General features: G+C 68.3%; 99 protein-coding genes, 1 pseudogene and 1 riboswitch (2 of these 101 cut by a window edge). Of the genes and pseudogenes, 55 read left to right on the plus strand and 45 right to left on the minus strand.

All coding sequences use genetic code 11. From position 1 onward, the window contains the following. From aspS to V7Z98_RS10955, 8 genes are all read right to left on the minus strand, one after another. Nucleotides 1-1,651 carry the 5' portion of an aspartate--tRNA ligase gene (aspS, locus tag V7Z98_RS10920; RefSeq protein ID WP_334157996.1) on the minus strand. It extends 140 nt beyond the left edge of the window, so 1,651 of the gene's 1,791 nt are visible here — the first part of the coding sequence; the start codon lies at nucleotides 1,649-1,651; its stop codon lies off the left edge, out of view. A 49-nt stretch (nucleotides 1,652-1,700) separates the two neighbouring features. Further along, entirely contained in the window at nucleotides 1,701-2,360 is a 660-nt protein-coding gene (locus tag V7Z98_RS10925) for a DUF502 domain-containing protein (RefSeq protein WP_334157997.1), read from the minus strand. A gap of 58 nt (nucleotides 2,361-2,418) precedes the next feature. Next, nucleotides 2,419-2,673, minus strand: a complete 255-nt coding sequence (locus V7Z98_RS10930) for an FmdB family zinc ribbon protein (RefSeq protein ID WP_334157998.1) — start codon at nucleotides 2,671-2,673, stop codon at nucleotides 2,419-2,421. Between the two features lie 158 nt (nucleotides 2,674-2,831). Beyond that, nucleotides 2,832-3,695 (minus strand): prepilin peptidase, encoded by an 864-nt coding sequence (locus V7Z98_RS10935; protein ID WP_334157999.1) that lies wholly within the window; start codon nucleotides 3,693-3,695, stop codon nucleotides 2,832-2,834. A gap of 4 nt (nucleotides 3,696-3,699) precedes the next feature. Then, a complete protein-coding gene (locus V7Z98_RS10940; protein WP_334158000.1) occupies nucleotides 3,700-4,926 on the minus strand; it encodes a type II secretion system F family protein in 1,227 nt (408 codons plus the stop codon). A 29-nt stretch (nucleotides 4,927-4,955) separates the two neighbouring features. Continuing rightward, entirely contained in the window at nucleotides 4,956-6,680 is a 1,725-nt protein-coding gene (gene pilB / locus V7Z98_RS10945; protein ID WP_334158001.1) for a type IV-A pilus assembly ATPase PilB, read from the minus strand. 266 nt (nucleotides 6,681-6,946) lie between these two features. Continuing rightward, nucleotides 6,947-8,224: an HlyC/CorC family transporter gene (locus tag V7Z98_RS10950; protein ID WP_334158002.1), complete on the minus strand. Its 1,278-nt coding sequence runs from the start codon at nucleotides 8,222-8,224 to the stop codon at nucleotides 6,947-6,949. A gap of 63 nt (nucleotides 8,225-8,287) precedes the next feature. Then, nucleotides 8,288-9,142: a cytochrome C assembly family protein gene (locus V7Z98_RS10955; protein ID WP_334158003.1), complete on the minus strand. Its 855-nt coding sequence runs from the start codon at nucleotides 9,140-9,142 to the stop codon at nucleotides 8,288-8,290. Between the two features lie 143 nt (nucleotides 9,143-9,285). Here V7Z98_RS10955 and ffh point away from each other — a divergent pair, with 143 nt between their 5' ends. Further along, nucleotides 9,286-10,647, plus strand: coding sequence for a signal recognition particle protein (ffh, locus tag V7Z98_RS10960; RefSeq protein ID WP_334158004.1), 1,362 nt, complete (start codon nucleotides 9,286-9,288; stop codon nucleotides 10,645-10,647). Between the two features lie 334 nt (nucleotides 10,648-10,981). Here ffh and V7Z98_RS10965 read toward each other — a convergent pair. Further along, nucleotides 10,982-11,650, minus strand: a pseudogene (locus V7Z98_RS10965) (lytic transglycosylase domain-containing protein); the annotation flags it as partial. Between the two features lie 11 nt (nucleotides 11,651-11,661). Then, entirely contained in the window at nucleotides 11,662-13,392 is a 1,731-nt protein-coding gene (locus tag V7Z98_RS10970; RefSeq protein ID WP_293265842.1) for a proline--tRNA ligase, read from the minus strand. A 169-nt stretch (nucleotides 13,393-13,561) separates the two neighbouring features. Here V7Z98_RS10970 and V7Z98_RS10975 point away from each other — a divergent pair, with 169 nt between their 5' ends. The 4 genes from V7Z98_RS10975 to coq7 all read left to right on the plus strand — a co-directional run bounded on the left by V7Z98_RS10975 (nucleotide 13,562) and on the right by coq7 (nucleotide 15,962). Beyond that, on the plus strand, nucleotides 13,562-14,056 hold the full coding sequence (locus V7Z98_RS10975; RefSeq protein ID WP_293265840.1) for an RNA pyrophosphohydrolase: 495 nt from the start codon (nucleotides 13,562-13,564) through the stop codon (nucleotides 14,054-14,056). A gap of 94 nt (nucleotides 14,057-14,150) precedes the next feature. Beyond that, nucleotides 14,151-14,759 (plus strand): CBS domain-containing protein, encoded by a 609-nt coding sequence (locus tag V7Z98_RS10980; RefSeq protein ID WP_293265838.1) that lies wholly within the window; start codon nucleotides 14,151-14,153, stop codon nucleotides 14,757-14,759. 7 nt (nucleotides 14,760-14,766) lie between these two features. Beyond that, nucleotides 14,767-15,339 (plus strand): CNP1-like family protein, encoded by a 573-nt coding sequence (locus V7Z98_RS10985; RefSeq protein ID WP_334158007.1) that lies wholly within the window; start codon nucleotides 14,767-14,769, stop codon nucleotides 15,337-15,339. A 2-nt stretch (nucleotides 15,340-15,341) separates the two neighbouring features. Beyond that, on the plus strand, nucleotides 15,342-15,962 hold the full coding sequence (gene coq7 / locus V7Z98_RS10990; RefSeq protein ID WP_334158126.1) for a 2-polyprenyl-3-methyl-6-methoxy-1,4-benzoquinone monooxygenase: 621 nt from the start codon (nucleotides 15,342-15,344) through the stop codon (nucleotides 15,960-15,962). A 136-nt stretch (nucleotides 15,963-16,098) separates the two neighbouring features. Here coq7 and dcd read toward each other — a convergent pair whose 3' ends face one another. The 3 genes from dcd to apbC all read right to left on the minus strand — a co-directional run bounded on the left by dcd (nucleotide 16,099) and on the right by apbC (nucleotide 18,515). Further along, entirely contained in the window at nucleotides 16,099-16,671 is a 573-nt protein-coding gene (gene dcd, locus V7Z98_RS10995) for a dCTP deaminase (protein WP_334158008.1), read from the minus strand. 103 nt (nucleotides 16,672-16,774) lie between these two features. Further along, nucleotides 16,775-17,182 (minus strand): bacteriohemerythrin, encoded by a 408-nt coding sequence (locus tag V7Z98_RS11000; protein WP_293265832.1) that lies wholly within the window; start codon nucleotides 17,180-17,182, stop codon nucleotides 16,775-16,777. Nucleotides 17,183-17,423: 241 nt separating this feature from the next. After that, on the minus strand, nucleotides 17,424-18,515 hold the full coding sequence (gene apbC, locus V7Z98_RS11005) for an iron-sulfur cluster carrier protein ApbC (RefSeq protein WP_293265830.1): 1,092 nt from the start codon (nucleotides 18,513-18,515) through the stop codon (nucleotides 17,424-17,426). 319 nt (nucleotides 18,516-18,834) lie between these two features. On the opposite strand from apbC, the gene metG reads away from it, so the two are divergent. The 4 genes from metG to V7Z98_RS11025 all read left to right on the plus strand — a co-directional run bounded on the left by metG (nucleotide 18,835) and on the right by V7Z98_RS11025 (nucleotide 23,302). Then, nucleotides 18,835-20,940, plus strand: coding sequence for a methionine--tRNA ligase (metG, locus tag V7Z98_RS11010; RefSeq protein ID WP_334158010.1), 2,106 nt, complete (start codon nucleotides 18,835-18,837; stop codon nucleotides 20,938-20,940). Between the two features lie 75 nt (nucleotides 20,941-21,015). Further along, entirely contained in the window at nucleotides 21,016-21,315 is a 300-nt protein-coding gene (locus tag V7Z98_RS11015) for a hypothetical protein (protein WP_293264828.1), read from the plus strand. Continuing rightward, nucleotides 21,312-22,991, plus strand: a complete 1,680-nt coding sequence (locus V7Z98_RS11020) for a SulP family inorganic anion transporter (RefSeq protein ID WP_293264830.1) — start codon at nucleotides 21,312-21,314, stop codon at nucleotides 22,989-22,991. The genes V7Z98_RS11015 and V7Z98_RS11020 overlap by 4 nt, the downstream gene beginning before the upstream one ends. Then, nucleotides 22,988-23,302 carry an acylphosphatase gene (locus tag V7Z98_RS11025; RefSeq protein WP_334158013.1) on the plus strand — a complete coding sequence of 105 codons (315 nt, stop codon included), beginning with the start codon at nucleotides 22,988-22,990 and terminating at the stop codon, nucleotides 23,300-23,302. Before V7Z98_RS11020 ends, V7Z98_RS11025 begins: the two co-directional genes overlap by 4 nt. A gap of 33 nt (nucleotides 23,303-23,335) precedes the next feature. Here V7Z98_RS11025 and V7Z98_RS11030 read toward each other — a convergent pair whose 3' ends face one another. After that, nucleotides 23,336-24,670: a ferredoxin reductase family protein gene (locus tag V7Z98_RS11030; RefSeq protein WP_334158015.1), complete on the minus strand. Its 1,335-nt coding sequence runs from the start codon at nucleotides 24,668-24,670 to the stop codon at nucleotides 23,336-23,338. A 236-nt stretch (nucleotides 24,671-24,906) separates the two neighbouring features. On the opposite strand from V7Z98_RS11030, the gene V7Z98_RS11035 reads away from it, so the two are divergent. The 14 genes from V7Z98_RS11035 to V7Z98_RS11100 all read left to right on the plus strand — a co-directional run bounded on the left by V7Z98_RS11035 (nucleotide 24,907) and on the right by V7Z98_RS11100 (nucleotide 40,773). Then, on the plus strand, nucleotides 24,907-25,470 hold the full coding sequence (locus V7Z98_RS11035) for a hypothetical protein (protein WP_293264836.1): 564 nt from the start codon (nucleotides 24,907-24,909) through the stop codon (nucleotides 25,468-25,470). 128 nt (nucleotides 25,471-25,598) lie between these two features. Continuing rightward, the gene (locus V7Z98_RS11040) at nucleotides 25,599-26,195 is read left to right on the plus strand and encodes a peroxiredoxin (RefSeq protein WP_293264838.1); all 597 of its coding nucleotides are present in this window, start codon (nucleotides 25,599-25,601) and stop codon (nucleotides 26,193-26,195) included. 188 nt (nucleotides 26,196-26,383) lie between these two features. Further along, on the plus strand, nucleotides 26,384-27,388 hold the full coding sequence (locus V7Z98_RS11045) for a sulfate ABC transporter substrate-binding protein (RefSeq protein ID WP_293264840.1): 1,005 nt from the start codon (nucleotides 26,384-26,386) through the stop codon (nucleotides 27,386-27,388). 70 nt (nucleotides 27,389-27,458) lie between these two features. Further along, entirely contained in the window at nucleotides 27,459-28,328 is an 870-nt protein-coding gene (gene cysT / locus V7Z98_RS11050) for a sulfate ABC transporter permease subunit CysT (protein ID WP_334158017.1), read from the plus strand. After that, nucleotides 28,325-29,191 carry a sulfate ABC transporter permease subunit CysW gene (cysW, locus tag V7Z98_RS11055; RefSeq protein ID WP_293264844.1) on the plus strand — a complete coding sequence of 289 codons (867 nt, stop codon included), beginning with the start codon at nucleotides 28,325-28,327 and terminating at the stop codon, nucleotides 29,189-29,191. The genes cysT and cysW overlap by 4 nt, the downstream gene beginning before the upstream one ends. Continuing rightward, nucleotides 29,188-30,276 carry a sulfate/molybdate ABC transporter ATP-binding protein gene (locus tag V7Z98_RS11060; RefSeq protein WP_334158019.1) on the plus strand — a complete coding sequence of 363 codons (1,089 nt, stop codon included), beginning with the start codon at nucleotides 29,188-29,190 and terminating at the stop codon, nucleotides 30,274-30,276. Before cysW ends, V7Z98_RS11060 begins: the two co-directional genes overlap by 4 nt. 224 nt (nucleotides 30,277-30,500) lie before the next feature. After that, entirely contained in the window at nucleotides 30,501-31,562 is a 1,062-nt protein-coding gene (gene dusB / locus V7Z98_RS11065; RefSeq protein WP_293264848.1) for a tRNA dihydrouridine synthase DusB, read from the plus strand. Then, entirely contained in the window at nucleotides 31,559-31,795 is a 237-nt protein-coding gene (locus V7Z98_RS11070) for a helix-turn-helix domain-containing protein (RefSeq protein WP_293264850.1), read from the plus strand. Before dusB ends, V7Z98_RS11070 begins: the two co-directional genes overlap by 4 nt. Nucleotides 31,796-31,894: 99 nt before the next feature. Next, nucleotides 31,895-33,481: a bifunctional phosphoribosylaminoimidazolecarboxamide formyltransferase/IMP cyclohydrolase gene (purH, locus tag V7Z98_RS11075; protein ID WP_334158021.1), complete on the plus strand. Its 1,587-nt coding sequence runs from the start codon at nucleotides 31,895-31,897 to the stop codon at nucleotides 33,479-33,481. Between the two features lie 9 nt (nucleotides 33,482-33,490). Then, nucleotides 33,491-34,090, plus strand: a complete 600-nt coding sequence (pagP, locus tag V7Z98_RS11080) for a lipid IV(A) palmitoyltransferase PagP (protein WP_334158022.1) — start codon at nucleotides 33,491-33,493, stop codon at nucleotides 34,088-34,090. 42 nt (nucleotides 34,091-34,132) lie between these two features. After that, complete coding sequence (gene purD / locus V7Z98_RS11085; RefSeq protein WP_293264854.1) at nucleotides 34,133-35,410, plus strand: phosphoribosylamine--glycine ligase; 1,278 nt, start codon at nucleotides 34,133-34,135, stop codon at nucleotides 35,408-35,410. Between the two features lie 79 nt (nucleotides 35,411-35,489). Next, complete coding sequence (gene hemF / locus V7Z98_RS11090; RefSeq protein ID WP_334158024.1) at nucleotides 35,490-36,395, plus strand: oxygen-dependent coproporphyrinogen oxidase; 906 nt, start codon at nucleotides 35,490-35,492, stop codon at nucleotides 36,393-36,395. A 218-nt stretch (nucleotides 36,396-36,613) separates the two neighbouring features. After that, nucleotides 36,614-36,858: riboswitch (cobalamin riboswitch) on the plus strand. A gap of 171 nt (nucleotides 36,859-37,029) precedes the next feature. Beyond that, nucleotides 37,030-39,396, plus strand: a complete 2,367-nt coding sequence (locus tag V7Z98_RS11095; protein WP_334158026.1) for a TonB-dependent receptor — start codon at nucleotides 37,030-37,032, stop codon at nucleotides 39,394-39,396. A 105-nt stretch (nucleotides 39,397-39,501) separates the two neighbouring features. Then, nucleotides 39,502-40,773 (plus strand): hypothetical protein, encoded by a 1,272-nt coding sequence (locus tag V7Z98_RS11100; protein ID WP_334158027.1) that lies wholly within the window; start codon nucleotides 39,502-39,504, stop codon nucleotides 40,771-40,773. A 99-nt stretch (nucleotides 40,774-40,872) separates the two neighbouring features. On the opposite strand, the gene V7Z98_RS11105 is transcribed toward V7Z98_RS11100, so the two are convergent. The 5 genes from V7Z98_RS11105 to hemC form a co-directional block, all read right to left on the minus strand. After that, a complete protein-coding gene (locus V7Z98_RS11105; protein ID WP_293265038.1) occupies nucleotides 40,873-41,112 on the minus strand; it encodes a hypothetical protein in 240 nt (79 codons plus the stop codon). Nucleotides 41,113-41,188: 76 nt separating this feature from the next. Next, entirely contained in the window at nucleotides 41,189-42,361 is a 1,173-nt protein-coding gene (locus V7Z98_RS11110; RefSeq protein WP_334158029.1) for a heme biosynthesis HemY N-terminal domain-containing protein, read from the minus strand. Nucleotides 42,362-42,370: 9 nt separating this feature from the next. After that, complete coding sequence (locus tag V7Z98_RS11115; protein WP_334158030.1) at nucleotides 42,371-43,504, minus strand: uroporphyrinogen-III C-methyltransferase; 1,134 nt, start codon at nucleotides 43,502-43,504, stop codon at nucleotides 42,371-42,373. Nucleotides 43,505-43,611: 107 nt separating this feature from the next. Then, nucleotides 43,612-44,454: a uroporphyrinogen-III synthase gene (locus tag V7Z98_RS11120; protein WP_334158032.1), complete on the minus strand. Its 843-nt coding sequence runs from the start codon at nucleotides 44,452-44,454 to the stop codon at nucleotides 43,612-43,614. A gap of 14 nt (nucleotides 44,455-44,468) precedes the next feature. Further along, complete coding sequence (gene hemC / locus V7Z98_RS11125; RefSeq protein ID WP_442951838.1) at nucleotides 44,469-45,359, minus strand: hydroxymethylbilane synthase; 891 nt, start codon at nucleotides 45,357-45,359, stop codon at nucleotides 44,469-44,471. A gap of 162 nt (nucleotides 45,360-45,521) precedes the next feature. On the opposite strand from hemC, the gene V7Z98_RS11130 reads away from it, so the two are divergent. The 4 genes from V7Z98_RS11130 (at nucleotide 45,522) to V7Z98_RS11145 (ending at nucleotide 50,446) form a co-directional block, all read left to right on the plus strand. After that, the gene (locus V7Z98_RS11130; RefSeq protein ID WP_334158033.1) at nucleotides 45,522-46,121 is read left to right on the plus strand and encodes a hypothetical protein; all 600 of its coding nucleotides are present in this window, start codon (nucleotides 45,522-45,524) and stop codon (nucleotides 46,119-46,121) included. Nucleotides 46,122-46,398: 277 nt separating this feature from the next. After that, the gene (gene ppc, locus V7Z98_RS11135; RefSeq protein WP_334158035.1) at nucleotides 46,399-49,218 is read left to right on the plus strand and encodes a phosphoenolpyruvate carboxylase; all 2,820 of its coding nucleotides are present in this window, start codon (nucleotides 46,399-46,401) and stop codon (nucleotides 49,216-49,218) included. Between the two features lie 152 nt (nucleotides 49,219-49,370). Next, nucleotides 49,371-50,000, plus strand: a complete 630-nt coding sequence (locus V7Z98_RS11140; RefSeq protein ID WP_293264870.1) for a methyltransferase domain-containing protein — start codon at nucleotides 49,371-49,373, stop codon at nucleotides 49,998-50,000. Then, nucleotides 49,982-50,446 (plus strand): GNAT family N-acetyltransferase, encoded by a 465-nt coding sequence (locus V7Z98_RS11145; RefSeq protein ID WP_334158037.1) that lies wholly within the window; start codon nucleotides 49,982-49,984, stop codon nucleotides 50,444-50,446. Before V7Z98_RS11140 ends, V7Z98_RS11145 begins: the two co-directional genes overlap by 19 nt. On the opposite strand, the gene V7Z98_RS11150 is transcribed toward V7Z98_RS11145, so the two are convergent. From V7Z98_RS11150 to V7Z98_RS11160, 3 genes are read right to left on the minus strand one after another with little or no spacing between them, the layout of a single operon-like run. Next, nucleotides 50,398-51,984: a mechanosensitive ion channel family protein gene (locus tag V7Z98_RS11150; protein WP_293264874.1), complete on the minus strand. Its 1,587-nt coding sequence runs from the start codon at nucleotides 51,982-51,984 to the stop codon at nucleotides 50,398-50,400. The two genes, V7Z98_RS11145 and V7Z98_RS11150, sit on opposite strands and share 49 nt — an antisense overlap. Next, the gene (locus V7Z98_RS11155) at nucleotides 51,981-52,835 is read right to left on the minus strand and encodes a LytR/AlgR family response regulator transcription factor (RefSeq protein WP_334158039.1); all 855 of its coding nucleotides are present in this window, start codon (nucleotides 52,833-52,835) and stop codon (nucleotides 51,981-51,983) included. The genes V7Z98_RS11150 and V7Z98_RS11155 overlap by 4 nt, the downstream gene beginning before the upstream one ends. A gap of 55 nt (nucleotides 52,836-52,890) precedes the next feature. Continuing rightward, the gene (locus V7Z98_RS11160) at nucleotides 52,891-53,850 is read right to left on the minus strand and encodes a sensor histidine kinase (RefSeq protein WP_293264878.1); all 960 of its coding nucleotides are present in this window, start codon (nucleotides 53,848-53,850) and stop codon (nucleotides 52,891-52,893) included. A gap of 182 nt (nucleotides 53,851-54,032) precedes the next feature. On the opposite strand from V7Z98_RS11160, the gene argH reads away from it, so the two are divergent. Both argH and V7Z98_RS11170 read left to right on the plus strand, forming a co-directional pair. Next, nucleotides 54,033-55,436: an argininosuccinate lyase gene (gene argH, locus V7Z98_RS11165; RefSeq protein WP_334158040.1), complete on the plus strand. Its 1,404-nt coding sequence runs from the start codon at nucleotides 54,033-54,035 to the stop codon at nucleotides 55,434-55,436. A 674-nt stretch (nucleotides 55,437-56,110) separates the two neighbouring features. After that, nucleotides 56,111-56,647 carry a DUF2058 domain-containing protein gene (locus tag V7Z98_RS11170; RefSeq protein ID WP_334158041.1) on the plus strand — a complete coding sequence of 179 codons (537 nt, stop codon included), beginning with the start codon at nucleotides 56,111-56,113 and terminating at the stop codon, nucleotides 56,645-56,647. A gap of 452 nt (nucleotides 56,648-57,099) precedes the next feature. Here V7Z98_RS11170 and sfsA read toward each other — a convergent pair whose 3' ends face one another. The 12 genes from sfsA to V7Z98_RS11230 all read right to left on the minus strand — a co-directional run bounded on the left by sfsA (nucleotide 57,100) and on the right by V7Z98_RS11230 (nucleotide 71,006). Next, entirely contained in the window at nucleotides 57,100-57,849 is a 750-nt protein-coding gene (gene sfsA, locus V7Z98_RS11175; protein WP_334158043.1) for a DNA/RNA nuclease SfsA, read from the minus strand. Nucleotides 57,850-58,106: 257 nt separating this feature from the next. Next, nucleotides 58,107-59,735, minus strand: coding sequence for a tetratricopeptide repeat protein (locus V7Z98_RS11180; RefSeq protein ID WP_334158044.1), 1,629 nt, complete (start codon nucleotides 59,733-59,735; stop codon nucleotides 58,107-58,109). 57 nt (nucleotides 59,736-59,792) lie between these two features. After that, nucleotides 59,793-60,482, minus strand: a complete 690-nt coding sequence (locus tag V7Z98_RS11185; protein ID WP_293264890.1) for a sensor histidine kinase — start codon at nucleotides 60,480-60,482, stop codon at nucleotides 59,793-59,795. Nucleotides 60,483-60,607: 125 nt separating this feature from the next. Then, nucleotides 60,608-61,015 (minus strand): DUF4870 family protein, encoded by a 408-nt coding sequence (locus V7Z98_RS11190; protein WP_334158045.1) that lies wholly within the window; start codon nucleotides 61,013-61,015, stop codon nucleotides 60,608-60,610. Between the two features lie 110 nt (nucleotides 61,016-61,125). Further along, the gene (locus V7Z98_RS11195) at nucleotides 61,126-61,686 is read right to left on the minus strand and encodes a GNAT family N-acetyltransferase (protein WP_334158047.1); all 561 of its coding nucleotides are present in this window, start codon (nucleotides 61,684-61,686) and stop codon (nucleotides 61,126-61,128) included. Further along, on the minus strand, nucleotides 61,683-63,167 hold the full coding sequence (gene ubiD / locus V7Z98_RS11200) for a 4-hydroxy-3-polyprenylbenzoate decarboxylase (RefSeq protein ID WP_334158049.1): 1,485 nt from the start codon (nucleotides 63,165-63,167) through the stop codon (nucleotides 61,683-61,685). Before ubiD ends, V7Z98_RS11195 begins: the two co-directional genes overlap by 4 nt. A gap of 13 nt (nucleotides 63,168-63,180) precedes the next feature. Further along, complete coding sequence (gene ubiA / locus V7Z98_RS11205; RefSeq protein WP_293264898.1) at nucleotides 63,181-64,089, minus strand: 4-hydroxybenzoate octaprenyltransferase; 909 nt, start codon at nucleotides 64,087-64,089, stop codon at nucleotides 63,181-63,183. A 91-nt stretch (nucleotides 64,090-64,180) separates the two neighbouring features. Beyond that, entirely contained in the window at nucleotides 64,181-66,067 is a 1,887-nt protein-coding gene (locus V7Z98_RS11210; RefSeq protein ID WP_334158050.1) for an MFS transporter, read from the minus strand. Then, on the minus strand, nucleotides 66,064-67,332 hold the full coding sequence (locus V7Z98_RS11215) for an amidohydrolase family protein (protein ID WP_334158051.1): 1,269 nt from the start codon (nucleotides 67,330-67,332) through the stop codon (nucleotides 66,064-66,066). Before V7Z98_RS11215 ends, V7Z98_RS11210 begins: the two co-directional genes overlap by 4 nt. 1 nt (nucleotide 67,333) lies before the next feature. Beyond that, nucleotides 67,334-69,478, minus strand: coding sequence for a bifunctional acyl-ACP--phospholipid O-acyltransferase/long-chain-fatty-acid--ACP ligase (gene aas / locus V7Z98_RS11220; protein WP_334158052.1), 2,145 nt, complete (start codon nucleotides 69,476-69,478; stop codon nucleotides 67,334-67,336). Between the two features lie 104 nt (nucleotides 69,479-69,582). Next, nucleotides 69,583-69,894 (minus strand): ArsR/SmtB family transcription factor, encoded by a 312-nt coding sequence (locus V7Z98_RS11225; protein WP_054621041.1) that lies wholly within the window; start codon nucleotides 69,892-69,894, stop codon nucleotides 69,583-69,585. 182 nt (nucleotides 69,895-70,076) lie between these two features. Then, nucleotides 70,077-71,006, minus strand: coding sequence for a LysR family transcriptional regulator (locus V7Z98_RS11230; protein WP_334158054.1), 930 nt, complete (start codon nucleotides 71,004-71,006; stop codon nucleotides 70,077-70,079). A gap of 157 nt (nucleotides 71,007-71,163) precedes the next feature. On the opposite strand from V7Z98_RS11230, the gene V7Z98_RS11235 reads away from it, so the two are divergent. The 7 genes from V7Z98_RS11235 to V7Z98_RS11260 all read left to right on the plus strand — a co-directional run bounded on the left by V7Z98_RS11235 (nucleotide 71,164) and on the right by V7Z98_RS11260 (nucleotide 77,083). Further along, nucleotides 71,164-71,952 (plus strand): TSUP family transporter, encoded by a 789-nt coding sequence (locus V7Z98_RS11235; RefSeq protein ID WP_334158055.1) that lies wholly within the window; start codon nucleotides 71,164-71,166, stop codon nucleotides 71,950-71,952. Further along, on the plus strand, nucleotides 71,949-73,172 hold the full coding sequence (gene zapE / locus V7Z98_RS11240; protein WP_334158056.1) for a cell division protein ZapE: 1,224 nt from the start codon (nucleotides 71,949-71,951) through the stop codon (nucleotides 73,170-73,172). Before V7Z98_RS11235 ends, zapE begins: the two co-directional genes overlap by 4 nt. Nucleotides 73,173-73,556: 384 nt before the next feature. Further along, complete coding sequence (locus V7Z98_RS11245; RefSeq protein WP_334158057.1) at nucleotides 73,557-74,219, plus strand: dihydrofolate reductase family protein; 663 nt, start codon at nucleotides 73,557-73,559, stop codon at nucleotides 74,217-74,219. 1,121 nt (nucleotides 74,220-75,340) lie between these two features. Then, the gene (locus V7Z98_RS11250) at nucleotides 75,341-75,625 is read left to right on the plus strand and encodes a hypothetical protein (protein ID WP_334158059.1); all 285 of its coding nucleotides are present in this window, start codon (nucleotides 75,341-75,343) and stop codon (nucleotides 75,623-75,625) included. A gap of 77 nt (nucleotides 75,626-75,702) precedes the next feature. After that, entirely contained in the window at nucleotides 75,703-76,068 is a 366-nt protein-coding gene (locus V7Z98_RS11255) for a hypothetical protein (protein ID WP_334158060.1), read from the plus strand. 101 nt (nucleotides 76,069-76,169) lie between these two features. Next, entirely contained in the window at nucleotides 76,170-76,373 is a 204-nt protein-coding gene (locus V7Z98_RS17880) for a DUF6966 domain-containing protein (RefSeq protein ID WP_442951835.1), read from the plus strand. 332 nt (nucleotides 76,374-76,705) lie between these two features. Continuing rightward, on the plus strand, nucleotides 76,706-77,083 hold the full coding sequence (locus V7Z98_RS11260) for a hypothetical protein (RefSeq protein ID WP_334158062.1): 378 nt from the start codon (nucleotides 76,706-76,708) through the stop codon (nucleotides 77,081-77,083). Between the two features lie 161 nt (nucleotides 77,084-77,244). Here the strand turns inward: V7Z98_RS11260 and recG are convergent, their stop codons facing one another. Together recG and V7Z98_RS11270 are read right to left on the minus strand one after the other, a co-directional pair. Further along, nucleotides 77,245-79,449, minus strand: coding sequence for an ATP-dependent DNA helicase RecG (recG, locus tag V7Z98_RS11265; RefSeq protein ID WP_334158064.1), 2,205 nt, complete (start codon nucleotides 79,447-79,449; stop codon nucleotides 77,245-77,247). Between the two features lie 22 nt (nucleotides 79,450-79,471). After that, on the minus strand, nucleotides 79,472-79,852 hold the full coding sequence (locus V7Z98_RS11270) for a RidA family protein (protein ID WP_054621047.1): 381 nt from the start codon (nucleotides 79,850-79,852) through the stop codon (nucleotides 79,472-79,474). 541 nt (nucleotides 79,853-80,393) lie between these two features. Between V7Z98_RS11270 and V7Z98_RS11275 the strand changes: the two genes are divergently transcribed. The 4 genes from V7Z98_RS11275 to V7Z98_RS11290 all read left to right on the plus strand — a co-directional run bounded on the left by V7Z98_RS11275 (nucleotide 80,394) and on the right by V7Z98_RS11290 (nucleotide 86,234). After that, nucleotides 80,394-80,816: a c-type cytochrome gene (locus tag V7Z98_RS11275; protein ID WP_334158067.1), complete on the plus strand. Its 423-nt coding sequence runs from the start codon at nucleotides 80,394-80,396 to the stop codon at nucleotides 80,814-80,816. Nucleotides 80,817-81,212: 396 nt separating this feature from the next. Next, on the plus strand, nucleotides 81,213-82,001 hold the full coding sequence (gene dsrO / locus V7Z98_RS11280) for a sulfate reduction electron transfer complex DsrMKJOP subunit DsrO (RefSeq protein ID WP_293264930.1): 789 nt from the start codon (nucleotides 81,213-81,215) through the stop codon (nucleotides 81,999-82,001). A 1-nt stretch (nucleotide 82,002) separates the two neighbouring features. Beyond that, nucleotides 82,003-83,106, plus strand: coding sequence for an NrfD/PsrC family molybdoenzyme membrane anchor subunit (gene nrfD, locus V7Z98_RS11285; protein WP_334158069.1), 1,104 nt, complete (start codon nucleotides 82,003-82,005; stop codon nucleotides 83,104-83,106). Between the two features lie 23 nt (nucleotides 83,107-83,129). Continuing rightward, nucleotides 83,130-86,234: a molybdopterin dinucleotide binding domain-containing protein gene (locus V7Z98_RS11290; RefSeq protein WP_334158070.1), complete on the plus strand. Its 3,105-nt coding sequence runs from the start codon at nucleotides 83,130-83,132 to the stop codon at nucleotides 86,232-86,234. 127 nt (nucleotides 86,235-86,361) lie between these two features. On the opposite strand, the gene V7Z98_RS11295 is transcribed toward V7Z98_RS11290, so the two are convergent. From V7Z98_RS11295 to V7Z98_RS11310, 4 genes are read right to left on the minus strand one after another with little or no spacing between them, the layout of a single operon-like run. Beyond that, nucleotides 86,362-86,988, minus strand: a complete 627-nt coding sequence (locus V7Z98_RS11295; protein ID WP_293265042.1) for a response regulator transcription factor — start codon at nucleotides 86,986-86,988, stop codon at nucleotides 86,362-86,364. Then, nucleotides 86,975-88,906: a sensor histidine kinase gene (locus V7Z98_RS11300; RefSeq protein ID WP_334158072.1), complete on the minus strand. Its 1,932-nt coding sequence runs from the start codon at nucleotides 88,904-88,906 to the stop codon at nucleotides 86,975-86,977. The genes V7Z98_RS11295 and V7Z98_RS11300 overlap by 14 nt, the downstream gene beginning before the upstream one ends. After that, entirely contained in the window at nucleotides 88,903-90,360 is a 1,458-nt protein-coding gene (dacB, locus tag V7Z98_RS11305; RefSeq protein ID WP_334158074.1) for a D-alanyl-D-alanine carboxypeptidase/D-alanyl-D-alanine endopeptidase, read from the minus strand. The genes V7Z98_RS11300 and dacB overlap by 4 nt, the downstream gene beginning before the upstream one ends. After that, complete coding sequence (locus V7Z98_RS11310; RefSeq protein WP_334158075.1) at nucleotides 90,360-92,468, minus strand: methyl-accepting chemotaxis protein; 2,109 nt, start codon at nucleotides 92,466-92,468, stop codon at nucleotides 90,360-90,362. The genes dacB and V7Z98_RS11310 overlap by 1 nt, the downstream gene beginning before the upstream one ends. Before the next feature lie 221 nt (nucleotides 92,469-92,689). Between V7Z98_RS11310 and V7Z98_RS11315 the strand changes: the two genes are divergently transcribed. Both V7Z98_RS11315 and V7Z98_RS11320 read left to right on the plus strand, forming a co-directional pair. Continuing rightward, on the plus strand, nucleotides 92,690-93,550 hold the full coding sequence (locus V7Z98_RS11315; protein WP_293264942.1) for a MetQ/NlpA family ABC transporter substrate-binding protein: 861 nt from the start codon (nucleotides 92,690-92,692) through the stop codon (nucleotides 93,548-93,550). 24 nt (nucleotides 93,551-93,574) lie between these two features. Further along, complete coding sequence (locus tag V7Z98_RS11320; RefSeq protein ID WP_334158077.1) at nucleotides 93,575-94,204, plus strand: cupin domain-containing protein; 630 nt, start codon at nucleotides 93,575-93,577, stop codon at nucleotides 94,202-94,204. 8 nt (nucleotides 94,205-94,212) lie between these two features. Here V7Z98_RS11320 and V7Z98_RS11325 read toward each other — a convergent pair whose 3' ends face one another. The 5 genes from V7Z98_RS11325 to V7Z98_RS11345 all read right to left on the minus strand — a co-directional run bounded on the left by V7Z98_RS11325 (nucleotide 94,213) and on the right by V7Z98_RS11345 (nucleotide 99,731). After that, nucleotides 94,213-94,458, minus strand: coding sequence for a YgaP family membrane protein (locus V7Z98_RS11325; protein ID WP_334158078.1), 246 nt, complete (start codon nucleotides 94,456-94,458; stop codon nucleotides 94,213-94,215). 26 nt (nucleotides 94,459-94,484) lie between these two features. Beyond that, nucleotides 94,485-97,787 carry an efflux RND transporter permease subunit gene (locus V7Z98_RS11330; RefSeq protein ID WP_334158080.1) on the minus strand — a complete coding sequence of 1,101 codons (3,303 nt, stop codon included), beginning with the start codon at nucleotides 97,785-97,787 and terminating at the stop codon, nucleotides 94,485-94,487. Then, entirely contained in the window at nucleotides 97,784-98,890 is a 1,107-nt protein-coding gene (locus tag V7Z98_RS11335; RefSeq protein WP_334158081.1) for an efflux RND transporter periplasmic adaptor subunit, read from the minus strand. The genes V7Z98_RS11330 and V7Z98_RS11335 overlap by 4 nt, the downstream gene beginning before the upstream one ends. A gap of 94 nt (nucleotides 98,891-98,984) precedes the next feature. Beyond that, the gene (locus V7Z98_RS11340) at nucleotides 98,985-99,329 is read right to left on the minus strand and encodes a carboxymuconolactone decarboxylase family protein (protein WP_293264949.1); all 345 of its coding nucleotides are present in this window, start codon (nucleotides 99,327-99,329) and stop codon (nucleotides 98,985-98,987) included. A 54-nt stretch (nucleotides 99,330-99,383) separates the two neighbouring features. Then, nucleotides 99,384-99,731, minus strand: a complete 348-nt coding sequence (locus tag V7Z98_RS11345; RefSeq protein ID WP_293264951.1) for an ArsR/SmtB family transcription factor — start codon at nucleotides 99,729-99,731, stop codon at nucleotides 99,384-99,386. A gap of 314 nt (nucleotides 99,732-100,045) precedes the next feature. Between V7Z98_RS11345 and V7Z98_RS11350 the strand changes: the two genes are divergently transcribed. The 13 genes from V7Z98_RS11350 to V7Z98_RS11410 form a co-directional block, all read left to right on the plus strand. Then, on the plus strand, nucleotides 100,046-100,627 hold the full coding sequence (locus V7Z98_RS11350) for a DUF4255 domain-containing protein (RefSeq protein WP_293264953.1): 582 nt from the start codon (nucleotides 100,046-100,048) through the stop codon (nucleotides 100,625-100,627). Beyond that, a complete protein-coding gene (locus V7Z98_RS11355) occupies nucleotides 100,620-101,414 on the plus strand; it encodes a hypothetical protein (protein WP_334158084.1) in 795 nt (264 codons plus the stop codon). Before V7Z98_RS11350 ends, V7Z98_RS11355 begins: the two co-directional genes overlap by 8 nt. A 75-nt stretch (nucleotides 101,415-101,489) precedes the next feature. Then, nucleotides 101,490-103,028, plus strand: coding sequence for a phage tail sheath family protein (locus V7Z98_RS11360; RefSeq protein WP_334158085.1), 1,539 nt, complete (start codon nucleotides 101,490-101,492; stop codon nucleotides 103,026-103,028). A 40-nt stretch (nucleotides 103,029-103,068) separates the two neighbouring features. Next, a complete protein-coding gene (locus tag V7Z98_RS11365) occupies nucleotides 103,069-103,518 on the plus strand; it encodes a phage tail protein (RefSeq protein ID WP_293264959.1) in 450 nt (149 codons plus the stop codon). 57 nt (nucleotides 103,519-103,575) lie between these two features. Beyond that, complete coding sequence (locus V7Z98_RS11370) at nucleotides 103,576-104,034, plus strand: phage tail protein (protein WP_334158088.1); 459 nt, start codon at nucleotides 103,576-103,578, stop codon at nucleotides 104,032-104,034. Next, nucleotides 104,034-104,210 carry a DUF5908 family protein gene (locus V7Z98_RS11375; RefSeq protein ID WP_334158090.1) on the plus strand — a complete coding sequence of 59 codons (177 nt, stop codon included), beginning with the start codon at nucleotides 104,034-104,036 and terminating at the stop codon, nucleotides 104,208-104,210. Before V7Z98_RS11370 ends, V7Z98_RS11375 begins: the two co-directional genes overlap by 1 nt. Before the next feature lie 2 nt (nucleotides 104,211-104,212). Next, nucleotides 104,213-104,881 (plus strand): CIS tube protein, encoded by a 669-nt coding sequence (locus tag V7Z98_RS11380; protein WP_293264965.1) that lies wholly within the window; start codon nucleotides 104,213-104,215, stop codon nucleotides 104,879-104,881. A 3-nt stretch (nucleotides 104,882-104,884) separates the two neighbouring features. Further along, entirely contained in the window at nucleotides 104,885-106,675 is a 1,791-nt protein-coding gene (gene vgrG, locus V7Z98_RS11385; RefSeq protein ID WP_334158092.1) for a type VI secretion system tip protein VgrG, read from the plus strand. 11 nt (nucleotides 106,676-106,686) lie between these two features. Next, a complete protein-coding gene (locus V7Z98_RS11390; protein ID WP_334158093.1) occupies nucleotides 106,687-106,986 on the plus strand; it encodes a PAAR domain-containing protein in 300 nt (99 codons plus the stop codon). Between the two features lie 3 nt (nucleotides 106,987-106,989). Continuing rightward, nucleotides 106,990-107,406 carry a GPW/gp25 family protein gene (locus V7Z98_RS11395; protein ID WP_293264971.1) on the plus strand — a complete coding sequence of 139 codons (417 nt, stop codon included), beginning with the start codon at nucleotides 106,990-106,992 and terminating at the stop codon, nucleotides 107,404-107,406. Between the two features lie 26 nt (nucleotides 107,407-107,432). Beyond that, nucleotides 107,433-111,071: a hypothetical protein gene (locus V7Z98_RS11400; RefSeq protein ID WP_334158094.1), complete on the plus strand. Its 3,639-nt coding sequence runs from the start codon at nucleotides 107,433-107,435 to the stop codon at nucleotides 111,069-111,071. Then, the gene (locus tag V7Z98_RS11405) at nucleotides 111,055-111,852 is read left to right on the plus strand and encodes a hypothetical protein (RefSeq protein ID WP_334158095.1); all 798 of its coding nucleotides are present in this window, start codon (nucleotides 111,055-111,057) and stop codon (nucleotides 111,850-111,852) included. Before V7Z98_RS11400 ends, V7Z98_RS11405 begins: the two co-directional genes overlap by 17 nt. Before the next feature lie 10 nt (nucleotides 111,853-111,862). Further along, on the plus strand, nucleotides 111,863-113,661 hold the 5' portion of the coding sequence (locus V7Z98_RS11410; RefSeq protein WP_334158096.1) for a hypothetical protein. It continues 637 nt past the right edge of the window; the window shows 1,799 of its 2,436 coding nt (coding positions 1-1,799); its start codon is at nucleotides 111,863-111,865; its stop codon lies off the right edge, out of view.

The following is a 113,661-nucleotide window of genomic DNA, read 5'->3' on the forward strand; positions in this document are numbered from 1 at the left end:
TCGATTCGGCGCCGGTCATCATGGTGACGATCCGGTCTAGGCCGAAGGCCAGGCCGCCGTGGGGCGGCGCGCCGTACTTGAGGGCGTCGAGCAGGAAGCCGAACTTGAGCTGGGCTTCTTCCTCGTCGATGCCCAGGGCGGTAAAGACCTTCTCCTGCACGTCGGCGCGGTGGATACGCACCGAGCCGCCGCCGATTTCCCAGCCGTTGAGGGCCAGGTCGTAGGCCTTGGCCAGGCACTTGCCGGGATCGCTGGTGAGGAACTCCAGGTGCTCGTCCTTGGGGGCGGTGAACGGGTGGTGGCAGGCGGTCCAGCGCTTGTCGTCCTCGTCGTACTCGAACATGGGGAAGTCCACTACCCACAGGGGTTCCCAGGCCTTGCCGTTCAGGTAGCCCTTTTCATGGCCGATCTTGATGCGCAGGGCGCCGAGGGCGTCGTTGACCACCTTGGTCTTGTCGGCGCCGAAGAAGATCAGGTCGCCGTTCTGGGCGCCGGTGCGCTCGAGGATAGTCTTGAGGGCCTGCTCGTGCAGGTTCTTGACGATGGGCGACTGCAAGCCGGCCTCGTTGGGCTGGGCCACGTCGTTGACCTTGATGTAGGCCAGGCCCTTGGCGCCGTAGATGCCGACGAACTGGGTGTAGGCGTCGATCTCGGAGCGGGTCAGGGCACTGCCGCCGGGGATGCGCAGGGCGGCGACACGGCCGCCGGAGGTGGCCGGGCCGGAGAAGACCTTGAAGGCCACGTCGGCGACGGCGTCGGTGACGTCCACCAGCTCCAGGGTGACGCGCAGGTCGGGCTTGTCGGAGCCGAAGCGGGCCATGGCCTCGCCGTAGGTCATGCGCGGGAACGGGTTGGGCAGCTCCACGTCCAGGGCTTCCTTGAACACCACGCGGATCAGCTGTTCCATCAGGGCGGTGATTTCGGCTTCACCCATGAACGAGGTCTCGATATCGACCTGGGTGAACTCGGGCTGGCGGTCGGCGCGCAGGTCCTCGTCGCGGAAACACTTGGTGATCTGGTAGTAGCGGTCGAAGCCGGCCACCATCAGCAGCTGCTTGAACAGCTGGGGCGACTGGGGCAGGGCGAAGAACTGGCCGTCATGGACGCGGGAGGGCACCAGGTAGTCGCGGGCGCCTTCCGGGGTGCTCTTGGTGAGCATCGGGGTTTCCACGTCGATGAAGCCGTTGGCGTCGAGGAAGCGGCGGAAGGCCCGGGCCACGGCGTAGCGCAGCAGCAGGTTCTTCTGCATCTGGGGGCGGCGCAGGTCGATCACCCGGTGGGTCAGGCGCACGTTCTCGGAGAGGTTGTCCTCATCGAGCTGGAACGGCGGAGTGACCGAGGCGTTCAGTACCTCGATCTCCTGGCAGAGGATTTCGATTTCGCCGGAGGCCAGGTTCTTGTTCTCGGTACCGGCCGGGCGCAGGCGCACCTTGCCGGTGATCTTCAGGCAGAACTCGTTGCGCACCGACTCTGCGGTAGCAAACATTTCAGGGCGATCCGGATCGCACACTACCTGGGCCATGCCCTCCCGGTCGCGCAGGTCGATGAAGATGACGCCGCCGTGGTCGCGGCGACGGTGGGCCCAGCCGCACAGGGTGACGATCTGGCCTTCGAGGGAGGCGTTGAGTTGTCCGCAGTAGTGAGAACGCATGATGGCTTGAGTGCTGATGAAAGGGTTGCTGCCTGCGATCGTGCCCGGGTCAGACCTGGGCGGAGCGGGAGGCGGTGAGGGTGCCGGGGGCGGTGGCCGCCGAGGGGATCGGCGGGGCGACCACACCCATGGAAATGATGTACTTGAGGGCGTCGTCCACCGTCATGTCCAGTTCGACCACGTCGGCCCGGGGCATCATCAGGAAGAAGCCCGAGGTCGGGTTGGGGGTGGTGGGAACGTAGACGCTGACGAAGTCGCCGGTCAGATGGTTGGCCACGTCGCCGCCCGGGCGACCGGTCTGGAAGGCGATGGTCCAGGAGCCCTCGCGGGGATACTGGACCAGCAGGGCCTTGCGGAAGGCCTGGCCGTTGGGCGAGAACAGGGTGTCGGAAATTTGCTTGACGCCCTTGTAGATGGAGTTGACCACCGGGATGCGGGCGAGCAGGCCTTCCCACCAGCGCACCAGCTTCTGGCCGATGATGTTGGCGGCGGCCATGCCGGTGACCAGGATCACCAGCAGGGTGATCAGGGCGCCCATGCCAGGGATGTTCATCCCGAGCAGGTTCTGGGGGTGGATCGAGGCCGGGAGCAGCCGCAGGGACTGGTCCATGGTGCCGACGATCAGGTTGAGCACCCAGGCGGTGATGGCCAGCGGCACCCAGATCAGAAGACCGGTGATGAAATAGCGCTTGAGGAATCCAGACCGCATGGGTGTCGGCTCGCAGGGCGGAAAAAACGGTCGGGCCGGAAAACCGGCCCGGGCAGGCTTAGCTGGCGGCGGGACAGGCGCCGCTCTGGCAGGGGGGCGGACCGTCGCCGGTAGATGCGGCGCAGGAGCCGCCGCCCTTGAAGTCGGTGGCGTACCAGCCGCTGCCTTTCAGTTGGAAGCCGGCGGCGGAGAGCATCTTGGTGAAGGTTTCCTTGCCGCACTCGGGGCAGGTAGTGAGGAGCGGATCGCTCGCCTTCCGCAGGTATTCCTTCTGGAAGCCGCAAGTGTCGCAGCGGTATTCGTAAATGGGCATGGCAAAGTCTCCAGCGGGAACCGGGGCGAGCGTGGCGATGGCCTGCCGGTTCCGGAAAACGAAAGATTATAGCCGAAGGGCGGGACGCCTCGGTCCAGTCCCTCTCTCGGCGCCATATGGGGGCACCGGATTGGCGTTTCAAGCCAATACGTGGGCGGTCACAACACCAGGGCTAGATATTGGTTGGTCAGGGTCTTGCCGCCGTACAGGGCGATCAGGCCGGCCGCAGCCAGGTAGGGGCCAAAGGGAATGGGGATGCTGCGCCCCCGCCCGGCGCCCAGGATCAGGGCGATGCCGACCAGGGCGCCGACCAGGGACGAGAGCAGGATGATGAGCGGCAGCATCTGCCAGCCCATCCAGGCCCCCAGGGCGGCGAGCAGCTTGAAGTCGCCATAGCCCATGCCTTCCTTGCCGGTGAGCAGCTTGAACAGCCAGTAGACGCTCCACAGGGACAGGTAGCCGGCCATGGCACCGATCACCGCCGAGTGCAGATCGGCAAACGCTGGCACGAGGGCCAGGCCCAGCCCCAACCAGAGCAGCGGCAGGGTGATGGAATCGGGCAGCAGCTGGGTGTCCAGGTCGATCCAGGCCAGGGCGATCAGTGCCCAAGTGAGCAGGATGGCGCCGGCGGCGGCCAGGGTGAAGCCGAAGTGCCAGGCTGCCAACCCGGTCAGCACGCCGGTCAGGGCCTCGACCAGGGGGTAGCGCGGAGAGATCGGTGTGGCGCAGGAGGAACACTTGCCCCGCAGCAGCAGCCAACTGAACAGGGGGACGTTCTCCCAGGCGGGAATGCCGTGCCCGCAGGAGGGGCAGCGGGAACGGGGCGTGGCCAGTGACAGGGGCGATTGGGCCGGCAGGCTTTCGCCGCGCAATTCGGCGCATTGCTCCTGCCATTCCCGCTCCATCATCAGGGGCAGCCGGTAGATGACCACGTTGAGAAAGCTGCCGACGAGCAGCCCGAGCACGGTGGCCAGGGCGGTCCAGACCGTGGGGGTGTTGCTGAAGAAGGTGACGAAATCCATGAGGTCAGACCACAGAGCCCAGTTTGAAGATGGGGAGATACATGGCCACCACCATACCGCCAATGAGCACGCCGAGGATCACCATGATGATCGGCTCCATCAGGCTGGAAAGGGCCTCGACGGCGTCATCCACCTCCTGCTCGAAGAAGTCGGCGACCTTACCCAGCATCGAATCCAGGGCGCCGGATTCCTCGCCGATGGCTACCATCTGGATGGCCATGTTGGGGAACAGGGCGGTGTTCTGCATGGCGCTGGTGAGGTTGGTGCCGGTGCTGACCTCGGTCTGGATCTGGCGGGTGGCAGTCTTGTAGACGTGGTTGCCGGCGGCACCGCCTACCGAGTCGAGGGATTCCACCAGGGGCACCCCGGCGGCGAACATGGTGGACAGGGTACGGGTCCAACGGGCGATGACCGACTTGCGCACGATCTCGCCGAAGATGGGCAGGCGCAGCATGAACCGGTCCATGGACGCCTGCAGGTTTTCCGAGCGTTTCCAGGCTTCGAAGAAAGCATATAGTCCACCGCCGATGGCGCCGAAGATCAGGTACCAGTAGGCGACGAAGAAGTCGGAAATGCTAATCACGATCAGAGTGGGGGCCGGCAGGTCGGCGCCGAAGTTCTTGAACACATCCTTGAAGGCCGGGATAACGAAGATCATGATCACCGCGGTGATGATGAAGGCCACGGCGATCACGGCGGTGGGGTAGAACAGGGCCGACTTGATCTTGCTCTTGATCGCCAGGATTTTTTCCTTGTAAGTGGCCAGGCGGTCGAGCAGGGTTTCCAGGATGCCGGCCTGCTCGCCGGCGGCGATCAGGTTGCAAAACAAAGCGTCGAAGTAGAGCGGGTACTTGCGGAATGCCTGGGACAGGGAACTGCCGGTTTCCACGTCGGCCTTGATGTCGAGCAGTAGCTTACTCACCGCCGGATTAGCGTGGCCCCGGCCGACGATGTCGAAGGACTGGAGCAGGGGCACCCCCGACTTCATCATGGTGGCCAGCTGGCGGGTGAACAGGGTGATGTCCTTTTCGGTGACCTTGCCGCCCCGCTTGAAGCGCTGCTTGGTGATCTTGGTGACCAGGATGGCCTGGCGGCGCAAGGTGGCGTTGACCACCGTCTCGCTGGGGGCGCGCAACTCGCCGCGGACGATCCGGCCTTCCCGGTTCTTGCCTTCCCAGAGGAAAACGAACTCCTTGATCGATACGGCTGGTTTGCGCGGCGGGTTGGCCATGACGGATCCTCTGGTGGGACTTTTGGAATTTAGGCGTTGGTGGTGGACAGGACTTCATCCAGGGAGGTGACCCCCTGTTTGGCCTTGAGCAGGCCCGACTGGCGCAGGTCGCGCACCCCTTCCTTCCTGGCTTGAGCGGCGATGTCCAGGGAGTTGCCGTTGGCCATGATGATGCGCTGGATCTCTTCGCTCACCGGCATTACCTGGTAGATGCCGACCCGGCCCTTGTAGCCGCTGCCCTTGCAGCGGTCACAGCCGCCGGGGCCGTAGAGGGTCCAGTCGCCGCGCAGGTAGCTGTCCACGTCCTCGTCGCTGTAGCCGGCGTCGCGCAGGGTCTGCTCGGGCACTTCCAGGGGCTTCTTGCAGTTGCACAGGCGACGGGCTAGGCGCTGGGCGGTGATGAGGATCACCGACGAGGCGATGTTGAACAGCGGCACCCCCATGTTGCGCAGGCGCTCTAAGGTCTGGGGGGCGTCGTTGGTGTGCAGGGTGGACAGCACCATGTGACCGGTCTGGGCTGCCTTGATGGCGATTTCGGCAGTTTCCAGGTCGCGCACTTCACCCACCATGATCACGTCCGGATCCTGGCGCAGGAAGGATTTCAGTGCTGCGGCGAAGGTCAGGCCGGCCTTGTCGTCCACGTTCACCTGGTTGATGCCGGCCAGGTTGATTTCCGCCGGGTCCTCGGCGGTGGAGATGTTCACCCCGGGCTGATTGAGGATGTTCAGGCAGGTGTAGAGCGACACGGTCTTGCCCGAGCCGGTGGGGCCGGTCACCAGCACCATGCCGTAGGGACGCTGCACCGCATCGAGCAGTTGCGCCTTCTGGTCCGGCTCGTAGCCCAGGGCCTCGATGCCCAGGGTGGCGGAGGTCGGGTCCAGGATACGCAGGACGATCTTTTCGCCGTGGATGGTGGGCAGGGTGCTGACCCGGAAGTCGATGGCCCGGCTCTTGGACAGCACCAACTTCATGCGGCCGTCCTGGGGGACGCGCTTCTCGGCGATGTTGAGCCGGGAGATCACCTTGATCCGCGAAGCAACCTTCTCCTTGATGGCCAGGGGTGGGGTCGCCACCTCGCGTAGCACGCCATCCACCCGGAAGCGGATGCGGTAGTACTTCTCATAGGGCTCGAAGTGGATGTCCGAAGCCCCGTCGTTGATGGCGTCGAGCAGGATCTTCTGGATGAACTTGACGACCGGGGCGTCATCCACGTCGGTGGCGGCAGCGTCCTCGGTGGTGCTGCCGGCCTCTTCGTCCGTGAATTCCAGGTTGATGTCGTCGCCGACCAGGTTCTTCAGGGTTTCCGAGGCGGATTCGGAGAACTGGGTGACCAGGGGCTTGATCGCCTCTTCCACCACCACCACCGGGTCCACCGTCAGACCGGTCTGGAAGCGGATTTCATCCAGGGCGCGCAGGTTGGTCGGGTCGGCGATGGCGATGGCGATGCGGTTGCCCCGCTTGTACAGCGGAATCACCTGGTGGGTCGAGATCAGCTTGCGGTCGATCGCATCCTTGGGAATGTTGGCGCTCTCGAAGGCTTGCAGGTCGAGCAGCGGGTAGCCGAAGGTCTCGGCGGCGAACTGGGCCACCTCCCGAGCGGAAAGCTTCTTGCTCGCCACCACCTGTTCGATGAACGACGTCTTGCTGGCGGTCGCTTGGCCGGCGAATGCCTCCGCGTCGGCCTCCTGGAGCCGGCCTGCCTGGACGAGGGCGCGGGCGAGCCCGCTGAAGGTGACCTGCAGAGTGGCGGCCATGGTCCGGATGTCAGGAGTGGATCGGGCGCCGGCAGGCGCGCGAAGGCTGCGGCGGGGGCGAAATCCCGGCGGCGGGGAGGAAGCGGTGCGGGTATGCGTAAAACATGGTTGGCCTTGGATAATGCCCAGCACCCAGTTCTTTGTAAAGACGGAAGCCCCGCCGGGCGGGGATTTTCGGGAATTCTAACGGGTTGTGCATGGCATTAATGTCGTTTACGGCACGGTCCGTCGGAATTTGATGGCGGCAGGAACTTCTAGCCGTCTTTTCAGCGTTTCTCCCGGGGCGTCGGCCGGAACAACCGCACCGTCTTGATGCTGCGGTCCTGGGTGTGCACCACTTCGATGGAGATTCCGCCCACTTTGAGGCCGACCCCGCTTTCCGGAATGTCCTGGAGGTACTCGACGATCAGACCGTTCAAGGTCTTGGGGCCGCTCAGGGGCAAGTCGAGGCCCAGCTTGCGGTTGAGTTCGCGCAGGCTGCGGCTGCCGTCCACCAGCACCGAACCGTCCTCCCCCCAGACCAGCCGATTGCCGCCGGCGGGAGTCGAGGTGGTGAATTCGCCGACGATCTCCTCGATGATGTCATCCAGGGTCAGCAGGCCGTCAATCTCGCCGTATTCGTCCACCACCAGGCCGAGGCGCTGGCGGTTTTCCTGGAAGAACTGCAACTGGGCGAAGGCCGGTGTGCCGGCGGGAATGAAGTAGGGCGGCGCCAGGCATTCTTCCAAGGTTTCCCGGTTCAGCAGCTCGCGTTGCTGGAGCCCCACCACCCGCTTCAGGTGCAGGATGCCGACGATGCGGTGGAGGTCGCCCCGGTACACCGGCAGCCGTGTGTGGTAGCTGGTGGCCACCTGAGCGGCGATCTCCTCCCAGTCCGCCTCCAGGTCCACCGCCTCGATGGCGGTGCGGGGGGTCATCACGTCGTCCACCGTGATGCGTTCCAGGTCGAACAGGTTCACCAGGATGCTCTGGTGCTTGCCCGGCAACAGGTGGCGGGCACTCAGTACCAGGGAGCGCAGTTCCTCTCGGGACAGAGGGCTGGCCTCGTAGTGCTTGGGCTTGAGGCGCAGCAGGGAGAGCAGGCCGTTGGCGAACAGGTTGACCACCCCCACAACCGGGCGGGTCAGCTGCATCAGGGGTGTGAGGAGGAAGGCCAGGGGCGGCGCCAGCCGGTCGGCATAGGCGGCGCCGACGATCTTGGGCGAGACCTCGGACACCACCAGGATGCAGAAGGTCACCGCCAGGGTGCCCAGGCCCAGGGCCCACTTGTCGTCGCCCACCAGGGTGATGGTAATCACCGACACCAGGGTGGCGGCGGCGGCATTGACCAGATTGTTGCCGAGCAGGATGGCGCCCAGCATGCGGTCGGTCTGGGCGAGCAAGCCGAGGACCCGCTTGGCCCCTTTGTCGCCGGCCTCGGCCCGGTGGCGCAGGCGGTAGCGGTTGGCCGCCATCAGGGCCGTCTCGGTCATCGAGAAGAAGCCCGAGACGAGCAGCAGCACCACCAGGACGGCAAGCAGCGCCAGAAGGGGAATATCGTCCATCAGCGCGGGCGGGAGATGGGCGGCGGGGGCGTCGGTCGTCGGCGGCGGGTCATCGCGGCGGCGTCACATCACCGGGCGGTGCAGGATGACTTCGGCGACGAAGCGGCTGCCCACGTAGGCCAGCAGCAGGAGCAGGAAGCCGGCCAGAGTCCAGCGCAGGGCCACCTTGCCGCGCCAGCCGCGGACGCGCCGGCCCACCAGCAGGCCGGCGAAGATCACCCAGGAGGCGATGGCGAAGACCGTCTTGTGGTCGAAGGTGAGCGGCCGGCCGAACACCGACTCGGAGAACAGCACGCCGGTGACCAGGGCGGCGGTGAGCAGCAGGAAGCCGGCGCCGATCATGCGGAACAGCATGTTCTCCATGGTCATCAGCGGCGGCAGGGTGGCCAGGGCCGGTGACAAGTCCTTGCGGTGCAGTTGGCGCTCCGCCAGGCTCATGAACACGGCGTGGATGGCGGCCAGGGTGAACAGGCTGTAGGCCGCCATGGCGGCGAGGAAGTGCAGCTCGAAACCGGTGGAGCCGGCCCGCTGCAGCGGGTGGGCCTGGGGGAAGAGCACCGGGGCGAGGGCGCCCAGGGCGGCAATGAACAGCAGCAGGGGCTGGCCTCCCAGGCGGGTGCGGAAGCTTTCCAGCCAGTACACCGCCAGCGCCAGCCACAGCATCAGGGACAGGGCCAGGGCGAAGGAGAAGGACATCGGCCCGCCGTTGCGCGGGATGCCGTAGAGCCCGGCATAGAGCCCGATGCCCTGAGCGGCCAGGCCGAGGGGCAGCAGCCAGGAGGCCCAGTGCGGGGCGGCGGCCGGGGCCGCCAGGGGGGAGGCGCCCAGGGGGCGGCTGCGGTAGGCGCGCCAGTAGTGGGCCCCGAGCAGGGCGTACACAACGGCGGCGAGGGTGTGGGCGGAGAGTTGGAAGGCCACGGATCGAAGAGGGCAGGGGCTCTTGCAGTAAAATGGCGGGGTTTATGCAGCCCGCCCAGTTTACACCAAGGGCTGCCCTGGCTCCCAACGGCGCCGCGCAGGGCGCGGACCGGGGTTCCTCCCTTCTTTTCAGGTTCAGCCCGATGCTCGACAACCTCACCCAGCGCCTTGCGCGCGTCATGAAAACCCTCAAGGGCGAGGCGCGCCTCACCGAGTCCAATATTTCCGACGCCCTGCGCGAGGTGCGCATGGCCCTGCTGGAGGCCGACGTGGCCCTGCCGGTGGTCAAGGATTTCATCGCCGCGGTCAAGGAAAAGGCGGTGGGCGAAGAGGTGATCGGCTCCCTCACTCCGGGCCAGGCCCTGGTCGGCGTGGTGCACCGGGAGATGGCCAAGCTGATGGGCGAAGCCCACCAGGGGCTCAACCTGGCGGCCCAGCCGCCGGCCATCATCCTCATGGCCGGCTTGCAGGGCGCCGGCAAGACCACCACCACCGGCAAGCTGGCCAAGCTGCTCAAGGAAACCCAGAAAAAGAAGGTGCTGGTGGTGTCCTGCGACGTGTACCGGCCCGCCGCCATCGAGCAGTTGAAGACCGTGGCCGCCCAGGCCGGGGTCGAGTTCTTCCCCTCGTCCCCGTCGGACAAGCCCGAGGCCATTGCCGCAGCGGCGGTGGACTACGCCAAGCGCCACTACTTCGACGTGCTGTTGGTGGATACCGCCGGCCGCCTGGCCATCGATGCCGAGATGATGGACGAGATCAAGCGTCTGCACGCGGCACTCAATCCGGTGGAAACCCTGTTCGTGGTGGACGCCATGCTCGGCCAGGACGCAGTCAACACCGCCCGTGCCTTCGGTGAGGCCCTGCCGCTCACCGGCGTGATCCTGACCAAGCTCGACGGCGACGCCCGGGGCGGTGCCGCCCTGTCGGTGCGTCACGTCACCGGCAAGCCGATCAAGTTCGCCGGCGTGGGTGAAAAGCTGTCCGGCCTGGAAGCCTTCCACCCCGAGCGGATGGCTTCCCGGGTGCTGGGCATGGGCGACATCCTGTCCCTGGTGGAAGAGGCCAGGAAGAGCGTGGACGAGGAGCAGGCCAAGGCCTTCGCCCAGAAGCTTAAGTCCGGCAAGGGCTTCGACCTCAATGACTTCAAGGAGCAGATCGGCCAGATGCGCAAGATGGGCGGCATGAGCGCCTTCATGGACAAGCTGCCGGCCCAGTTCGCTCAGGCCGCCGGCCAGTTGGGCGGCGGCGCCGAGGACAAGATGATCCGCCGCGTCGAGGGCATCATCAATTCCATGACCCCCATGGAGCGCTCCAAGCCCGAGCTGATCAAGGCCAGTCGCAAGCGGCGCATCGCCGCCGGTGCCGGGGTCCAGGTCCAGGAAGTGAACCGCCTGCTCAACCAGTTCGAACAGACCCAGAAGATGATGAAGCAGTTCTCCAAGGGCGGCATCGCCAAGCTGATGCGCGGCATGAAGGGCCTGAAGGGGATGATGCCCGGGATGTAAGGCAAGGGCGGCCCGGCCCCTCGGGTCCTGCGCAGACCGCCGCTATGGTGGCGAAAGGCGCGGGGCGGCGAGCGGGAGGTGGGCCTAGCCCCAAGGGCCGAAACCCCAGGGTTGGCGCGGCGCTCCGAGGTGCATCCTCCGGGCGCCGCGTCGTTTATGGGTTGCGCGCCAGGGGGACTTGGGATTGGCCCGGGGCCTGGGCTTGGGGCGAGGGAGTCTTCAGGGGCGGCGCGGCCCGGGGAGCAGCCGGCGGCAGCGGCGCCATGGGGGCGGGCGGACTGACGGGGGCGTTGGGCGCCCCCGGAGTCTGTGGAGCCTGAGGGGCGGCGGGCGCCAGGGCCACTGTCGGCGTGTAGCTCCAGTGGCCGTGCCAGCTGGCCCGCACCAGGTTCGGGTACTCGGGCTTGCCCAGGCTGCCGTTGTAGCGGCCCAGGGCCCGGTACAGGTCGCCGTTCTCGATGTCCAGGTAGTGGCGCAGGATGGTGCAGCCGTAGCGCAGGTTGGTGCGCATCTCGAACAGGCTATCGTCTGGGCGGCCGAGCAGCTTTACCCAGAACGGCATCACCTGCATGTAGCCTCGGGCGCCGGCGGAGGACACGGCGTATTTGCGGAAGCCCGATTCGACCTGCATCAGGCCGAGCACCAGCTGGGGATCGAGGCCGGCCCGGGTGGCCTCGTAATGGACGCTGCGCAGCAGGTCGAGGCGGTACTCCCGGTCGGGGATGCGCTTGGCCAGGCGTTGCGACATGGCCTCCAGCCAGTCGGCCGCCTCCCGGTAGGAGCGAAACGAGCTGGTGGGCGGCCGGGCGTCGGCCACCGACTTGGAGAGGGCGGCCTGGACGCTGGCGGAGAGGGGCTCGTACTTTTGTGCCCCGGCCTGGGCCGGGGCGACAACGCAGACACTCAGGGCGATGCCGGAGGTGCGCGCAAAGCCAAGCAGGGCGCGGAGTTTGCGGCGGGGCGTTTGAAACCCCGCGTCCCTATTGGCTTTCCGGGCAGGCATCGTGGCGCGCCTTATTTGGCGAGGCTTTCCAGCAGGTGGGCGACGATGGCGTCCCGCGCCACCATGGTGGCGGCTTCGTCCCGGCGGCCCTTGTACTCCACCTGGCCGGCGGCCAGGCCCTTCTCGCCGATCACCACCCGGTGCGGGATGCCGATCAATTCCATGTCGGCGAACATCGAGCCGGGGCGCTCGTTGCGGTCGTCGAGCAGCACGTCCACGCCGGCGGCCTGCAACTCGGCGTAGAGGGCGTTGGCAGCGTCGCGGATGGCATCGGACTTGTGGTAGCCCATGGGCACGATGGCCACGGTGAACGGGGCCAGGGCGGCGGGGAAGATGATCCCCTTGTCGTCGTAGTTCTGCTCGATGGCGGCACCGACGATGCGCGACACGCCGATGCCGTAGCAGCCCATCTCCATCACCTGTTCCCGGCCGTTGTCGTCGAGGAACTTGCAGTTGAGCGCTTCGGCGTACTTGGTGCGCAGCTGGAAGATGTGGCCCACCTCGATGCCGCGGCAGATGCCGAGCACGCCCTTGCCGTCCGGGCTCGGGTCGCCGGCCACCACGTTGCGCAGGTCGGCCACCTCGGCCGGTTCGGCCAGGTCGCGGCCGAAGTTGACCCCGGTGAGGTGGAAACCCGCCTCGTTGGCTCCGCAGACGAAGTCGGCCATGGCCGCCACGGTGCGGTCGGCAATCACCCGCACCTTGCCGGCATCCACGCCCACCGGGCCGATGTAGCCGGGCTGGCAGCCCAGGTATTGTTCGACTTCGGCATCGCTGGCGAAGCGGAAGTCGGTCAGGCCGGCGAGCTTGCTGGCCTTGATCTCGTTCAGCTCGTGGTCGCCACGCACCAGCAGCAGGGCGAAGTGCGGCTTGCCCTCGGCGTCTTCGCTGACCACGGCGATGGCTTTCACCACCCGGGTCAGGTCGGTCTTGAGGAAGGCGGCCACGTCGGCACAGGCAGTCTGGCCCGGGGTGGCGACCTTGGCCAGGGCCTCGCCGGCGGCCGGGCGCGGCGTGGCGGGGGCCAGGGCTTCGGCCAGTTCCACGTTGGCGGCGTAGTCGGAATCCGGGCAGTAGGCGATGTCGTCCTCGCCGGAGTCGGCCAGCACGTGGAACTCATGGGAGCCGGTGCCGCCGATGGAGCCGGTGTCGGCGGCCACGGCGCGGAATTGCAGGCCCAGGCGGGTGAAGATGCGCGAATAGGTGTCGTACATCACTTGGTATTCGCGCTTCAGGTCGTCGAAGCTGGCGTGGAACGAGTAGCCGTCCTTCATCAGGAATTCACGGCCGCGCATCACGCCGAAGCGGGGGCGGATCTCGTCGCGGAACTTGCTCTGCACCTGGTAAAGGTGCAGCGGCAGTTGGCGGTAGCTCTTCACCTCGCGGCGCACCACGTCGGTGATCACTTCCTCGTGGGTCGGGCCGATGACGAAGTCGCGCTGGTGGCGGTCCTTGAAGCGCAGCAGTTCGGGGCCGTACTTCTCCCAGCGGCCCGATTCCTGCCACAGCTCGGCCGGCTGCACCGCCGGCATGAGCAACTCCAGGGCGCCGGAACGGTTCATTTCCTCGCGCACGATGGCCTCGACCTTGCGCAGGGTGCGCAGTCCCAGGGGCATCCAGGTGTAGATGCCGGCGGCGGCCCGCTTGATCAGGCCGGCCCGCAGCATCAGCTTCTGGCTGACAACCTCGGCGTCGGACGGAGCTTCCTTGAGGGTGGACAGGAAAAACTGGGAGGAGCGCATGAAAAATTCCGGTTGGAGCGAAAAACGCCATTTTACTTGACCGCGGCGCAACCGGCGATGGCCGGGAAAAGCCTTGAAAATCCGGCGAAAAGCCCGGCCGCCGCGGCTTTCCAAGCGATGGGAAATATGGAAGAATGTCCCTCAACTCAATAGTTTTTGCAGGTTTTCTATGCTCGATCGCGAAGGCTATCGCCCGAACGTCGGCATCATCCTCTGTAACGCGAAAAACGAGGTTTTTTGGGGCAAGCGAATTCGAGAGCACGCCTGGCAGTTCCCCCAGGGAGGCATCAAGCGGGGTGAAACGCCGGAGCAGGCCATGTACCGGGAGCTGCACGAGGAGGTGGGGCTGACCCCCGAGCACGTGCGTATTCTCGGCCGCACCAAGGACTGGCTGCGTTACGATGTGCCGACCCATTGGATCAAACGCGAGTGGCGTGGGTCTTACAAGGGTCAGAAGCAGATCTGGTATCTGCTGCGGCTGGTGGGGCGCGATTCGGACGTTTGTCTGCGCGCTTCCGACCATCCGGAGTTCGATGCCTGGCGCTGGAACGAATACTGGGTGCCGCTTGATGCGGTGATCGAGTTCAAGCGCGAGGTCTACCGGCTGGCCCTGGCCGAACTCGAGCGTTTCCTCGAGTCCGACCGCGCGCCGCGCCGGCCCTGACGGAGCCTGCCGGCGGCCTGCGGCGAGATGGTTTGGAGTTGTGTGTTGTTCGGTAGTTTTGTTGTCGTCCCAAAGTAGTCCTATGGAGGGTGCCATGGCAGAACAAAAACAGTACAAACCGCTGCCCGTCTCACCGCTCGCCGGTGCGGCCGGGCTCCATCAGCCGACCCTTTTCTCGCCCCAGCTGGTCCAGCCGTCGTCGCCGGCCATCGAGGTCATGACCGACCTCAAGCTGGTGCCGGTAGCCAGTATCGATGCCGACACCCACATCGACGTCGCCAACCAGGCGATGATCGCCCGGGGGGTGCGTTCCCTGCTGGTGCTGGACCATTCCGGCGCCGTGGTGGGCTTGCTCACCGCCCGGGACGTGCTCGGCGAGCGCCCCATGCAGTGCGTGCAGAAGCGTGGCATCCGCCACGAGGAAATCCGGGTGGCCGACGTGATGACGCCCCGGGACGACCTGGAGGTGCTGCAACTTACCGACGTGCTGCGCGCCCAGGTCGGCCACATCGTTGAAACCCTGCGGGTGGCCGGGCGCCAGCACGCCATGGTGGTGGACATGGACCCGGTCAGCGGGCGGCAGATGGTGCGGGGCATCTTCTCCGCCTCCCAGATCGCCCGCCAGCTCGGTATCGCCATCCACACCACCGAGGTGGCCCGCACCTTCGCCGAAATCGAGGCGGTCATCCATCAATCCGCGTGAGGTAGGTTTGCCGTACAACGTTTCATTCATCAGCGGGCTGCGGCCCGCCCGGGCGGCGGCGGTGGTACTCGTCGCCGCCCTGCTTCTGGCCGGCCAGGCCCGCGCCGAGGCCGACCGTTGGGATTACGAGCCCGAAGAGCAGAAGCCCTGGGAGGAAATCCAGGCCACCCTGCCGGCGCCGCCCCAGGAGGCCAACCTGAAGGAGTTCTACGTGGACCCGCGGGCTTCCAACCGCTTCTACGTTGACACCACGTCCATCTCGGTGGGCAGCGACGGCGTGGTGCGCTACACCCTGGTGGTGATCTCGCCGAGCGGGGCGCGCAACGTCAGCTTCGAAGGTCTGCGCTGCGCCACCCGTGAACGCCGCTTCTACGCCTTCGGCAACAGCGCCGGCGCCTGGAGCAAGGCCCGCAGCGCCGCCTGGAAGCCCGTCAACGACGACGGGATCAACCGGCCCCAGGCGAGCCTGGCCACCGATTACTTCTGTCCCAACGGCATTGCCGTGCGTACCGCCGACGAGGCGCGGGATGCCCTGCGCCGCGGCGGCCACCCGGACGTCCGCCCCCTGAGAGGTCCCTGATGTTGTCCGATCGTTTCATCATCGAATTCGACAAGGCCCTGCGCACCGTCTTCGCCCCGGCCACCACCTGGCGGCCCGTGCCGGGCAACGACCTGCCCGATGCCGAGTTGAGCGTCGAGGAGCGGCGCCACGTGGCCGGGCTGATGCGGGTCAACCACTGCGGCGAGGTATGCGCCCAGGCCCTCTACCAGGGCCAGGCCCTGACCTCCCGGGACCCCTCCACCCGCCAGGCCCTGGAACAGGCCGGCCGGGAGGAGACCGAACACCTGGCCTGGACCGAGCGGCGCATGGCCGAGCTGGGCGGACGCAAGAGCCTGCTCAATCCCCTCTGGTACGCCGGCTCCCTGACCCTGGGCGTGATCGCCGGCAAGTTGGGGGATGCCTGGAACCTGGGCTTCCTGGCCGAGACCGAACGCCAGGTGGGGGCGCACCTGGACAGCCATCTGGGCAAGCTGCCACCCCAGGACGCCCGTTCCCACGCCATCATCGAGCAGATGAAGACTGACGAGGCGTCTCACGCCGACACCGCCGTGCGCCTCGGCGGCCGGGAGCTGCCGGCACCGGTGAAGGGCGCCATGCGCCTCATGTCCCAGGTCATGACCCGGACCGCTTACCACGTCTGAGGTGCCGTGACCTGGCGTGCTGGCAGATAGCGGGTTGCCAGAGCAGTGCGGCGGTAGCGTCGCCGCAGAATCCGCAGCATACATAAACGACAAGGCCGCCCTCGGGCGGCCTTGTCGTTTGCTGACGGCGGTGCGATCAGATGCGCGGCAGGGTCACGCCCACCTGGCCCTGGTACTTGCCGCCCCGGTCCTTGTAGGAGGTTTCGCAGATGTCGTTGGGGGCGGCCTCCAGGAACAGCACCTGGGCGCAGCCCTCGCCGGCGTAGATCTTGGCCGGCAGCGGCGTGGTGTTGGAGAACTCGAGGGTCACGTAGCCTTCCCACTCCGGCTCGAAGGGGGTGACGTTCACGATGATGCCGCAGCGGGCGTAGGTGCTCTTGCCCAGGCAGATGGTCAGCACGTTGCGCGGAATGCGGAAGTATTCGACGGTGCGAGCCAGGGCGAAGGAGTTGGGCGGGATGATGCAGTAGTCGTTCTCGATCTCGACGAAGGACTGGGGATCGAAGTTCTTCGGGTCCACCACCGTGTGGTTGATGTTGGTGAACACCCGGAATTCCCGCGCGCAGCGGATATCGTAGCCGTAGCTGGAGGTGCCGTAGGAAACGATCTTGCGCCCGTCCACCTCGCGCACCAGCGAAGGCTCGAAGGGCTCGATCATGCCGTGTTCTTCGGCCATGCGACGGATCCAGCGGTCGGATTTGATGCTCATGGGGGCGGTGGGGCGGGAAGAAATAAAGGCGTGATTGTAGCCGCGAAGGCGCCGCGCGCACAGCCGCGCCCGGTTTGCGCCGGGCGGGGCGGGAGCCTGCGGCTCAGGTGACGCCGCGGGACTGGAGGAAGGGCACGTAGGCCCGGTCCACTTCGAGGATGTGGTGGGTCAGCCAGTTCTTGAGGAAGTCCAGGGCCTCCTGGCTGACGGCCTGGCCGGATTCGAAGCGCTGCAACAGGTCGAGGGCCCCGGCGGTGAAGCGGTTGTGCTCGGCCAGGTGGCCGGGGCTGTCCGGATAGCCGAGGCGCTGGAACAGGGCCTCCTCGGCGATGAAGTGGTTCATGGTGTAGTCCACCAACCCTTCGAGAATCTCGCCGATCACGGCGCGGCGGGGTTCGTCGCGCTGCAGTTCGTCATGAAGGGCGTTGGTGGCGTCCACCAGCCAGCGGTGCTGCTCGTCGATGCTGTCGATACCGATCTTGAGGGCGTCGCCCCAGGGCATGAAGGCCATGCGTGTTACCTCCCGTCGTGCGCCGTGTCGCGGCCCGTGGCGGGGCCGCGTGGTCCGGCGTTCTATCGGGCTAGGATGCCATGGGAATCGGTGGTGGGGTAGCGCGGGGCCAGGGCGGCCGACGAACGGGGGCGGGACTGACGGAAGGCTGTCCGCCGCCCATCCCGTCATTCGGCAAGCCCGTAAACGCCGACGCCCCCGGCGGGCGGGGGCGTCTGGCAGCGGCGGAGCCGGTGGTGGGTCAGGTGTTCTGCACCACGATGCTGGGGAACTTGCTGCTCATGTCCTTGGCCTTCTCGGCGATCTGCACCGCCACCTTGCGGGCGATGGCGCGGTAGATCTCGGCGGCCTTGGAGTCGGGGGCCCCTACCACGGTAGGCTTGCCGCCGTCGGCCATGAGGCGGATGTCCATCTCCAGGGGCAGGGCGCCGAGGAAGTCCACGCCGTAGTCGGCGCACATCTTCTGTCCGCCGCCCTCGCCGAAGATGTGCTCGACGTGGCCGCAGTTGGTGCACACGTGCATGCTCATGTTCTCGACGATGCCGATGATGGGGATGCCCACCTTCTCGAACATCTTGAGGCCCTTGCGGGCGTCCATCAGGGCGATGTCCTGGGGGGTGGTGACGATCACCGCGCCGGTCACCGGCACCTTCTGGGCCAGGGTCAGCTGGGTGTCGCCGGTGCCCGGGGGCATGTCGATCACCAGGTAGTCCACGTCGCGCCAGTTGGTGTCGTTGAGCAACTGCTCCAGGGCCTGGGTGACCATGGGGCCGCGCCACACCATGGGGGTCTCCACGTCCACCAGGTAGCCGATGGACATGGACTGGATGCCGTAGGCTTCCAGGGGTTCCATGCTCTTGCCGTCCAGGGATTCGGGCTGGCGGCCTTGCAGGCCGAGCATCTGGGGCTGGGACGGGCCGTAGATGTCGGCGTCGAGCAGGCCGACGGTGGCGCCTTCCTGGGCCAGGGCCAGGGCCAGGTTCACGGCGGTGGTGCTCTTGCCCACGCCGCCCTTGCCGGAGGACACGGCGACAATGTTCTTGACCCCGGAGAGCAGCTTCACGCCGCGCTGCACCGCATGGGCGACGATCTTCACGGTGACGTTGGCCGAAACGTTGTCCACCCCGGGCAACTGCTTCAGGCGGGCGATCACCGCCTTGCGCAGGCCGTCCACCTGGGACTTGGCCGGGTAGCCCAGTTCGATGTCCACCGCCACGTCGCCGCCGTCCACGCGGATGTTCTTGGCGGCGCGGCCGGCGACGAGGTCCTTGCCGGTGTTGGGATCGACGACGTCCTTGAGGGCGGTCTGTACGGTTTCGACGGTGAGGGACATGAAATCTCCTGGCGCCATGGCGCGCCGTGTTGGGTTGCCGCCGCGGCGCAGGGTGCAGCGGCGGGGCGGGTTGTGACGCGGGGCCGCCGTGGCGTTTGCGTTCTGCCGCAGTTGGATCGCACGGCAACGCCAGGCGGGCGGCTATACCCGAGTATTTTTATCAAGTTTAACCGAATTCCCCGGTGGCCTCCAAGGCGGAGGAGGGAACGGGGCGCTCGCAGCGTGGATCGGGGCGGCGGAGCCGGGCAGCGGCGCGGCTTCGCCGGGCGGGTTTGCTAGAATCCCCGTCTTTACCCGCTTTCCCGGATAGTCCTACCCGATGAAACCCCGTCAGATCCTCGTAACCTCCGCGCTGCCCTATGCCAACGGCGACATCCACCTGGGTCACCTGGTGGAATATATCCAGACCGACATCTGGGTGCGCTTCCAGAAGATGCGGGGCCACGACTGCTGGTACGTGTGCGCCGACGACACCCATGGCACCCCGGTGATGTTGCGGGCGGAAAAGGAGGGCATCACCCCCGAGGCCCTGATCGCCCGGGTCCACGGCGAGCACCTGCGCGACTTCACCGGCTTCCACGTCGGCTTCGACAACTACTACTCGACCCACTCCGACGAGACCCGGGGCTTCGCCACCGACATCTACGGCAAGCTGCGCGCCGCCGGCCTGATCGAGACCCGGGACATCGAGCAGTACTACGACCCGGTCAAGCAGATGTTCCTGCCCGACCGCTTCATCAAGGGCGAGTGCCCCAAGTGCGGCGCCAAGGACCAGTACGGCGACAACTGCGAGGTGTGCGGCGCCGCCTACACCCCCAACGAACTGAAGAACCCCTACTCGGCGGTGTCCGGCGCCCAGCCCGAGCTGCGCACCTCGACCCACTACTTCTTCAAGCTGTCCGACCCGCGCTGCCAGGCCTTCCTGCGCCGCTTCACCAACGAGCCGGGGCGGCTCCAGGCCGAATCGGCCAACAAGATGCAGGAATGGCTGGGCGCCGAGGGCGAGCACAAGCTGACCGACTGGGACATTTCCCGGGACGCCCCCTACTTCGGCTTCGAGATCCCCGACGCCCCGGGCAAGTTCTTCTACGTCTGGCTCGACGCCCCGGTGGGCTACATGGGTTCCTTCGCCAACCTGTGCGCCAGGAAGGGCCTGGATTTTGCCGCCTTCTGGAACAAGGATTCCCAGGCAGAGCTGTACCACTTCATCGGCAAGGACATCCTCTACTTCCACGCCCTGTTCTGGCCGGCCATGCTCGAACACGCCGGCTTCCGCGTGCCGACCAAAATCTTCACCCACGGCTTCCTCACCGTCGGCGGGGCCAAGATGTCCAAGTCCCGGGGCACCTTCATCACCGCCCGTTCCTACCTGGACCAGGGCCTCAACCCGGAATGGCTGCGCTACTACTTCGCCGCCAAGCTGGCCGACACCGCCGAGGACGTGGACCTCAACCTGGACGACTTCGCCGCCCGGGTGAACGCCGACCTGGTGGGCAAGTACGTGAACATCGCCAGCCGCTCCGCCGGCTTCCTGGCCAAGCGCTTCGCCGGCCAGCTGGCGGTGGCCGACGAGACCCTGCCGGTGTTCGCCCAGATCCGCGAAGCCGCACCGCGCATCGCCGACCTCTACGAGGCCCGGGAGTACGGCAAGGCCCTGCGCGAGATCATGGCCCTGACCGAGGCGGTCAACCAGTACGTGGACACGGTCAAGCCTTGGGAGCTGGCCAAGCAGGAAGGCAAGGACGCCGAGCTGCATGCCGCCTGCACCAACGCCATCAACCTGTTCCGCCTGCTCACCGTGCTGCTCAAGCCGGTGCTGCCGGCCCTGGCCGACCAGGTGGCGGCCTTCCTCAACGTCGCCCCGTTCGTGTGGGACGACGTGGGCAGCGTGCTCGCCCCGAGCCACGCCATCAACACCTACCAGCACCTGATGACCCGCCTCGACCCCAAGCAGCTCACCGCCCTGGTCGAGGCCAATAAATCCTCTTTGGTCCCAGCCCCAGCTGCCCCGGCCGAGGCCAAGAAAGAAAGCAAACCCGTGGAAAAGACCGCCGCCCCCGCCGCCGAAAGCAGCACCATCGGCATCGACGACTTCACCAAGGTGGACCTGCGCATTGCCCGCATCGTCACCGCCGAGCACGTGGAAGGGGCCGAAAAGCTGATCCGCCTGGAGCTCGACATCGGCGAGACCGAAAGTGGCCAAATGCGGCCGCGCCAGGTGTTTGCCGGCATCAAGAGCGCCTACGACCCGGCCACCCTGGTGGGCCGCTACACGGTGATGGTGGCCAATCTGGCCCCGCGCAAGATGAAGTTCGGCCTGTCCGAAGGCATGGTGCTGGCCGCCTCCGACGAGTCCGGCCAGACCCCGGGGCTGTTCATCCTGTCGCCGGATGCCGGCGCCACCCCGGGGATGCGCGTCAAGTAAGCGAATCCGCGCTACCGGCCGGGGGCGTCAGCTTGGCGTAAGCCGTCTGTCAGCCCCCGGCGCTAGGCTTTTTCCATGTCCTTCGCCAACCGCCCCGCCGCCAAATTCCGCCCGCGCCTGACCGTGGCGATGGTGGCGTTCGCCCTGGTGGACGTGGCCGGGCTGCTGCTCTTCGCCGTGGGCTTTGCCTACCTGGTGCGCGGCCCCGGCGTTTTCTTCCCCGACTTTCCCGCAGGTGTGGGTTCCGCCATATCGCTGACCGCCGTGGGGCTGGCCCTGGTGTTCTGGGCCGCCACCCGCATGGTGCGCCAGGTGGTCCGGCAATCCACCTCAGACCAGACAACAGCAGATACTTCCACACCGGACCGGCCATGACCTTCCTGCCCGCCTCCTTCGCCTTCCGTCCCAAGCTCGTGGAATGCCTCCAAGGCTACGACCGAGGACAGTTCGGCAAGGATGTGGCGGCGGGCATCACCGTCGGCGTGCTGGCCCTGCCCCTGGCCATCGCCTTCGCCATCGCCTCGGGCATGTCGCCCACCGCCGGGCTGTGGACGGCGATCATCGCCGGCTTCCTGGTGTCGGCCCTGGGCGGTTCCCGGGTGCAGATCGGCGGGCCCACCGGCGCCTTCATCCCGATCATCTTCGGCATCGTCGCCCAGTACGGCGTCGCCAACCTGCTCATCGCCACCCTGCTGGCCGGCGGCCTGCTGGTGCTGATGGGCATGTTCCGCCTGGGGCAGTTGATCCGCTTCATCCCCATCTCGGTGGTGATCGGCTTCACCAACGGCATCGCCGTGGTGATCTTCCTCTCCCAGGTGAAGGATTTCATCGGCCTGCCCGGGCCGGCCCTGCCCGCCGAGTTCTTCGCCCGCATCAAGACCATCGCCCACACCCTGCCGGACGCCCACCTGCCCACCCTGGCCTTCTCGGTGGCGGCCCTGGCCCTGCTGCTCGGCTGGAACCGCTACGGTAGCCGCATCCCGCGCATCGGCCGGGTGCCCGGCCCCCTGGTGGTGCTGGTGGTGGCCACCGCGGCCCAGGCCCTGTTCGCCTTCCCGGTGGAAACCATCGGCAGCCGCTTCGGCGGCATTCCCCAGGAATTCGCGTCCTTCGCCCTGCCGGCCCTGTCCCTGGAAACCCTGCGCGCCCTGATCTCGCCGGCCATCACCATCGCCCTGCTGGGGGCCATCGAGTCCCTGCTCTCGGCCCGGGTGGCCGACGGTCAGGTCGACGACCGGCACGATCCCAACCAGGAACTGATGGCCCAGGGCATCGCCAATCTGGTGGCGCCCCTGTTCGGCGGTTTCGCCGCCACCGGCGCCCTGGCCCGCACCGCCACCAACGTGCGGGTGGGCGGCCGCACACCGGTGGCCGGCATGATCCATGCCCTGACCCTGCTGCTGGTGGTGCTGGTGGCCGCCCCCTGGGCCGCCTACGTGCCCCTGCCGGCCCTGTCGGCGATCCTGGTGGTGGTGGCCCTCAACATGGGCGAATGGCACGCCTTTGCCACCCTGCCGCGCTATTCCCTCAACTACCGGGCCATCCTGGTCACCACCTTCCTGGTCACCGTGGTCTTCGACCTGACCCTGGCGGTGGAGATCGGCCTGGTGCTGTCGTCCCTGTTCTTCATCACCCGCATGGCCTCCCTGACCCGGGTGGAGCGCTTGGGCGACCCGGTGTGGGCGAAGGCCGAGGCCCTGCCGGTGGTGGGCTACAAGCTGTTCGGCTCCCTGTTCTTCGGTTCCGTGGGCAAGTTGCAGACGGTGATCGACCAGGACGCCGAGGGGGCCCGGGTGGTGGTCCTCGACCTGCACCAGGTGGTGAACCTGGACACCACCGGCCTGGACACCCTGGAAGCCCTGCTGCGCATCCTGCGCAAGCGCGGCGGCCACCTGATCCTGGCCGGGCTCAATTCCCAGCCCGGCTCCCTGGTGTTCCGCTCCGGCTTTTCCGACCTGGTGGGGGACGACAACATCGTCGCCGACCTGGACGAGGCCTGGGCTCTGGCTGCCCGGCTGTTGCCGCCCAGCGGCGCGGAGGCCACGGCATGAATACCTCCCCCGCCGTCCGCCGGTTACTGGTTTCCGGCCTGGTCCAGGGGGTGGGCTACCGCCACGCCACCACGGTGGTAGCGGCACGTCTGGCGGTTCACGGCTGGGTGCGCAACCTGGCCGACGGCCGGGTCGAGGTGGCCGTATGGGGCGAGGCCGAGGCCGTGGCCCGGCTGATCGCCTGGACTCGCCAGGGGCCGCCGGCGGGCCGGGTGGATGGGGTGCTGGTGGAAGAAGGGCCGGCCGCCTGGTCCGGTGCCGCCACCGGCTTCGTCCAGCGCCCCACCGCCGCCGGGCCGGAAGCGCTCTAGTCCCGCTCGTTGCCGGGCGGCGCTCGGCGCCGGTCAGCGCATCTCGAAGGCTTCCTGGTGGAAGCGTCCCGCCGGCAGGCCCTGGGCGGCCAGGCCGCGACGCAGGGCCCGGCCGAAACCCGCCGGGCCGCAAAACCACACGTCGCTACGCGCCACGCCGTCTTTCCCGCCGAGCGCCTCCGCCAGTGTTGCCGGCGTCAGCAGGCCGTCCTGGGGTGTCATCCGCAGATGCAGGCGCACCCGGGCTTGTTCGGCGAGCTGGCGCAGGCGGGCGATGAAGCCCGGGTCGGCCGCCGCCGTGCAGTAAAAGGCATCCACCGGCTGGCGGCTGCCGCCCGCGGCGGCCAGGGCCTCCAGCCGGGCCAGGAACGGGGTGATGCCGATGCCGCCGGCCACCCACACCTGGCGTTCGCCCCGGCCGGCGAAGTCGAAGCGGCCGTAGGGGCCTTCCACGGTCAGTGCGTCGCCCGCTGCCACCTGTTGCGGTAGCGCCCGGGTGTAGTCGCCCAGGGCCTTGATGGCGAAGCTCAGGCGGCCGTCGTCGCGCCAGGCCGAGGCGATGGTGAAAGGGTGGGCGCCCTCGCCGCGGCCGAAGGTGACGAAGGCGAACTGGCCGGCGGCGTGGCCGGGCCAGCCGGCATCGAGCTGGCATTCCACTTCGAGCACGCCGCTGCCCGGATGGGGGCGCAGGGCGACGATCCGTCCGGCGACACGGCGGCGGGCGCCGATGCGGCCGGCCAGGGACAGGGCCGCGCCCCAGCTGCCGGCGGCCATCAGGACGGCCATGACCACGCCCAGGGGTGTCAGCCAGTAGGCCGGGGGCATCAGCGCCGCGCCGTGGAACACCAGCACCAGGTAGGTGCCGGCCAGGACGCGGTGGAGCAGAAAGGCCGGACGGTAGGGAAAACGCTTCCACAAGGCCAGCAGCACAATCGGGATGACCAGGTAGATGGCCCATTCGCCCAGGGATTCGGCGGGCTTGCGCAGCAGGTCGAGCCAGCTTTCGGCGCCCCTGCCGCCCTTATGCGCGGCCCGTTCCAGCCAGCCCTGGGCCACCAGCCATTTCGGCACCAGCTTGATCAGCCAGTGGGCGGCCCCCAGGGAGACAGCGGTGATGCCCAGCCACTTGTGCAACCGGTAGGCCTGGTCCAGGCCGCCGAGCAGCCGGTCGGCCCAGGCGGGGCGGGTGGCGAGGAGCAGGCCGGCCGACATGCAGCCCAACGCGGCTATCCCCGTATAATAAATAGCCAGTTTGCGCAGGGCCCAGAAGTTGCCGCCGGCGTTGGCATCCGCGCCGGCGAGGGCGGCCAGCCACAGCGCGGTGAGCACGGCGAGCAGGGCTAGAACGGCGAGAACGGATTTCTTCATGGCGATTCTCCAGCGAGCCCCAGGCACTGCGCATGGCGGTTTCCGGGGCGATGGAGTAAGCATGGGCCGGCTGGCTTAAACAGGCCTTAATGTTGGTTCGTTGCGCTGGATAAATGGTGGAGCGGCAGCGGCAAGCAGAAGAGAATCGGTAATAAGGCAGCGGACGGGGCCCGGCAGTGCCGGGTGGCGGGGTTCACAACGCGGGTGGAGTGCAGGGAGCGGTCTCCGGTAACGCTATGACAATCTCGAAAAACCTCTTCGCCGGACGCGCCTTTCTCGAATTCTATGCCTGGGCCGAAGCCGACGGCGCCCTGCCGGGGTGGAGCTTCGAAGGGGGCGGCCCCCACGGCGAATCGAGCGCCCCGACGCCGGCCCAGGACTATTTCGTCGAATACCACCTGGAGTTTTTCCGCCAGCAGGGCTTCAACCGCTATCCCAGCCGCCTCCACTCGCACCTGCTGTTCGCCACCCGGGCTGACGCCGAGGCCTTCGCCGAGAAGCATCCGGAACGCACCTACGGCCGCCGCCTGATCAAGCTGCGCGCCAGCGGGCAGTGCTCCTGCTCCTTCCACGACGGCGCCTGGCTCGACTACCTGCGCCAGCCCCACACCTTCGACCTGGAGGCCCTGTCCAAGGTGGCCAAGGCCTACTGGTCGGGGCGCACCGTGGAGGAAGCCGGCCTGCCCTTCCTCGGCCAGCCCTGGCGCGAGATGCCGGTGATCGAGGCCCTGGTGCTGGGCGAGGTGGCCCCGGTGCCCGTCAGCCTGCCGCGCAGCCTCGATCTGCCGGGCTTCGCCTGATGCCCGGGGCGGCGGCGCGAAATTGACGCCCCGTCCGGGCTTGGTTAAATTCCGGAGTCCCCAACGGCGTGCCGTGCCGCGCCTTGCGCGTCCGGGCCACGCTGTCGCCAACCTTGAGGAGAAACACAATGGCCGTTCTCGTCGGCAAGCAAGCCCCCGATTTCACCGCCACCGCGGTGCTGGGCAACAACGAAATCAAGGACATCAAGTTGTCCGACTACAAGGGCAAGTACGTGGTGGTGTTCTTCTACCCCCTCGACTTCACCTTCGTCTGTCCCTCCGAGCTGATCGCCTTCGACCACCGTCTGGCCGAGTTCAAGGCCCGTAACGTGGAAGTGCTGGGCGTGTCCATCGACTCCCAGTTCACCCACCTGGCCTGGAAGAACACCCCGGTGGAAAAGGGCGGTATCGGTCAGGTCGGCTACCCCCTGGTGGCCGACGTGAAGCACGAGATCGCCCGCGCCTTCGACGTGGAATCCGCCGGTGGCGTGGCTTTCCGCGGCTCCTTCCTGATCGACAAGTCCGGCCTGGTGCGTCATCAGGTGGTCAACGACCTGCCCCTGGGCCGCAACGTGGACGAAATGATCCGCATGGTGGACGCCCTGCAATTCACCGAAGAGCACGGCGAAGTCTGCCCGGCCGGTTGGAACAAGGGCAAGAAGGGCATGACCGCCAGCCCCGAGGGTGTGGCCAAGTACCTGGCCGAGAACGCCGCCGCCCTCTGACGGCTGCCGCCGTCGCCCTCCGGCGGGTGTTTTCGCCGGAACCGGCGCCCGGCCCATGGAACGCCGCCCGATCCGGGCGGCGTTTTCATTTTCTGGCTTTTGGAATAAGCAAATGAGAAACGGAGCTTTGAGGTTCTAAGTGCCCCCCGTAAAGTGCGTCCATCCAGTTCTTTACGGAGTGCTTATATATGAACACCCGCCGTCCCCTGCGCTTTGCCACCCTGCTGGCGACCCTGTTGCTGGCCGCCGGTGCCCAGGCCGACACCGTGCTGCTCAACGCCTCCTACGACGTGGCCCGGGATCTGTACAAGGACTACAACCCGGCCTTCCAGAAGGCCTGGCAGGCCAAGACCGGCGAGAAGATCGAGGTCAAGCAGTCCCACGGCGGCTCCTCCAAGCAGGTCCGCGCCGTGGCCGACGGGCTGGAGGCCGACGTGGTGACCATGAACCAGGCCACCGACGTGGATTTCCTGGCCGACAAGGGCCTGGTCGCCAAGGACTACACCAAGAAATTCCCCAACAATGCCTCGCCCTACACCTCGACCATGGTGTTCATCGTGCGCAAGGGCAACCCGAAGGGGATCAAGGACTGGTCCGATCTGGTCAAGTCCGGCGTGCAGGTGATCGTGCCCCACCCCAAGAACACCGGCAACGGCCGCTACACTTACCTGGCCGCCTGGGGCTACGCCCTCAAGCAGCCCGGCGGCAGCGACAAGAGCGCCCAGGAATTCGTCAGTAAGCTGCTCAAGAACGCCCCCCTGTTCGGCACCGGCGGCCGCGACGCCACCACCACCTTCATGCAGCGCCGCCTGGGCGACGTGCTCGTCACCTTCGAATCCGAGGCCGAACTGATCGCCAAGGAATTCGGCCGCGGCGACTTCGAGGTGATCTACCCGTCCGTCTCCATCCTCACCGAGTTCCCGGTGGCGCTGGTGGAGAAGGTGGTGGACAAGAAGGGCACCCGCAAGCAGGCCCACGCCTACCTGGAGTACCTGTGGTCCAAGGAAGGCCAGGAGATCATCGCCGAGAACTACCTGCGTCCCCGCGACCCGGAGGTGCTGAAGAAGCACGCCGCCCAGTTCCCGGCGATCAAGACCTTCACCGTGGATGAGACCTTCGGCGGCTGGAGCAAGGCGTTCAAGGCCCACTTCGTCGATGGCGGTTCCTTCGACCAGATCTATTCGGTGAAATAAGCCTCCGTTCCCTGCGGCCGGGCCCGGCGGAAGGCATTCCTCCGGGCCCGCCTGCTTTGACGACAAGACCATGTCCCGCTCATCCTCCCATTCGGTCCTGCCCGGGTTCGGCCTCTCCCTCGGCTACACCCTGGTGTACCTGTCGCTGCTGGTGCTGATCCCCCTGGCCGGGCTCCTCGCCAAGTCGGCGTCCCTGACCCTGGCCGACATCTGGGCGATCGCCACCGGCCCCCGGGCCCTGGCCTCGTTCCGCGTCACCTTCGGTGCCTCCTTCATCGCCGCCTGCCTCAATGGCTTCTTCGGCCTGATCGTGGCCTGGGTGCTGGTGCGCTACGACTTCTGGGGCAAGCGCTTCATCGACGCCCTGGTGGACCTGCCCTTCGCCCTGCCCACCGCCGTGGCCGGCATCACCCTGGCCACCCTCTACGCCGAAACCGGCGTGATCGGCGAGTGGTTCGCCAAGGCCGGCATCAAGATCGCCTACACGCCCCTGGGCATCGTCGTGGCCCTGACCTTCATCGGCCTGCCCTTCGTGGTGCGCACCCTGCAACCGGTGCTCGAGGACATCGAGCCCGAGGTGGAGGAGGCCGCTGCCACCCTGGGCGCTTCGCGTTGGCAGACCTTCCGCCGGGTGCTCTTCCCCGCCGTCTTCCCGGCGCTGTTGACCGGCTTCACCCTGGCCTTTTCCCGGGCCATCGGCGAGTACGGCTCGGTGATCTTCATCGCCGGCAACATGCCGCTGATTTCCGAGATCACCCCGCTCCTGATCATCTCCAAGCTGGAGCAGTACGACTTTGTCGGTGCCACCGCCCTGGCCTCGGTGATGCTGGTCATCTCCTTCGTCATGCTGCTGGCCATCAACCTGTTGCAGTGGTGGGCCTCCAACCGGCACCGCTCCGTCCCGGTCAAGGATGCCGCCGCTCCGGGAGGTGCCCAATGACCGTGCGCCGCGCCAACAACGAGCCCCGCTGGATGCGGGTGCTGCTGCTCGTCGTCGCCCTGGGCTTCCTCGCCCTGTTCCTCGGCTTTCCCCTGGTCACCGTCTTCTACGAGGCGCTGAAGAAGGGCGTGGACGCCTACCTGGCCGGCCTGGCCGACCCGGAGGCCCGTTCCGCCATCCTCCTGACCCTGGGGGTGGCCGCGGCGGCGATTCCCTTCAACATCGCCTTCGGCGTGGCCGCCGCCTGGGCCATCGCCAAGTTCGATTTTCGTGGCAAGAGCCTCCTCATCACCCTGATCGACCTGCCCTTCGCCGTGTCGCCGGTGGTGGCCGGCCTGCTCTTCGTGCTCATCTTCGGCTCCCAGGGCTGGCTCGGCCCCTGGCTGGCGGAGCACGACATCAAGATCATCTTCGCCATTCCCGGCATCGTGCTCGCCACCCTGTTCGTCACCTTCCCCTTCGTCGCCCGGGAGCTGATCCCGCTGATGCAGGCCCAGGGCAAGGACGAGGAAGAGGCCGCCGTGTCCCTGGGGGCCTCGGGCTGGCAGATGTTCTGGCGGGTCACCGTGCCCAACATCAAGTGGGGCCTGCTCTACGGCGTGATCCTGGCCAACGCCCGGGCCATGGGCGAGTTCGGCGCGGTGTCGGTGGTCTCCGGCCACATCCGCGGCGAGACCAACACCCTGCCGCTGCACGTGGAGATCCTCTACAACGAGTACCAGTCCGTGGCCGCCTTCGCCTCGGCCTCGATCCTGGCCCTGCTGGCCCTGGTCACCCTGGTCGCCAAGACCGTGGTGGAGTGGCGCATGCGCAAAGAAACCGAAATGCTGACGGCCGACCTGCCGCCGGAGAAAACCGAATGAGCATCGACATCCGCAACATCAGCAAGCGCTTCGGCAACTTCGTCGCGCTCGACAACATCAACCTGGACATTCCCACCGGCGAACTGGTGGCCCTGCTCGGCCCCTCCGGCTGCGGCAAGACCACCCTGCTGCGCATCATCGCCGGCATGGAAAGCGCCGACGAGGGCCAGGTGCTGTTCGGCGGCGCCGAGGCTACCCACCTGCACGCCCGGGAACGCCAGGTCGGCTTCGTCTTCCAGCACTACGCCTTGTTCCGCCACATGAGCGTGTTCGAGAACGTGGCCTTCGGCCTGCGCGTCAAGCCGCGCAAGGAGCGTCCCAGTGAGTCCGAGATTCGCAAGCGGGTCATGGAGCTGCTCTCCCTGGTCCAGCTCGACTGGCTGGCCGACCGCTACCCGTCCCAGTTGTCCGGCGGTCAGCGCCAGCGCATCGCCCTGGCCCGGGCCCTGGCGGTGGAGCCCAAGGTGCTGCTGCTCGACGAGCCCTTCGGCGCCCTGGACACCAAGGTGCGCAAGGAACTGCGCCGCTGGCTGCGCCGCCTGCACGACGAGATGCACATCTCCTCGGTGTTCGTCACCCATGACCAGGAAGAGGCCCTGGAAGTGGCCGACCGGGTGGTGGTGATGAACAAGGGGCGCATCGAGCAGGTGGGCAGTCCGGACCAGGTCTACTCCAACCCGGCCACCCCCTTCGTCTACCAGTTCCTCGGCAACGTGAACGTCTTCCACAGCCGCCTCCAGGGCAACCTGTGGGCCGAGGTAGCGCGGCGGGAGGATGGGGCGGGCAGGGAGGGCGGCGGGGCTGGCGACAGCCTGGCCTTCGTCCGTCCCCACGACATCGACATCCTGCGCGAGCCGGTGCCGGACGCCCTGGGGGCAGAGGTGCGCTACGTGCACCCGATCGGCCCGGTGGTGCGCGTCGAGCTGGCCCACCAGTCCGAGCTGGTGGAAGTGGAGCTGACCCGGGAGCGCCAGGAAGAGCTGCAACTGGCCCAGGGCCAGTCGGTCTGGCTCAAGCCGCGCCAGGTGCGCGTCTTCCCTGCCGGCACCGTGGCCGGCGAGGCCCTCCAGGATTTTTCCATCTGACCTTGGCCGGGCCGGCATTGTTTGCCGGCCCGCCAGCCATGCCGCCGTAGTGCCGCGTTGCCGCCGCTGCTGCTCATAAATTAGGCAAGTGCGCCGAGATCGGGTAGAATCCGCCTCCTTCCCGTAGTTGTTCCCAGGTCGCCCGCTCGATGCGTCGAGGGCGGCCGTTTGTTTTTCGCGGGCCGGCATTCCGCGGCCCGCCGATACTCGGCTCCTCTCGGCACATGGAATTCGTCGGCTACACCCTCCGCAACAACCTGTTCGTGGCGCCCATGGCGGGCGTCACCGACCGTCCCTTCCGCCAGCTGTGCAAGAAGCTCGGCGCCGGGCTGGCGGTGTCGGAGATGGTCACGTCCAACTCGCTGCTCTACGGCAGCAAGAAGACCGAGCGGCGTGCCAACCACCAGGGCGAAGTGGCGCCGATCTCGGTGCAGATCGCCGGGGCCGACCCGGCGATGATGGCCGAGGCCGCCAAGTACAACGTGGACCGCGGCGCCCAGATCATCGACATCAACATGGGCTGTCCGGCCAAGAAGGTGTGCAACGTCATGGCCGGCTCCGCCCTGATGCAGGACGAGCCCCTGGTGGCGCGCATCCTGGAGGCGGTGGTGAAGGCGGTGCCGGACACTCCGGTGACGCTCAAATTCCGCACCGGCTGGAACCGGCAGAACAAGAACGCGCCGATCATCGCCCGCATCGCCGAGGAATCCGGCATCCGCGCCGTGGCCATCCACGGCCGCACCCGGGCCGACCAGTACACCGGCGACGCCGAGTACGAAACCATTGCCCTGGTGAAGCGTCAGATCGCCATTCCGGTGATCGCCAACGGCGACATCACCACGCCGGAAAAGGCCAAGTACGTGCTCGATGCGACCGGCGCCGACGGCGTCATGATCGGCCGTGCCGCCCAGGGCCGGCCCTGGATCTTCCGCGAGATCGAGCACTACCTGAAGACCGGCGAGAAGCTGCCGCCGCCCAAGGTGAGCGAGATCCGCGAGATTCTCGGCGAGCACCTGGAAGACCTCTACGGCTTCTACGGCCTGGAGACCGGCGTGCGCGTCGCGCGCAAGCACATCTCCTGGTACACCAAGGGCTTGCCCGGTTCGGCGGCGTTCCGCTTCGCCATGAATCAACTGCCCACGGTGGAGGAGCAGCGCGCCGCCATCGCCGAGTTCTTCGACCGGCTGGCGGCCGAGCACGAGCGGTTGCACTACGAGGAAGACAGCAGCGGGGCCGTCTCGGGGGCGGCCGACGATAACGACAAGAAAGAGGTACTGGCGGCATGAGCCAAGGTAACGACATCTCGGCGTGCGTATTCGGCGCGCTGGAAAAGTATTTTCACGACCTCGACGGCGAGGAGCCGGCGGCGATCTACGACATGGTGCTCAAGAGCGTCGAGCGCCCCATGCTCGAAGTGGTGCTCAAGCAGGCCGGCGGCAACCAGACGGTGGCGGCCCAGATGCTCGGCATCAACCGCAACACCCTGCGCAAGAAACTGGTCGAGCATTCCCTGATCTGATCCCGGGGGCGGGGCCGCGCCTGGTCTTCGCCCTTGCCGTTCCGAGCGGCGACGCATTTCCGCTTATTCCGTTTTTCTTTTTTTCAGCCCGTTCCCGTCATGAAGATTCGCCAAGCCCTAATCAGCCTCTCCGACAAGCGCGGAGCCCTTGAATTCGCCCGCGGCCTCGCCGCCCAGGGCGTCAAGCTCCTGTCCACCGGCGGCACCGCCAAACTGCTCAAGGACGCCGGGCTGGACGTGACCGAGATCGGCGACTACACCGGCTTTCCGGAAATGCTCGACGGCCGGGTGAAGACCCTGCACCCGAAGGTGCACGGCGGCATCCTGGCCCGCCGCGACCTGCCCGAGCACCTGGCCACCATCGCCGCCCACGACATCCCCGCCATCGACCTGGTGTGCGTGAACCTCTACCCGTTCCGCGAGACCGTGGCCAAGGCTGGCGTGACCCTGGCTGACGCCATCGAGAACATCGACATCGGCGGCCCGGCCATGGTCCGTTCCGCCGCCAAGAACTACGCCGGCGTGGCCATCGTCACCGACCCGGACGACTACGCTCCGCTGCTCGCCGAAATGCAGGCCAACGGCGGCGCCCTGTCCCTGACCACCCGCTTCGGCCTGGCCAAGAAGGCCTTCACCCACACTGCCCGCTACGACTCGGCCATCGCCAACTGGCTGACCGGCCAGGACAACGCCGTGGCCGAGGCTCCGGAAGCCGCCGCGCCGATCCCCGCCGCCTTCCCCGAGAAGCTGCAACTGGCCTTCGACCGGGTCGAGACCCTGCGCTACGGCGAGAACCCGCACCAGCAGGCTGCCTTCTACCGCGACACCGGCTCCACCGCCGGCGCCATTGCCAACTACCACCAGCTCCAGGGCAAGGAACTGTCCTACAACAACATCGCCGACGCCGATGCCGCCTGGGAATGCGTCAAGACCTTCGACACCCCGGCCTGCGTCATCATCAAGCACGCCAACCCCTGTGGCGTGGCCATCGGCGCTACCGCCCTGGAGGCCTACGACAAGGCCTTCAAGACCGACACCACCTCCGCCTTCGGCGGCATCATCGCCTTCAACCGGGAGCTGGACGGTTCCGCCGCCACCGCCGTGGCCAAGCAGTTCGTCGAGGTGGTGATCGCCCCGGCCTTCTCCTCCGAAGCCCGCCAGATCTTCGCCGCCAAGCAGAACGTGCGCCTGCTCGAAGTGCCTCTGGAGCGCGCCTACCACGCCTTCGAGCTGAAGCGCGTCGGCGGCGGCCTGCTGGTGCAGAGCCCGGACATGTTCAACGTCCAGCCCTCCGACCTGAAGGTGGTGACCAAGAAGGCCCCCACCGACGGCCAGCTCGAAGACCTGCTGTTCGCCTACCGGGTTGCCAAGTTCGTCAAGTCCAACGCCATCGTCTTCTGCGGCGGCGGCATGACCCTGGGCGTGGGCGCCGGCCAGATGAGCCGGGTCGATTCGACCCGCATCGCCGCCATCAAGGCCCAGAACGCCGGCCTGTCCCTGGCCGGCTCCGCCGTGGCCTCCGACGCCTTCTTCCCGTTCCGCGACGGGGTGGACGTGCTGGCCGAAGCTGGCGCCGTGGCGGTGATCCAGCCCGGCGGCTCGATGCGCGACGCCGAGGTGATCGCCGCCGCCGACGAGCACGGCCTGGCCATGGTGTTCACCGGCGCCCGCCACTTCCGCCACTAAGGCCGGTCCGTGCTGCGCCGCCTAGCCGCTTCCCTGGCCCTGTGGGGCGCCCTCCTGGCGTCCCCGGGGACGGCCCTGGCCGACGATGCCGGTGCCACCGGCGCCGTGCCCGCGATCCAGGCGGACGCCGCCGGCGACTCCTGGCTCGACCGGGCCCGGCAGAAGCTGTCGACCATCTGGAACGACGGGCGCAACGAGCTGTACGTGCCCCTGGAAACCTACCACCTGCGTTCGGCCTACAGCCGCGAGAAGATCGACAGCTTCAACGAGACGCCCCTGGGCATCGGCCTGGGGCGCGGCATCTACGACGCCGACGGCGACTGGCACGGCATTTACGCCATGGGTTTCCAGGATTCCCACTACAAGCCCGAGTACATGCTCGGTTACGGCTACAAGACTTACTGGCACCTGGCCGGCGAGTTGAAGTTCGGCCTGGGCTACACCGCCTTCCTCACGGCGCGCTCCGACATTGCCCGCTACACCCCGGTGCCCGCCGTCCTGCCCATCGCCTCCCTGGAATACCGGGACGTGTCCTTCGACACCGCCTACGTGCCCGGCGGCAGCGGCTTCGGCAACATCCTCTTTTTCTGGGGCAAGGTCCGCTTCTGACGGCCCGGCCCCGCGACGCACAAACATAAGGAACGGTCCTCCATGAAAGTTCTCGTCATCGGTTCCGGCGGCCGCGAACACGCCCTGGCGTGGCGCCTCGCCCAGTCCCCCCGGGTGCACAAGGTCTACGTCGCCCCGGGCAACGCCGGCACCGCCCGGGAAGAGGCCCTGGAAAACCTGCCCATCACCGACCTCAACGCCCTGGCCGATTTCGCCGAGGCGGAAAAGATCCACATGACCGTGGTCGGCCCCGAGGCCCCCCTGGCCGCCGGCGCCGTGAACATCTTCCGCGAGCGGGGCCTGCGTGTCTTCGGCCCGACCAAGGAAGCCGCCCAGCTGGAGTCCTCCAAGGACTTCGCCAAGCGCTTCATGGCCCGCCACAACATCCCCACCGCCGGCTTCGAGACCTTCACCGACGCTGCCGCAGCCCATGCCTACGTGGACCGCCAGGGCGCCCCCATCGTCATCAAGGCCGACGGCCTGGCCGCCGGCAAGGGCGTGGTGGTGGCCATGGACCTGGCCGAGGCCCATGCCGCCATCGACGACATGCTCGGCGGCAACAAGCTCGGCGACGCCGGCGCCCGGGTGGTGATCGAGGACTTCCTCGACGGCGAGGAAGCCAGCTTCATCGTCATGGTGGACGGCAAGAACGTGCTGGCCCTGGCCTCCAGCCAGGACCACAAGCGCATCGGCGACGGCGACACCGGCCCCAACACCGGCGGCATGGGCGCCTATTCCCCGGCCCCGGTGGTCACCCCACAGATCCACGCCAAGGTGATGCGCGAGATCATCCTGCCCACGGTGCGCGGCATGGAGGCCGACGGCATCCCCTTCACCGGCTTCCTCTACGCCGGGTTGATGATCGGCAAGGACGGCGGGGTGAAGACCCTGGAGTTCAACTGCCGCATGGGCGACCCGGAAACCCAGCCGATCATGATGCGCCTCAAGTCCGACCTGGTGGCCCTGCTTGAACACGCCACCAACGGCACCCTGGACCAGATCGAGGCCGAGTGGGACCGCCGCGTCGCCCTCGGCGTGGTGCTGGCCGCCGCCAACTATCCGGACACCCCGCGCAAGGGCGACATCATCGTCGGCCTGCCCGAGGGCAACGCCGCCTCTCCCGAGTGCCACGTGTTCCACGCCGGCACCGCGCAGCAGGACGGCCGGGTGGTGGCCTCCGGCGGCCGGGTGCTGTGCGTCACCGCCCTGGGCGAGAACGTCAAGCTGGCCCAGCAGGCCGCCTACGACGCGGTGGCCACCATCCGCTTCGACGGCATGCAGTACCGCCGCGACATCGGCCACCGGGCCGTGGCGCGCTGAGCGTCATCCAGCAGCACCCATAACCATAACGACGGGCGGCCATGACCGCCCGTTTTTCCATCCCCAGCGAGACCCCTCCATGGACATCCCCCAGCTCAAAGCCTACTTCACCGGCCTCCAGACGCGCATCGTCGCCGCCCTGGAAGCCTTCGACGGCCACGCCTTCAAGACCGATGCCTGGGAGCGCCCCGAGGGCGGCGGCGGCCTGACCCGGGTGATCGAGGAGGGGGCCTTCTTCGAGCGCGGCGGCGTCAATTTCTCCCACGTCATGGGAGCGCGCATGCCGGCTTCGGCCACCGCCCACCGCCCTGAGCTGGCCGGGCGGCGCTTCGAGGCCATGGGCGTGTCCCTGGTGCTGCACCCGCGCAACCCCTACTGCCCCACCGCCCACATGAACGTGCGCGCCTTCGTCGCCTTGAAGGACGGCGAGGCCCCGGTGTGGTGGTTCGGCGGCGGCATGGACATGACCCCCTACTACCCGTGGGAAGAGGACGTGCGCCACTTCCACAGTACCTGCAAGGCGGCCCTGGCTCCCTTCGGCGCCGACGTCTATCCGCGCTACAAGACCTGGTGCGACGAGTACTTCTTCTTGAAGCACCGCAACGAGCCCCGCGGCGTGGGCGGCGTGTTCTTCGACGATCTGGGGGCCGACGGGCTGGTGCCCTTCGAGCAGGCTTTCGCCCTCACTCAGGCGGTGGGCGACGCCTTCGTGCCGGCCTACCTGCCGGTGCTGGATGCGCGCCGCGACACGCCCTACGGCGAGCGGGAGCGGGACTTCCAGGCCTACCGGCGCGGCCGCTACGTGGAATTCAACCTGGTGTTCGACCGGGGCACCCTGTTCGGCCTGCAATCCGGCGGCCGCACCGAGTCGATCCTGATGTCCCTGCCGCCGGTGGTGAAGTGGCGCTACGACTGGCACCCGGAGCCGGGCAGTCCGGAAGCGAAGCTCTACGACGAGTTCCTCCGTCCCCGCGACTGGGCGTGAGGTATTTCCCCGGAGCCGCGCCGATAGGCGCTCTCCAGGGAGGCGTCGCTGAAACCAAGGCGGGGCGCGGAGTTCCAGGTGGCATGTCCGGAACCCCGCGCCCCGCTTGGCTTTTGGCCCGGTCCCCTTGGGGGTGCTGCGCCCTGTCATATGCGATCGGTCTGGACTGGGGTGATGACGCTGCTATACTCGCCCCTCGCGGTCGTGCCCGAGCGGTGCGGCCGACAGATCGCGCCGGTGCCTCGCCAGAGGCTTAAAACGGGAATGCGGTGCAGGCGGTTTTTCCGCCCAATTCCGCAGCTGTCCCTGCAACTGTAAGCGGCGAACGAGAAGCGCACGCGGACGGGAATCGCCCCGCTCCGCCGCCACTGGGCCCAATCCATGCCTCACGGATTGCCTGGGAAGGCCGCACTTCGAGTCTTGACCCGCGAGCCAGGAGACCTGCCGGCGTCTGGTCGCTCTTGCTTTGGCCCAGGGGATGGCCGAGGCACGGTGTCCTTCCGTCTGAGCGACGAACGAAGCGGCGAGGGCCGCATCGGTTCGCGCGGCAGACGTCCTTCGTGCCTCCTCCCGCGCCACCGACCGTTCGTGACGGCATGCCCTCGCCTTGTCGCAACCAGTCGACGGGGGAGACATGCGTCCACCTGCCTTATTCCGCTGCGCGCCGCGCACCGCCAACGCCCTGCTGTGCGCTGCCGCCTTGATCCCGGCTGCCGCCCTGGCCGCCGATTCCGATTCTGCCTCCGGCACCGAGACCGCCCTGGCCCCCATCCGGGTCACCGGCAGCCGCATCGACCTGCGCGAGGAGCTGTCGCCCGGGGTGGTGTCCGTGGCCTACCCGGACGACGTCAAGGGCGAGCACAAATCCATCCCCGAACTGCTCGACCAGATTCCCGGCGTCTATGTGCGCCGCGTGTCGGGCAGCGGCAGCTACACCACCGCCACCATCCGCGGCAGCGCCCCCAGCCAGGTCAACATCTACATCGACGGGGTGCCGCTCAATACCGCCAGCGAAACGGCAGCGGACCTGTCCACCCTGCCGATCAGCAACGTGGAGCGGGTCGAGGTCTATCGCGGCACTACGCCGGCCCGCTTTTCCGGCGCGCCGATCGGCGGGGCCATCAACATCGTCACCAAGAAACCCGCGGGGTTCAGCGGCAGCGTTTCGGTCGGCGCCCGGTCCTTCGGCGGCGCGCAGCAGAGCGCCAACCTGAATGTGCCGCTGCTGGGCGGCAACCTGCTGATCGGCCTGGACAACGACCGCAGCGATGGCGATTTCAAGTACAAGAACTACGCGGTCGGCGGGCTCAAGAACCTGGTGTTCGGCGACGGGGTTTCGTATCTCGCCGATTCCGGCGACAGAACGACCGACATCAAGACGGGCCGGACGATTCCAGAAGAGCGCCGGCGCATGAACAACAAATCCGAGAAGCAGAACGTCCTGCTCAAATGGCAGGACGAGCGCTTCGTCCTCAAGTTCGCCCAGACCGACATGGAGCGCTATCTGCCCGCCGTGGTATTGACCGCGTCGTCCGGAATCGGCGCGCAAACCACGGATCTGCCCTGGGTGGACACGTTTTATCGCCAGCGCCGCCAGCAGCGGATCGAGCAGCAGGAGGGACTGGCGGGCTGGCGGGACAACTTCGGCAATCTGGGCCTCAGCCTCAACCTCACCTGGTTGGACAAAAACCAGACGTTCCGCAACCTGGACTTCAATCCGGCCACCAACTATATCGGTGAGCGCTGGACCGACTACCGGACCAAACGCTACGGCATCGCCGGCGACGCCACCTACGCCTTCGGCGATGGCGGCGCCTTTTCCCACCTGTTCGAGATCCACGCCGAGCGTTATTGGGAAACCCTGTTTTCGGACATCAGCGGCCGCACGCCGGCCTCCGACTTCATCCCCGAATTCCGCCGCATCAAGACCAACCTGCAAGTCCAGGACACGGTTACCGTCGCCGCCCTGGGCAACCTGCAGGTCACGCCCATCGGCCGCCTGGAAAAGCTCGAAGGCCCGGTCATCGGCAGCCGCTGGTCGCCCCTGGCCGGCCCCGCCGGGCAATACGACTGGGAGCCCACCGGCAGCCTGAGCGTGAAGAAGCATTTCACCAGCGGCTGGCAGGTGTTCGGCAACTACGGCAATTACATCCGTTACCCCAATTTCTACGAAATCTACGGTAACGGCATCGGCTACGTGCCGGGGGCCGACAGCAACGGCCGGGCCATCCAGTTGAAGCCGGAAACCGGGCGCAACGGCGACTTCGGTTTTGGTTGGGACGGCCGCCTGGGCGAAAAGCTGCGCGGGGGCTTCCGCCTCACCTATTTCCAGCGCGAGGCCGACAACGCCATCACCCTGTACGCGACGCCGCTTGCGGCCAAGTACATCAACTCCGGCGACACCCTGACCCAGGGGGTGGAGCTGGAAGGCAAGCTGGCCTGGAGCGACCGGGCCGACCTGCAATTCGCGGTGACGCAGCAGGAGGGGCGCTACGTTAACGGCGGTTGGTACTACAACGGCGGGACGAGCGGCACGGAGCGCTTTCCCGGCAAGACGGTGCACACCCTGTACACGCCCCTGCTCGTGGCCAATGCGCGACTCAATCTCCATTTCCTCGGGGGGCGCCTGACCACCTACGTCGAGGGCAAGCACACCGGCCGCACCTACACCGACGTTACCTCCTGGGAAAACTCCCTGACCACCTTCGACCTGGGGGCGCACTACAAGATCGACAAGGGTTGGCGCCTGTCCGCCGGGGTGATCGACCTCTTCGATGCCGGACCGAGGCAGACGGCCGGTGGCCGCGTCACGGCGGTCCCCTATAACCGCTACGGGTGCACCCCCAGCGCCCCCGTCATCACCGGCGACCCGGGCACCGACTGCGCCATCATGGGCGGGACGTGGGGTTCGGTGTACTCCGAGCTGCGCGAGGTGAAGTCCAACGTCGGCTATCCGCAGCAAGGCCGAACCTTCTACACCACCCTGGCCTACACCTTCTGACCGGCGCACAGCGGGACATGCATCCGCAGCACCGGTCACGAACCCCGCCGGGCGGCGCTGCCGCGCAAGTGGGCTCTTGCGTTTCTTCATTGAAGGAGCAACACGATGGCAACGACTTTCACCGCTTACAGCGTGTATTACTACGACAACCAGACCCCGCCCGTCGGGCATGGCATGGCGGGGCGCATCGTCGACAACGGGAGCACGGTGACCCCGCTGCCTGACCTGAAAAAAACCGACCTGAACGGCGACCCCAAGGTGGAAGGGTTCGCCGACGGGGGCGGCACCCTGCGCATCGCGGTGACCGACTACACCGCCGGAACGGCCAGGCCCGCCTACGTCTATGGCGCGGCGGTGCCGGGGACGCCGGCCACGGCCACCTGGTCCAACGTCACCAACCTCTATTCCCTGGTCAAGTTCGGCAGCTACCTCTACGCCATCGACTACGACAATGCCCGGGTGGTGGAAATCAATGCCACCACCTACGCCCAGACCGGGGTGTCCTACACCCTGCCGGCGGGCCTGACGCCCAGCGGCTTCATTGCCCACGGCCAGGCCTTGGCCGTGGTCGGGGGCAATCTCTACGGCTTGTTCACGTTCGTCGACAGCGCCTGGAGCAATTACGCCAACAGCCTGTTGGTGCGCTTCACCGTCAGCGGCGGCAGTTCGATCAGCGTCGGCGCCAACGCCTACAACGGCAATTTCGCCAAGAACGCCTTTTCCCTGGCCCCCCAGAGCAACGATCTGTACGTGGCCGCCATCGGCGGCTCCCAGATGGCGGGCAGCTACAACCCCGCCTCCCGCCTGCAAAAGATTGACTACACCGCCGCCAACCTCGGTGCCGCGGCGGTCATCGACGTGTTGAGCCCCAGCGCCGCCTTCCCCTACGAGTTCCGCGACATCAGCTTCAAGGGAACTACCGCCTACATTCTGCTCGGCGCCTACAACAGCAGCTGGCAGATGGCGGGCAAGCTGGTCAGCACCAGCGACTTCTCCACCTTCGTCACGGTCAACGACTTCAGCGGCGGGGCGCCGGGCTACTTCTGGTCCGCCCAGTACACCGCCGACAACGACCGCATCTGGTTCGCCCGGGGCAAGCAGATCCTGGTCTACAGCGCCTCCAGCCCGGCTGCGCCGGTGGCCACCCTGGGGCTGACGGCGGGCAGCCTGATTTCGACGGGGGAGCTGTTCGACAACCTCAACGACCTGGCCTACGTCGGCGCCCTCGGGGCGCGGACCACGCTGCGCGGCTACCGTTCGCCGCTCCAGGCGTCCCGCACTGCCCGGGCCGTGCAGGGCCGCACCCTGGCCGCCGGCCGCCCCGAGCTGACGGCCGAGCAGCTGGCCCTGCTCGACGAGGACGAAGCCACGGCATGACGCGGCGCATGGGGGACGGTCCTGCCGTAAGGCGGGACCGTTAACGGCAAAGGGGCAACGGCGCAGGCCGTTGCCCCTTTGTTCATTCACCTGACGGGTTTACTTCAGCCTGCCGGTCACCACCTTGACCCGGGCGGGGTCCTTCACGTCCAGGTCGCCGCCGGCCCCGGCCAGGTTGCCGCAGGTGCAGGCCGACTTGACGTGGGGGACTGAATTGACGATGCCGGTACAGTCCAGGCATTCGTAGTAGAACTCGGCGCCCCGGGGCAGCTCCGCCGGGCTGGGGGGAGGCTCCACCGGGGTGAAGCGGTAGATCTTGCGCAGGTCGATATTCAACATCACGGTCCCTCCTGAGAGTTATGTTTTTGCTGTGATGGTGCTGGTGCCTGCGTCCCGAATGCGATCAGGAATGCGATCAGGACAGGGCGGGTAGGGCGGCGGCCCGGTAGTGGCGGTTGGCCTGGTCCTGGCGTTCCAGCTGGTCGAATAGCCGGGCCAGTTCCAGGTGCGCATCCCGGGATTCGGCCACCGACAGGGAGGCTTCCAGATAGCTCTGGGCCTTGCCCCACAGTTGCTTGCGCTGGCACAGACGGCCCAGGGCGAGCAGCAGGTCGGCGTCGTCGCTGTGCTCCTTGAGCCACTTCTCGGCCCGGGCGATGCGCGGCGTGGCGTCGCCGTCGTCGATCAGGCCGTAGAGGCGGATCAGGTGCGACGACCATTCCTTGTCCAGGTGGTTTTCCAGGGTGTGCAGGGCTTCCGCCGGCGCCCCCTGGTCGCGCAGGGCCTCGGCCACCGCATAGGCGGTGCGCGGCGTCATCTCGCTGGCGGGAATCTGCCGGGCGTAGGCCAGGATCGCCCGGGTGTCGCCGGTGCGGCGCTGCAACGCTTCCCGGTGGGCCAGGCTGATGGTTTCCCGGGCCAGCTCGGGCACCAGGGCGTTGCGCTTTTGCAGCAGGCGGGTAAGGCGGATCACCTCGTCCCAGTCCTTGCGCCCCTGCTGGGCCTTCAGCTCCAGGCGCAGGGCGGCGATGTGCCGGCCCGAGGCGTCGTAGAGGCGGCGCAGGGCGGTCACGGCGTCGTTGAAGCGGCGCGCTTCGACCAGGCTCTCGGCCTCGCTCATCAGGCAGGCGGCCTCGATGTCCTTGCCGTCTTCCCGGGCGCGGCGCACCCACTCCTGCTCCTTTTCCGGCTCGCGCATGGCCCGGGCGGCCCGGGCGGCGATCAGGGCCGGAAGGCCGTCGGCGTAGCCGCCTTCATGGGCGTCGGCGGCGCGGCGCAGGGCCTGGCCGTAGCGCCCTTCCAGATAGAGGCGCAGGGCCTCCTGGAAGGTGGCGGCGGACTTGCGCGCGGCGCGGCGGGCGCGGAAGGCGCGCACCCGGCCGGGCAGGCCGGCGGCCACGGCGATGCCGCGCAGCAGCAGGTAGAGCACGGCGAAACCGGCCACCAGGGCGATCACCAGGAAGTTGAGGCTGATTTCGACCCGCCAGGGCGGGACCACCAGCAGGGCGTAGCCTTCGTTGCCGCGCAGCAGCATGGCGCCGCCCACGGCGGCGGCGAACAGGGCGAGTATCCAGAACAGACCTTTCATGGCGCGTCCTTACTTGCGGTCTTTCTGGGGACCCTGCTTGAGGGCCTTCAGGGCTGCCAGGCTGTCGCTGATCTGGGGCAGGTCGATGCTGATCTCGGCCGAGGCCAGTTGCTTCAGGGTGTTCTGGGTGGCGGCCACGTTGCGGTCGCGCACGTCGAAGAAGCGTGCCAGCCAATCCTGGGACACCTTCAGCTCGTTGCGGAAGGTCCACTGGTCGCGGGAGAGCAGGGCCAGGCGGGCGTTGAGCAGGCGCAGCTTGAGGTTCTCGCGCAGGTACAGAGACTGGTCCGGGGCGAGCAGGGCGGGTTCGGGGCGGTCGAAGCGCTGGATGCGCACCAAGCCCTTCACCTCGTTCCAGATGTCGCCGCCCAGGCGGGCGAACAGGTTGGGTTCGGCGGTGGGCTTGGCGTCCTTGCCCGGGGCGGCCTTGCGCGCGTCATGGGAATCGTCGCCGCGGGGCCGGCCCTCGAAGGCCAGGGGCAGGTTGTCCACCGAGGACACGGCGTTCTCCAGGCGCAGGCTCATGCCCGGCACGTCGGCGAAGGGCAGGGACTTGAGCTTGTCCAGGTCCCGGGCGATAGCCTTGCGCAGGGGGATCAGGCGCGGCTGCTCGGCCCGGGCCAGGCGCGCCTCGGCGGCCTGGAGGGCGGTGATGGCGGCCTGCACGTTGCCGGCCAGTTGCAACTGCTGGCTGGCGGCGCTCAGGTTCTGGTCGATCTCGGCGAGAAACTGCTCGTCCCGATTGCGGGCCAGTTCCTGGTAGAGGTTTTCCAGGGCGGCCTGCTGGCTCTGGGATTCGGCGATCTTGGCTTCCAGGGCGCCGACCTTGGCGGTCAGCTGGGTGGTGGCGTCCTGGGACTGGCGGGCCAGGGTGCGGGCTTCGCGCACCAGGGCATCGCTGTCGGCCAGGCGCTTGGCCACTTCCTGCTGGGTGCCGTTGAGCTTGCCCCGGGTTTCCAGCCATTGCCAGCCGGCCAGGCCGATGCCGGCAATGGCCACCGCCAGCCAGGGGTTGGCCCAGGCGCCGGGGCCGGCCTTGCGGCGGGCGGGAGGGGCAGTGGATTCGGGGGCCGCGCTCGCCGCCGGGGCGGGCGAGGGGGCCGGAGCCGAGGACGGAGGGGGCAGGTCGGGGGTGTCGTTCATGTTCTTGTCGCGGCGTCGGAGTGGGCGCGCCCGGAGCGCGGGCGGTTCGGCCGGGGAGGAGGGCGGCGCGGCGGATGCATGGCGTCCGGCCGGCGGCGGTCCCGTTCTCAGCAGCCCTGGGGCCAATTATAGCCGCACAGGCCTTCGAGCAAGCCGTTGTCGGCCGGGGGGGTGAGGATGACGCTGGAGTGGCCGAGGGCGCTGGCGGTCTCCGCGATGCGCTGGTGGGGGACGAAGTTGGGCAGGGCGGCCAGGTGCCGGCGCTGGTCGGCGGGCAACAGGTCGTGCAGGTGGCGCAAGCCTTCGGAGGAGCTGATGGTCAGGGCATCGATCTGGCCGGCGGCCAGGGCCTCGGCCAGGGCCCGGCCGCCGTCGGCGGGGCCGCGCCGGGTGTAGCAGGCCACGTGCTCCACCGCCGCGCCGCGGGTGCGCAGGGTGTCGGCGAGCAGTTCCCGGCCGCCGTCGCCGCGGAAGATCACCACCTTCCAGCCGGCCACGTGCCACAGCTCGGTCATGGCCAGCAGCCCTTCGGAGTCGAAACGGTCCCGGGGCACCAGCACCCGGGGCACCCCCAGGTCACGTAGGGCCTGGGCGGTGGATTCGCCCACGGCGGCGGCGGTCAGATCCTGGGGCCAGCCGCCCAGGGCGGCCACCGCCGGGCCCAAGGCGGTCCAGGCATGGTGCACCGCGTTGGGACTGACGAAGGCGGCCAGCCGGAAGTCGGCCAGCCGGGCGGCGGCGGCGCGCAGGGCGCCGTCGTCGTCCACCGGGCCGATCTCCAGCGCCGGCAGGATCAGGGCCGCGCCGCCCAGGGCCTCGATGCCGGCGGCCAGGACGGCGGCCTGATCCCGGGGGCGGGTGACCACCACGGTACGCCCGGCCAGGGGGCTGGCCGGGCTACCGGGGGCGGCCGGCTGGTCAGGGGCTGCGGGCCGGGAGGGGGCGGTCACGGCAGGCGCGCCGTTCAGGCGCAGGCCAGGGTTTGGAGGATGGCGTCGGCACCGCGGCCGATCAGCTCGCTGGCCAGGGCGTCGCCGAGCTTGGCGGCGTCGGCCAGGGTGGCCACGGGGCCGCTGATCTCGCCGTCGATCCAACTGCTGGCGTCCGGGGTGGCGATGAAGCCGCGCAGCCAGACCTGGCCGTTGTCCATCAGGGCGTAGGCGCCCAGGGGAATCTGGCAGCTGCCGCCCAGGCGGCGTGAGAAGGCGCGCTCGGCGGTGACGCAGAAGGCGGTGGTGGGGTCGTTGAGGGGGGCCACGGCCTCGGCGATTTCCGGCCGGCCGGTGGGCACCTCGATGCCCAGGGCGCCCTGGCCCGGGGCGGGCAGGCTGACCTCGGCGGGCAGCACGGCGCGGATGCGTGCTTCCAGGCCGAGGCGGATCAGACCGGCGGCGGCCAGCAGGATGGCGTCGTACTGGCCCTCGTCGAGCTTGCGCAGGCGGGTGTCCAGGTTGCCGCGCAGGCTGTGCACCTTGAGGTGGGGGTAGCGCTTCTTCAGCATGGCCTCGCGGCGCAGGCTGGAGGTGCCGACGACGGCGCCCTCGGGCAGCTCGTCCAGGCTCGCGTAGCGGGGCGAGACGAAGGCGTCGCGGGGATTTTCCCGGGCCGAGATGACCGGCAGGGCGAAGCCCTCGGGCAGTTCCATGGGCACGTCCTTCATGGAGTGCACCGCCAGGTCGGCCCGGCCCTCGGCCATGGCCACTTCCAGTTCCTTGATGAACAGGCCCTTGCCGCCGATGGTGGACAGGGGCCGGTCGAGGATCTGGTCGCCCTTGGTGGTCATGCCCAGGATGACGACCTCGGAGGCGGGATATAAACTGCGCAGCCGGTCCCGAACGTGTTCCGCCTGCCACATGGCAAGGCGCGATTCGCGGGAGGCGATGACCAGACGGGCGTGGGACACGACAATTCTTCCGAAGCGTTGGTGATGACGAAAATTCTAGCATGGGGGCGGGGTGCCGCCGCCGCCCTCAAGCCCGTTCCGGCGGGGCCGAAGGCTGTTTTTGCCGTACTTTTTATGGCCCGGGATTTGATCTGCGCCAAGGCGCTTGCCTCGCGCCGTTCGCCGCACCGCATTCTTCGTCTTTCCTCCGTCTTCGCCATTCCCCTGGCCCTGGCGCTGGGTGGCCCCGCCCTGGCCGCCTCCCCCGTGGTGCCGGACGAATTTGCGCCGCCGGCCGCCGAGGTGCCGCGCCTGCCGGCCAAGCTCACCCCGCTGCCCCGCGCCCGGGACCTGCAAGCCGAGGCGGCCCGTGCCGCCCGGGCCGGCCAGCCCCTGGTGGTGCTCTACAGCCGGCGCGACTGTCCCTGGTGCGAGCAGGTGCGGCGCGAATGGCTCAAGCCCCTGGCCGACCGGGACGCCACCCTGGTGGTGCGCCAGGTGGACCAGGACGCCGACACGCCCCTGCGCGACTTCGCCGGCCGCGCCACCCGCCACGACGCCTTCGCCAAGGCGGGCAAGGTCGCCCTGGTGCCGGTGGTGGCCTTCTACGGCCCCGACGGCCGGGAGCTGACCGCCCCCATCGTCGGCGTGCGCCTGCCCGACTTCTACGCCGCCTACCTGGACGAATCCCTCAAGGCCGCCCGGGCCGCGTTGGCCGCGCCGCCGCGGCGTTGAACTGCCCCCCTGCTTCCCCGCTCCCCCGCGATTCGCTGATTCTCTGGGCCGCCGGCGGCCGCTTGCGGTGCCTGGCGCCGGTGCCATAGTGGAAGCATCCGGCGGAGTCCTAACGCAGCGGATTTGGCGGCCGGCCGGCGTCCTGCTTCCGTGCGCATTTTTTCTCGCCCTTTCTCGCCTTTCCCCCTGCTGTTTTCCGCGCTTCTGCGGTATTTTTGCTGTCCCGTTGTCTGGTTCCCGTAGCGTTTCTCTTCGACTCCCTTTTTTCGGATCTTCCATGACGTTGCCCGCCGGTTCCCCCGCTTTCTCCGCTCTCGATTCCGCGCCCGACCTGTCCAGCAAGGACAAGCCGCTCCGCGACGACATCCGCCTGCTCGGGCGGCTGATCGGCGATACCGTCCGCGACCAGGAAGGGACCGAGACCTTCGCCGTGGTCGAGCAGGTGCGCCAGCTGGCCGTGCGCTTCGCCCGGGACGCCGACCAGGAGGCCCGCCAGCAGCTCGAAGTCCTGCTCGACGGCCTGCCCCGGGACACCATGATCTCGGTGGTGCGCGCCTTCACCTATTTCCTGCACCTGGCCAACATCGCCGAGGACCAGCACCACATCCGCCGCCGCCGCGCCCACGACATCGCCGGCTCCAAGGCCCGGGAGGGCGACCTGGCCCACACCCTGGACCGCCTCGCCGCCGAAGGCGTGGCTCCGGAGACCCTGGCCGACTGCCTGGCCAACGCCCTGGTCTCGCCGGTGCTCACCGCCCACCCCACCGAAGTCCAGCGCAAGAGCATCCTGCGCAGCGAGCGGGCCATCGCCCGCCACCTGGATGCCCGGGACCGCACCAAGCTGACCCCGGAAGAAGAAGCGGAAAACGACGAGGCCCTGGCCACCGCCGTGCTCACCCTGTGGCGCACCCGCATGCTGCGCCCCCAGCGCCTGCGCGTGATCGACGAGGTGAAGAACGGCATCGCCTTCTACGACGACACCTTCTTCGATGAAGTACCGCGCCTGTACGGCCGTCTGGAGGACCTGCTGCGCGCCCGCTACCCGCAGCAGGACTGGAACCTGCCCGCCTTCTTCCGCCTGGGCAGCTGGATCGGCGGCGACCGGGACGGCAACCCCTTCGTCACCGCCGACATCCTGCGCTGGGCCCTGCGCCTGCAATCGTCGGCGGCCCTGGAGCACTACCTGGAAGAGGCGCACGCCCTGGGCAGCGAGCTGCCCCTGTCCGAACTGCTGGTGCCGGTCAGCGAGGCCCTGCGCGCCCTGGCCGCTCATTCGCCGGATGCCTCGCCGCACCGCCAGGACGAGCCCTACCGGCGTGCCCTGATCGGCATCTACGCCCGCCTGGCGGCCACCGCCCGGGCCCTGGACCACCACGAGCCGGTGCGCCACGAGAAGGGCGAGGCCCCGGCCTACGCCAGCCCGGCCGAATTCGAGGCCGACCTGGCGGTCCTGGCCGAATCCCTCAACGGCCACGGCGGCGCCCGCCTCGCCAAGGGGCGGCTGAAGCGGCTGCAACGGGCCGTGCAGGTGTTCGGCTTCCACCTGGCCCCCATCGACCTGCGCCAGAACTCCGACGTGCACGAGCGCACCGTGGCCGAGCTGCTGGCCCTGGCCGGGCGCTGCGCCGACTATTCGGCCCTGTCCGAGGACGAGCGCATCGCCCTGCTCGCCAGCGAGCTGGAATCGCCGCGCCTGCTGCACTCGCCCTACCTGGACTACGGCGACGAGACCCGGGGCGAGCTGGCCATCTTCTTCGCCGCCCGGGAGCTGCGCGAACGCTACGGCGACGCCGCCCTGCCCAACTGCATCATCTCCAAGACCGACGGCGCCTCGGACCTGCTCGAAGTGGCCCTGCTGCTCAAGGAATCGGGCCTGCTCACCTTCGAGCATGGCCAGCCGACCCTGGCGGTGAACATCATTCCCCTGTTCGAGACCATCGGCGACCTCCAGGCCTCCGGCCCGACCATGGCCCGCCTGCTCGACCTGCCGGTGTACCGCCGCCTGGTGGCCTCGCGCCGGGACACCCAGGAAGTGATGCTCGGCTACTCCGACAGCAACAAGGACGGCGGCTTCCTCACCTCCGGCTGGGAACTGTACAAGGCCGAAACCGCCCTCACCGCCGTCACCGCCGCCCACGGCGTGCGTCTGCGCCTGTTCCACGGCCGCGGCGGTTCCGTCGGCCGGGGCGGCGGCCCCAGCTACCAGGCCATCCTGGCCCAGCCCAAGGGCGCGGTGCAGGGGCAGATCCGCATCACCGAGCAGGGCGAGGTGATCGGCGCCAAGTACGCCAACCCGGAAATCGGCCGGCGCAACCTGGAGATCCTGGTGGCAGCCACCCTGGAAGCCTCCCTGCTCGACCCGGAGAAGGAGGCGAGCAGCGACGGCAACGGCGCCCAGGCCTACTACCCGGTCATGGAGCGCCTGTCCGCCCTGGCCTTCGGCGCCTACCGCAACCTGGTCTACGAGACCCCGGGCTTCGTCCAGTACTTCCGCGAATCGACGCCCATTGCCGAGATCGCCGACCTTAACATCGGCAGCCGCCCGGCTTCGCGCAAGGCCTCCGATCGCATTGAGGACCTGCGCGCCATCCCCTGGGTGTTCTCCTGGTCCCAGTGCCGCCTGATGCTGCCCGGCTGGTACGGCTTCGGCGCGGCGGTGGAGCAGTGGCTGGCCGAAGTTGGTGAGCGCGAGGGCCTGGCCCGGCTCCAGACCATGTACCGCACCTGGCCCTTCTTCCGCGCCCTGCACTCGAACATGGACATGGTGCTGGCCAAGACCGACCTGGGCATCGCCTCGCGCTACGCCGGGCTGGTGGCCGACCCGGTGCTGCGCGAGCAGGTGTTTGGCCGCATCGTCGGCGAATGGCAGCGCACCCACCGGGCGCTGCTGGCCATCGCCGGCCAGGGCGAACTGCTGGCCGACAACCCGCTGCTCAAGCGTTCGATCCGCAACCGCTTCCCCTACATGGACCCGCTCAACCACGTCCAGGTCGAACTGCTGCGCCGCCACCGGGCCGGCGAGACGGACGAGCGGGTGCGTCGCGGCATCCACATCTCGATCAACGGCATCGCCGCCGGCCTGCGCAACAGCGGCTGACGGCGGGCGGCCCCGGGCCTCGTCGCCCGGGGCCGGCCGTGGCATTTCTTGCATGCCTGTCTGAAACCCTAGAACTGGCGCCATTCTTCGGGCACCCTGCCTGGAGAATGGCGTTTTTATTGATTTCTGGAGGATGTGCCTTGGAAAAGCCCGTGGATAGTGGCGTTCCGTCGAGCGAGCAAAAACCCGCCAGCCAGCGGCCGGAGACACCGGATTTCTGGGACAAGCGTTTTGCCGAAGGGGTGATGCCCTGGGACGTGGGCAGTTGCGACGGGCTGCCGCAGGCCTTCCGCCGCTTCTTCGCCGCCCGCCCCGCCAGCCGGGTGCTGGTCCCCGGCTGTGGCACCGCCTACGAGGCGGCCCTGCTCGACGGCGCCGGGCACCGGGTCACCGCTCTGGACTTCTCCCGGGAGGCGGTGGCCAAGGCCGAGGCCCAGCTGGCCGGCTGGGGCGGCACCCTGTTGTGCGCCGACTTCTTCGCCCACGCGCCGGAGACGGCCTACGACCTGGTGTTCGAGCGCGCCTTCCTGTGCGCCCTGCCGCGCAAGCTGTGGCCCGACTACGCCGCCGCCATGGCCCGGCTGGTGGCGCCGGGGGGCTTGCTGGCGGGCTTCTTCATCGTCGGTGAGGAAGCCGGCGGCCCGCCCTTCGCCTGCGATCCGGCCCGGCTGGAGGCGCTGCTGTCGCCCCATTTCATGCGGGAAGAGGACGAGCTGGTGGGCGATTCCCTGCCGGTGTTCGCCGGTAAGGAGCGCTGGCAGACATGGCGCCGCCGTTCCTGATCCGCCTCGCCGCCGAGGCGGACGCCCCAGCCTTGCAGGCCTTGTACCGGCAGTGCCGCAGCGAGGCCGACTGGCTGCCGCCCCTGGCCCGGCAGCGCGCCGCCGAGGCGGATTTTGCCGCCGATTCGGCCGGGGAGCTGGTGCTGGTGGCGGTGGCGGGCGACGGTGCCGTGGCGGGCCTGCTGGCGGTTTGGACGGCGGACGGCTTCATCCACCACCTCTACGTGGCGCCGCAATGGCGCCGCCGCGGCGTCGCGCCCCAGCTGCTGGCGGCCCTGGCGCAACGGGTGGCGCCGCCCTGGCGCCTGAAATGCCTGTGCGCCAACCGCACCGCCCTGGCCTTCTACGCCCGGGGCGGCTCCCGCCAACTGGGCGCCGGTATCGGCGGCGACGGGGCCTATCTCGAGCTGGAGTTGCCCGGGGGCTGGGTCGGGTCCGCCGGCTGATCGTCCGCCGCGCCCTGGAGCGAGAAGAAGGCCTTCACCCGTTCGAGCATGTCGCTGGAGTGGCGCTGCGGTGCCGGCTCCTCCACGTGGGCGGCGGCGCGCAGGGCGTCGAGCTGCTGCTGGCGGGCGAGCAGCCGGGGAGTGAGGGCCTCGGCCAGTTCGGGGCGCTCGTGGAGGATGGTCTCGAAGGTGCTCTTGTCGAGGCGGTAGGCTTCCACGTCGGTCTTGGCCAGCACCGTGTTTGCCCGGGGCACCCCGGTCATCAGCCCCAGTTCGCCGAACACCTGGCCGGCTTCCACCGTCTCGATCAGGATCGGGCCGCCGCGCTCCGGCTGGTACCAGCCCTCGGCGGTGCCGCTGATGACGATGTACAGCCAGTGGGCCACGGCACCCTGACGGGTCATGGCGTCGCCGGCGGCGAAGGGCGCGTAGACCAGTCCGTCGGCCACCTGGGCCCGTTCCTCGGGGGTGAGGGGAGCGAACAGGGGCACGTTCTCCAGGGCCTTGAGGCGCCGTTGCCGTTCCCGCTCCAGCACCCGGCGGCGGTGCTTGTCGCCTTCCTGCACCAGGTGCACCACCTGGTCGGGCAGGGCCACCCGCAGCCCGTGGCGTTGCAGGGCGGCGAGCACGTGGCGGCGCACCACCGAGTCGGTGGGGTCGTCCTGGAGGGCGTCGGTGAGCCAGTAGCGCAGGGCGTAGCGGACGAAGCCGGGGCCGAAGTCCATCACCACGCAGTTGGGCGGCGGGGCCTTGGCCACGTTGGCCAGGTCGGCCTCGGCGACGCTGGCCTCGGCCAGGCGGGCCACATCGGCGGCGGGGACGCTGTAGTCCACCGAGAACCACACCCAGCGGCGCCAGCGCACCCCGCCCAGTTCCGGGTCGGTGATGAGGACGTACTTGCCCTTCATCAGGTGGCTGTTGGGGATGATCACGGTCTCGCCGTTGCGGGTGCGGATCGAGGTGTAGCGCCACTTGATCTGAGTCACCTGGCCCGACTGGTCGTCCACCTTGATCCAGTCCCCCAGGCGCAGCGAGCTGTCGAATTGCAGGGCCAGGCCGGCCAGGATGTTGCCCAGGGTGTCCTGCATGGCGAAGCCGATCACGGCGGTGAACACCGCCGAGGTGGCGAGCAGGCCGGTCAGGTTCACCCCGCCGGCGGACAGCCGGGCCAGCACCCACAGGATGTAGCCGAGGATCACCACCAAATCTTCGACGATGCGCGGCGAGACCATGCCCAGGCGCTCCAGCACCAGGCGGAACAGGGTCATGCCGGCCAGGCGGATGACGATGAAGCCTTCGAGCAGGATCAGGGTTTCCTGCAACACCCGGGCGGCCCGGGGGTAGGCGGCGGTTTCCAGGCCCACCCCGACCATCTCGGCCAGCAGGCAGAGCAGGAACACGATCACGGTGTTGCGGATGCGCCGGCGCCGCGCCGGCAGGCCGACCCACAGCAGCAGCGAGAGACCCAGCACGGCGGCGGTGATCTCGGTGAGGGGATCGCGCCACCAGGCGACGAGGAAGGCGTGCACGCCGATCATGACGGCTCCCGCAGCAGGGTTTTGACTTGGGGCCACTGGCGCCGGCTGATCGGCAGGCGGCCGTCCGCCCCGGTCAGGCCCTGCACCAGGGCCACCCAGGATTCGCCGGCTGCGCCGCCGTCGGCGCCGTCGTTGGCGCCCTCGCCGCTGCGCGCCCGCTCCACGCCGGCCAGGGCGTCCCGGGCGAGCAGCACGGCCCGGTGCAGGCGGACAAACCGGTCGGCGAATTCCTGTTCCAGCCGCACCAGGGATTCGTCGAGCAGGAATTCCCGCTCCCGGGTGCGGGCCGCCACGTATTTGGTATCGGCGCGCAGGTAGAGGATGGCCTCCACCGGCACCAGCAGGATGCGGCCCCGCTCGTGGCAGGAGAGGAAGCGCCGCCCGCCGGCCTGGAGCCGGTCGCGCAGCCCGTCCAGGGCGGTGACGGTGTGGGCCGCCGGGCCGGCGGCCTCGCCCCGGCGGCGCCGCACCTTGTCCAGGGCGGCGGCCAGGCGGGGCAGGCGTACCGGCTTGACCAGGTAATCCACCGCATCCACCTCGAAGGCTTGGAGGGCGTGGTCGTCGTAGGCCGTGGCGAAGATCACCGCCGGCGCCTCGCCGGCGCGCCGCGCCAGGTGCTGGGCCAGTTCCAGGCCGTCCATGCGCGGCATGCGGATGTCCACGATCACCGCGTCGGGTCGTTGCTCCGGCGGGGCGGCGACGACCAGGGCCAGGGCGGCTTCGCCGTCCTCGGCCTCGCCCACCACCCGGGTCGGCAGGGTCGGAGCCAGGTCGGCGAGCAGGGTGCGCAGCCGTTCCCGGGCCAGGGGCTCGTCGTCAACGAGCAGGATGTTGAGCGGGGCGTCGTTCATGGGCGAAGGCTGGCGAGGGGCGGCGGGTGTTGGCAATGTCGGAAGCCGGAAAATATCAGCGCGGGGCGGTGAGGGGGAGGTGGATGCGCACCACGTAGCGGCCGGCCTCGAAGCCGGCGTCGAGGCGCGCCTCCAGGTCGAAATGCAGGGCCAGGCGCTCGCGCACGTTGGCCAGGGCCATGCGGTTGCCGTTGCTGTGGGCGGACTGGGGCGTAGCGTCGTTGGTCACGGCGATGCTCATGCCGCCGCCGCTGTCCCGGGCGAAGGCGATGCGCACCGGCCCCGGGTCGGCCAGGGGCTCGACGCCATGATAGACGGCGTTCTCCACCAGGGGCTGGAGCATCAGGGGCGGCACCCGGGTCTCGCCGGGCACGTCGGCGATGTGCCATTCCACTTGGAGACGTTCGCCTAGGCGCAGCTTTTCCAGGTCCAGGTACTGGCGGGTCAGGGCGATTTCCTCGGACAGGGGCGTCAGCTCCCGGGCGTCGCGCATCAGCACCCGGATCAGGTCGGCCAGCTCTTCCAGGGCGGTTTCGGCCCGCAGCGGGTCGCGGCGGATCAGGCCGAGCACCGCATTCAGGCTGTTGAACAAAAAATGGGGGCGGATGCGGGCGTTGAGCGCTTGCAGGCGGGCCTCGGCCACCGCCTTGGGAAAGGCCCGGGCGCGCAGCTCGAAATAGGCCAGCAGCAGGGCGGCGGCCATGGCGGCGAGCAGGGCGGCGCGCAGCAGCTCGTCGGCCCGGGCCTCGGTCAGGCCGAAGAAACGCCAGAAATCGAACAGCCCGATGGCCAGCAGCACCGCCACCCCCACCACCGCGCCCTGGCCGGCCCGGGGCGGCAGGCGGCGCAGGGGTTCGCGCAGGGCGGCGAGAATGGGCAGGATGGCGAGCAGCAGCGGCTCGACGAAGGCGGCGAACTGGGTGAACACCCCGGGCCAGTCCCCCAGGTGGGGCGCCTTCACCAGGGCGGCGGCCGCCGCCAGCCCGTTGGCGCCGAGCAGAATGCGCAGCCACACGCCCAGATTGCGCGTATCCGGCAACAGCGGTAGCAGCGGCGGCGGGCTGGCCGGGGGGGCGGACGGGTTTTGCCGTATACTTTCTGTTTTATCCATGGTTTCCGGACTGCACCGGGCGGGCTTCGCGCATGAGGTGTTCGCGGCGGCTGGCCTGCGCATTGTAGTCCATGCATTTACCCATCATGAGCCAATCCCCCGCTTCTTCCGCCGCCCCCGCCAACTACACCTGGGCCGGCCGTTTCTCCGAGCCCATGTCCGACCTGGTCAAGCGCTACACCGCCTCGGTCGACTTCGATAAGCGCCTGTGGCGCCAGGACATCCGCGGCTCCCTCGCCCACGCCAAGATGCTGGCCAAGCAGGGCATCATCGCCGCCTCCGATCTGGCCGACATCGAGCGGGGCATGGCCCAGATCGTGGCCGAGATCGAATCCGGCCAGTTCGAATGGCAGCTCGATCTGGAAGACGTGCACCTCAACATCGAAAAGCGCCTCACCACCCTGGTGGGGGACGCCGGCAAGCGCCTGCACACCGGCCGTTCGCGCAACGACCAGGTGGCCACCGACATCCGCCTGTGGCTGCGCGACACCATCGATTCCATCGTCGCCCTGATCCAGCAGTTCCAGACCGCGTTGCTGGTGCTGGCCGAGAAGGAAGCAGCCACGCCGATGCCCGGCTCCACCCACCTGCAAGTGGCCCAGCCGGTGACCTTCGGCCACCACCTGCTGGCCTACTTCGAGATGACCCAGCGCGACAAGGAGCGCTTCCTCGACTGCCGCAAGCGCGTCAGCCGCCTGCCCCTGGGCTCCGCCGCCCTGGCCGGCACCACCTACCCGATCGATCGGGAGTTCGTGGCAAAGGAACTGGGCTTCGACGGCGTCTGCGAAAACTCCCTGGACGCGGTGTCCGACCGGGACTTCGGCATCGAATTCTGTGCCGCCTGTTCGCTCTTGATGACCCACTTCTCGCGCCTCTCCGAAGAGTTGGTGCTGTGGATGAACCCGCGCTTCGGCTTCGTCAAGATCGCCGACCGCTTCTGCACCGGCAGCTCGATCATGCCGCAGAAGAAGAACCCGGACGTGCCCGAACTGGCACGGGGCAAGACCGGCCGCACCAACGGCAACCTGGTGGCCCTGCTCACCCTGATGAAGGGCCAGCCCCTGGCCTACAACAAGGACAACCAGGAAGACAAGGAGCCCCTGTTCGACTCCGCCGACACGGTGATCGACACCCTGCGCATCTTCGCCGACATGATGGCCGGCATCGAAGCCCGCCCCGAGCGCATGCGCGGCGCCCTGGCCGAAGGCTTCGCCACCGCCACCGACCTGGCCGACTACCTGGCCAAGAAGGGCCTGCCCTTCCGCGAAGCCCACGAGGTCGTGGGCCTGGCGGTCAAGGCCGCCGAAGCCCAGGGCAAGGACCTGGCCGACCTGACCCTGGCCGAACTGCAAGCCTTCTCCCCCCTGGTCCAGTCCGACGTGGCCACCTGCCTGACCATCGAAGGATCGTTGGCAGCGCGCAACCACATCGGCGGGACCGCGCCGGAGCAGGTCAAGGCGGCGGTGGTAAGGGCGAAGGGGCGGGTGTGATGTAGTTCCGCTGCCTGTTCCCGGCAATGTAAAAGCCGCCCTGATGGGCGGCTTTTTTATTTGGTCATCAGCCAAAGTGGATGATGAAACAGCCCTTCACGAGCAACTACTTTCAATCTAAGCAGTCACTCAGAAACCGATGATTGAATCGCCCCGACTTTCATGGGCGCATCCTATGTAGGCCAAGCATTTCGAAATGCATCACTGAGCCGGAGAGTGATGCAACTCTAGTGATCCGGTAAGGAGATAAAAATGAGTAAAGGTGGCGGTAGTGGCGGCGGTCGTAGCGGTGGCTCCCAAGGCGGTGGTGGTCGGGGGGGCTCCCAAGGTGGTAGTAGGGGCGGCGCGTCAAGCGGCGGTGGCCGTGGTCAAGGGAATGGTGGCGGATGGCCCAGTGGAACAGGCAATCCATCCGGCGGAGGCCGCAGCAATGCACCTGCTGGTGGTGGCAAAAAGTAGGTTTGGTGCTGGTCTGGCCTAATGATTCCGCCAAGAGGGACCTCCCACGGGCTGGGCTCGTGGGGGCCGCTCTTCTCGTCTTTGCAGAAAGTGACGAGCCAAAATATGGCGGTCAACGTGCCGACAGCAGCCCGGATCGCACTTTTGCTAAGCTAGCGCCCTTTCGCCGGCTGACGCCGTTCAGCCGGGCGGACTCACTTCACGGAGCGCTACACATGGCCTCGTTGCAGGATCAGTTTTTGAAAGCCGGCCTGGTCAGCCAGAAGAAGGTCAAGCAGGCCAACCACGAGAAGAGCAAGCAGAAGAAGGACGAGCGTCGGACCGGCGTGCAAACGGTCGACGAAGCGCGTCTGGCGGCCCAGGAAACCCAGCGCAAGAATGCCGAGCGGGCCCGCGAACTGAATGCCCAGCGCGCTGCCGCCGCCACACAGAATGCCGTTGCGGCGCAGATTACCCAGATGGTGCAGCAGAGCCGCCAGAGCAAGGGCGGCGGCGATATTGCCTATAACTTCACCTACGGCAGCAAGATCGAACGGCTGTACGTATCGGCCGCGGTCCAGGGGCACCTGACCGCCGGGCGGCTGGTGATCGTCCGCCAGGGCGAGTCCTTCGAATTGGTGCCCAAGGTGGTCGCCGACAAGATTGCCGAGCGGGATGCCTCCATCGTCGTGCGGGTCAGCAAGCCCAGCACCGAGGTGGATGCGGACGATCCCTACGCCGACTATAAGATTCCGGACGATTTCACCTGGTAGTCCGGGTGCCCGGCCCGCAGGTCGCGGGCGGGGGCCTTTGGCGAGCCATCAACCGCCTTCCCGCAAACCGGGCATTGCCGTTATGCCGGTTTAAGCCGGTCCGCGAATCGACACCGTGCCGTGGGATAGCGGCAGGCCAAAGGGAAGGCCGGCGTCGGTCAAGGCGCTGGTGCTGGGGGGGGCGGATTTTCGCCGCCCAGCGACGATGGTCGGTGGCAGAAAAAAAGCCGTCCGGTTCCCCGGGCGGCTTTTTGTCTTCAAACATCTGTGAGGCACTGGGCGGGAACGCCGCGCGAGTGGCCGATCTTGGCTGCACCTGCCTGAAACTCAGCGCCAGTCCTTGTTCCCCGCAATGCCTGCCTGGAGATTCAATACTGGCGCGGGGTTTGGCGAGCTGGCCTGTACGCCGGCAATGCACCCAACGCGCCCGCCGGCATCCGCGCCGGTCCCGCTCAGGGGCAAACCACCGCCAGCCGCCGTTCCAGGCGCAGGGCGGTGGGGGTGACGGTGGCGGCGTAGGCCAGGGCCTCGACCCCGGCGGCGAGGGCTTCGCGCAGGGTGCGGCCGTAGAGCGGGTCGATGTGGTCGGCGGGGCGCACTTCGTTCACGTCGCCGCGCTGCACGCAGAAGAACAGGACGGCGCGCTGGCCGGCGGCGACGACGTCGATCAGTTCGCGCAGGTGCTTGGTGCCGCGCTCGGTCACCGCGTCGGGGAAGAAGCCCAGGCCGCGGCTGTGGGGGCCGGGATCGGCGATGGCGGTGACGTTCTTCACTTCCACGTAGCAGGGTGGGCGGCCGTCGTTTTCCAGCAGCAGGTCGATGCGGCTGCGCTTGCCGCCCCGGCCGTTGTCGCCGCCGTAGGGCACCTCGGCGCGGATGGCGCCGTAGCCGGTGAGTTCGGCGATGCGCCCGGCCTCGATGGCCTCGCGCACCAGGGCGTTGGTGCGGCCGGTGTGCAGGCCGACCAGTACGCCGGGGGCTTCCAGGGGTTCCACCAGTTCCCAGGTCCAGGCCAGCTTGCGCTCCGGGTTGGTCGCCGCCGACAGCCACACCCGGCTGCCCGGGGCCTTGCAGCCGTGCATGGCGCCGGTGTTGGGGCAGTGGGCCTCGACCAGGGCGCCGTCGTCGAGGCGCACTTCGGCGACGAAGCGGTTGCGCCGGACGACGAGGCTGCCGGGGACCAGGGCGGGGGAAAATTCCATGGCGGTAGGGGCGTGGGGAGTGGTTTGCGGTTTATGCGTTTTGGTCGTGAATCATGCCGATTGAAGCGGCAAGCTCGGCAACCGGTGCGGACTTTGCGCTATTTGTCCGGAAGCATGCTTGCGCTTTATGCATGAATCCTCCGGCGGGCGGGCGATGCGGCCCGCCGCCCAGGCGAAAATCTCACCCTAGGCGGCAAGCGTGTCTGCATGGCGGCGTGCCCGCGTGCCCCGGTGGCTCCGTATCCCGCCTCCCCGGATCAGCGGGTCAGGGTATCCACCTGGCGCATCAGCTGGACGTAGCGCTTTTCACCCGGGGACAGGCGGTGCACCGTGGCCAGGCGTGCGCGCACCTCGTCCGCCAGGGCCGGGTCGACGGCGGTCTTTTGCATGATGCTCAGGGCCAGGTGGGCGAAGTTGAGCAGCACCCGGATGTTGCCGGGCAGGCGCTCGCAGGCGGTGCGCAGGGCGGCCAGGGCTTCGTCGAACTTGCCGTCGCGCATCAGCAGCACGCCCTGGTTCATCAGCTCCACGGACTCCTTGCGCGAGGCTTCCACCAGGGCGGAGCCTTCGGCGCCCATGCTGGCGCCGTCGAACACCTGCTGGACGCGGCCGAGCAGGGCGGTGTCCTCGGGGCTGCTGCGCACCGCGTCCTGGAGCAGGGCCACGGCCTGCTGCTTTTCGCCGGTGACCAGCATCAGTTCGGCCATTTCCAGGGTCGAGGCGCTGTCCGGACGCACGCCGGTGCTGGTGAGGGTTTCGCCCAGCCGCTGGGCGGCCTTGCGCGCGGCGATCGGGTCGCCGGCCCGGTGGTGCACCAGGCCCTCGGCGGCCAGGGCCTGGACCTTCACCTCGTCGCCGTCGAACTGTTTGGTCAGGGTGCCCAGCACTTGCAAGGCTTCGTTCGGGTTGTTCAGGGCGCTGCAGGTCTTGGCCAGGCCCAGGTAGGCGTCGGCGGTCTTGAGCACCGAGTGCTCGCCCAGGGCGACGCTCTTGCGGAAGGCCTTTTCGGCGTTGTCGAGCTTGCCCAGGTGCAGGGCCACCTCGCCCAGGGTCTTTTGCCGGGTGACCGAGTTGGGGGAGAGGCGGGCGGCCCGCTCCAGCACTTCCTCGGCCTTGGTCAGGTCGTTCTGGGCCTTGAGCACCGTCACCAGCCAGTCGTAGGCCTCCAGGAAGGTGCGCTGCTCTTCCACCAGGGCTTCGAGCAGGGCGCGGGCCTCGGCCAGTTCGCCGGCGGCGAAGTGGGCCCGGGCCAGGCCGAGCTTGGCCCAGGGCACGTCGCGCTGGGCCAGGATGTCGTTGCACAGGGTGCGGGCCGGACCGTGCTCGCCGGCGGCGAGCAGCATCTGGCACTTGAGGCGCAGCAGCTCGCCGGCGTTGCTGCGGTCGGTGGCCAGGCGCTGGTCGCACAGCTTGGCGGCGCGCAGGAAATCCTGGTCGAGCACCGCCTGGTCGATCTCGGCGAAGGCTTCCTTCTTGGCCCAGATCTTGTCCAGGCGCAGGCGCAGCGTCGCCTCGGTGATCGGCTTGATCAGGTAGGCGTCGGGCTGGTACTCGGCAGCGCCCATCACCACGTCGGCGGTCTTTTCGGCGGTGATCATGATCCAGGCGCAGCCCGGCCCCACCAGGTTGCGGTACTTGGCTTCCTCGAGCACCTGCTGGCCGTTCTTGCCGGCCCCCAGGTTGAAGTCGCACAGCACGCCGTCGAAGCGGTTCTTTTCCAGCAGGGCGATGGCCTCGCCGCCGTTGGCGGCGGTGGCGATGTTGCGCGTGTTAACCCCGCAGGAGCGCAGGATGTCGCGCAGAATGCTGCGCATGCCGTGGAAGTCGTCGATGATCAAAAAGCTCTTGCTGGCGAAATCCACCGGCAGCTGTTGGGGTGTGCTCATGGCGTTCGGTCTTGTTGTTGTCGGGGGCGGCGCGGCGATGCGGTGGTGCGGTGATGCTTAGGGCAGGTTCAGGACGAAGCAGCCGCCGCCCCAGGCACCGCCGTTTTCCAGGCGGATGCTGCCGGTCTGGCCCTTGTTGCGGTGCATGCGGGCGACCATGGCCGAGAAGTAGAGGCCCAGGCCGGTGCTGCCGCCCTGGAAATCCACGCCCTGCATGGCGGCCACGCCGTCGTCGAGCATCTTCTGCGGATAGCCCCGGCCATCGTCCTCGACGCGCAGCTCCAGGCCCTCGGCGCCGCGCCGGGCTACCAGGCGGATGCGGCTGCCGGTGTAGTGGATGGCGTTGTTGAGGGCGTGGCCGACCACGCCGCCCACCAGGTCGGTGTCGAAGGGCCAGATCAGGTCCGGCTCGCATTCCACCTCGAAGGCGATGCCCCGGGAGGCGAGCAGGGGCTGGTGCTGGGAGACGGTTTCCTGGATGAAGTCGTCGAGCAGCCAGTCCTCGGGGGAGAAGGGGTAGAGGTGGTTGCCGAGCTTGTACAGGGTAAGGAGCTGGATCAGGTTGCCGTTGATGCGCTTGGTCTCGTACATCATGTGGCTCAGCTCCCGGTACTCGGGGCCTTCCCGGTCGGCGGCGGCCAGGATCTTTTCCATCCCGCCGATCAGGATGGTGATGGAGTTCTTCATGTCGTGCACCGACGAGGCCAGGAAGGCCGAGATGTCGGGCGTGGGGGCGGGGGCGCTCATGGTCATCCTTGGGCGTGGGACTGTCGACGGGGGGCGTTTTACCACAGGCCCCGGGGCGGCGCTTGATGCAGGTCAGGCTGCGGTCAAATTGGCACGGTCGCCCCGGCGCCGGCCCGCGCCGGCGCTCAGTTCTGGGGCGGAACGGGCATCGAGACCCGGCCGGCCAGGGCCGTCCAGCCGCGCACCACCCGGTAGAGCACCCAGATGCCGGTGAGGGCGATCACCAGGATGGCAGCGGGAATGCCGATCAGGGTGATGGTCAGCACCCCGGCGATGACCAGCCACAGGAGGGCGAACCAGAAGGTGCGCAGCTGCCAGCGGTAGTGGGTTTCCAGCCAGGTGCCGGCCACCTCGTCGCGCTTCATGTAGTTGAAGATGACGGCGATGATCGACGGCCAGCCGAAGATGAAGGCGCCGACCACGGTGGCCGAGGACAGCACCCCGCTCAACGCCGAGACGGCGTGCAGGGCGTACATGACGTGGGCCCAGGCCTTGGGGCCTTCCAGATCGCGGGGCGCGGGCGAGTTTTCCATCGTGTTCTCCGTGTCTCCAGGGCGGCGGGACGCCGTGGGCCGAGTCTAACCGACCCCGGGGGGCGCTTCGGGTAACACTGTTTTACCGCTGTGTATTTACCTTTGCGGCGTTACAGCGGTTTGTGCAGGAACAGGGCGTCGCCGGCGGCCGGGTCGAGCACGTAGGGGGCGAAACCGGCGCGGGCGTAGGCGGCCCGGGCGCGCGCGTTGTTGGCCAGCACTTCCAGGGTCAGCTTGCAGCAGCCCAGCTTCCGGGCGCGGGCCTCGGCCCAGGCCAGCAGCAGGCGGCCGATGCCCCGGTCGCGCAGGCCGTCGCGCACCACCACGTCGTGGATGTTGAGCAGGGGCCGGGCGGCGAAGGTGGAAAAGCCGGCAAAGCAGTTGATCAGCCCGACGGCGTCCTCTGCCGCGCCATCGTCGCAGCTATCGCCGTGGCCAACCCGCTGCCAGGCCAGGGCGCCGTGGAAGTGGGGCAGGCGGCGCAGTTCATCCACCAAGCGGGCGCGTGCCGCCGGGGCGAGGCCGGTGCCGCCGCCCATGGGGTCGGCGGCGTAGTGGTCGAGCAGGGCGAGAAAGGCGGCGGCCTGGCGTGGATCGTCCAGGTCCAGCGGACGGACCTGGATGGCCGCCCCCTCGGCGTTCATGCCTTGGGCCGGAGGCAGCGCGCTCACAGCCCCAGCTCGCCCCACAGGGCGTCCACCCGGGCCTTCACCGCCTCGTCCATGACGATGGGGCGGCCCCATTCGCGCTGGGTCTCGCCCTGCCACTTGTTGGTGGCGTCCAGGCCCATCTTGGAACCGAGGCCGGCCACCGGGGAGGCGAAGTCGAGATAGTCGATCGGCGTGTTGTCCACCAGGGTGGTGTCCCGGGTGGCGTCCATGCGGGTGGTCAGGGCCCAGATCACTTCCTTCCAGTCCCGGATGTTCACGTCGTCGTCCACCACGATGATGAACTTGGTGTACATGAACTGGCGCAGGAAGCTCCAGATGCCGAACATCACCCGCTTGGCGTGGCCCGGGTACTGTTTCTTGATGCTCACCACCGCCAGGCGGTAGGAGCAGCCCTCGGGTGGCAGGTAGAAGTCCACGATCTCGGGGAACTGCTTTTGCAGCAGCGGCACGAACACCTCGTTCAACGCCACGCCCAGCACCGCCGGCTCGTCGGGGGGCTTGCCGGTGTAGGTGGAGTGGTAGATCGGGTTCTTGCGCGTGGTGATGCGTTCCACCGTAAACACGGGGAAGTCGGCCTGCTCGTTGTAGTAGCCGGTGTGGTCGCCGTAGGGGCCTTCCAGGGCCGTCTCGCCGGGGTGGATCACGCCTTCGAGCACGATCTCGGCGTAGGCCGGCACTTGCAGGTCGGAGCCGATGCATTTGGTCAGCTCGGTCTTGGAGCCGCGCAGCAGCCCGGCGAACTGGTACTCGGATAACGAATCGGGCACCGGGGTGACGGCCCCCAGGATGGTGGCCGGGTCGCAGCCGAGCACCACCGCCACCGGGAAGGGCTCGCCCGGCTTGGCCTGCTGGTGGTCGCGGAAATCCAGGGCGCCGCCCCGGTGGGCCAGCCAGCGCATGATCAGCTTGTTCTTGCCGATCACCTGCTGGCGGTAGATGCCCAGGTTCTGCCGATTCTTGCTCGGCCCCTGGGTGACGGTGAGGCCCCAGGTCACCAGGGGGGCCGCGTCGCCGGGCCAGCAATGCTGGATCGGCAGGCGGGAGAGGTCCACCGCATCGCCCTCGATCACCACCTCGTGGCAGGGGGCGGAGGAAATCATCTTCGGCGCCATGTTGAGCACCTGCTTCAATACCGGCAGCTTGTCCCAGGCGTCCTTGAGGCCCTTGGGCGGCTCCGGCTCCTTCAGGTAGGCGAGCAGCTTGCCGACTTCGCGCAGGGCGGTGACGGCGTCGCCTTCCTCGCCCATGCCCAGGGCGACCCGTTCCACGGTGCCGAACAGGTTGGTCAGCACCGGCATGGATTGGGGGCGGCCGTCCTGGTCCACCGGGTTTTCAAAGAGCAGGGCCGGGCCTTCGGCGCGCAGCACCCGGTCGCCGATTTCGGTCATTTCCAGGTGGGTGGACACCGGCGCGGCGATGCGCTTGAGCTTGCCCCGGGATTCGAGCTGGTCGATGAATTCGCGCAGATCGCGGTAGCGCATGGCTTGTCTCGCCTTATCGTGCAAAAAGAGTGGTCAGGGGATTGGGAGAGCCAAGGGCGAAGTCGGCGGCGATGCCGACGAAGATGACCGCTCCCAGCCAGTTGTTGTGCATGAAGGCCTTGAAGCAGGGCATCCGCTCCCGGCCCCGGATCAGGGTGTAGTGGTAGACCGCCATGCCCGCCGCCACCGCCAGCCCGGCGTAGAAGCACAGGCCCATGGCCAGGCCGTGGCCGATCCAGGCGATCAGCCCCAGGGCCACGGCATAGCACAGCATCACTGCCGCCACGTCGAAGCGGCCGAAGGTGATGGCCGAGGTCTTGATGCCGATCTTGAGGTCGTCGTCCCGGTCCACCATGGCGTACTCGGTGTCGTAGGCCACCGCCCAGAAGATGTTGGCCACCAGCAGCCACCAGGCTTCCGCCGGCACGGTGTGCAGCTGGGCGGCGTAGGCCATGGGGATGCCGAAACCGAAGGCGATGCCCAGGTAGGCCTGGGGGATGGCGAAGAAGCGCTTGGTGAACGGGTAGGTGGCGGCGAGGAAGGCGGCCACCACCGACAGCCCCAGCACCAGCATGTTGCGCAGGGGCAGGATCAGGGCCAGGGAGGCCAGGCAAAGCACGGCGAAAAGGGCCAGGGCCTCCTTGCTGGACACCTTGCGCGCCGCCAGGGGACGGGCCTTGGTGCGTTCCACGTGGGGGTCGAAATCCCGGTCGGCGAAGTCGTTGATGACGCAGCCGGCGGAGCGCATCAGCAAGGTGCCCAGGGCGAATATCCACACCAGCACCCAGGACGGGGTGCCCAGGGCGGAGAACCACAGGGCCCACAGGGTGGGCCAGAGCAGCAGCAGGGTGCCGATCGGCTTATCCAGCCGCATCAGTTTTTCGTAGTGGTCGAGCCGTTCGCGCCAGGTGATCGAGGACATGGGCAGGAAGGGAGAAGGGCAAAGGCGGGATTCTACCCTCCCGCCCGCCCCCGGCCGGGTGCGGGGAGCGCCGGCCGGATGATGTCCCGGCTCAGGCCCGCGCGCCGCGCAGTGCCACGACCCGCTCGCGCAGGGCTTCCGGTGTCGCGTCTGCGGCGGGCAGGGGCGCGCCGCCCACCAGGGTGATGCGCGAGAACAATCCCCGGCGCAGGGGCCGGCTCATGGCCGGGCCGTCCTTGCGCGAGAAGGTGCTGCCCCACAGGCCTTGCAGCGCCAGGGGCACCACCGGCACCGGGGTGTCGCGCAGGATGCGGGCGGTGCCGGGACGGAAGGGGCCGATCTCGCCGCTGGCAGTGATGCTGCCTTCGGGAAAGATGCCCACCAGTTCGCCGGCGGCCAGGGCCTCGGCCACCCGGGCGAAGGCCCGCTCCTTGAGGGCGGCGTCCTCCTTTTCCGGCGCGATGGGGATCGCCCCGCTGGTGCGGAAGACGAAGTTGAGCAGGGGCACCTTGAAGATGCGGTGGTCCATGACGAAGCGGATCGGCCGGGGGCAGGCGGCCATGATCACCAGGGCGTCCACGAAGCTGACGTGGTTGCACACCAGCAGGGCCGGGCCTTCCGCCGGAATGTGCTCCACGCCGCGCTTTTCCAGCCGGTAGACCGTATGCACCAGCATCCAGACGATGAAGCGCAGCAGGAATTCCGGCACCAGCCGGTAGATGTACAGGGCCACGGCGGCGTTGGCCAGGGCGGCCAGGGCGAACAGTTGGGGGATGGAGAGGCCGGCGCCGAGCAGGGCCGCCGCGCCCAGGGCGCCGGCCACCATGAACAGGGCGTTGAGGATGTTGTTGGCGGCGATGATGCGCGCCCGGTGGCCCGGGGCGCTGCGCAGCTGCACCAGGGCGTAGAGGGGCACGATGAAGAAGCCGCCGAACACCCCGAGCAGCATCAGGTCGATCAGCACATGCCAGGTGCCGGGCTCCGCCAGCAGTTGGGCCACGCCCAGGGGAGCGGCGTGGGCGGCATGGCTCAAGGCGTCGGGCGAGGCCCAGGCCAGGTCCAGGCCGAACAGGGTGAGGCCGATGGAGCCGAAGGGCACCAGGCCGATCTCCACTTGCTTGGCCGAGAGCCGCTCGCACAGCAGCGAGCCCAGACCGATGCCGACGGTGAAGGTGGCGAGCAGCAGGGTCACCGTGGTTTCGCTGCCCCCCAGCACGTTCTTGGCGTAGGCCGGGAACTGGGCGAGGAACAGGGCGCCGTACAGCCAGAACCAGGAGATGCCGAGGATGGAGAGGAACACCGTGCGGTTTTCCCGGGCGAAGCCGACGTTGCGCCAGGTCTCGGAGAACGGGTTGAGGTTGATCGCCAGACCCGGTTCCGGCGCCGGGGCGGCGGGGATGCCGCGGCTGGTCAGGTAGCCGAGCAGGGCCACGGCCAGGCCGGCCCCCGCCACCCACAGCGGATGCCCGGCGCCGGCCAGGAGGCCCCCGGCCAGGGTGCCCACCAGGATGGCGACGAAGGTGCCCGCCTCCACCAGGGCGTTGCCCCCCACCAACTCGTCCGAATGCAGGTGCTGGGGCAGGATGGCGTACTTGACCGGGCCGAACAGGGTGGAGTGGCAGCCGAGCAGGAACAGGGCGAAGAGCAGCACTGGCAGGCTGTGCAGCATGAAGCCGGCGCCGGCCACGGCCATGATGGCCATTTCCAGCACCTTCACCAGCCGGGCCAGGCGGGCCTTGTCGTACTTGTCGGCGAGCTGGCCGGCGGTGGCCGAGAAGATGAAGAAGGGCAGGATGAAGATGCCCGCCGCCAGGTTGGCCAGGATGGCCGGGTCCAGGCTGGTCCAGCTGGCCGCCTGGAAGGTGAGCAGTACGATCAGGGCGTTCTTGAACAGGTTGTCGTTGAAGGCGCCGAGAAACTGGGTGCCGAAGAAGGGCAGGAAGCGGCGCTGGCGCAGCAGCTTGAACTGGGAACTCATGCGGCGGTTCTCGTGAAAAAGTCGCGGGTTTCGAACACCCCCGGGGCGAAGCGGCGGCCCCGGGAGTGGAGGTGGCGTTTCAGGACGAAATCGAACAGCAGGGGATTGTGCTGGCGCACTCGGTCGAGGACCGGCACGGTGCTTTCCGCCAGCATGCCCCGGGCGGCGAATTCCCGGGGCGAGATCAGGGGCATCACCCCGGGCAGGGGATAGTCGCTGCCGTTGAGCAGGCGATGATGCCATTCCTCCCGCTCCAGCAGCGAGCGCAGCACTGCCTCGGAGCGGTTGCGCTGGGTCAGGGCGGAGACGTCGGCGTACAGCCGGCCGGCATAGGCCGGATCGTCCATCAAGCGGGAGAACAGGGTGAAGCTCGGCACCCGGTGGGCCTTGCCGGCCCCCTTGGCCTGGTCGGTATCCACGTCCTCGCCCAGGGAGGCACAGTGAGCCACCACCACCCGCACGCCCTGCTCCAGGGGGCGGCGCAGGCGCAGCGGGTTGCCGTAGGCCTGGGTGTCGCCGCCGTGCACCGCCTTCTCTTCGCCGGCGTGGGTGATCAGCGGCAGGTCGTGGCGCGCCAGGGCGGCGTAGAAGGCATCGCAGCGCGGATTGGCCGGGTCGATGCCCATGGCCGCCGGCAGCCACTTCACCGCCCGGGCGCCGCTCGCCACCGCGGCATCCAGCGCCGCCACGCAATCGTCCCGATAGGGGTGGATCGAGGCGGCCCACTCGAAGCCCTGGGGGAACTCCCGGGCGATGCGCGCCGCGTAGGCGTCGGGCACGTGGAAGCTGGTGCGCGCCGGCACCGGCCGGCCATCCCGGTCGTGGAAGCGCTCGAAGGCGAACAGCAGCAGCTTGGCGCCGGGGGCCAGGCCGGCCATCAGGTTGTGCAGGCGCTCCACGTAGGCCCGGTCCACCTGGCCGGCGGGCGCCTCATGGACGCAGCCGGCGTTGAGGTAGAAGAGGCGCTGGGCGTACTGCAACGGGTGGCGCAGGCTGAGCATGTCGGGATTGACGGTAATGCCGCTGCCCGAGTCGCCGTTGCCGACCAGGTGGGCATGGACGTCCCACACCTGGGCCGGGTCCAGGCCGGCCCAGGCAGCCTGGATCAGCGGGTGGCCGGCCAGATCCGCGGGCAGGGCGGCGCGGCAGGGGTTGAACAGGGCCGTGCCGTGCTTGGCCGCCAGGGCCGAGGCGGCCAGGCCGGCGCCGGCCAGGCCCAGACCGGCGAGGAGCAGGCGGCGCCGGGCGCTAATGAGGGCGGCCATCTCAGGCAGCCTCCGCCAGTTTCTTCAGGGTCACGTAGTCGGTCTTGCCGGTGCCGAGCAGGGGCAGGGCGTCGATGGCCACGATCTTGCGCGGCACCGCCAGCTCCGGAGTGCCCTTGTCCTTGGCGGCGGCGAGCAGTTGCTCCCGGGTCAGCGCCGGATCGGTGGTGAACAGCACCAGGGCTTCGCCCTTTGCCGCATCGGGCTGGCTGGAGGCGGCGTGGCCGGCGGCAGGCGATGCCGTTGCGGCGAGCTTTTCCACCACCTCCAGGCTGACCATCTCGCCGGCGACCTTGGCGAAGCGCTTGACCCGGCCGACGATGCGCAGGAAGCCGTCGTCGTCGATCTCCACCACGTCGCCGGTGTCGTACCAGCCCGGGCCGGCCTCGGAATGGGGCGGCTCGATCGCGCCCGGGGCGCTGGCCCGGTAGTAGCCGGACATCAGGTTGGGGCCACTGACGTGGAGCAGGCCGCCGGATTCGATGCCGGGCACCGGCACCAGCTTGGCGTGGATGCCCGGCAGCAGCTGGCCGACGGTGCCGGTGCGGTAGGCCATGGGGGTGTTCACCGCCAGCACCGGGGCGGTTTCGGTGGCGCCGTAGCCCTCGAAGATGCGGATGCCGAACTTCTCGAACCACAGGGCGCGCACCGGCTCGGCCAGCTTCTCGGCGCCGGCCACCACGTAGCGCAGCCGGTAGAAGTCGTAGGGATGGGCGAACTTGGCGTAGTTGCCGAGGAAGGTGCTGGTGCCGAACAGCACGGTGCAACCCCGGTCGTAGGCCAGTTCGGGGATGATCCGGTAGTGCAGGGGCGAGGGGTAGAGGAACAGGCTGGCACCGGTGAGCACCGGCAGCAGGGTGCCGGCGGTGAGGCCGAAGGAGTGGAACACCGGCAGGGCGTTGACCACCTTGTCGTCCACCGAGAAGTCGATCACGGCGCGTACCTGGGCGATGTTGGCCAGGATGGCCCGGTGCGACAGCACCACGCCCTTGGGCTTGCCCTCGGAGCCGGAGGTGAACAGCACCACCGCCGCGTCCTCCGGCGAGGCCGGCCGGGCGGTGCAGCGCGGCAGCCACAGGGCGTAGCCGATCAGCCACAGCTTGTCCCACAGGGTGACGCCCTTGCCCAGGTCCTCCAGGTAGACCAGGCGCACGTTGGTTAGCGCCGCCACCTTGTCGCCGAGCTTGGCGGTTTCGAGGAACTGGCGCGAGGTGATGACGGTGCGCACCTGGGCGGCGTCGCAGGCGGCCTGCATGCCCTCGGTGCCGGCGCTGTAGTTGAGCATGGCCGGCACCCGCTTCTGGGCGGTCAGGCCGAGCAGCAGGCCGACGGTGGCGGTGAGGTTGGGCAGCAGCACCCCGACCCGCTCGCCCTCGGCGCTCTCCCGGGCGGCCAGGCGGCCGAGCATCAGGCTCATCTTGAGCAGGTCCTGATAGGAGTACTCGATCTGCTTCATGTCCTCCAGCACCCGCCGGCGGCGGCCGAAGATCTCGACCGCATCGCACAGGGCGGCGAACAGGGTCTGGCGCGGGTGCGAGGCGAACAGCATCTCCTGCATCACCCGGCGCATCGCCTCGCCGGCCTTGCGCCGGCGCAGCTTGGCAGTGGGCGCTTCGGGCATGGGAATGGCGGTGGCGGGCAGGATCGAGAGGCGGATGCGCGGGAAGAGCTGCTTCGGGTACTTGCCCGAGACCCGGGAGAAGTAGCTGCGTGATGCGCCGTCAAGGCGCACCGGTACCACCGTGGCGCCGGTCTTGGCGGCGACGAAGGCCGGGCCGTCGTAGACCTTCATCAGGCTGCCGGTCTGGGTGATGCGGCCCTCGGGGAAGATCACCACCGGGCGGCCGGTTTCCAGCAGCTTGATGACCTTTTTCATGGCCATCGGGCTGGTCGGGTCCACCGCCAGGTAGTCGGTCAGCGACAGCACCAGGCGGAAGTACCAGGAGCGGGCCACCCCGGTGTGCACCACGAACACCGGGTTCACCGGCAGGAACAGGCCAAGCAGCAGCCCGTCGAGGAAGGACTCGTGGTTGGCGACGATGAGCAGGCGCTCGGCCGTGAGGGCGGCGGGGTCGCCCGTGCAGCGGATGCGGAAGAGCAGGCGGGCCAGCGTCCGCAGCAAGGATTTGAACAGTGTTTTAAACATCGCGGCTCCCAGGAAGGGCGGGATTATGCCATCCTGAATAAATAACCAAATAACTAAACTTTTCGTTATGTAAGGGCAAAAAAAGAGGCCAGGAATGCCCGGGCCTAGGCCTCGTTACGCACGTAGTCCAGCACGTTGCCCAGGGTTTCCTCCAGGAACGGCCGGTTGATCCAGAAGAACACCTCCTTGCCGATCTTCTCCGACCCCAGCACCTCGGCCTCGCGAAGGATCTTCAGATGGTGCGAGACGGTGGAGCGGGTCAGGGTGGAGGCCTCGGCGATCTGCCCGACATTGAGCCGCTCGCCCTTCTCAAAGAGCAGCAGCATGCGCTGGCGGTGCTCGTCGCCCAGGGCGGTGAACACCTTGGACATGCCACGCCATTCGGGGGGGAGGGCTTGGGTGTAGTCGGATTTCATGTCGATGATCTTAGTTGTATCGATGCGTTTGGTCAACGCAGGGGCAATGCCGCTCGTGCGCAATTGTCGGGATGACCCTCTTCTTCGCTTGGATCAGGCTTGGACCCAAGAATGGGGCGGCGGAGCGGCCTTTGTCGCCTCGCCGCCCTCGACCAGCAGGCGGCCATCGTGAGCCGGGGGAATCAGGCTGGCGTGGCACCAGATGTTTTGTTCGGCCCGCCCCATGCCGCCGCCAGCGCCTCGGCAAACGCCTCGGCCAGGGGCGAGGGCGCTGGTGGGAGCGCCAGCGCCGCCTGGGCGGTGGGCGTTCCTTGCGGCCCGGCTAGGGGGCGCAGCACGGCGCCGGCCGGCAGCAGGGGGGCCATGGCGTCCGGGATTAGGGCTAGGCCGAAGCCGGCGGCCACCAGTTGCAACTGGCTGGTCTTGCGCGAGGTAGCCGCCGCCGTGGCCGGGGTGAAGCCCGCCTCCAAGCACAGGTCGGTGACCCGCCGGGCGAGGCCGCCCCGCTCCCGGTGCACCGCCGCGACGAATCGTTCGCCGGCCAGGTCGGCCAGGGCCAGTTCCTGCCGGGCCGCCAGGGGATGCTCGGCGGGCAGGGCCGCCCACAGCCGTTCTTCGGGCAGGGGGCGCAGGTGTACCGCCGGGTCGCGGCGCAGCAGGGGCAGGCGCACCAGCCCCAGGTCAGCCCGGCCGGCGGCCAGGGCGCCGATCTGTTGTTCGGAGGAGAGCCGGTCCAGATCCACCCGCACGCCGGGGCGGGCGGCGGTGAAGTCGCGCAGGGCCGCCAACAGGGGGCCGGCCACCGGGGTCGAGCTGGAGTGGAGCAGGCGCAGCACACCCCCTTCGCCCCGGGCCAGGCGCCGGGCGTCGTCGGCCGCCGCCTGGAGGCCCTCGGCCATGCCGGCGACGCGCTGGCGGAACAGTTCGCCGGCCGGGGTCAGGCGCACGCCCCGGGGTTCGCGGAGGAACAGGGCAAAGCCCAGCTCGTCCTCGAGCAGGCCGATCTGGCGGCTCAGGGCCGGTTGGGCGATGAACAGGGACGCCGCCGCCGGGGTGAATCCCCCCAGGTCGGCAACGGCGAGGAAGTAGCGAATCTGGCGCAGGCTAGGCATGCCGGTTTGTTATGGGGCGTCGGGTTAAATGGTATTGGTGTTATGGCACGTTCGGGGCGATGCTACCAGCACCGGCATCCCCGTTGTCGCCCGATTCGGTTTTGATTCCGTTCGGCGCAGGGGGCGGCGCCGTTCAATTTCCTTCGCGTCCCCTTCCATGCCCCTTCCCTTCGATCCCGCCGCCTTGGGCGGCGTCCTGCCGTCCCCGTCCGCCCTGGCGGTGGCAACCCTGGCCCTGGTGGCGGCCTACGCCATCTTCACCCTGGTCGGCTTCGGCTCGGCCATGATCGCCGCCACGCCCCTGGCGGCGGTGTTGCCGGTGGCCCGCATCGTGCCGCTGCTGGCCCTGCTCGACTGCGTCGGCGCCTCGGTCCGGGGCTGGCGCGCGCGGCGGCGCATCGACCGGGGCGAGTTGGCCCGGCTGCTGCCGGGCATGGCGGCGGGCCAGGTGGTCGGGGTGACCCTGCTCGCCGGCCTGCCGGCCAATGCCCTGGCCGTGGCCCTGGGGTTGTTCGTCGCGCTCTACGGGCTGTGGGGGTTGCGCGGCGGCGGCGGGACGGCTCCCGCAAAGCCCCTGGCCGCCACCTGGGCCGTACCCTGCGGTCTGGCAGGGGGGCTGCTCGGTGCCCTGTTCGGCAGCGGCGGATTCCTCTATGCCGCCTACCTGGGCCGCCGCCTGCCGGACCGGGACGCCTTCCGCGCCACCCAGGCGGTGTTGATGGCCCTGAGCACCGGCCTGCGGGTGGTGCTGTGCGCCCTGGCCGGGCTGATCGACGGCCCCCTGCTGTTGCTCGCGCTGTGTGCCGCACCGGCCATGGTGCTGGGGGTGGCCCTGGGCGGGCACCTGGACCTGCGCCTGTCCCGGGAACGCTTCACCCGGGCCCTCAACCTGGCGCTGCTGGCTGCGGGCGCGGCCCTGCTCGCCAAGGTAGGATGGGCGGCATGAATGCCGTTCTTTCCTCCATTGCCACGCCGCCGGTGTCATCCATGAGCGCCGGCTCGCTCCGCGACACCCTCCTGGCGGCCCTGGAACGGCGCGGCTTCGTTCCCGATGCCGCCCAGGTCGGCGCCGCGGCCCGGCTGGCCCTGCTGGGCGCCCAAGTCGTGGCGAATGCAGCGCCGGCGAGTGCTTCGGCCGCCGCGCCCCGGGGCATCTTCATGTGGGGCGGCGTGGGCCGGGGCAAAACCCTGCTGCTCGACTTGCTGGTCGCCAGCCTGCCGCCGGGAACGGTGCTGCGCCGCCACCAGCACGCCTTTCTCGCCGACCTGCACCGGGCCGTGGCCCGGGCCCGGGAAGAAGGGGCGGAGGACGCCTTTCCCGCCGCTGTCGCCGCCCTGCTCGGGCCGGCCCGCCTGCTGGCCCTGGACGAATTCCACGCCCACGACATCGCCGACGCCCTGATCCTGGGCCGGGCCCTCACCCTGGTGCGGCAGCGGGGCGCGGCCCTGCTGTTCACCGCCAACCATCCTCCCGCCGAACTGTGGCCGGACACCCCGTTCCACCAATCCCAGGCCGAGCGCTACCAGCCCGTGGCGGCCTTCATCGCCGCCCACTGCGACCTGCTCGAAGTCGACGGCGGCCGCGACTACCGTATCGCTGCCGCGCCGGCCCCGGCGCGCTGGTGGGTGGAGGCGGGGGCGGTGGCAGATGGGGGCGCAAACGCTGCAATGCCTGACGCAGCCGTCGCGCCTGCTGCGTCCACCGACTTTGCCGACTCCGCCGACTACCCCTCCGTCCTGGCGGCCTGGCTGGGCTTGCCGGAAGGAGCGGAACATCCATCCGGCGACGGCGTGCCCCTGATGCTGGCGGGCCGGCCGGTGCCGGTGCGCTACCGGGGCGACGGGGCCCTGTGGTTCGATTTTGCCGCCCTGTGCGGCTCGCCCCGTTCCCCCGCCGACTACCTGGCCCTGGCGCTCCAGGCGTCCCGCCTGGCTATCAGCGGCGTCCCCCGCTTCGGCCCCCGGGATGGCGACGCCCTGCGCCGCTTCATCTGGCTGATCGACGCCGCCTACGAGGCTGGCGTGGCTCTGGCCGCCACGGCGGCGGCGCCGTGGGACCGGCTGCTGGCCGACGCCCCCGACCTGGCCCGCCTACTCGGCCGCGACCTGCGCCGCTGCGAGAGCCGGCTGGCGGAGATGACGCGGCGCTTGCCACTGGGCGCCTGAGTCTCCGAACCTCCGAACCCGCTCAGGCCCGGTCCAGCACCGCATGGGCCATGGTCATATCGCGAGAAGGAGAGGATTTTTTGTCGGTAGCCGGAAAGGCGCGCCAATACTTGTTCTTGGCGGGTATGCCTTGGAGAGCCGCGCCAGTGCTTGAGTTTGGCGATGGTGCCGTGAAGAACCGCGTCCTTCCTGGGGTTTGGGCGGCCTCATTTTCACCCTGCCCATCGTTTGCCCGCGTTCACCCGGTTAGGTCCGCGCCGGCGAAATAGCGTCGTGGTGACTAGCGGCGCGCAGACCGCCGTCGGCCATGGGCGGTCATCGCCACGCCAACCCCTGAAATTTGCGGTCTATAAATCCGGTTAAGCACCTCACTGGAGGCCAACGATGACCCGCGTTCGCGTTAACGGCTTCACCCTCTCCCTCGACGGCTACGGCGCCGGCCCGGATCAGGACCTCGACAATCCGCTCGGCGTCGGCGGGACCGAACTGCACCAGTGGCTCGTCCCAACCCGCACCTTCCAGCGGGCCCTGTTCGGCAAGGACGGCGGCACCACCGGGATCGACGACGATTTCGCCGCCCGCGGCTTTGAGAACGTGGGCGCCTGGATTCTCGGGCGGAACATGTTCGGCCCCATTCGCGGGGCGTGGCCGGACGACAACTGGCAAGGCTGGTGGGGCGACAACCCGCCTTATCACGCGCCCGTCTTCGTCTTGACCCATCACGCCCGTCCTCCCCTCGCCATGGCCGGCGGCACGACCTTCCACTTCATCACCGGCGGCATCCGCGAGGCCCTCGACCGCGCCCGGGAGGCCGCCGCCGGCAAGGACGTGCGCATCGGCGGCGGGCCGAACACCATCCGCCAGTACCTCCGTGCGGGCCTCATCGACGAACTGCACCTGGCCATCTCCCCGGTCCTGCTCGGCCGGGGCGAGCCGCTGTTCGAGGGGATTGATTTGCGGGCGCTGGGCTACGACTGCGTGGAATTCGTCGCTTCGGAAAAGGCCACCCATGTCGTCCTGCGTCGCCACGGGCAGACGGACGCCTAGCGGTAGAGGTAGCCGGAACGGCGCGCCAATACTTGTTCTTGGCGGGTATGCCTCGGAGAGCTGCGCCAGTGCTTGAGGTTGGCGGTGGCGCTGTGAAGAGCCGCGTCCTGCCTAGGGTTTGGGCTGCCCATCTTTCACCCTGTTCGGCCGGTGTCGGCAAAACTTGTCGTCGTGGCTGGCTGAGGTCAGGCAGCAGTCAGTCTGAAGCAGCCGATGATCGAATTGTTCGAAAGCTGCCGTAAAATGCCATTGGCACTTTTGGTTTTTGCAGGGTTTGGCCGGGAGTTTAGTTCTGTGCGTAGGATGAAAATATCAGTCAATGTGGTTGAAAAACAATTGTTTGAACCAACGGCTGTCGCATAGGTTATGCGTCATGAATCCGAGAGGCCCTGCAATATTGCTGTCCACTTCACGTTGAGCATCATGAAGGGTACGCGCTGTGACTCGTTCGGTTGCAATACTCGCTGCCGTTCTATTTCTTCTTGCTGGTATCGGGCTATTCGCGATAGTGCGGCAGTCCTCCGAAGCTGAAGCAAACACGTGTATGGAGAAATGTCGCGCCGAAGGAAAGAGTTATGTGTCAGCTCCTACGGGTACCGCAGGTAGGTTCATTGATGGTGGCCGCACTTGGTCAGAACCATCTAGAACATGTCAATGTGTTAACGCGCCAGCTACTGAAGGTACGTTTCCCGGAGCCAAATGAATTGCAGCGCCCAACAGCATAAGGCAATCGATGCCAGCCTATTCCTTAGCTATAGGCTGTTTCAGGCCTGTAGTTTCCCCACATCAAGCGCAGGGACGCCCAACAACCCGGTCAAGCGGACCTGCCGAACACCCGCCTTGGTTTTCCTGTTGCGCCTCGCGCGGCAGTCCGCTTACCTTCACCGTCGGGCGTCATGAGAACTGTCTTTGCTATCGCTGCTTCGGTTGTAATTCTGTCTGGCGCGTGGGCTGACGAAAGTTACACCGTCCACAATGATGGTTTTGGTCCTGTGCGCGTAGGAATGACAAAGGCAGAAGTATCCCGAGCCCTCGGGGAACCAATTATTCGCACAGCTGGGGCCGGGGATTTCGAGTGCGAGTATCTCCGTCCAGCCGAGCACTGGAAAGGGGTCACGTTCATGTTTTCTCGTGGCCGCGTAGCGCGCGTTGATGTCCGTGAGGGCGCAACGAAAACTGCTGCAGGCATCCGCCTTGGTGACAACATCCCGAAGGTCATGGAGGTATACCATGGCCGGATAGAAGTCACCCCGCACCAGTACATCCCGGAACCGGAAGGTAAGTACCTCACTGTGAAATCCGTAAACGGTAAGCGGGCCATTCGCTTCGAAACAGATGGCGACCGGGTTGTCACGTTCTACGCAGGGCGCTTCCCCGAGGTCCAATACGTTGAGGGGTGTCTGTAAATGACGCCCAACCCTGCGGTTACCCGGACCTACCGCAAAAGGCGTGGTAGTCCGCTTACCTAATCGTTAGAGCCCACATGAGCTTCCTTTCTCGCCTATTTGGTCACAAGCCGAGTTCCTCCCCTGCGAAGCACGTTGTCACGTTCGACGAAGAAAAGATCGCCCGCACAATGCCGGATGGAAGGCAAGAGGTTGTCCGCTGGGACGATCTTGTTGAAATCAGCATTGTTACTACTGACGAAGGCCCGTTCGTCGACGACGTCTTTTGGGTTCTGTCGGGTTCGTCTTCTGGTTGCCTGGCTCCGAGTGAGGCCGAAGGTACCAAGGAGCTTTTGCTCAAATTGCAGCAGTTGCCAGGTTTCGACAATGAGGCCGTTATCCGTGCTATGGGAAGTGCGTCAAACGCAAAGTTTCTTTGCTGGCGGCGCGAAAGTGAGCTTTAACCCGCCGGTCGAGAGGAACCGCCGAGAAGCTGCGTTTCTCGGTTCCCTACGCGGCTTCGCCGCTTCGGCGGCCCCTCGCCTAACACGTTAGGTGCTTTCAATTGAGGCCGAAAACTCAGGAGCTAGTTAGCGTCCTCAATAAGCTCGCTGCCCTTCTTGAAGGCGACGGAGATAGGCACTGGAGTGCCTGGGTGCGAAAGGCCAAGGCACACCTGCTCAACTCAGACTACTCAGGTATTGAATATCTGCTTTCAGCCTACGGTGGCATGGGCTCAATCAACGATGTTGTTCTTGGCCAAAGCTAAAACAACGGTGTTTTCGATTGGAAATCACAGCGAATTGAACTGAACGAAGAATTCGCAAAACTCCGTAACAAGGCATGGGAATTGGCCAATGCCATTAAGCGCTCACAATAGCCACTACGCATCTAGCAGTCTAGTCAATAGGACACCTGCTTGACTGCCTCAATCTTGGGTTTTCTGAGCCGCAGCTTGCTGCTCATAATGCCTCCCTGTGACCTTAAGTTTAAGGCTCAGAGGTGTCTACCAGTTCCGGGGTGGTTCAAGTTGCTTGGTGATTTTGCGTAGTGGAGATGGTTTTTTTTTGGTTAACATTAGGGGGGTGAGTCATGAAGGGGATGTTTGCTTTCGTTTTGTGTATTTTTGGGGTGTTTGCTGTGCAGGCAGGGGAAAAATTGGATTTTTCCGATATTACAAGTCGTGAAAAAGCTGAAGCGTTGTTTGCGCAAGGAAAAGTCGAAAAAATTACTTTGTTTCCTCGTGAGTTTGGTGGGCAAGAAACCCCTTTGAACACTGTTTTTGTGCCGATAGGGGTTGGTGATGCTAAAAATAAAGTTACAGGAATGCTAGTGCGCTACGTTAGTGATGGTTTGATTAATAAGTTGGTCGTAGAGCCTGAATATAAAGGAGATAGTTTTATTCCGTCGCGTATCAAAATGCGGGCTTGGCACACAGAGCAGAAGGGGGAGTTCACTCCCTCAATCGAGGTTTGGTAATTCCCCTTAGGGCTACTAATCGACTTGGATCATAACGGATCGATTTGTGCTGATTAGGGCAGATGCAATCCTGCATTCAGCAGGAAGCGATTTCACGCCTCCTCTCCATTACCGCTGCCCTGGCCTGCCATCAGCAGCCGCGCCGGCCCCAGTTCCCAGGGTCAGACCTTAAGCAAATCCGCCCGCCCCCCCAGCCAGCGTTGCAGGTGGGCGTCGGCAATGGCTGGGGCGTGGGCGATCAGCCAGGCGGCGGTGTCGCGGGCGGCGTCCACCAGGTCCGTGTCCCGTTCCAGGTCGGCGTAGCGCAGCATGGGCACGCCGCTCTGGCGGTGGCCGATGAATTCGCCGGGGCCGCGCAGGTGCAGGTCTTCCCGGGCGATGGCGAAGCCGTCGGTGTTCTCGTAGATGACCTTGAGCCGGGCCCGGGCGGTTTCCGACAAGGGGTGGCCGAACAGCAGCACGCAGGCCGATTCCGCCGCGCCCCGGCCGACCCGGCCGCGCAGCTGGTGCAGTTGGGAGAGACCGAATCGTTCGGCGTGTTCGATCACCATCAGGCTGGCGTTGGGCACGTCCACGCCGACCTCAATCACCGTGGTGGCCACCAGCACGTCCAGCCCGTGGGCGGCGAAGGCGGCCATCACGGCGGCTTTCTCGTCGGCTTTCAGGCGGCCGTGCACCAGGCCGATGCGGCGGTGGGGCAGGTCGGTCTTGAGGTGTTCGAAGGTATCCACCGCCGTCTGCAATTGCAGGGCTTCCGATTCCTCGATCAACGGGCACACCCAGTAGGCCTGGCGGCCGCCGGCGCAGGCCCCGTCCACGGCGCCGATGACCTCGTCGCGGCGGGCGTCGGAGATCAGCTTGGTGCGGATCGGCGTGCGCCCCGGCGGCAGTTCGTCGATCACCGATACGTCCAGGTCGGCGTAGTAGGTCATGGCCAGGGTGCGCGGGATGGGGGTGGCCGACATCATCAGCTGGTGCGGGTTGCCGCCCTTCTGCTTGAGGGCCAGGCGCTGGGCCACGCCGAAGCGGTGCTGCTCGTCCACGATGGCCACGCCCAGGCGGGCGAACTCGACCCCGTCCTGGATCAGGGCGTGGGTGCCCACCACCAACTGGCCGTCGGCGCCGGCCCGGGCCTGCATCTCGCGCTTGGCCTTGGGCTTGAGGCTGCCGGTGAGCCACAGCACTTCGATGCCCAGCGGTTCGAGCCAGTCGCGCAGCTTCTTGTAGTGCTGCTCGGCGAGGATTTCGGTGGGGGCCATGAAGGCCGCCTGGTAGCCCGATTCGATGGCGCGCAGCGCCGCCAGGGCACCGATCACCGTCTTGCCGCTGCCCACGTCGCCTTGCAGCAGGCGCTGCATCGGGTGGCCCTGGGCCAAGTCGGCAGCGATTTCGTCCCACACCCGCTGCTGGGCGCCGGTGAGGGCGAAGGGCAGTTGGCGCAGCAGGGCAGCGGTCAGGGTCGGCGCCCCGTTCAAGGCCGGGGAATCCTTGGCCCGGCGCGCCGCGTGGGCGCGGCGCAGACACAGCTGCTGGGCGAGCAGTTCGTCGAACTGGACCCGGCGCCAGGCCGGGTGGTGCCGGTCGGACAGCTCGTCGAGCTGGGCGGCGAAATCCTCTTGCGGCGGCGGGGCGTGCAGTAGGGTCAGGGCCTCGTCCAGGGACGGCAGGCCCAGGTCGGCGCGTACCGCCTCCGGCAGGGTCTCGGCAAAGCCGCCGGCTTGGCGCAGGGCGGTGAGCGCCACGGCGATGCGTTTGCGCAAAATCGGCTGAGAGATGCCGGCGGTGGTCGGATACACCGGGGTGAGCCGGTCGGGTAGGGCTTCGCCGTCGTCCACCACGCGAATGCGCGGATGGACCAGCTCCGCGCCGAAGAAGCCGGGCCGCACCTCGCCAAAGGCCCGCACCAGGCGGCCGTTGTCCCGGGCGGTTTCGAACTGCTGGGTCTGGCTGCCGTAGAAGTTGAGAAAGCGCAGCCAGGCTTCCCGCCCGCCGCTGCCGATCAGCCGCACCACCAGTTGGCGGCGCGGGCGGTACTGGACGTTCACGTCCGCCACCCGGCCCTCCACCACCACCGGGGCGCCCAGGGGCGCCTGGCCAGCCGGGTAGGCCCGGGTTTCGTCCTCGTAGCGGATCGGCAGGTGCAGGGCGAAGTCTTCCAGCCGGGTCAGGCCCAGCTTGGCGAACAGGTCGTCCCGGCCTTTTCCGGCGGCGGGCTTGCCCGGCTTGGCGCCTTTCTTGGCCCCCGCACCCTTGCCCGCCGCTGGGGCCTTGCGCCCGTCGGGGCCGCGGCCCGGGGGCAGGGCGGCCGCCGTGGCACCGTCGCCGGAGGCGGCGAGGGGCGCGGGTTTGGCGGCGCGGGGCGGCAAGGGGGCGCTAACGCGAGGATGTTTAGCCGATCACCAGCACGGCGTCGGCTTCGACCTGGGCGCCCCGGGGCAGGGAGGCCACGCCGATGGCGGCGCGGGCGGGGAAGGGCTCGGCGAAGTAGCGGGTCATGGCCTCGTTCACCTTGGCGAAGTTGCCCAGGTCGGTCAGGAAGACGTTGACCTTGACCGCGTCGTTGAGGCTGCCGCCGGCGGCTTCGGCCACGGCTTTCAGGTTGTCGAAGACGCGCGCGATCTGGGCGTCGATGCCTTCTTCGAGCTGCATGGTGGCCGGGTTGAGGCCGATCTGGCCGGACATGTAGACGGTGTCGCCGACCTTGACGGCCTGGGAGTAGGTGCCGATGGCGGCGGGAGCGTTGGGGGTGGCGATGATGGTACGGGCCATGGCGGTCTCCTGGGTCGGGTGGGGATGGGCGCGGGCGCCCGGTAAGGACCGCATGGTAAAGGATGGGGGCGGTCCCGGGGGAGGGCGCGCGTGGGCGGCGGCGCGGCAGAGGCCCGGGCAGGGCGGAAAAATGTGTCCGATATGAATGTTTGAAATGCGCTCGGCGGGAGCGCGCGCGTCGGTGGTGAGCATGGGCAGGCGCGGCGGTCCCCAGGGCTGTTCGTCCCTCGATGTATTAATTTTTCTAATGTTTCATTTATGGCGATTGGCCAAGCTCAAGAACTGGCGCGGACTCTATCTTTTGCGTGTGCCGAATACTTGAAATTTATTCATATATTGCCCGGGTCGGGCCGACCGGCATTCCGCCGGATGCGGCGCCTGCGGCGCGCGGGGGCAGGGGACGGTTATAGGGGCGCGGCCTACGCTTTTAGCATCCATCAAAGGCAGCCAGACGGGGCCTTCCTAGAATCCGACGGCCAGCCGCCCCGGCTTGCGGGGCGGGCATCTCCTGAATACCTGAATTCGCAGAAAGGTTTCCACCGTGAAAAAATCCTCCGCCCTCTCCCTGCTCGCCGCCGCCCTGCTCGCCACCACCCTCGCCGCCTGCGGCAAGGACGAGGCGCCCAAGACCGAGGCCGCCCCGGCCCCCGCCGCCGCGCCGGCTCCCCAGGCCGCAGCGCCTGCCGCTCCCGCCGCCGATGCCGGCCATGCCGCCGAAGGCGAAGCCCCCTACAAGCAGGTGTGCGTGATGTGCCACGGCGCCGGCGTGGCCGGCGCGCCCAAGGTGGGCGACAAGGCCGCCTGGGAACCCCGCGTCGCCCAAGGCAAGGACACCCTCTACAAGCACGCCATCGAAGGCTTCTCCGGCCAGGCCGGGATGATGCCGGCCAAGGGCGGCAACCCCTCCCTGTCCGACGACCAGGTCAAGGCGGCGGTGGACTTCCTGGTGTCCAAGGTCCAGTAAGGTCCGGGCAAACGTTGCGGCGGCCCTGTGAGCCGGGCTGCCGCGACGCCGCGATTCAAGCAGCGGGGAGACGATGGCCTCCCCGTTGTCGTTGACGGGCTGGTCTTGGTGGAAACGCCGGGGCGGTCCGGCCGATGGCACCGTGCTCCTGGGCGCCGCGCCTACCGCCGGGCCGGGCGCCGTGCCGTTCCGCTCGCCCGGTTGCCCCGGTTGCCCCGGTTGCCCCGATTCCCCACGTTTTTCCCCGCCGGATTGCCGAACCCGGCAGTGCCGCTAGGCACTTTTACCTAGGCGCACCGGCAGTTGCGCCTATGGGGCTGCGCTATCCCCACAATTTTCGTGGGGGTATTGGCGGCTTAACCTGACATCGTCCCTATCTCCCTGTGGAGCGATGTCATGCACGACCTCCCCTGCGCTTCTTCCTGCTCCGGCGGCGACGTCCCGGACGGCCGGCGTCGGGCCTTCCTCAAGGTGCTGCCGGCGGTCACTGCCGGCGCCGCCTCCTTGGCCGCCCTGCCGGCCGAGGCCGCCGAAGGCGCCAAGCCCCACTGGGGCATGCTGGTGGATGCCCGCCAGTGCATCGGCTGCCAGGCCTGCACCGTGGCCTGCATCATGGAAAACGTGGTGCCCGAGGGCAGCTTCCGCACCGTGGTGTCCACCTACGCGGTGACCACCGGCGAGGGCGCCGCCGCCGTCACCGGCACCCACGTCCTGCCTCGCCTGTGCAACCACTGCGACAACCCGCCCTGCGTGCCGGTGTGCCCGGTGGGCGCCACCTTCAAGCGCGAGGACGGCGCCGTGCTAGTGGACGGCGAGCGCTGCGTCGGGTGCGCCTACTGCGTCCAGGCCTGCCCCTACGACGCCCGCTTCATCAACCACCACACCGGCAAGGCCGACAAGTGCACCTTCTGTAGTCACCGGGTCGAGGCTGGGCTGCTGCCGGCCTGCGTCGAGACCTGCGTCGGCGGCGCCCGGGTGTTTGGCGACCTGAACGACCCGAAGAGCGAAATCCGCCGTCTGATGGCCGACGCCAAGGACGAGCTGAAGGTGCTCAAGCCCGAGCAGGGCACCCGGCCCCAGGTCTTCTACGTCGGCCTCGACCCGCGCCTGCAAGGCAAGGTGGACGGCACCCAGACCCCGGCCCTGAGCGGGCTCACCTGGCAACCCAAGAGCCACGGAGGCTGACATGACCAACCCGCAAATCGTCGAAGTGGTGAACGTGGCCCGGGACGTGGCCTGGCTGCCCTGGGCGGTCCAGTACTTCTTCCTGATCGGCCTGTCCGCCGGGGCCTTCCTGCTGTCCCTGCCCGGCGAGGTGTTCAAACGCCCGGGCTGGACCGGCATCTCCCGGCGCGCCCTGCTCGCCGCCCTGCTGTGCGGCCTGACCGCGCCGGTGGCCCTGCTCGCCGACCTGCACCAGCCGGGGCGCTTCCTCAACTTCTACCTGCATCCCAACTTCGGTTCCTGGATGGCCTGGGGCGCCTTCTTCATCCCCCTCTACCTGGGCGGGTTGATGCTCTACGCCTGGCTGGTCCTGCGGCCCGCCCTGCTGCGCCTGGCTGAGTCCCCGGACACCGCGCCGCTGCTCGCCCCCTGGTACCGGCGCCTGGCCTACGGCGGCCTGGAAAGCCCCACGGCGATCGCCGCCGCCGCCCTGCTCACCGGCCTGGGGGCGCTGCTGGTGCTGCTGTACACCGGCATGGAAGTGATGGTGGTGCGCGCCCGGCCCCTGTGGGATACGCCGCTGCTGCCGGTGCAGTTCGCCGTCACCGCCCTGGCCGGAGCCGTGGGCCTGGTGCTGCTGCTGGAGCGGCGCTTCGCCGCCGAACCGGCCGATACCCTGCCGCGCCTCAATCGGGTGCTCGCCGCCACCCAGGTGGCTGCACTGCTGGTGGGGGCGGTATGGCTGGCCCTGGGCCTGTTCGGCCTGTCGCCGAGCCACGCCGAAGCACTGGCCGAAGTGGCCCCTTCCGCCGCCTGGCGCATCACCGCCCTGTGGGCCGCCGGCTCTGCCGCCGCCACCCTGTGGCTGGCCTGGCGCCGTCCCGCCCACGGCCTGCTGGTGGGGCTGATCGCCCTGCACTCGGCCTGGATGATGCGCTGGACCGTGTTCATCGGCGGCCAGGAAATCCCCAAGATCGGCGCCGGCTACTACCGCTACCAGCTGCCCCTGGGCCACGACGGCCTGCTCGGCATCGTCGGCACCGCCGGCCTGTGGCTGCTGCTCTTCATCCTCCTCACCTCCTTCCTGCCCTGGGGCGACGACACCCGTCGCGCCGGGCGGGCGTAAGGAACCTTCGCGGGGTAACGACCATGAAACTGCCCAAATTCTCCCGTCGCCAGATGCTCGCCGCCGGCGGGGCCACCGCCTTCGCCGCCGGGTTCTCGCAAACCGCCGTGCGCATGGGCGAAAAGGTCCTCGGCCACGACGCGCCCAAGCACAAGACCGCCGGCGAGGCGCCGGAGCCCGAGTTCCGCATCGACCCGGCCAGCGGCAAGCTGTGGATCAACCCGGCCCAGCAGGTCAGCTACACCATGTGCACCGGCTGCACCACCTTCTGCGGCGTGCGGGTGCGCATCGACCGGGCCAGCGGCAAGGTGCTGCGCGTCGCCGGCAACCCCTACAGCCCCCTGTCCACCGACCCCCACCTGCCGATGAAGGCCAGCGTGCGCGACAGCTTCGTCGCCCTGTCGCGCTTCAACGAAAAGGGCCTGGCCGGGCGCTCCACCGCCTGCGGCCGGGGCAACGCCGTGTTGCAGCAGATGGATTCGCCCTTCCGCGTGCTCACCCCGTTGAAGCGGGTGGGGCCGCGCAATTCCGGGCGCTGGCAGCCGATCTCCTTCGCCCAACTGGTCAAGGAAGTGACCGAGGGCGGCGACCTGTTCGGCGAAGGCCCGGTGGCCGGCCTCAAGGCCCTGCGCGACTTCTCGCCGATCGACCCGGAACGTCCCGAACTGGGCCCCAAGGTGAACCAGGTGGCGGTGCTCAACAGCACCAACGAGGGCCGCGAGAACTTCGCCCGGCGTTTCATGCAGAAGGCCTACGGCACCCTCAACTTCGTCGGCCACGGCTCCTACTGCGGCGGCGCCTACCGTTCCGGTTCCGGCGCGGTGTTCGGCGACATGAAGAAGATGCCCCACGGCAAGCCCGACTTCCAGAACGCCGAGTTCGTGCTGTTCATCGGCACCGCCCCGGGCCAGGCCGGCAACCCGTTCAAGCGCCAGGGCACCCTGATCGCCAAGGCCCGCACCACCGGCGCCATGAACTACGTGGTGGTGGACCCGGTGCTGACCAATGCCGACAACCGGGCCGTGGGCGACCGGGCCCGCTGGGTGCCGATCCGCCCGGGCACCGACGGCGCCCTGGTGATGGGCATGATCCGCTGGATGTTCGACAACGGCCGCATCAACGCCGACTTCCTGGCCCTGCCCAACCAGGCCCTGGCCGAGGCCGCCGGCGAGCCGTCCTTCGCCAACGCCACCCACCTGGTGGTGGCCCAGCCCGGCCATCCCCGGGAAGGGCGCATGCTGCGCGGCTCGGACCTGGGCCTGCCTGTGGAGGAGGCCGACCGTTACAAGGAGGCGGACCCCTTCGTCACCCTGAGCGGCCCCCTCGACGCCGGTGGCAAGCCGGTGCCGATCGGCCAGGCGAAGGGCCCGGCGCCCCTGTTCGTGGACACCGAGATCGAGGTTGGCGGCAAGCCCCTGCGGGTCAAGTCGGCCCTGCAACTGCTCAAGGAAGAGGCCGAGGCCCACACTCTGGCCGACTATGCCCGGGACTGCGGCGTGCCCGAGCACGTCATCGCCGGCCTGGCCGAGGAATTCACCGCCCATGGCCGCAAGGCGGCGGCCATCGCCCACGGCGGCATGATGGCCGGCAACGGCTTCTACAACGCCTTCGGCGTGATCATGCTCAACGTGCTGATCGGCAACGTGAACCGCCCCGGCGGCCTGGTGGCCAACGGCGGCGGCTTCAAGGACGACGGCGAGGGGCCGCGCTACAACCTGGACAGCTTCGCCGGCATGGTCAAGCCCACGGGCATTCCCCTGGGGCGCAACGTGCCCTTCGAGAAGACCAGCGAGTTCGCCAAGAACAAGGCCGCCGGCAAGGCCTACCCGGCCCAGGCCCCCTGGTTCCCCAACGCCCCGGGGCTGGTCACCGAGTGGTTCACCTCGGCCCTGTCCGGCTACCCCTACTCGCTCAAGGCCCTGATCCTGTGGAGCAGCAACCCGCTCTACGGCATCCCCGGCCTGCGCCGCCAGGTGGAAAAGGATCTGGCCGACCCGAAGAAGCTGCCCCTGATCGTTTCCATCGACCCCCTGATCAACGAGAGCAACGCCTACGCCGACTACATCGTCCCGGATTCGCTGCTCTACGAGAGCTGGGGCTGGGCATCGGCCTGGAACGGGGTGCCGACCAAGGCGTGCACCGCCCGCTGGCCGGTGGTGGAGGCTAAGGCGGCCAAGACCCCGGACGGCCAGCCCATCGCCATGGAGAGCTTCTTCATCGCCCTGGCCAAGGCCATGGACCTGCCCGGCTTCGGCGACAAGGCGATCAGCGACGCCGAGGGCAATGCCTATCCCCTCAAGCGCGCCGAGGACTGGTACCTGCGCGGCGGCGCCAACATCGCCTGGCTGGGCAAGGAGCCGGTGGCGGACGCCAGCGACGAGGACATCATCCTGGCCGGGGTGGAGCGCCTGCGCCCGCTGCTGGAGGCGACCTTGAAGCCCGAGGAGGTGCGCAAGGTGGCCTTCCTGCTCTCCAGGGGTGGCCGCTACCAGCCGGCCAAGGACGTCCGCGACGAGGACAACCCGGAGTGGATGCGCAACCGCCTGAAAGCCATGCTGCACGTGTGGAACGACAACGTGGGCGGCAGCCGCCACAGCATCACCGGCAAGCGCTTCGTCGGCTGCCCGAGCTGGCAGCCGGCCCGCTTCGCCGACGGCACCCCGGTGCGCCAGGTCTATCCGGAGAGCAAGTGGCCGATGCAGCTGATCAGCTTCAAGTCGGCGTTGCAGAACTCCTACTCGATCGCCGCCGACCGGCTGCTCGGGGTCCATCCGGAAAACCCGGTGATCCTCCATCCCCAGGATGCCGAGGCCATCGGCGTGACCACCGGCGACCGGGTGGAGATCCGCACCCCGGGCGGTGCGGTGCGCTCCCGGGTGCTGGTGCACGGCGGCGTGATGCCCGGCGTGGTGGCGGTGGAGCACGGCTTCGGCCACAAGGAGCTGGGGGCCCGCGCCCACCAGATCGGCGACCGGGAGCAGCCCCACAAGCCGCACCTGGCGGCGGGCATCAACCTCAACGACCTGGGGGTGCCCGACCCGACCCGCAAGGACCGGGGCCTGTGGGTGGACCCGGTGTCCGGCACCGCCGTGCGCCAGGGCCTGCCGGCCAAGGTGGTGCGGGTTTAACGCCGGAGCGATGTGGAAGCAGCCCACCGGGGGGAGGGCGACGTGAAACGGGGGAGCAGCTGCTCCCCCGTTTTTTCGTGCGGATGCTTGGGGCCTGGGGCTACGGTAACACCAGGCGCCGGAGCGTTCAGTCCAGGCTCTTCGGGTCGGCGGCCAACATCAGGCGCACCAGGTCGGCGGCGGAGTTGGCGCCGGTCTTTTCCATGATGTGCTGGCGGTGGGCGTGGACGGTGCGTTCGCTGATGTCGAGCCGGGCCGCCACCCGCTTGTTGGGGTGGCCCAGGGCGAGCAGGCGGGCCACCTCGATCTCCCGGGGCGACAGGGCGTGCAGGGAACGGCGGGCGTCCTCGGCGCGCTGGGCGGCGCTGATCAGCTCGCCGCTCTTGCGCACGGCGTGGCCCACGGCGTCGATCAGGACCTGGTCCTTGAACGGCTTCTCGATGAAGTCGGCGGCGCCCTGCTTCATTGCCTGCACCGCCAGGGATACGTCGGCGTGGCCGGTGATGAAGATCACCGGGATGCGGAAACCCCGGGCGACCATTTCCTGCTGCAACTCCAGGCCGCTCATGGAGGGCATGCGGATGTCCACCACCAGGCAGCCCGGGGGGCCGCGCCGGTAGGCGTCGAGCAGGGCCTCGGCGCTGGCGTAGGTGGCGACCCGCCAGCCGACGGATTCGAGCAGGAAGGCGATGGACCGGCGCAGCGCGGCGTCGTCGTCCACCACGTGGATCAGGGCGTCTTCAAGGGGCGGCAGGGTGCTCATGGCGGGGTAGGGTAAAGCATAGGGCCAGTCCCGGGCTATCGGCATTTTGGCTACCTGCCGGATCGTCCGCATTGCCAAAATCGACTGAATTCCCCGGCTCCGCCCACAGGCGGCCGCCGTGGGCCTCGATGATCGAGTGGCAGATGGCCAGCCCCAGACCCAGGCCGTCGGGCTTGGTGGTGAAGAAGGGCTCGAACAGGCGCTCGCGCAGGCCGTCGGGCAGCCCCGGGCCCCGGTCGATCACCGCGATCCGCACCTTGTCCTCCGGCCGCTCCGGGTCCGGCGCCAGGCGCAGGGTCACGGTGCGGCGCCCGGGGGGCAGGCCCTGGGTGGCGTCGGCGGCGTTCTTGAGCAGGTTCACCAGCACCTGCTGGATTTGCAGCGGGTCCATGTCCACCGTGGCGTCCGCCGGCAGCCGGTCGTCCACCTCGATGGCCGGGGCGTTGGCCATCATGCCGGTGAGCAGGGCCACCGCCTCGCCGGCCACCTCGCCGGGGGCGCGGGGCTCCCGCACCGCCGCCCGCTTGCGCGAGAAGGCGCGGATGCGCTGCATGATCGCCGCCGCCCGTTCGGCCTGGGCGGCGATTTCCTGGCTGGCCTCGCGCACCGCCTCGGGGGCCAGGCGCCCGGCGTCCTGGCGGCGGATCAGGCTGCTGGCGTAGTTGCCGATGGTGGCCAGGGGCTGGTTCAGCTCGTGGGCCAGAGTGCTCGACAGTTCCCCCAGGATCGACAGCCGCGACAGGTGCTCGGCCTGCTCCTGGTGGTGGCGCATGCGCGCCTCGGCCTCGTCCCGGGCGGTCAGGGCGGCGCGCAGCTCGGCGGTGCGGTCCAGCACCTTGTATTCGACCCGCACCACGTGGATCACCCAGCCGGCCAGGGCCAGGAACACCAGCACCAGCCAGTGCCAGTAGCGCCGCGCCAGCCCTTGCAGGGTCGATTCGCGCAAGTAGGCGTAGGGGCCGGTCTGCAAGTCCTGGTACAGCTCGCGCACCGACTGGTAGTCCGCCGGCACGGTCCAGGCCATGCCTTCCGGCGAGGTGGGCATGGACAGGAGGGCGGTGGCCACCGCCTTGGCCAGCTGGGGCGAATCGTGGGCGGTGGCGGTGGTGGTGGCGATGACCCAGTCCGGGTAGAGGTCGGAGGACAGCAGGCAGGGAAAGCCCGTCGCCTGGCGCGGCGCCAGCACCCGGTAGTCGTCCAGGCGCAGCTTGCCCGCCTTGGCCAGGCTCTCCAGCAGGCAGGCGCGGACGATGCCCACGTCGGCGCTACCGTCGTGGACCGCCTCCAGCACCTGGGACATGGGGAAGCCGACGAACCGGCGCTCGGCGAAGGCCGATTCGTGGTCGATGCCCTGGCGTTGCATCTCCCGGGCCGCCACCAGGTAGCCGCCGAAGGCGTCCGGGGAAACGGCGGCCAGGCGCTTGCCGGGAAGGTCGGCCAGGGTGGCGAGGTCGGTGCGATCGGCCCGCACCACGATGGCCGAGCCGACGGCGGCGGCGGCATCGGTGGCGGGGGAGTCCAGGGTGGCGATGCGCGACACGCCCTGTTCCGCCTCCAGGGCCACGTACTGGCCGCCGTTGGTGATGACGAAATCCACCTGGCGCTGGCGCACCGCCTCGGCCAGCCCCGGGTTGTCGTAGAAGGTCAGCACGAAGCGGCGCTGGGGCAGGGCAGCGTTGAGCCGCTCGGCCACGTGGGACCAGTCGTAGTGGGCGGCCTCCACCCCTTCGTAGGCGAGCACGCCGATATGCACGGCCTGGACCGCCGGCGCCGCCTGCACCGCGTGCGGTGGCGCGGTCCGGGGTGCGGCCAGGGCCGGGGCGAAGCACCCCGGCGCGGCCAGGACCGCGGCCAGGACTGTCCAGCGGGCCCGGCGCTGGAGCCGGGCAGCGCCGGCGGACGGGCTCATGGCCGGCCGCCGGCGACCCAGTCCACCACCGCGTCCAGGGCCGGCAGGGCTTGGCGGGCGCGGGCGTGCTGGGCGATGGCCACCACCACCCACCAGCGGCCGCTGCGGTCAGGCACGAAGCCGGCCAGGGCGCGCACATTGTCCAGGCTGCCGGTCTTGAGCCGGGCCCGGCCCCGGGCGGGGGAATTCTGGAAGCGCCGCTTCAGGGTGCCGTCCACGCCGGCCACTGGCAGGGAGGCGAGCAGTTCGGGCATCACCGGGCTCGCCCAGGCGCTTTGCAGCAGCCGGGCCAGGCCCAGGGCGGTGACGGTCTCGCTACGCGACAGGCCCGAGCCGTTGTCCACCACGATGCCCTCGCCGGCCAGCCCCCGGGCGGCGAGCCAGGCCTGGAGCCGTTCCCGGGCCTGGTCCGGCCCGGCGGGGGGGGCATTGCCGGCGGTGGTTGTGTTGCGGCCGAGCAGCAGGAACAGCTGGCGGGCCATCACGTTATTGCTGAACTTGTTGATGTCGCGCACCAGCTCGCCGACGCTGGCCGAGTCGATGGCGGCCACCGGGCGGCTGCCCGGCGGGAGCGCGCCGTCGCGCACCTGGCCGCCGATCTCGCCGCCGCTTTCCTCCCACAGGGCCCGGGCCATGGCGGCGGAGAACCGTTCCGGCGGCAGGGGCGACAGGTAGAGGCTCTGCTCGCCGCAGGCGGCGGCGTAGTTGCCGGACAGCACCAGGGTGTCGCTGTTGTCGCCGAAGGACGGCTGGATCAGTTCGCGCCAGTCGCCGCAGGGGCCGGCGACGAGTTGCAGGCGGGAGAGGACGCGCAGTCCGGCCAGGGGCGTTTCCAGCACCGCCTGGACCGCCTGGCGGGCCGGGTCGGGGGCCAGGGTCAGCTTGAGGGCGTGGAAGTTCACCAGCAGGCCGTCGGGGCCGGCGTTGTAGGGGCGCAGGCCCTCGCCGTCGAAGGCGCCGGGGTCGTGGGGCGGCGGGGCCAGGGCGGAGCGGTCGAGCACCAGGTCGCCGGCGATGCGCCGGATGCCCCGGGCCCGGGCGCTGTGGAACAGGCTCCACAGGGATTCGGCGGTGAGGCGCGGGTCGCCGCCGCCCACCAGCACCAGGTCGCCCTTGAGCACGCCGTCCTCCACCGGGCCGGTGGCGCGCAGTTCGGTGCGGAAGGTGGCGGCCGGGCCGAGCAGGTCCAGGGCGGCGTAGGTGGTCACCAGCTTCATGGTCGAGGCCGGCTGGACCGGCGCGTCGGCGCGCAGGGCCAGTCGCGGCCGGCCGCCGTCGGCGGGGGCCACCACCACTGCCAGGGCGCCGGCCGGCAGGTCGGCCTGGGCCAGGATCTGGCGCGCCGCCGGGGGCAGTTCGGCGGCCAGGGCAGGGGGCGCGGGCAGCAGGGCCGCCACGAGGAAAAACGCCGCGGCGGTGAGGCGGCGGCGTTGGAAGGGGGAAAAGCGCGGCATCAGGGAGTGGCGTGGAGGGTGAAGCCTTGAAGCATAGCCTTCAAGCGCCCGGACGTGGCGCGCAATTCCTCGGTGGCCGCCCGGGCCTCTTCGGCGCTGGCGGTGTTGCGGGCGATCAGTTCGGCGATGTGCTCCATGTTGCCGGCCACTTCCTCGCTGGCGGCGCCCTGCTGGCGCGAGGCTTCCGAGATGTGGCTGGCCATGGCCGCCACCTGCTGGGAGGCGGTGGTGATGCCGGCCAGGCCGGCGACGCTCTCGCGCAACATGCCGATGCCGCTGGCCACCTCGTCCTGGGCCTGGTCCATGGTGCGCACCGCCTCGCCGGCGGCGGTCTGGATCTCGCCGATGGTGGCGGCGATGTCGGCGGTGGAGTGGGTGGTGCGCTCGGCCAGCTTGCGCACTTCGTCGGCCACCACGGCGAAGCCGCGCCCGGCCTCGCCGGCCCGGGCCGCTTCGATGGCGGCATTGAGGGCCAGCAGGTTGGTCTGGGCGGCGATCTCCTGGATCACCTGGGTGATCTGGCCGATCTTGTCGATGGAACGGCCCAGGGCGTCGATGGTGGTGCTGGAGGCGGTCACCGTGTCCACCACCTTCTGGGTGGCGGCCATGCTGGCGTCGATCTGCTGCTGGCTGCCTTCCACCAGCTGGCGGGCGTTGCCGGCGGCATCGGCCATTTCGGCGGCGCTGCCGGCCACGCCCTGGACCGAGTGGCTGAACTCTTCGGTGCCGGCGGCGGCGCTGGCCACCTGGTCGGCCTGGCGGGCCGACTGCTGCTGCACGGCGATCATGCGCTCCTGCAAGTCGTCGCTGCGTCCGGCGATGCCGGTGGCGGCGCTGTCGATCTTGTCGAGCATGGCCTTGAGGTGGGCCTGCATGGTGGCCAGGTTGCTGAGCAGGCGGCCGGCTTCGTCCCGGCCGTCGATGGCGATGGAGTCGGTCAGGTTGCCTTCGGCGATCCGGTCGAAGTGGCGCACGGCCCGGGACAGGGGGCGGACGATGGCCCGGGAGAGCAGCCACCAGCCGGCCAGGGCGGCCAGCAGGGAGCAGGCGATGCCGGCCACGGCCAGGTTGCGGATCAGGTTGGCGCGCTGGTCGGAGTTGGCCAGGGCGTCCCGGGCGTCCTGCTGGAAGCGTTCCAGCACCTGGCCGCTGGCGGCGCTCAACTCGGCGTAGATCGGGTTGAGCTGCTTGAGCAGGTGCTCGTTGGCCGCCTGGAACTGGCCGGCGGACAGGGCGTCGATGACCGGGCGCAGGCCTTCCTTGGCGTAGCGCACGCGCAGGGTGGCGAGCTTGCCGATGGCCTCCCGGGTGGCCGGGACGGCATCGACCTGCTGCAACTGGTCGAGCAGGGCGTCGATCTCGGCCTGGTTGGCCTGGATGTGGTCCAGGTGGGTGGCCAGGGGGTGGTCGTGCAGCCGGGCGAGCGGGTTGGACGGGTCGTGTTGCAGGCCGAGCAGGGCCTGGGAACGGTTCTCCGCCAGCAGGAAGACGAGGCGCTGGGCCTTGGCCGCCGGGGCCTGGATGTGGGCCACCTGGCGATCCAGGTCGGCGTGGGTGCGCTGGATGCCGTACAGGCCCATGGCGGCGCCGATCAGCAGCAGCAGGCTCATGAAGGCGAACATGGCGCCCAGCCGTACCTGCAACGACAGGCCGGCCAGCCAGCCGGTCAGGCCGGTGCGGGCGATGGTGAAGGGGCGGGGCTTGGCCTTGAGGGCGGCGTAGAGGGCCGCGGCTTCCCGTACCTGGACCGGGTCGGGCTTGGTGCGCACCGACATGTAGCCCACGGTCTGGCCGTTCTTCTTGACCGGCACGGCAAAGGCCTCGACCCAATAGAAGTCGCCGTTCTTGCAGCGGTTCTTGACCAGGCCGCGCCAGGGCAGACCGGACTTGAGGTGGCGCCACATGTCGGCAAAGGCCTCCGGCGGCATGTCCGGGTGGCGCACCACGTTGTGGCTGCTACCGATCAGTTCGTCGCGGGTGAAACCGCTGATGGCGACGAAGGCGTCGTTGGCGTCGGTGATGACACCCTTCAGGTCGGTGGTGGAGACGAGGTAGCGGTTGGTGGGGAAGGGGATTTCGGTGGAAGTGACAGGCAGGTTGGTCTTCAAGTTACATCCTATGCAATGCAATTTCGAATATTGTCTCCCCGTGCACATCCTACCGATATGTGCCTGATTTGCTATGACTTATGTCAGGGTGGCGTCAATAAATTCCTTAAGTGTTTTTACGGATATTTCGTTCGGTGCTAAAAAAATGAAAAAACAGTCTTAATGGTTATTCCTTTGCGGCTTACCATGGCCCCATTCCCGTTTTCGATTGGACCGTTTCCATGCGCACTTCCCGTCCCGCCGTCTCCGTCCTGGTCGCCCGCCGCCGCCTGCTCTCCCTGGCCCTGGTGCCCGTGCTCGGCGCCGCCCTGGGCCTTGGCCTGGGCAGTTCCCCGGCCCATGCCGGCGACGGCAGCGAGGCCAAGCCGTTCAAGGTCGGCGTCACCGCCGGCCCCCACGCCCAGATCCTCGAAGCCGTGAAGAAATACGCCGAAACCCAGGGTTTCAAGATCCAGATCGTCGAATTCACCGATTACGTGCAGCCCAACGCCGCCCTGGCCTCCGGCGACCTGGACGCCAACGTCTTTCAGCACAAGCCCTTCCTCGACGCCACCGTGCGCGACCGGGGCTACAAGCTGGCGGTGGCCGGCGACGCGGTGCTGATGCAGTTCGGCGCCTACTCGAAGAAGGTCAAGCACCTCAAGGATCTGCCCAACGGCGCCAAGGTGGGCATCCCCAACGACCCGTCCAACGGCGCCCGGGGCCTGCTGCTGCTGCAAGACCAGGGGCTGATCAAGCTCAAGGCCGACAAGGGCTCCGCCGTGACCGTGCTGGACATCGTCGACAACCCCAAGAAGCTGAAGATCGTCGAACTGGAAGCGGCCCAGCTGCCCCGCTCCCTGGACGACCTGGACGCGGCCACGGTCAATTCCAACTACGCCCTGCCCGCCGGTCTGGTGCCCAGCCGCGACGCCATCGCCCTGGAAAACCCCAACACCCCCTTCGCCCGCATCGTCATCGCCGCCCGGGAGCAGGACAAGAACGCGCCGACGGTGCAAAAGTTCGTCAAGCTGTACCGCTCCGAACCGGTCAAGCAGTTCATCAACACCACCTTCAAGGGCGCCTACACGGCGTCCTGGTAAGCCGGTAGCGAGAGGAAGCGGCCCGTGCCCCGCCTGATCCATCCCGACGGCACCGTGGTCGCCGCCCCGGCGGCGGTGGCCCGGGCCGTGGCGGCCCTGGGCGCCCACCTGGACTGGCGCCCGCCGCCTTCGCGCATCGTCGACCTGCTGGCCAAGCCGGTGCTGGCCGAGGCGGAGAAGGCGACGGTGCTGGCGGCGGTGGATGCCCACGTCGCCCCCTGGGTCGAGCGTCTGGTGCGACGTGGGCGGGAGCGGGGCGGGCTAGGGTCTGAGGCCGCTGCCGAAGCCCCGTCCCCGGCCCCTGCACGGGATTTGGTGGTGCTGCACGAGGGCATCCCCAACCTGGCGGCCCTGCGCGAGCAGTTCGCCACGCCCCATCGCCATGACGACGACGAGGTGCGCTACGTGGTGGACGGGGTCGGCTACTTCGGCTTCGTCGCCGCCGACGGCAGCCAGGTGCTGCTCGAAGTGGCGGCCGGGGATTATCTGGAAGTGCCGGCCGGGGCCGAGCACTGGTTCGCCCTGGGGGCCGATCCGCGCCTCAAGGCGGTGCGCTACTTCCTTGGGGCACCGGCCTGGGAGGCAAGCTTCACGGGCACTTCCGTGATGCCTGCCCTGAAAACCGCGCCCCTGGCCGATCTCCAAAGAGCCTAGTCAAAACGCTAGGACTGGCGCGGGGTTTGGGCCGATGCCCCGCAAGCTTGGCCGTCCGGCACGCCGCACTTGCGCAGCACCAGGGCCAGGGGGCAGAAATTGCTCAGGCTGAACTGGAACAGGTTGGCGCCGACGAAGGCGGTCAGCCAGAGGAAGTAGGACGACACGTACAGCGGGCTGGCCGGGGCGCCCAGGGCCAGGCTGATCAGGATCATCAGGCCGGCAAAGAAGCGGATGGCACGTTCGACGGTCATGGCGGGTTCCTTATGAATGAGAGGGATCACAGCCGCCCGCCGCGCTGGCGGTAGGCGACGAAATAGAGCAGCGGGATCACCACCAGGGTGAGCAGGGTGGAGACGAGAATCCCGAAGATCAGGGCGATGGCGAGCCCGTTGAAGATCGGGTCGTCGAGGATGAAGAAGGCGCCGGTCATGGCCGCCAGGGCGGTCAGGGCGATGGGCTGGGCCCGGGTGGCGGCGGAGCGCACGATGGCGTCCTTGAAGGGCACGCCGGCCTCCACTTCGAGGCGGATGAAATCCACCAGCAGGATCGAGTTGCGCACGATGATGCCGGCCAGGGCGATCATGCCGATCATGGAGGTGGCGGTGAACGGGGCGCCGAGCAGGGCGTGGCCGGGCATGACGCCGATCAGGGTGAGGGGGATCGGCGCCATGATCACCAGGGGCGCCAGGTAGGAGCCGAAGTGGGCCACCACCAGCAGGTAGATGAGGATCAGCCCCACGGCGTAGGCGGCGCCCATGTCGCGGAAGGTTTCATAGGTGATCTGCCATTCCCCGTCCCACTTCAGGCCGTAGCCCCGGTAGGCGTCGTCGGCCTGGCGGATGAAGGTCTCGGCCACCGGGCCGCCGTCCGGGGCGACGATTTCGCCGATGCCCGAACGCAGGGCGAACATGCCGTAGAGGGGGCTGTCCGGCAGGCCGGCGCGGGTGTGGCCATCGCCATAATCGGAGACGTCGCCCGTCACGTAGGTCAACGGCAGGCCGTCCTTGCGGTAGCGGGCCTCGTCCACCGTGGCGGGGCGGGGGCTGACCAGTTCGCGGATCGGCACCAGGGCGCCGCCGGCGCCGCGCACGGTGAGGGCGAGCAGGTCCTGGTCGTTGCCCCGGGATGAATCGGGCAGGCGCACTTGCAGGGGCACCGGGTACTTGGCGCCATCGCGCAGGTAGGTCACGTCCTCGCCGGCCAGGCCCGCCGCCAGGGTGGCGACGATGGCCTGCTGGCTGACCCCGGCCCGGGCCGCCTTGTCCTTGTCCACCACCAGCAGGGTCTTGGGCGCCGGGGCGTTGTGGGTGCCGTCCACGTCCACCACCCCGCTCGTCTGCTGGAACACCCGGCGCACCGCTTCGGCCACTTGGTTACGTCCGGCCTCGCTCGGCCCGGTGATCTCGGCGACGATGGGCGAGAGCACCGGCGGGCCCGGCGGCACTTCCACCACTTTGACCCGGGCGCCGTAGCTGGCGCCGATGGCGGCCAGGGCCGGGCGCACCCGCTGGGCGATGGCGTGGCTCTGGGCGCTGCGGTGGTGCTTGTCGGCCAGGTTGACCTGGATGTCGCCCACCTCGCCGCCGTCGCGCAGGTAGTACTGGCGCACCAGGCCGTTGAAGTTGATCGGCGCGCTGGTGCCAGCGTAGGCCTGGTAGTCGGCCACCTCGGGCACCGTGGCCAGGTAGGCGGTCATCTCGCTAAGGGCCGCGGCGGTGGTTTCCAGGGGCGTGCCGTTGGGCAGGTCCACCACCACCTGGAACTCGGACTTGTTGTCGAAGGGCAGCATCTTCAACACCACCCATTGCACCGCCGGCAGGGCCAGGGAAAGGGCGATCAGCCCGGCCACCGCCAGCCCCAGGCGGCGGCGCTGGCGCGGCCCCCGGGCGTCGTCGAGGAAGGGGGCGAAGACCTTGGCGGCCAGGGGCTGCAGCTTGGCCGCCAGGCCGTCGTGATGGGGCGCCTGCCTGGGCAGCCAGCGCGCCGCCAGCCAGGGGGTGACGACGAAGGCCACCGCCAGGGAGATCACCATGCCCATGGAGGCGTTGATCGGGATCGGGCTCATGTAGGGGCCCATCAGGCCGGTGACGAAGGCCATCGGCAAGAGCGCGGCGATCACCGTCAGGGTGGCCAGGATGGTGGGCCCACCCACCTCGTCCACCGCCTGGGGGATGAGGGCCAGGAGCGGCGCTTCCGGGTCGAGCAGGCGGTGGCGGTGGATGTTTTCCACCACCACGATGGCGTCGTCCACCAGGATGCCGATGGAAAAGATCAGGGCGAACAGGGACACCCGGTTGAGGGTGAAGCCCCAGGCCCAGGAGGCGAACAGGGTGGCCATCAGGGTGAGGATCACCGCCAGGCCGACGATGCCCGCCTCGCGCCGGCCCAGGGCCAGGGCCACCAGGGCCACCACCGAGGCGGTGGCGAAGAGCAGTTTGTGGATCAGCTTCTGCGCCTTGTCGTTGGCCGTCTCGCCGTAGTTGCGCGTGATCGCCACCTCCACGCCCTCGGGCAGCAGGGTGTTGTGCAGGGCATCGACACGCTTGAGCAGGGCATCGGCTACCTGCACCGCGTTCTCGCCGGGCTTCTTGGTGATGGCCAGGGTGATGGCGGGGTGGTCGGCGCCGGGAGGGATGGCCTTGTCGGTGCCGGCGGCAGCGGCTTCGCCCTGGGCCGCCGCCGGCCCGGTGCCGTGCCAGACGTAGCGGGTCGCCGGAGCCGGGCCGTCGCTGAGGGCGGCCACGTCGCGCAGGAACACCGGCTTGCCGCCATGGACGCCCACCACCACCTCGCCCACGGCGGCGGCACTGTCGAGATAGGGACCCACCTCGACGGCCAGGCGTTGGGCGCCCCGGTCGGTGGGCACCAGCAGGTCGCCGGCGGGCAGGTTGGCGTTGGCCCCGGCCAGAGCCTGGCGCAGGTCGGCCACGGTGAGCCCCTGGGCGGTCAGACGCTGGGGGTCGAGTTCGATGCCGATGGTGCGGCGCGGGCCGCCGTAGGTGGTCACTTCCCGGGTGCCGGGCACCCGTTTCAATTCCGCTTCCAGGCTGTGGGCCACCTGCTCCAGCACCAGGGGCGAGGCCGTGCTGCCTTGGCTATCCCGGGCGAACAGGGTGAGGGTGACGATGGGCACGTCGTCAATGCCCTTGGGCTTGATCAGGGGCGGCAGGGTGCCCAGGTTGGCGGGCAGCCAGTCGCCGTGGGAGTGGATGGTGTCGTAGAGGCGCACCAGGGCCTCGGTGCGCGGCACCCCCACCTGGAACTGCACGGTGAGCACCGCCAGCCCGGGGCGGGAGACGGCGTAGAGGTGGTCGATGCCGGCCATCTGGCCGAGCACCTGCTCCGCCGGCTGGGCCACCTGGGCCTCCACGTCGGCGGCGCTGGCGCCGGGGAAGGGCACCAGCACGTTGGCCATGGTGACGTTGATCTGGGGCTCTTCCTCCCGGGGCGTCACCAGCACGGCGAACAGGCCGAGCAGCAGCGCGGTCAGGGCGATCAGCGGGGTGATGCGGGCATTCTGGAAGTAGGCGGCCAGCCGCCCGGCCAGGCCCAGGCGGTCGACGTCGTGCGCCGCGCTCATCGCGGCGTCCCGGCCGGGGCCTGGCGGGTGGCGGCTTCGGGATCGAGGGCGACCCGCTCGCCAGTCTTGAGGCCGGCCAGGATCGGCACGCTGCCGTCGGCCAGGGCCACGCCGGGGCGCACATAACGCAGCCGGGGGCGCTGGGCCGTGTCGAGCACATACACGGCGGTCAGCTCGCCGCGCTGCACCAGGGCCTTGCCCGGCACCGTGAGGGGGGCGGCCTCGGCCTTGCCGGCGGCCAGGGGAAAGGCCACCCGGGCGAAGGTGCCGGGGGGCAGTCGCTGCACCTCGGCGCCGGCGGGCAGGTCGAGGCGCACGGTGCGGGTCTGGGCCAGGGGGTCGGTGCTGGGCAGCCAGGTGACCTTGCTCGGGGTCAGGCGCAGCGGGGCGGCACCGTCCGGGGCAATGGCGATCTCGGGCAGGACGTCGCGCCGCACCCGCTCGGCCACCGTGGCCGGCACCGTGGCGGTGACGCGCAGGGCGGAGGGATCGTAGACCGTGAGCAGGGGCTTGCCCGGCACCGCCACGTCGCCCCGCTCCGTATCCACCTGCGATACCCAGCCGGCAAACGGCGCGGTGAGGCGGTACAGCCCGGCCTGGGCGGCGGCGGCGCCTGCCGAGGCGATCTGGGCCCGGGCCTGGGCCTCGGCGCTGCGGAACTTGGCTTCGGCCTGGTCCAGGGCGGCGGCGGAGAGGAACCTCTGGGCCGCCAGGGCCTGGGCCCGGGCGTATTCCTGACGGGCCTGGACCCGCTGGGCCTCGGCGGCGGCGATCTGGGCGTGGGCGGCGGCGGCCTGGTCGGCGGCAGCCTTACCCTCGACCTGCAACAGCATCTGCCCGGCGGCCACCCGGTCGCCGGCCTGCACCTTGAGCTCGGTCACGGCGCCGGCCACCGGCACCGCCAGGGCCGCCTGGCGCACTGCTTCGACCCGGGCCTCGGCCTGATAGGCGGCTGCGTCCATCCGGCTGCCCACGGTGATGGCGGCCAGGGGGGGCGGAGTTGCTTCGCCCGCCCGAGCCGGCGAGGCCAGCGGAGCGATCAGGAACGCCGCCAGCAGGGCAAGGCGGCGGGCGGCGGGGCATCGGGAGGGCTGGATGGGCATGGGACGGCGTGGATGGCTTGGGGCTGCCCCGTCCCGCGCCAGTTGGGGCATCGGTGCGGAGAGGAGCGTTAATGCGAAAGCGAGTACAGAACGCTCAGACGGCGAATTCTTCGTAGGCCTTGAGGGCGTGGGCGGCGTACATCAGGGACGGGCCGCCGCCCATGTACACGGCGGTGCCCAGCACTTCCTCCACTTCGGCCCGGGTGGCGCCGAGCTTGACCAGGGTCTGGACGTGGAAACCGATGCAGTCGTCGCAGCGGCTGGCCACGGCGATGCCTAGGGCAACGAATTCCTTGGTCTTCTTCTCCAGGGCGCCGTCCTTGATGGCGGCCTGGGCCAGTTGGGAAAAGCCGGCCATCACTTCGGATTGGCTCTGGCGCAGCTTGGCGAGCTGGGCGGACACGTCCTGGGTGAGGGACTTGTGGGACTGGATCGACATGGGGGCTCCTGGTGTGAAGGAAGGAAGAGGGAAAGAGCTTCAGGGGAAAGAGCCTCAGGCGCCGCAGGAGCGCTTGAGCACGTAGAGGATGTCGGCCACGTCGGGACGGGCCAGGGAATAGAAGACGGCCTGGGCCTGGCGGCGGCTCTTCACCAGCCCTTCGCCGCGCAGCACCGTCAGGTGCTGGGAGAAGGCCGATTGGCTGAGGGCCGAGGCTCGGGCCAGTTCCCCCGCCGAACATTCGCCGGCGAGCAGGCGGCACAGGATCAGCAGCCGCTCCTCGTGGGCCATGGCCTTGAGCAGGCGCGCCGCCAGCTCCGCGTTGGGCCGCAAGTCGCGCAGCAGCGCCGCGGCCTGGTCGGCATCGGGGAGTGGCGAAGAGCCGGTATCCGTGTATTGCATTTTTCTAATTTAGATTTTTCTAAATTAGAAGTCAATGATATTTCGGAAGGCTTGACTGGTACGGCAAATACATCAATCCTTTCGTCATGTATTTATTATTTTTGTTTTAATTTTATTTATGACGAAAGTCTTGTTTTGGGGGTGGTGAGCATGAAGTCAGTCGATAGTTTCCCGTGCGTTTACCCCCTGTGATATATAGGTTCTCCTGCTGTTGAGGCTTGAGCTGCCACACGGATTTTTGCTTTGAATGGTTTGTGTTTTGTCATAAAAATTTTAAATTTGTCTTATTATTTTTGTTTTTGTGGAGGGGCGGTGTGATCCATGCTGCGCTGTTTCATCTGGCCGAACGGCTGAATGAATCCCTCTCCCGCGGGGCGGGCATATCCGAGGACCTCGTGGTGGTCTCCAGCCTGCTCGAACAGGACGGCACCGTTTCGCCCAGCATCGCCAACAAGCTGGTGCTTTTCCTGACCTGCATCGAGAAGGATTCTTCCCCTGCCAGCATCGGGGGAGGCCGGCCCGGGGCCGAGGTGGTGATGCGCCGCCACCTTCCCGTTCACCTCAACCTCTATGTCATGGTTGCGGCCAATTTCGGCGGTGGAAACTACCCCGAGGCGCTCAAGATGATTTCCGCCGCCATTCAGTTTTTCCAGAAGAACCCGATCTTCGACCACCAGACCAGCCCGGGGTTGGACGGCCGGATCGACAAGCTCATCCTCGACATCGAAAACCTCAACCGCCAGGACATGGCCAACCTGTGGGGGGTCCTGAGCGGTAAGTACCTGCCTTCGGTGCTCTATCGGGTCCGCATGATCACCTTCGATTCCCAGGACGTGCGCTCGCTGGAACCGGCTGCCCTGGGTGTCGAAACCGGGCTGAGGACGCGCCATGGCTAGGGTGCGGTCCCTTTTTTCCCTGGTGGCGACCCATGAGCACCACGCCGGTGGGGTGTGCCCGGATGTCTATTTCGTCCCGACGCGCGCTTGCCGGAGCGCCCTGACCCGCAGTGGCCTGCTGCTGCGCACCGGGGAGGGGGGCGTGTCGGTGTTCTACGAGGCCGTCAGCGAGGACGCCCTGCCCGACCGGGGCGAGTTCGACTTCTGGGCCTATTCCCGAGACGGAGATTTCCTGCGCTACACCGACATCCGTTTCAACGGTGAAGAGCGCTACCTCTATTTCGACAGCCGCCACGCCGGGGAAGGGCGGCTCAGCCAGGGCGACCACGCGGCGGAGGCCGACATGGCGGAGGCGTCCGACGTACCGCAGGAATTGCTGTACTGGCAGGCGCCGCCGCTGTTCATGGTCCGGATCGTGACCGGGGGCGAATGGCCGGCCGGGGTCTCCTACGCCGTGCCTTTCCGTGCCCGCCGCACCACCTGGCGCTACTACGTCAGCGGCAAGGGCGTGAACGGGGCGGATTTCTACGTGGCCGCGGCCAGCGGGGAAGAGGCATTCGATTACCAGGGCGAGGTGATCTTGCCCAACCAGCGTCCCGCCAGCCTGTATTGCTCGCGGAGCGCCCTGCCGTTGCTGCGGGAGTCGGGCGAGCGTTATTCGCTCCGGGAACGCTTCAACGGCCACGTGGTGGTTCGGAACCTGCCCTTGCCGGCGGCAGGGGATCTTTCCCGGGACGCGGCGCTGCCCGGCGAGGGATGGGTATCGCCGATATTCGTCAATCTGTAGTGGAGCACTGCGCCGGGTGCCTTGCTCCGGCGAACTTGATCAGCCGTCCAACCGTAAGGAGTAGTCATGGGGCAAATGAAGACACCCGGTGTTTACATCGTGGAGAAGAACGCGTTTCCCAATTCGGTCGTCGAGGTGGCCACGGCCGTCCCGGCGTTCATCGGGCATACGCAAAAGGCCGACAACAAGGGCATGTCCCTGGCCAACAAGCCGTGGCGCATCACGTCGATGGCGGAGTTCGAGAACTACTTCGGCGTGGGGCCCGACGTTCAGTTCAACCTGGGCACCGAGGCGCCCCAGGGCGCCGCGTCGTCCCTGACCATCGCCGGCAAGACCTACTACCTGAGCCAGGCCTCGACCCCCTACCTGCTGTACTACAGCATGCGCCTGTTCTTCCAGAACGGCGGCGGACCCTGCTATATCGTGTCCGTGGGCTCCTACAGCGACGCCTTCGATCCGGGCCGTTTCTCCGCCGGCATCGACCTGCTCATCAAGGAGCAGGAGCCGACCATGGTGGTGATCCCGGAGGCGGTCAAGCTGAGTCTGGACGACTGCGCCGTGGTCCAGGGCGCGGCCCTCAAGCATTGCGGCCTGACCATGAAGAACCGCATCGCCGTTCTGGACGTCTATGACGGCTTCCGCAGCCGCCAGGACCCGCCGTCCGATCCGGTGCAGGTCTTCCGGGACCGGGTGGGCATCAACTTCCTCAGCTACGGCACCGCCTACTATCCCTGGCTCAACACCAGCGTGACCAGCGAGCGCTCCCTCAATTTCGATTCCCTGAGCGCCGACGGCAAGACCGCCCTGGTGGGCCTGCTGGAGGACGAGCTCGGGATCACCGGCGTGGACGAGGCGAGCCTGAAGCCCCGTCAGCTTGAGCAGAAGAACGAGGTCGCCAAGGTCGTCAAGGACTGGTCCGCCGACACCACCGTGCCCGCGGACAACGTGCCGACCATCAAGGCGATGCTCAACCAGTCGCTGATCTCCATGAGCCCGGGCTACAGCCGCCTGCTGGAGCAGATGGCGGTCACCCTGAACCTGCTGCCGCCCAGCGCCGCCATGGCCGGGGTGTATGCCATGGTCGACGACACCCGGGGCGTGTGGAAGGCGCCGGCCAACGTCAGCCTGACCTCGGTGGTGTCGCCCACGGTGAGCATTTCCCACGAAGAGCAGGAAGACCTCAACGTCACCCCCCAGGGCAAGTCGATCAATGCCATCCGCTCGTTCATCGGCGAAGGCGTCCTGGTCTGGGGCGCCCGTACCCTCGACGGCAATAGTCTGGATTGGCGCTACCTCAACGTGCGCCGGACCATGATCATGCTTGAGGAGTCGATCCGCCTGGCCACCAAGGCCTACGTGTTCGAGCCGAACACCGCCAATACCTGGGTGACCATCAAGAGCATGATCGGCAACTTCCTGACCGGCATTTGGAAGCGTGGCGGCCTGGCCGGCGCGGTGCCCGGGGACGCCTTCTCGGTGTTCGTCGGCCTGGGGGAGACCATGACGCCCGAGGACATCCTCGAGGGCATCCTGCGCGTCACCGTCCTGGTGGCCATCAGCCGCCCGGCCGAATTCATCGAAATCACGTTCCAACAGCAAATGCAGAAGTCCTGACGCGGCGTCGGACTGCAAACATAGATAGGAGGACCCGATCATGGCAGGTGAAAAGCAAGACACCAACTGGCCCTTGCCCAAGTTCTACTTCCAGGTGAAGTGGGATTCCAACGTGATGTCGTTCCAGGAAGTCTCAGGGCTCGACGTCCAGTCGGAGGAGATCAAGTACCGCCACGGCGACAGCAAGGTGTTCGCCCCGATCAAGATGCCCGGCCTCAAGAAGTACGGCAACGTCACCATGAAGAAGGGCATCTTCAAGAGCGATAACAAGTTCTGGGACTGGTTCGATCAGATCAAGATGAACACCATCAAGCGGGTGCCGGTCACCATCAGCCTGCTCGACGAGAACGGCGACCCGACCATGGTGTGGACCCTGCAGAACGCCTGGCCGACCAAGATCACCGGTACCGACCTCAAGGCGGAAGGCAACGAAGTGGCGGTCGAGACCATCGAGATCGTCCATGAAGGCCTGACCATCGCCAACAAGTGATCCGTGTGATCAGGGCGGGGGGAGTGAGCTCCCCCCGCCGATCGGGAGTGGAATGCGATGGCTGAAGACGTGCTGCCCGCGGCGTTTTATTTCAAGGTGAAGACCGGGGCGCCGGGGAGCGATACCGACGTTTCCTTCCAGGACGTGTCCGGCATCGTCGCCGAGATGGATCTGGAGACGTACAACGAGGGCGGCGAGAACACCTTCGTCCATCGCCTGCCCAAGGGCGTCAAGCACCAGAACCTGGTCGTGTCGCGCGGCATGGCGGCCGCCTCGTCCCCCCTGGTGACGTGGTGCAAGGAAATCCTGGAAGGCGGGCTGGCCAAGCCCATCGAGACCCGCCTGCTGCAGGTGTTGCTGCTCGACGCCGAGGGCAATCCGCTGCGCAGCTGGTCGTTCCAGGGCGCCTACCCGGTCAAGTGGCAGGCCACGGAATTCAATTCCCAGAAGAACGAACTGGCGATCGAGAAGATCGAGTTCGCCTTCAACGGCTTCGTGCGCGACGGCAGCCACTGATGAGCATCGAGATCAAGCAGATGGTGGTGAAGACCCAGGTCGTCCATTCCGCCGGGCCGGAAAACCGCGGCATGCCGGAAGAGGCGAAGCAAGCCGCCGAGCATGAGCTGGGCCGCCTGCTTGACGAGTGCCGGCGCCTGCTTGCCGAGCTGCGCCGCGAGAAGCGGGAGCGCTGACCATGTCCAAGGTGCGCCTCTCCATCGCCGCCTGCACGCTCCGCAACGGCCGGGCCACGGTCTCGAAGGACCTGAATTTCGAGACCATGCTCAATCCCTCGTCCTACAAGCACAACCTGAACATCACCTACAACCGGACCACGGCCCTCGGCAAGGCCAGCCAGGACGTTAAGTTCAACACGGCGGGCGGCGACACCCTGTCGTTCGACCTGCTGATCGACGCCACCGGCGCGGTGGAGCCGGTGACGCCCGACGGCAGCGTGCTGAAACGGATCAAGTTCCTGAAGAAGGTGGCCTACGACTACGACGGCGGCAAGCACGAACCGAACGTGGTGCGGGTGCTGTGGGGCGGCTTCCTCTTCTACGGCCGGCTGACGTCGATGACCATCGACTACACCCTGTTCAAGCCATCCGGCGAACCCCTACGTGCCAAGCTCGGGTTGTCGTTCGTCGGCAGCATGAGCTCCAAGGAAGAGTCGCTACAGAGCAAGCGCTCGTCGCCGGACCTGACCCACGTGGTCGAGTTCAAGGCCGGCGACAGCCTGCCCCTGCTGTGCCACCGGATCTACGACGACAGCAGCTACTACGCCGCGGTGGCGCGCTACAACGGCATCACCAACTTCCGCGCCATCGCACCCGGCCGCAAGCTGCTTTTTCCTCCCCTGCGCTAAGCCATGACCGTTTCGCCCGCCCTCAACAGCGACGGCCCGCTCAAGCTCGAGATCAGTGCCGCCGGAAAAAACATCGCCGACGACCTGGAAGTGATGTCCGTCCGGGTATTCAAGGCCGTCAACCGCATCGCCCAGGCGGAGATCGTCATCCGCGACGGCGACATGCCCACGGGGACGTTTCCCGCCAGCGAGGGCGACAGTTTCAAGCCCGGGGGCGAGATATCCATCAGCGCGGGGTACGGCCAGGAGGCCACGGTCCTGTTTTCCGGCATCGTCGTCGGCCAGCGCCTGGGCATCGGCGAGGGCAATCTGGCCACGTTGACCGTGGAGTGCCGCGACAAGGCCGTGGCCATGACGGTCGGGCGCAAGAACGCCAACTACGTGGACCAGAAGGACAGCGACATCGCCTCCACGCTGATCGGCAACGCCGCCGGCCTGACGGCGGACGTGTCCTCTACCAGCACCCAGTGGAAGGAACTGGTCCAGTACTACTGCTCGGACTGGGATTTCCTGGTCGCCCGGGCCGAAGCCAACGGCTTCGTGGTGACGGTGAGCGACGGCACTGTCGGGTTCAAGGCGCCCGACACGTCGGCCTCCGCCGACCTCAAGGTCACCTACGGCTACGACCTGATGGAATTCCAGGCCAGCCTGGAGGCCCGGGACCAGTTCGCCAAGGTCAAGGCGACCGCCTGGGACATCAAGAACCAGGCCGTTATCGTCGCCGAGGCCAGCCCCGAAGGGCTCAACGAACAGGGCGACCTGGATTCCGCCACCCTGGCCAAGGTGCTCGGCAGCGAGCCCTTCGGTCTGCAGACCCCCGCCACTCTCGAAAGCGGCGCCCTCGAAGCCTGGGCCAAGGGGCAGCAGCTCAAGTCCGGGCTGTCCCGCCTGCGCGGTTCGATGGCCTTCCAAGGCTCGGCCAAGGCCAAGCCGGGGGGCATCATCCAGCTCGAGGGCGTGGGCAAACGCTTCAACGGCAACGTCTACGTCAGCTCCGTCACCCAGGAGTTGCGCGAGGGCAACTGGCTGACCCGGGTCGAATTCGGCATGTCCCCCACCTGGTACGCCGAGCGCGGCGACCTGGCGGCGCCCGGGGCGTCGGGCCTGGTGCCGGGCATCGAAGGGCTGCACGTCGGGGTGGTCAAGAAACTCGCCAGCGACCCGGAGGGACAGTTCAAGGTCCAGGTGTCGGTGCCCGTCATGCAGGCGAGCACCGACGGGGTGTGGGCCCGGCTGATGCAGTTCCACGCCACCAGCGGCCAGGGCGCCTTCTTCCTGCCCGAGATCGGCGACGAGGTGGTGCTCGGCTACTTCAACAACGACCCCTCGGCGCCGGTGATCCTGGGTAGCCTCTACAGCAGCTCGCGCAAGCCGCGCTACGACTTCGCCGATGCCAACAACACCAAGGCGATCACCACCCGCAGCGGATTGACCCTGGAATACGACGATGAGAAAAAGATCATCACCCTGGTCACGCCCGGCAACAACACCATCGTCATCAGCGACGACGACAAGTCCATCCTGCTCAAGGACCAGAACGGCAACACCGCCAAGCTGGGCACCTCGGGCATTGCCATGGACAGTCCCAAGGACATCACCCTGTCGGCCAAGGGCAAGATTTCCCTGTCTGCCCTGAACAACGTCGAAATTTCCGCCACCCAGGACGCCACCGTCTCCGGCCTGAACATCAGCCATACGGCCAAGGTCGGCTTCACCGCCAAGGGCAACGCCACCGCCGAGCTGTCCGCCTCGGGCCAGACCACGGTCAAGGGTGCCATGGTCATGATCAACTGAGGACGCCAGCCATGCCCCCCGCCGCCCGCCTTACCGACATGCACACCTGCCCCATGCAGACGCCCGGCCTGCCGCCCATCCCCCATGTGGGCGGGCCGATCATCGGCCCCGGGGTCCCCACGGTCCTGATCGGCAAGCTGCCGGCCGCCGTCGTCGGGGACAACTGCGTGTGCGTCGGCCCGCCCGACACCATCGCCATGGGGTCATCCACCGTGCTCATCAACAACCGCCCAGCCGCCCGCCTGGGCGATACCACGGCCCACGGCGGCAAGATCGTGCTTGGCTGCTTCACCGTCATGATCGGAGGCTAGGGCGTGGCCTCCGACGCTCCTTTCCTCGGTACCGGCTGGCGCTTCCCGCCGTCGTTCGACCATGGCGGCCGGCGGGCGGCCATGACCTCGGGCGAGGACGACATCCGCGAAAGCCTGGCCATCCTGTTCGCCACGGCCCAGGGTGAGCGGGTCATGCAGCCCACCTACGGCTGCGAACTGCGCGCCATGGTGTTCACCGTCATCGACGCCAGCGCCGTCACCGCCATCCAGGATGCCGTGCGCCGCGCCGTGCTGTTCTGCGAACCCCGCATCGACCTGGAAAGCGTCGAGGTGGACGAAAGCCGCGCCGCCGAAGGAATCTTGCACCTGGACCTGGTCTACACGGTGAGGGGCACCAACACCCGCAGCAACATGGTCTATCCCTTCTACTTCCTGGAGGGGACCAGCCTGGTGCGTTAGCCACCGGCTGTCAGCATGGCATGGGGATGACCATCCGCGACGGAACCAGCCAGCAGGACCGGGGACTACCGGCCCTGCAGCCGGGCTATTTCCGTCCCGACGAGATGGGCTTGCCCGAGCTTCTGTTCCTGGGGCAGCGCATCGCCCAGCAACTGCGCTACGTCGGGCCGGCCGGTGCGGAGGGTGACTGGCAACCCCTGTTCCTGGGTGACGAAAGCGCCCTGCTGGGCGGCATCCTGGTCGAGGCCCGGAAGCTGGCGGCCCTGCGCGGTTCTCTCCACGGGTTCGTCGATCGCATCCAGGCTCTGCTGCTGGGGGCGGCGCCTTGCCCCCTGCCCCAGGACGTGCCGGCCTACCGGATCGCGGTCCGCATCCGGGACTGGTGGCTCTGGTGCGGCCAGAACGGCGGCGCCGAGGCCGGACGGCTGCACCAGTTGCTCGACGGATTGCGCAAGACGGCCCTGGCCCCCGCGCTGGATGGCTTGACCACGTTCATGGCGCGTCACGACCGGGACCGAACCGTCTTGCTGCGGCAGCGCCTTGGCGCCGATTGGTGCCACGGCGGGGGCACGGTGCCTGCCCGCGACGCCCGGCCGGATGAGGTCGCCCACTTTCTCCGCGAAAATTTCCTGACCTTCACCAGTGCTCTGGCGGTGGTCCGCAAGGCGGTGGAGACGGCCTTTCCCGAGTCCCTGCGCAGCGGTGCCCATGATCCTGCGGCGGGCCTCTACCTGGCCTTCGCCAATCTTTTCCTCAAGGCCAAGGGCGGCATCGACGATTTCAGCCAGCGCTACCAGGATTTCTACTATGAACGGGTGCTGGGGTTCGCCCCCCGGCCCATGGTCCCGGACCGGGCGGATCTGGTGCTGGCACCGGACGGGGTGGCCCAGGATGTGATGGTGGCCAAGGGGGCCATGTTCGTGGCTCGTGCCGGGGATGGCAGCGAGACTCTGTATGCCGCCGAGGACGAGTTGCGCGTGTGCAACGTCCGGGTCGCCGCCCTGCATACCCTGTTCTTCGACCGGGATCCCAACCGCTCGCCGGAGCGGGACCTGGGGTTCGCCACGGCCGCGACCACCAGCACCATCCCGGTAACGCCCGGCAAACGCTATTTCTCCCTCTTCGGCGCCGCCCGGCGCCTGGGCGGCGGGACGGCCGGGCAGCCCGCCCGCCTCGGCTTTGCCGTGTCGAGCCCGGTGCTGCGCCTGGAGGACGGCAGCCGGGACGTGCGTATCGCGCTGTATTTCCAGGCGGGCCGCTACAACCTGGATGCCCTGGTAAAGAAAATCTGCGAGCTGGCGCCGGGGATGTCGCCGGAAGGGGCGTTCTTCCGGGCCTTCGCCAAGATGTTCCGGGTACGCGTGACCGTGCCGGAGGGCTGGGCGGAAGTCCCCGAATTCATCCCGAGCAGCAGCATCGTCTCGGGCGAAATTCCGCCCGACTGCCTGGAGATTGCCTTCAAGCTGCCGGAAACCTTTCCCCCGGTCGTGGATTACCGGCAGGAGGTGCATGGAGAGAACTTCGCCGCCGATTGCCCGGTGCTGAGCTTCACCATCGAGCCGGACGCCTACCTGTTCCCCTACGAGTTCCTGGCCGGCCTGACGGTTTTCGAGGCGCTGATCACCGTGGACGTCTCCGGCAGCCGCAAGCTCACCCTGTACAACAACCACGGGGCTCTCAACGCCACCAGCCCGTTCGTCCCCTTCGGCCCCCTGCCCAAGGTTGGTTCCCACCTGATCGTCGGCAGCCGGGAAGCCTTCGCCAAGAACCTGACCCGCCTGGGCCTGCGCATCAAATGGGACGACCTGCCTCCCGAGGGGCTGGCTCGCCACTACCGGGGATATGGCGCGGGGATCGAAGCCGCGTCGTTCCGGGCCACCCTCTCGTCCCTGGACGAGCACGGCTGGCAACCGGCCAAGCCCGGGGAGCGCATCGAAATCCCGCTATGGGGCCAGGTCGATGCGCACGGCGCAGCCCGGTACGACTGCGCCCGGGTCCTGCCCTACCTCCATCCCAGCGAGGAGGGCGGGGAATACGGCCCCCACGCCCGGGGCGGCTTCCTTAAGCTGACGCTGGCGGCGCCGGCCCAGGCCTTCGGCCACGCCAGCTATCCCTTGCTGCTGGCCCAGGCGTTCACCCGCAATGCCCAGCGCGAGGCCCTGGGGCCCTTGCGCCGGCTGCTGGGGCGCTGGGCGGCGGCCGAGATGCCCGAGCCGCCGTACACCCCGCTCGTCAGCGCCATTTCCCTGGATTACACCGCCCAGGCCAGCATTTCGCTCCGCCAGGGCGGTGTCGCGGCGTCCCGGGACCTGCTTCACCACCTCCATCCGTTCGGCGTCGACACCCTGAAGCTCGACGCTCGGGGCGAGACGCGGCTGCTCCCCGTGGCGTCCCACGATGCCTCCTTGTTCATCGGCCTGGCCGCCGCCGAACTGGGCGGCCCGTTGAGCCTGCACTTCCACCTGCGGCCCGATTCGGACATGAACATCGACGCGCCGCGTCCCAGCTTCCGTTGGTACCACCTGCAACGTAACCGCTGGATTCCCCTGGAAGGCTTCCGCGTCCTGTCCGACTCGACCCGGGGGTTCCTGACCTCCGGCACCGTCAAGCTTGACCTTCCCCGGGACATGGACAAGGGCAATACCGTCATGGATGACGGCCTGTTTTGGCTGCGCCTGGGGGCTGACGGCCCGGTGGCCAGCCTGTGCAGCCTGCACGCTGTTCATGTCAATGGCGTCCGGGTGGCGCGGGTGCAGGGCTCCGGGGCCGCTGCGCCGGGCCCCTTGCCCGCCGGCAGCATTCAGGCGGCCAAGGTCACCATTCCCGGCGTGGCCGCCATTCTCCAGCCCGAAGCCTCGTTCGGCGGCCTGCCGCAGGAGGAGCGCGCCGCCATGGCGATCCGCGCCGGCGAGCGGCTCAAACACCGGCAGCGCGCCGTCACTGCGTGGGACTACGAGCGCCTGGTGTTGCAGCAGTTTCCCCACCTGCACAAGGTCAAGTGCTTCATCAACACGTGTTTTTCGGTGGACCCGGCCCAGTGGCACCGGCCTGGGCACGTGCTGGTGGCGGTCATTCCCCGTTGTCCCGAAGGCAGCGACAGCAGCGACCACCTCAAGGAAAACGTGCTGGTGCTCCAGGACATCAAGGACTACCTGGCGCCGCTGGCATCCCCCTTCGTGCAGATCGACGTGCGCAACCCGGTGATCGAGCGGGTGCAGGTCCGCTGCGCGGTGCGCTTCCGCAACGGCGGGGCGCAGGGCCTGCTGATCAAGCAGTTCAACCGGGACATCGGCGAGTTCATTGCCCCCGGCGGTGTGGCGGGCAACAGCGCCAGTTTCGGCTGGTCGCTGCGCTGCCAGGAGCTACAGGGCTACCTGCAGGGGTTGCCCTACGTGGATTCCGTCTGGGGGCTGTCGCTGCTCCGGGTGGTCGAGGACGGCCAGGAGCGCTTTTCCTTGCACGACACCGCCCGGGAGGCCAAACACGGGCCGATGAACACCGGCCCCCTGTACCCCTGGAGCATCGTCCTGCCCTTCCGCCACCACCTGGTGGACGTGGAGCGGGATGCGGCCGACGGGCCCGGGCCGTGGAAATCGGGAATCTCGCAGTTGCAGGTCGGCGCGACCTTCATCGTATCCAGGAAGCATCATGGCGAAAAAGAATAGAACGTCCCTCAAGCACGCCTTCAGCGAAGGTGCTCAGCCTTCCGCCGAGTCGTTCGCCGATCTGATCGATTCGGCGCTGAACGTGGTGGACGACGGTTTCGACCGCAGCGACGAGGACGGCTTCCGGGTCGCCCAGCTGGGCAAGACCGGCAAGCTGATCAGCTTCTTCGAGAACATCGCGGTACGGCGGCCGTCCTGGTTCATGCGCCTGAGCCAGGGAAGCCGGCGCCTCTTCTTCGGCAGCGAGAGCGAAAAGCCCGTGCTGACCCTGTCCTCCGAGACGGTGGGAGACCAGGAGGCGACCCGGGTCGGGATCAACAAGGCTGACCCGGCCCACGAACTCGACGTGGACGGAGTGGTGGCGGCCAAGGGTCGGATCGGCAGCCAGGGGGCGTCGGTCAAGGCCGATGGGCAGTGGCACGACATCGCCGGCCCCCTGGACGGCTGCCGGGCCTTCGAAGTCATTGCCGGCGTGGGCGACAAGGACGCCGGGCGCTACGCCCTGCTCCACGCCTTTGCCCTGAACACCTTCAACCGCAAGGGCCATGTCACGCCCCACCAGTCCTACTACGGCTCCCGGTGCGACCAGCTGGACCTGCGCTGGGTCGGCGACACCCATGCCTACACCTTGCAGCTGCGTACCCGCTGCGCCTACGGGGAGCACGTCGCCATCCAGTTCTACCTGACCGACCTCTGGTTCGATCCCTTCATGCGGGGCAGCGACATCCGGGCTGCCGGGGCGGCCCCCGGTGCCGCTCCTGCCGGTGCCAACGGGGGGTGACGGGGTGGCCATGAATCCGGCGGACCTGCCCTCCATCGCCCGGCGCCGGCCCGATCCGGCGGGGCTCGACTTCGACGGCCTGCGCCAGGCCGGCATCGATCAGTTGCAGGCCCTGTGCGGCGAGGTGTGGACCGACTACAACCTCCACGACCCCGGCGTCACCATGCTGGAGCAGCTGTGCTACGGCCTCACCGACGTGGTGTACCGCACGGGGTTCGCCACGGAGGATTACCTATTCGGCGCCGACGGGCGCATCGACGGTCCGCGCCATGCCCTGTTGCCGCCGGAGGAGGCGTTGCCCTGCCGCCCCATGACCCCCGGGGATTACCGGCGACTGTTCGCCGACCAATTGCCCGAAATCCGCAACGTCTGGGTGGCGCCGTCGACCCAGCCTGGGCCGCCGGGGCGCCTGGATATCCACTTCCTGCTGGCGGACGACGTCGAGGCCGGCGCCGACGAGGCCGCCGAACTGATGCAGAAGGCCGCGGCGCTGTACCTGGAACACCGCAACCTGGGAGAAGACCTGGGCACGATCGGCTTGGTCGAGCAGGTGGACTACCGCCTGGTGGGCGAGATCGAGATTGACGGCGGACGGCCGGTGGCCGAAACCCTGGCCGATGTGTTTCTCGCCGCCCTGGCGATCATTTCGCCCCCCCTGGCGACGCGCCCCTACCACGAGGCGGCGGGTGAACCGCCGGAATTGGTGTTCGAGGGCCCCTTGACCCGCCACGGCCGTATCGACGTGCCGGATTTCCGGCCCTGGAGCGCCTCGATCGTTTCCGAGCTGGTGCGGGCCGTGGCCGGCGTTGCCGGCGTCGGGCGGGTGGTGGCCCTCGACCTGGTGGACGACCAGGGGCAGCCCTACCGCCCGGTAGACGGCGATGCCGCCCTGCGCCGGATGCCCCGCCTGCGGCTGCCGGCCGGGGACGACGATCAGCGCCTGGTCCTGCGCTTGGCCGGCAAGATGCGCAACGTTCCGGTGGCCGAGTTCCGCGATCGCCTGGCCCGGCTGGCCTTCGCCCTGGATACCCGCCGCCACGGCTGCCCCCCCTACGAGCCCGAATCGCCCCTGCCGACCGGTGTGCCGGTGGAGGCCAACGCCTATACCTCGGTCCAGCACCACTTCCCGCCGGTATACGGCCTGGGCGATTACGGCGTGCCGGCTTCGGCCTCCCCCGAACGCAAGGCCCAGGCGCGGCAGTTGCAGGCCTACCTGGCGATCTTCGACCAGGTCATGGCCAATTTCATGCAGGGACTGGCCGGGTTGCCGGACCTCTATTCCCTGGACGAGGGGCTCGGCCGCACCTACTTCCAGCAGGTCCTGGGCAACCGGGACCTGCCGGGGATCGAACCCCTGTACAAGGGCGGGCGCCAGGGGGTCGACGCCGCCCTGGCGGCCACCCTGGCCGAGCTGGACGATTTCGGCGGGCGCCGTTCCCGCAGCCTGGACGTCCTGCTGGCCTTGCACGGCGAAAAATTCACCCAGGAATCCCTGCGCAACTTCGCCGCGCTGGCCGGCGATGCGCTGGAGGCGGCGTTGCTCCGCGACAAGATCGCCTTCGCCCGGCAGGCGCCGGAACTGAACGCCCGGCGCATGGGGGCATTCAACTACCGCCGTCCGGCAGGCCCCGACAACGTGCCGGCCCTGGCCGAGAAGGTCGGCCTGTTGCTGGGGCTCGATTCCCACGGCGGCACCCGGGTCTCGGGCCTGCTGAAGGAGCAGGGCTGGCGCTACATCGCCGACCGGGACTTTTGCCGCGAGGCCGGCCTGGAGGCCATTCCGGCCAGCGCACTCGGCGGCGGCGACGC

Source organism: Oryzomicrobium sp., from assembly GCF_036820405.1.
Lineage (GTDB): Bacteria > Pseudomonadota > Gammaproteobacteria > Burkholderiales > Rhodocyclaceae > Oryzomicrobium.

Coding starts and splice junctions, on each gene's coding strand:
- V7Z98_RS10925 (WP_334157997.1), bottom strand. CDS start 2,360: ATGCGGTCTGGATTCCTCAAGCGCTATTTCATCACCGGTCTTCTGATC.
- V7Z98_RS10930 (WP_334157998.1), bottom strand. CDS start 2,673: ATGCCCATTTACGAATACCGCTGCGACACTTGCGGCTTCCAGAAGGAA.
- V7Z98_RS10935 (WP_334157999.1), bottom strand. CDS start 3,695: ATGGATTTCGTCACCTTCTTCAGCAACACCCCCACGGTCTGGACCGCC.
- V7Z98_RS10940 (WP_334158000.1), bottom strand. CDS start 4,926: ATGGCCAACCCGCCGCGCAAACCAGCCGTATCGATCAAGGAGTTCGTT.
- pilB (WP_334158001.1), bottom strand. CDS start 6,680: ATGGCCGCCACTCTGCAGGTCACCTTCAGCGGGCTCGCCCGCGCCCTC.
- V7Z98_RS10950 (WP_334158002.1), bottom strand. CDS start 8,224: ATGGACGATATTCCCCTTCTGGCGCTGCTTGCCGTCCTGGTGGTGCTG.
- ffh (WP_334158004.1), top strand. CDS start 9,286: ATGCTCGACAACCTCACCCAGCGCCTTGCGCGCGTCATGAAAACCCTC.
- V7Z98_RS10970 (WP_293265842.1), bottom strand. CDS start 13,392: ATGCGCTCCTCCCAGTTTTTCCTGTCCACCCTCAAGGAAGCTCCGTCC.
- V7Z98_RS10975 (WP_293265840.1), top strand. CDS start 13,562: ATGCTCGATCGCGAAGGCTATCGCCCGAACGTCGGCATCATCCTCTGT.
- V7Z98_RS10980 (WP_293265838.1), top strand. CDS start 14,151: ATGGCAGAACAAAAACAGTACAAACCGCTGCCCGTCTCACCGCTCGCC.
- dcd (WP_334158008.1), bottom strand. CDS start 16,671: ATGAGCATCAAATCCGACCGCTGGATCCGTCGCATGGCCGAAGAACAC.
- V7Z98_RS11000 (WP_293265832.1), bottom strand. CDS start 17,182: ATGGCCTTCATGCCCTGGGGCGACGCCCTCAAGATCGGTATCGACAGC.
- apbC (WP_293265830.1), bottom strand. CDS start 18,515: ATGTCCCTCACCGTCGAAACCGTACAGACCGCCCTCAAGGACGTCGTC.
- metG (WP_334158010.1), top strand. CDS start 18,835: ATGAAACCCCGTCAGATCCTCGTAACCTCCGCGCTGCCCTATGCCAAC.
- V7Z98_RS11015 (WP_293264828.1), top strand. CDS start 21,016: ATGTCCTTCGCCAACCGCCCCGCCGCCAAATTCCGCCCGCGCCTGACC.
- V7Z98_RS11020 (WP_293264830.1), top strand. CDS start 21,312: ATGACCTTCCTGCCCGCCTCCTTCGCCTTCCGTCCCAAGCTCGTGGAA.
- V7Z98_RS11025 (WP_334158013.1), top strand. CDS start 22,988: ATGAATACCTCCCCCGCCGTCCGCCGGTTACTGGTTTCCGGCCTGGTC.
- V7Z98_RS11030 (WP_334158015.1), bottom strand. CDS start 24,670: ATGAAGAAATCCGTTCTCGCCGTTCTAGCCCTGCTCGCCGTGCTCACC.
- V7Z98_RS11035 (WP_293264836.1), top strand. CDS start 24,907: ATGACAATCTCGAAAAACCTCTTCGCCGGACGCGCCTTTCTCGAATTC.
- V7Z98_RS11040 (WP_293264838.1), top strand. CDS start 25,599: ATGGCCGTTCTCGTCGGCAAGCAAGCCCCCGATTTCACCGCCACCGCG.
- V7Z98_RS11045 (WP_293264840.1), top strand. CDS start 26,384: ATGAACACCCGCCGTCCCCTGCGCTTTGCCACCCTGCTGGCGACCCTG.
- cysT (WP_334158017.1), top strand. CDS start 27,459: ATGTCCCGCTCATCCTCCCATTCGGTCCTGCCCGGGTTCGGCCTCTCC.
- cysW (WP_293264844.1), top strand. CDS start 28,325: ATGACCGTGCGCCGCGCCAACAACGAGCCCCGCTGGATGCGGGTGCTG.
- V7Z98_RS11060 (WP_334158019.1), top strand. CDS start 29,188: ATGAGCATCGACATCCGCAACATCAGCAAGCGCTTCGGCAACTTCGTC.
- dusB (WP_293264848.1), top strand. CDS start 30,501: ATGGAATTCGTCGGCTACACCCTCCGCAACAACCTGTTCGTGGCGCCC.
- V7Z98_RS11070 (WP_293264850.1), top strand. CDS start 31,559: ATGAGCCAAGGTAACGACATCTCGGCGTGCGTATTCGGCGCGCTGGAA.
- purH (WP_334158021.1), top strand. CDS start 31,895: ATGAAGATTCGCCAAGCCCTAATCAGCCTCTCCGACAAGCGCGGAGCC.
- purD (WP_293264854.1), top strand. CDS start 34,133: ATGAAAGTTCTCGTCATCGGTTCCGGCGGCCGCGAACACGCCCTGGCG.
- hemF (WP_334158024.1), top strand. CDS start 35,490: ATGGACATCCCCCAGCTCAAAGCCTACTTCACCGGCCTCCAGACGCGC.
- V7Z98_RS11095 (WP_334158026.1), top strand. CDS start 37,030: ATGCGTCCACCTGCCTTATTCCGCTGCGCGCCGCGCACCGCCAACGCC.
- V7Z98_RS11100 (WP_334158027.1), top strand. CDS start 39,502: ATGGCAACGACTTTCACCGCTTACAGCGTGTATTACTACGACAACCAG.
- V7Z98_RS11105 (WP_293265038.1), bottom strand. CDS start 41,112: ATGTTGAATATCGACCTGCGCAAGATCTACCGCTTCACCCCGGTGGAG.
- V7Z98_RS11110 (WP_334158029.1), bottom strand. CDS start 42,361: ATGAAAGGTCTGTTCTGGATACTCGCCCTGTTCGCCGCCGCCGTGGGC.
- V7Z98_RS11115 (WP_334158030.1), bottom strand. CDS start 43,504: ATGAACGACACCCCCGACCTGCCCCCTCCGTCCTCGGCTCCGGCCCCC.
- hemC (WP_442951838.1), bottom strand. CDS start 45,359: ATGTGGCAGGCGGAACACGTTCGGGACCGGCTGCGCAGTTTATATCCC.
- V7Z98_RS11130 (WP_334158033.1), top strand. CDS start 45,522: ATGGCCCGGGATTTGATCTGCGCCAAGGCGCTTGCCTCGCGCCGTTCG.
- ppc (WP_334158035.1), top strand. CDS start 46,399: ATGACGTTGCCCGCCGGTTCCCCCGCTTTCTCCGCTCTCGATTCCGCG.
- V7Z98_RS11145 (WP_334158037.1), top strand. CDS start 49,982: ATGGCGCCGCCGTTCCTGATCCGCCTCGCCGCCGAGGCGGACGCCCCA.
- V7Z98_RS11150 (WP_293264874.1), bottom strand. CDS start 51,984: ATGATCGGCGTGCACGCCTTCCTCGTCGCCTGGTGGCGCGATCCCCTC.
- V7Z98_RS11155 (WP_334158039.1), bottom strand. CDS start 52,835: ATGAACGACGCCCCGCTCAACATCCTGCTCGTTGACGACGAGCCCCTG.
- argH (WP_334158040.1), top strand. CDS start 54,033: ATGAGCCAATCCCCCGCTTCTTCCGCCGCCCCCGCCAACTACACCTGG.
- V7Z98_RS11170 (WP_334158041.1), top strand. CDS start 56,111: ATGGCCTCGTTGCAGGATCAGTTTTTGAAAGCCGGCCTGGTCAGCCAG.
- sfsA (WP_334158043.1), bottom strand. CDS start 57,849: ATGGAATTTTCCCCCGCCCTGGTCCCCGGCAGCCTCGTCGTCCGGCGC.
- V7Z98_RS11180 (WP_334158044.1), bottom strand. CDS start 59,735: ATGAGCACACCCCAACAGCTGCCGGTGGATTTCGCCAGCAAGAGCTTT.
- V7Z98_RS11185 (WP_293264890.1), bottom strand. CDS start 60,482: ATGAGCGCCCCCGCCCCCACGCCCGACATCTCGGCCTTCCTGGCCTCG.
- V7Z98_RS11190 (WP_334158045.1), bottom strand. CDS start 61,015: ATGGAAAACTCGCCCGCGCCCCGCGATCTGGAAGGCCCCAAGGCCTGG.
- ubiD (WP_334158049.1), bottom strand. CDS start 63,167: ATGCGCTACCGCGATCTGCGCGAATTCATCGACCAGCTCGAATCCCGG.
- ubiA (WP_293264898.1), bottom strand. CDS start 64,089: ATGTCCTCGATCACCTGGCGCGAACGGCTCGACCACTACGAAAAACTG.
- V7Z98_RS11210 (WP_334158050.1), bottom strand. CDS start 66,067: ATGAGTTCCCAGTTCAAGCTGCTGCGCCAGCGCCGCTTCCTGCCCTTC.
- V7Z98_RS11215 (WP_334158051.1), bottom strand. CDS start 67,332: ATGGCCGCCCTCATTAGCGCCCGGCGCCGCCTGCTCCTCGCCGGTCTG.
- aas (WP_334158052.1), bottom strand. CDS start 69,478: ATGTTTAAAACACTGTTCAAATCCTTGCTGCGGACGCTGGCCCGCCTG.
- V7Z98_RS11225 (WP_054621041.1), bottom strand. CDS start 69,894: ATGAAATCCGACTACACCCAAGCCCTCCCCCCCGAATGGCGTGGCATG.
- V7Z98_RS11230 (WP_334158054.1), bottom strand. CDS start 71,006: ATGCCTAGCCTGCGCCAGATTCGCTACTTCCTCGCCGTTGCCGACCTG.
- V7Z98_RS11235 (WP_334158055.1), top strand. CDS start 71,164: ATGCCCCTTCCCTTCGATCCCGCCGCCTTGGGCGGCGTCCTGCCGTCC.
- zapE (WP_334158056.1), top strand. CDS start 71,949: ATGAATGCCGTTCTTTCCTCCATTGCCACGCCGCCGGTGTCATCCATG.
- V7Z98_RS11245 (WP_334158057.1), top strand. CDS start 73,557: ATGACCCGCGTTCGCGTTAACGGCTTCACCCTCTCCCTCGACGGCTAC.
- V7Z98_RS11250 (WP_334158059.1), top strand. CDS start 75,341: ATGTTTTCTCGTGGCCGCGTAGCGCGCGTTGATGTCCGTGAGGGCGCA.
- V7Z98_RS11255 (WP_334158060.1), top strand. CDS start 75,703: ATGAGCTTCCTTTCTCGCCTATTTGGTCACAAGCCGAGTTCCTCCCCT.
- V7Z98_RS11260 (WP_334158062.1), top strand. CDS start 76,706: ATGTTTGCTTTCGTTTTGTGTATTTTTGGGGTGTTTGCTGTGCAGGCA.
- V7Z98_RS11270 (WP_054621047.1), bottom strand. CDS start 79,852: ATGGCCCGTACCATCATCGCCACCCCCAACGCTCCCGCCGCCATCGGC.
- dsrO (WP_293264930.1), top strand. CDS start 81,213: ATGCACGACCTCCCCTGCGCTTCTTCCTGCTCCGGCGGCGACGTCCCG.
- nrfD (WP_334158069.1), top strand. CDS start 82,003: ATGACCAACCCGCAAATCGTCGAAGTGGTGAACGTGGCCCGGGACGTG.
- V7Z98_RS11290 (WP_334158070.1), top strand. CDS start 83,130: ATGAAACTGCCCAAATTCTCCCGTCGCCAGATGCTCGCCGCCGGCGGG.
- V7Z98_RS11300 (WP_334158072.1), bottom strand. CDS start 88,906: ATGAGCCCGTCCGCCGGCGCTGCCCGGCTCCAGCGCCGGGCCCGCTGG.
- dacB (WP_334158074.1), bottom strand. CDS start 90,360: ATGCCGCGCTTTTCCCCCTTCCAACGCCGCCGCCTCACCGCCGCGGCG.
- V7Z98_RS11315 (WP_293264942.1), top strand. CDS start 92,690: ATGCGCACTTCCCGTCCCGCCGTCTCCGTCCTGGTCGCCCGCCGCCGC.
- V7Z98_RS11325 (WP_334158078.1), bottom strand. CDS start 94,458: ATGACCGTCGAACGTGCCATCCGCTTCTTTGCCGGCCTGATGATCCTG.
- V7Z98_RS11330 (WP_334158080.1), bottom strand. CDS start 97,787: ATGAGCGCGGCGCACGACGTCGACCGCCTGGGCCTGGCCGGGCGGCTG.
- V7Z98_RS11335 (WP_334158081.1), bottom strand. CDS start 98,890: ATGCCCATCCAGCCCTCCCGATGCCCCGCCGCCCGCCGCCTTGCCCTG.
- V7Z98_RS11340 (WP_293264949.1), bottom strand. CDS start 99,329: ATGTCGATCCAGTCCCACAAGTCCCTCACCCAGGACGTGTCCGCCCAG.
- V7Z98_RS11345 (WP_293264951.1), bottom strand. CDS start 99,731: ATGCAATACACGGATACCGGCTCTTCGCCACTCCCCGATGCCGACCAG.
- V7Z98_RS11355 (WP_334158084.1), top strand. CDS start 100,620: ATGGCTAGGGTGCGGTCCCTTTTTTCCCTGGTGGCGACCCATGAGCAC.
- V7Z98_RS11360 (WP_334158085.1), top strand. CDS start 101,490: ATGAAGACACCCGGTGTTTACATCGTGGAGAAGAACGCGTTTCCCAAT.
- V7Z98_RS11365 (WP_293264959.1), top strand. CDS start 103,069: ATGGCAGGTGAAAAGCAAGACACCAACTGGCCCTTGCCCAAGTTCTAC.
- V7Z98_RS11370 (WP_334158088.1), top strand. CDS start 103,576: ATGGCTGAAGACGTGCTGCCCGCGGCGTTTTATTTCAAGGTGAAGACC.
- V7Z98_RS11375 (WP_334158090.1), top strand. CDS start 104,034: ATGAGCATCGAGATCAAGCAGATGGTGGTGAAGACCCAGGTCGTCCAT.
- V7Z98_RS11380 (WP_293264965.1), top strand. CDS start 104,213: ATGTCCAAGGTGCGCCTCTCCATCGCCGCCTGCACGCTCCGCAACGGC.
- vgrG (WP_334158092.1), top strand. CDS start 104,885: ATGACCGTTTCGCCCGCCCTCAACAGCGACGGCCCGCTCAAGCTCGAG.
- V7Z98_RS11390 (WP_334158093.1), top strand. CDS start 106,687: ATGCCCCCCGCCGCCCGCCTTACCGACATGCACACCTGCCCCATGCAG.
- V7Z98_RS11400 (WP_334158094.1), top strand. CDS start 107,433: ATGACCATCCGCGACGGAACCAGCCAGCAGGACCGGGGACTACCGGCC.
- V7Z98_RS11405 (WP_334158095.1), top strand. CDS start 111,055: ATGGCGAAAAAGAATAGAACGTCCCTCAAGCACGCCTTCAGCGAAGGT.